The organism is Lysinibacillus fusiformis (assembly GCF_002845985.1).
In the GTDB taxonomy this organism is placed as follows: Bacteria; Bacillota; Bacilli; order Bacillales_A; family Planococcaceae; genus Lysinibacillus; species Lysinibacillus fusiformis_D.
The window spans coordinates 1-115,343 of record NZ_PDFK01000004.1 but is presented as its reverse complement, the minus strand read 5'-3'; the positions used below and the strand labels follow the sequence as shown (position 1 = coordinate 115,343).

Sequence of the window (115,343 nt, the reverse complement as noted above, 5' to 3'; positions counted from 1 at the left end):
ACCTGGCTTTGAAGCGACCAATATTAATTCGCGTGATACCATCATGATTAATCAAGCCTTTTATACGTATGTAAAATTTGATTTTTATTTTCCAGATAAAACCGAGGGAAGTATTTTCGTTTTAAGAGAGGTTAGTTCTCATGCGGAAGTAACGCGTGAACTGTTGCCCATTCTTTTAGGAATCTTATTTGTACTATTTATGATGATTATTGGCTTATTAAATTATTTAGTTTCAAGAAGTATTATTAATCCAATCTCAGCTTTAAAGGATGGGGCTGAACGCATTAAATCGGGCGACTTAGATTTTGAAATTACGTCTCATTCCAATGATGAAATTGGTCAGTTGAATCGATCGTTTGAGGAAATGAGAGTTAAGCTAAAAGAATCAATCCAGCTTCAGCTTCAATATGAGGAAAATCGGAAAGAGCTATTATCGAATATTTCCCATGATTTAAAAACGCCTATGACTTCCATTATCGGCTATGTAGAGGGCATTAAAGATGGCGTGGCGAATACAGAGGAGAAGATGGATAAATATTTAACAACCATCTATACAAAAGCAAAGGATATGGATGTATTAATTGATGAGCTGTTCTTATTTTCTAAATTGGATTTAAAAAAGGTTCCATTCCAAATGGAAAGCGTCAATCTCCAGCAATATATGCATGATTATGTAGAGGATGCGAGCTTTGATTTTATTGCACGAGACATTCATTTACAATATATATCAGCAGGTTCTCCTCTTTTGGCCATGGCTGATCGTGATAAATTAAGACGTGTCCTGTCAAATTTACTAAGCAATAGTGAGAAATATATGGATAAATCCTATAAGCAAATTATTATTTCGTTGCACGAGCGAACTGAGGATGCGATTATTCAGGTAACAGATAATGGTACGGGCATTGATCCTGCTGCGTTACCTCATATTTTTGATCGTTTTTACCGTGCGGAGCCTTCCCGTAATTCGCAAACAGGGGGCAGTGGCTTAGGGTTAGCGATTGCGAAACAAATCGTCCTTGAAATGGGCGGCGACATTTGGGCGAAGAGTGAATTAACGAAGGGAACGAGCATATTCATTTCATTGAAAAAGGCTGAGGAGAAGGGGAGTCATCATGAAAAAAATTCTGTTAATTGAAGATGAAGTGAGCATAGCAGAGCTCCAACGAGATTATTTAGAGATTAATGGTTTTTCAGTAGATATCCATCATAACGGAGACGATGGCCTGAAGCAGGCACTAAAAGGTGATTATGCTTTAATCATTTTGGATATTATGCTGCCTGGGATGAATGGCTTTGATATTTGTAAACAAGTTCGAGCAGTGCACAATATGCCCATTTTATTTGTTTCAGCCAAAAAAGAGGATATTGATAAAATTCGTGGCCTTGGTCTAGGGGCAGATGATTATATTACGAAGCCCTTTAGTCCAAGTGAGCTAGTAGCAAGAGTCAAGGCACATTTAGCCAGGTATGAGCGCCTCGCTACGAATCAGCAAACAAATCATACGATGTCCATTCATGGCATTACGATCGATACATCTGCTAGAAAGGTTTTTGTCAATGGGGATGAAATTGCCTTTACAACAAAGGAATTTGATTTACTCGTTTTTTTTGTTAAACACCCAAATCAAGTATTAAGTAAAGAGCAGTTATATGAGCGAAACTGGGGCTATGAATCAGCTGCAGATGTTTCGACCGTTACCGTTCATATTCGCAAGCTACGTGAAAAAATTGAACGTGATCCAGCACAGCCAAAGTTTTTGGAAACGGTATGGGGAGCAGGCTATCGTTTCAATGTTTAAGAGCAAAATATCTCGTCCATGTGGCGAGGTATTTTTTTGGCCAATTTTTAGACTTTTTTAAGAAATGGTTAATGGAATATTTAGCATTACCACTTACACTAAAATAAGGAAGACAGCAATAAATAAGAGAGTGTGGTGCAAGGGGTGAAAAAAATACAAACGGTTATGATCGCATTATCACTTTTGCTTCAAGGATGTGCCTCCAACGAATCAGAGGCAATACAGTTTGATAAAGGGGAGAGTGAAGTGGTGAAATCAAATTGGAAGAGTGAACGGTTTAAAGCAGCCGAAATGGGAGATATAGAAGCGTTACAACGTGCTTTGGATCAAAAAGTTGATATCAATGTCCAAGATTCAAATAGCAGAACAGCCTTGATGATTGCAACCTATAATCAGAATGTCGAGGCAGCACAATTATTAATAAATGCTGGGGCCGATGTCAATATACAGGACAATAGGCAAAATACGCCCTTTCTTTATGCTGGAGCAGAAGGCTATCTGGATATATTAAAGATGACGATTCAGGCTGGTGCTGATCCTACTATTTTGAACCGATATGGAGGAACCGCATTAATCCCAGCTGCAGAGCATGGTTATGTGGAGGTCATCGAGGAGTTGTTGCGTAACAGCGACATCGACGTCAATCATGTGAATCATTTAGGATGGACAGCGCTGATGGAGGCGATTGTGTTAAATAACGGCAATCCAACACAGCAAACGGTAATTCAGTTATTGATTGAGCATGGTGCTGATGTGAATATTCCGGATCAAAATAATGTGACACCATTACAACATGCGAGACAGCGAGGATTTAACGAGATTGAACAAATCCTGATTGCAGCGGGAGCGAAGTAATGCAAACTGTAGGGATTTTTATGAAAGCCCATTACAAATTTTGTAGTGGGCTTGGAAACATTAATTCAGTATACGTATTACCAATTGGAGTTGCAGTTTCAGTACGTCTTTTTTTACACCAACACGGCTATATTTATTAGGATACAGCGATAACGAAGATTTTAAAAAAGGTGGCATAAGAGTGGTGAAAAACAGGCGGATTTTTTGTGCTTTACTTGGACTATTGTTTACGCAAACGGCTTGTAGCAACGGTGTGAGAGTTGATTATGAAGAGGAATTTGTAATTTCGGAAACCGCGCAATTAGAAAATGTAAGAGTACTAGAACTGGACACTAATGACGAAGATAATCAAAAGGTACTTAACGTATTTAGAGGAGACTTAAAAGATGGCGTTTATGCTTATGACGAGAATAAGCATAAAACCTATATCTTGATAAATGCCAATACTAGGAATTATGCTGATTATTCGTTTAAATTAGATAAGGAAAATAAAATTCTAACACTTTTCTATACAACTACAGAAGGAAGTGTTACAAATAAAAAAACGCTATTCCTTATAGAAAGTAAAAACAAGCATCCATTTGAGGAAATAAAATTGATTAACAACGGTAATGATGATGGTTTTATAGGAGTGTATACTAATTAAAGAAGGTCTGACATCATTTATAATTATCCATTGATTGTGTGGCTAAAAATAGCCCCACTTCAAACCAACAATTGCGTGAAGTGGGTAAACTATTAATAATCAAGCGAAGTATCTTATTTTAAAATGGTGAAAATCTCGTCACGGCTGTGGCGAGATTTTTTGTTATAGCCAGCCTTTGTCACTTGCTATCTGAGCAGCCTGCTGTCTTGATTCCACTTGCAGCTTTTGAATAGAGGTAGATAAATAATTGCGAATGGTACCCTTTGTTAAAAACAATTGCTTGCTGATTTCATTTGTGGTCAAACCCTCTTTGACAAGCTGTAGTACTGCAATTTCTCGTTCGTTTAAAGGGTTTTGCTCCTTCATAAACAAGGTAGCGGCTAGATCCTTACTAACCACCTTTTCTCCCTGCATGATTTTTCGAATGGTAGCGATTAAATAATCGATCGGTTCATCTTTCAATAGATAGCCGTGTACCTCGCAATCCATAGCCTTTTGTAAATAGCCAGGCCGAGCAAAAGTTGTGACAATCATCACTTTACACGGTAGGTTAGCCTGTTTAATTTTTTCAGCTAGCTCTAGCCCAGACAGATGGGGCATTTCAATATCTACGAGGCAAACATCTGGTAGCTCCTGTTGGATGTAGTCCCATGCTTTTAGCCCATCTGCCACCTCGGCTATGACTTCAATATCTGGTTCAAACGATAAGAGCGATGTTAAGGCACCGCGTAGCATTTGTTGGTCCTCCGCTAGTAATACACGTATCATGATGTGGGCTCCTTTCCGTCTTGAATTGGTAGCGTAAGAGTTACGCTCGTGCCTGTAGGTGTATGGCTGTTAATCGTGGCATAACCTTGCAGGATATGCATTCTTTCCTTCATCGAGTGGATGCCATTGCCAAATCCTTTTTGCTGTAAGCCTATGCCATCATCTTTCATGATTAGCGTGTATTGTCCCGTGTGATATTGAATGATGATGTGGCATTTTTTTGCCTGACTGTGCTTGAGTATATTGGTCGTAGCCTCTCTTACACATAATGCGAGCATCGTTTCCTCCACACTAGAAAGAACAATTTGAGGGCATTGATTGTGAAGGCTTGTTGTGATATTTGCACTTTGTAAAAGCTGTTTGCAATGCACTAGCTCCGTCTGTAACGAAATGAAATTCATATCAGATACTAGCTCACGCACTTGTTTTAAGGCTGTACGTGTAGTGGCTAATATATCATCCAATTCTTGCTTCACCTTTGAAGGATCTCGGTCAATTAGTTTTGTCGTTAGTTCCGTTCTAATTTTAATCATTGTGAGTGTATGACCAATTGTATCGTGAAGGTCTCTTGCAATACGCTGTCGCTCCTCCTGCTGAACAAGCTGCATATTGACGTCTGCCAATTCAGCTTGCAGATTTTTCGACTTTTCCACAAAGTAAATAAGAATTGGCAATACTAGCTGAAACATCATGATAGGTACTAACACCTGTGATTCCTTCTGTAAAAAGGAGTTTGTCGCCAGATACATGACCGTCAAAAACATGATCGCGATGGCTAATATTCCACAGCCAATATGCCATTTTGATTTCGCCCGTCCAAGTAAATCGGCAAAGGTAAAGCCAAAAATAAGCATAAAGGGCTCTATATAAATGCTTAGTATAGTGATGACGATGAAGCCTACTAATGATGCGACAAGGAGTCTCCCATTTTTATGCCATAAAGCATTATAGAAAGCTCCTAAGTATAAAAGGAGCAATGTTATTTTCATAGCTAGAGGAAGTGATCCAGACCATAGTACTATTGCGATGAGAAAAATCACAGAAGCTACATCGATGATTAAATAATGCTTTATTTGTTCTCTAGGATATATTTTTATTGCGTACACCTTCCTTTGTTGCAAATTGTTGCGTCATTGCTCGAATTGATTTTTGACGAATCCATTCCATAGGACCCAATTGAAAATGCTGTAACCAAATAGACGCCATGACCAGTTGTAGGAATGACAAAGTTAGCCAAATGCAAATGACGATCACGCTATTGACATGCCCTCCTAAGCCAAGGCCCCAACCATAAAAAATAAATGATGCAAGTATGTTTTGAAGGACATAACAGCTTAAAGACATTTTACCGACTTGTGCAAAACGTTGCCAAAGCCAATTGAACCTCTTATATTCTACCAGTTTCCCTAAAATTCCAATATAGCCAATCGAAAGAATAGGGGCACATAAATAGCGAACAGGAAAATCAAAAAGTCCACCTGGTATAAAGATAAGTAGATTGAGGGGAATGCCAATGTATATACCAATCGTAAACAGCTTTTGGCGTATTTGCCGTCCTCTGTCTGTTTGTGAAAATACATCGTTGCGCATAAGCTTCACACCAAGTAAAAATAAAAAGATATTCATAGGGATAATGAAAATAGCCTCTGATCGATAGAATAAAAAATTTATCAGACGATGCTGTACTTGTGCTAGCCATGAGCCGTTTTCATACAATGTGGCAACGCTCTCCATCCCATTGAAGGAAACACCAATACCTTGTAATGTACTGATAAAAATAAGAAGGATCAGTAGGACATGAAAGCTGCCAAAAAGATAGAAAGCCCAGGTCATGGCTTTGTTACCTAATCGGATGAGAAAGGCAACGATGAAGGCTGTAGCAGCATAGCTCATTAAAATATCATATTCCATGACAAGGGTATAATGAAGCAGTCCCTCTAGCCCTAAAAAGACGATTATCCAAAGGTAGACCCCAGGCCAAGCATTGCCTCTGCGTAAGGCTTGCTGATATTTTAATTGTAAACCTACCCCAAACATAATCGTTAACAAGCCCAGTAGCTTACCGTTGACGAAAAATAAGACTACCATTCGTAAAAAATCCTGGAAGGACCACCAACCAGAGTAGTTGCTTGTTGTGATATACGATAAATCACCTAAATAAGCAAAAATCCAAATATTGGTGCCGAGCGTCCCTAAAACGGCGAAGCCTCTTAACATATCGATAAAGGGAAGTCTTTGTTGCATTTGCATATGTTCAATCACTCTTTCTGTATTTTCTTACCTTCAGGATAAGAAAATACGAAGAAAAAACCTATTCACACCAGTCAAAGGAATTTTATGACAGGTGTCATAAAGTGATTGGGATCACATAAAAAACCAGCACGCTTTGGGTGCTGGTTCGTTTATTTCGTACAAGTATAGATGCGGTAGTCTAAAAATGGCTGGTATTTTTCGTTCATGGCAAGATGCTGATCCATGACCTCATAAAACTTGGATTCAATCGCTGCGGAAACATCAAATTCAGGCTTGGAGGAGATGGATTGATTTTTTTGTATGCGAATATCGTGAAAACCAGCCTGTTGCAGTAGCTTTACCCAATCCTTTTTCATCAGGAGGGACTTGAATCCGTAAAATTGTTGGATGTCGTCTGCTAGCTCAGGGGGGAGAGTTGTAGGTTTGGTGAATTCAATAGCAATGAAGCGTCCACTTTTCTTTAATAAACGATAAATTTCTTGCAAAGCCTGTTGCTGATTTACAAAGGCTAGTACTGATTCAGCTAGAATCAAGTCAAATGATTCATTTGGTAACGAAGTTTTTTCAATTGATCCTTGCAATAGACGGACGGGTAAACGCGCTTTTTGCATTCGTTTCTGCGCCTTTTTGATCATGACGGGGTGAATATCGATGCCTGTGACACTAGCTTGATAGGCAGTCGCCAAATAAGCAGCCGTTTGTCCTGTACCACATCCTACATCTAAAATATCGGCGCCTGGCGTAATATTCTCTGTTGAAAAGAGAGCCTTTGATAGATTAATTCCTCCTGGATGCGCTCCTCCAATGCCGAATTGAGCTAAAAAGGTAAGATAATGTGAGCCTTGAATGCGTATCACCTTCTTTTTTCTTATAGTATGACAGGGAAACTAGTCTTGTTCCCTCAAACATCTTGAGTGGGCAAGAGAATATTTTTACAGCCTTCTTCAAAAGTCTATTTCACTACTAAAATTCCCACATATACTAGTTAGAAGCTTTCAGACAGGAGGTGTATAAATGCCATATTTTCAGCCGAATGCTAGAAGGGGTCCCTATCCGCCAAGCAATAGACAATATTTTGGCCCACCTTTTCGAGGTAGAATGGTGCAACCTTACTATTCTCCCTATCAACAACAACAAGGATCCAGATTAGGCAGTTTGCCAGATCATTTAAATACGATTATGGGGCATGCTGGGACGATTACAAATGGAGTCAATATGTTGAGGCAGATGGGATCGTTACTAAGTTTATTTAGATAAAGCTAGAAACCCTCTTAAGAAAATATCTTAAGAGGGTTCATGTTCGTGCTTAATCGGCTTGGACAAGTTGTTTTTCAATAATCGAGCGATTCTTTTCTTTAAATAGCTCATTATGAGACGATACCATGCCATGACGATAGGCTGTTGGCTCCAAATACGTTTTAATGGAGTTGACCGCATTGGCTGCATCTTGGAATGTTCCTAGTAGCAAGTGGATTTTTCCTTCAAATGATAAAATATCACCAGCCGCAAAAATACCTGGCTGTGCCGTTTCACCTGTTGCTTTCCCTTCAAAATAATAATCATCCTTTTTGGGAATAGCAATGGCTTCATCAAATGCGAGAGATGCCTCACGGTTATAGCCATGACTAACGATCACCTCATCGATTTGACGGGTATAACTTTGCTGCGTTTTCGTATTTTCACATGTTACTAATTGAATAGCCGTTTTATCAGCATTCGCTGACAGCTTTGTAATCGTCGTATTGCACTCTATATTTACTCCCGCATCAAGTGCTTCCTGTACCGTTGCTTCATGCGCTGATAAATGCTCTTTACGGTAAACTAGGGTCACGCTTTTAGCAATTGGGCTTAACTCAACAGCCCAATCGATGGCTGCATTACCACCACCAGAAATCATAATATCTTTGTCGACAAAACGTTTATAGGATTGAACGGTATAATGTAAATTTGACATTTCATATTTTTCAGCGCCCTCAAGCGTCAGTTTTTGAGGGTTAATAATACCACCACCTACAGCTAGCAGCACCGTTTTAGAATAATGCTTTTCACCAGCTGCTGTATGGATAATAAAAACATCATTCTGGCGTTCAATCAAATCTACTTTTGTATCTGTCAAAATGGTAGGATCAAATGTTTTGGCTTGCTCGATTAATTGTTTGACAAATTGCTCGCCTAAAACAGGAGGATGTCCGCCAATATCCCAAATCAGCTTTTCAGGATAAAGTAATACTTTTCCACCAAGCTGTGATTGACTCTCAATCAATTTTGTTTTTAATCCACGCAGACCGCTGTAGAAGGCACTATATAAGCCAGCAGGGCCGCCACCAATAATTGTCACATCATATACATGTTGCATTTTTATTGCCACATCCTTAAAAAATAGTAAAAAGTAATTGACAAATTCTTATCAGAAACTAGACTAAATCTAGTGATAATGATTATCATTTTAAGCTGTGAATAGCATAGCATGGAAAGATGTAAAAAGAAAGAGAGGTTCCGATTTACAGGATGCGCTAGTGACTGCTGCTGTCTCTATAACAGATGGTGTAGCCTTGTTGGTTCGCGCTACTAATATTGCCACTTTTCAGTGGAGCGAGCTTGCTGAAATGGTTATGTCGGCACACTTCTTGTATTTATTGAATGACTAGAAAAGTGTTAGCAAACGTGAGTTGCTGCTCGAAAGAACAGACTTTTGATCTAATAAAAACTGTGAAAAATTAATTTTACAACATCGACCTTTCAAGTTTTTGAGAACCTCATTTGTTGTGGTTCTTTTTTTATATAATCAGGGCAGGAGGTGAATACATGATTCTATTAGCACGGCAACCATCAGATTCGCAGAAAATACTGGAGGCGATGCTACAAAGATTGCCTCAGACACACAAGGAATACGCGCATGTACGAGAGCGTTTAGGACGTGTCAAAGCAGGGCTCGCTGGTGAACAGCGTGTCGATGCAGAATGGCTTGAGCTGGACTTACCAACCCCCCATTATTTTCTCCATGATTTTCAAACAATGAATGACTTCGGTTCAACACATCAAATGGACACCATCTTTCTCTGTCCCCATTTTTTACTGATCCTAGAAATCAAAAATATAACAGGCATTCTCTCATATGATGCTTCATACGCTCAACTAACACGCACGACCATAGAGGGTACGGTCGAAGGGATGGTTGATCCATTTCTTCAACTGGAGCGGCATGTGGCCTGGATGAAAAAATTATTACAGCGTGAACGTTTTCATTTACCAATTGTGCATGCAGTTGTACTGGCAACGAGAAATGGAATTTTAACAAAGGGGTTTGAGGGGCAGCCTATATTTCATGTGACGGGGCTGCGTTCTTGTATCCAAAGATGGACAGAGATGTATCAACCCGTAAAGGCAGAAACCCTCTTACCCTTTGCGACACGTTTATTGTCGATGCACACAAGGTTAAAAAAAGAGATGACTGTGCCTTTTAAGGAAATGATGAAAGGCGTAGTATGTCCTCATTGTGGGAATGGACAGCGATTACAGTATCACTATAGAAAATGGACTTGCCCTCGCTGTGGATTGGTGGATCACAATGCATTAAATCGAACATTGGAGGACTACCGATTACTAGTCGGACCACAGCTGACCAATCGAAGCTTTCGTGAATTCTTCGCCATTGAATCTCCAAACCTAGCGTACAAATTGTTGCAGCAACTACCTTTGAAAGCAGAGGGTGAAAAAAAGCATAGGAAGTACTGGATTATAGATTAAGGATTTAAAAGCCCAGCAACCATTCAAGCGGTCTGAATGTGTTGCTTGGTGGATAGAACGCGCAGAGTGGTGGATAGAGCAGAGAAAGTAGAGGATAGAACGCGCGAAGTGATGGATAGAGCGAAGAAAGAGGAGGATACGCATGAGGATGGTGGATAGGAAAAGAAAAGTGTTGGATAAATTAGAGAAAGTAGCGGATAGAACGCGCAGAGTGATGGATAGAGTGGAGAAAGTAGAGGATACGCGTGAAATTGGTGGATAGGAAAAGAAAAGTGTTGGATAAATTAGAGAAAGTAACGGATAGAACGCGCAGAGTGGTGGATAGAGTGGAGAAAGAGGAGGATACGTATGAGGATGGTGGATAGGAAAAGAAAAGTGTTGGATAGAACAGAGAAAGTAGCGGATAGAACGCGCAGAGTGGTGGATAGAGCGGAGAAAGTAGAGGATACGCATGAGGATGGTGGATAGGAAAAGAAAAGTGTTGGATAAATTAGAGAAAGTAGCGGATAGAACGCACGAAGTGATGGATAGAGTGGAGAAAGAGGAGGATATGCGTGAAGTTTTTGCATAGAACAAAGAAGCGTATACGCTTGCTTCAATTGGACAGGATAGAACTCACAAAAAGAGCGCTATAACCTGTCTTGCTGAGCAAGGGTTCGCTTATTTCCTACTAGACAAATGGATTTTTTAAGTATATAGTTAGCTAGGCTAACTAATTTAAAAGGAAGTGATAGTGTGACAATTGAACAGGAATTTTTTAATCAGTACCGCTTAATGTATAGGCCATTTATTAATCAGCTGAATGTGCAGCTTGAACCTTATCAGTTATATAGCTCGCAGTGGGCAGTGCTTCGTTTCTTGAAGGATAAGGGTCCACATTCTTTTGTAGATATCGCTAACTTCATGTCTATAGAGAAGCCAAGTGTCACGAAGCTTGTACATAAATTGGTGGAGCTAGGCTATGTGGAAACGATGATGGGCAAGGATAAGCGTGAAAAACTGGTACATCTATCAAAGCATGGGGAAGAGCTTGTGCTGGAAATAAAGTCGCATCTAAATCCGTTTTTTGTGCAGGCATTGGCAGGTGTGCCGAAGCAAGATATTGACATTGCGACACAGGTTTTAGCAAGAATTTGTATGAATATCAATTAGTAGGAGAGAGTAACGTGGAAGCAACTAGAAAGAAACTATGGACAAAGGATTTTTTTATTGTCTCACTTATTAATTTTACCATTACGTTAATCTTTTATTTATTAATGGTGACCATCGCGGCTTATGCTGTGGAGCATTTTAATGCTTCTACAAGTACAGCGGGGCTGGTATCGAGTATTTTTATTATTGGAACATTGTTAGGGCGGCTTGGTACAGGGCGTATTATTGGTGATTGGGGTAGCAAAAAAACATTGTTTTGTGGCTTGCTGTTATTTATGTTATCCACGATGTCTTATTTTGTAGCAGGCAATTTACCGCTGCTTATGGTTAATCGTTTAATACAAGGGATTGCTCTTGGAATCGCTAGTACAGCAACGGGAACCATTATTGCACAAATTCTACCGCCGGAACGACGTGGCGAAGGGATTGGTTATTATAGCTTAAGTGCGATTTTAGCGACAGCTATTGGTCCATTCATTGGCATTTTATTAACACAATTGTTTGAGGATTATCGTATGATCTTTGCAGTCGATTCGGTTTTAGCTATTATTTGCTTTTTTATGTACTTCATAGTGACCGTGCCAGATGCACCGAAAAAAGCGACGGATACAGCTGTGAAGGCAGGCTTTAAGGTGACAAACTTTATTGAAATGCGTGCGGTGCCGATTGCCTTTGTGGCACTTGTTATTGGCTTTGCCTACTCAGGTGTCATGTCCTTTATGACGTTTTATGCAAAAGAGCTACATTTAGTATCAGCAGGAAGCTATTTCTTTATTATTTATGCCATTGTCATTTTGGCTACCCGCCCATTTACAGGGAAATTATTAGATACGCGAGGGGCTAATATTATTATCTATCCTTGCTTAGTGCTTTTTGCGATTGGCATGTATGCCTTTAGTTCAGCGACAACAACGATCGCCTTTTTAATCGCTGCTGCCTGTATCGGGGTTGGCTATGGAAACTTCAACTCCGTTGCGCAGGCGATTGCTATTAAAGTGACACCGAATGAGCGTTTAGGACTTGCGACATCTACGTATTTTATATTTTATGATTTAGGTTTAGGTGTTGGGCCTTATTTCTTAGGGTTATTTGTTCCTTCTATGGGCTACAGTGCGATCTTCTTTGCTATGGTCTTTGTCATTTTTGTATCGATTGTGCTTTATTATTTCTTACATGGAAAACATGAAAATTTGAAACAAGCAAAAATCTTGTAGATTAGAATCATTATATTGTAGAAAAAACGTTATTTTTCTAGTTGTGTATACAGATCAACTGAAAAATGACGTTTTTTTCTATTTCAAAAAATAGTTGTTGCAATAGATGATGATAATCATTATCATCACAAATATAAAACTAATTCGGAAGTAGGTACTAAGTATGAAAAACAGATCATTTTTGTCGGTATTAGTAGCAGGGGGCATTTTAATGGCTGGCTGTGGCAATACAGAAGAAGCTAAAAAAGAGGACAAGCCGGCAACAGAACAGGCAGAGCAAGCGACACAAGAGGTGGATTTATCTGCTGAACTATCAGCCTATCAGCAATTTGCTTTAGAGCAAATGGATCAATTTTTACTGGACACAGAAAAATTCGTGAATTTATTCAAGGCGGGCGATATTGAAGGCGCTAAAGCAGCGTATGCGCCAGCACGTATGTATTTTGAGCGCTCAGAGCCAATCGCAGAAAGCTTTGGTGATCTTGACCCTCGCATTGATGGACGTTTAGCGGATATTCAAGAAGAAGGAAAAGGCGAGGAAGAATGGTCAGGCTATCATAAGCTTGAGTATGCATTATGGGAAGAAAATACAACTAAAGGTTATGAGGCTGTAGCAGATCAACTGCTTGCGGATGCGAAGGAATTACATGCACTAGTGCAAACGGTGGAAGTGACACCTGATTTAATGATTACTGGTGCGGTAGATTTATTAAATGAGGTTTCAACATCTAAAATTACTGGTGAGGAAGAAATTTACTCACATACAGACCTGTATGATTTTAAAGCGAATATTGAAGGCGCAGAAAAAATCTTTGAAATTTTACGTTCAAAATTAGAAGCGAAAGATTCAACACTAGTGTCAACACTTGATGAAAAATTTAAAGCGGTGGACGATTTATTAGCGCAGCATGCAACGGCTGATGGTGGTTATGTATCCTATGAGGAATTAACGGAAGACAATACGAAAGCACTTGCGGCAGCGGTGAATCAGCTTGGTGAACCATTAAGTCAAATGGGGATCATTTTGGAGTGAAAAAAATGACAACGTCCAATGAAGAAAAATTGATTAATAAAAAAATTTCTAGACGTGATATGTTGAAGCTGACAAGCATCGGTGTGGCAGGTGTTGCCATTGGTGCCTCCGGTTTGGGTGGTGTCATGAAAGCGATGGGCTATGATGTTTTTGAGACAGTAGCAGATAGCACGACGGCTAGCAATAAGATCAATTTCTATGGCGAGCACCAGTCGGGTATCGTGACACCTGTTCAAACGAATATTTATTTTGCTTCTTTAGATGTGTTAGTGACATCGAAGAAGGAACTACAAGAGTTGTTCCAGCAATGGACACCTCTTGTTGTGCGTTTAATGAATGGTGAATTAATGGTCGATGTTTCGACGAATACGAGAGTACCAACAGGTGATACAGGAGAGGCAGAGGGCTTAGATGCAGCCAATTTATCGATTACTATCGGTGTAGGTCCTTCACTATTCGATAAACTGGGAATGCAGCATGTAAAACCAGCGGAGCTAAAGGATTTACCACATTTCCCTAAAGATCAGCTACAGAAGGAATATACAGGTGGTGATCTGTGTATTCAAGCCTGTGCAGATGATCCACAGGTGGCATTCCATGCAGTGCGCAATTTAGTACGAGCTGCTTCTGGTAAAGTAGAGATTAAATGGTCACAGGCTGGCTTTAACTCGTTTCCAGCTGGTGGAGGGACACCTCGAAATCTCTTTGCCTTCAAGGATGGTACGGTGAATCCAGCCATTACGGATGAAAAAGACTTAAATAAGATTGTGTGGGTGGATAAAGGCTGGCTAAAGGGCGGCTCTTATTTAATCGCACGAAAAGTTCAAATGCATCTTGAAACATGGGATCGCACATCATTGAAAGATCAAGAGGCTACATTTGGTCGTTATCGTGACAGTGGTGCACCATTTGGCAAAACAAAGGAATTTGATGATTTTGATGTAGAGGCAAAGGATGACAAGGGCAATTATATTATGCCTGATACGTCACATGTTCATTTAGCACGTAAATCGGGTGCACGTGTTTTACGACGTTCTTACTCGTATGCATCGGGTGTCATGTCGAATACAGGAACCCATGATGCAGGGCTAATTTTTATTTCTTTTCAAAAAGACCCAGCCCAATTTACAACAATCCAAAATAGCTTAGGGCGTATGGATAAAATGAATGAGTATATTACCCATCGAGGCAGTGCCGTGTTTGCTTGCTTCCCTGGTGTACAAAAGGGGAGTTATTTAGGTGAAGCACTTTTTAACGCGCTGTAGTATTATCATTGCCTTAATCCTAACTTTAGCTCTACCTGTGCAGGCAGCGCAATCTTATAGCCATTTATATATTGCGATTAGTGATGCACTAATGAATACGAAGCAGGATAAAGAGACGGAGGCCAAGCAGGCGCTCGAACAATTTGCTGCGGACTGGGCTAAAGTTTCTTCAGAGCAGAAAGATGCCAAAGCAAAGGTCGATGAAAAGCTTGAGCAGGCTACTGAAGCAACATCCAAAGACGAGCGTTTAGAGGCGTTGTCGGCACTGTCGAATGCATTACGTGCCCTAGAAAAACTTGAAAATCCAGTGGACGAAGCGGCACAGCGAGCAGAGTTTGGGCAAAAGTTTAAGCCGATCATGGCAGAGTTCGAAAAAGCTTTAGCCGGTGGGGACATTCAGGCTATTGATGAAGCCTACAAAGATTTTAATAGCAAATGGAATAAAAATGAGCGCCCTGTGCGTGAGCAAAGCATTGCGATGTATGGGCAAATCGAAACACAAATGGCATTTCTACGTATCGCCATTTCGGCAGAGGAGCCAGATATAGCCCTTATGCAATCTCAATTTGAGGATTTGCAGCAAACGATTGAGGATTTTGTGGCTGGTAACGAAACAGCTGAAGTGGTTGAAGGGGACTATTCGTTAGCGACATTGATTGCTTATATCGATGAGGCAAAGGACTTTGTTGATGCTGGTGATTATCAGGCGGCTTCTGATAAAATACGTGAGTTTATTACCATTTGGCCAAGTGTAGAGATTGAAATTTCCACACGTAATGGCAGTCTTTATACGAAAATCGAAAGTGATATGCCGATTATCGCAAGTGATTTATTAAAATCCAACGTCGATCAGCAAGCAATCACAAAAAAATTAGATACTTTCCGTACTGAAATCGAACTGATTCAAGGGGATTCAGATTATACAATTTGGGATGCTGCATTAATTTTGCTGCGTGAGGGACTAGAGGCGCTACTGATTATTTTAGCCTTAGTATCATTCCTCAATAAATCAGGACAGAATAAGATGCGCAAATGGATTTATGTTGGAGCGTTTGTCGGCGTTCTATTATCAGCCATTGCTGCCATCCTCATGTCCACGATTTTGAATTCAGCAACAATTGATACGAATCGAGAATTAATGGAAGGTTATGTTGGGCTAGTTGCAGCAGCGATGATGATCGGTGTTGGTATTTGGCTGCATAGTAAATCAAGTGTAGTCAGTTGGAATCGCTATATTTCGAAACAAATGGGCAATGCCATTTCTAGTGGTTCTATTTTTGCGATGGCTGCCATTAGTTTCTTATCGGTCTTCCGTGAAGGAGCCGAAACACTAGTCTTTTACGCGGGTATTGCACCGAAAATGGAGACTTCGCAATTTATTCTTGGGATTGTTATAGCACTGCTTATACTTACTGTACTGGCTATTGTATTATTTAAAGCAAGTGGCAAAATCTCCATCCATAAATTTTTTGCTGTCGCAACGGTGCTTATTTATGTATTAGCCTTTAAAATTATTGGTGTCAGTCTGCATACATTGCAGCTCACGGATAATCTGTCCACGACGATTGTTGATGGCTTACCTGTCATTAGCCTGATTGGCTTCTATCCAACAGCGGAAACCATCATTGGGCAGGCAATCTTACTTGTGTTAGTGGCAGCTACTATAATCTATAAAAAGAAACGAGCCTAACGATAAAGGGTAGATGAGCGTACGTAAACCGCCATCTACCTTTTTGATTGCCAATGGGCAGGTCGTTTCAGATAGGAAGGCAATTTAGTAGAGCGGTCACCTTGTGCGGCGTTCATTTGCATTTGTGTTAAAAACAGTCTTGTCGAAAGGTCAGCCCCACGTAAATTGGCATCACGTAAATCAGCTCCGATGAAATCTACTGCTTGTAAATTAGCATCTTGAAGATTGGCCGCGATTAAATAGCTACCCCTTAGATCAGTCGCTCGTAAATCCTTGCCTTTTAAATTTTTGCCCATCCAATCCGCTCCACGCTGATTCAAATGTCGCGTGATTTTGCCTTTCAGCCTCTGTTGACAAATTTGTTCGCTTGTTTGTAGTAATAGCGCATTGACAGGCATACGAATAGCCATCATATCGAGTGCTAATAAGGCATCGGCATCAAGTGATTTTGCTTGTTGTAGCTGCTCCAATTGCGTTAGAAGCTGCTCATCAAGCGGCTGTTCACCTGATAGGATAAGGCCTCAGCTACATAAGCAAGCATTTCGTAAAGCTGTTCCATGATTGGGAAAACCCGAAACAACTTGTCAGCATGCTCACGGGATTGTCGCCAATCTTGTCCATGAAACGTGACCTGTGACACTTGCTGCCCAGCACCCAAGCAATCAAAAACCGTACAGCCTTTAAAGCCTGTGTCTTGTAGCTTGCTATGGATATGACAGCTATAGTCATCCTGTAAATTAGGGCATGGGGAGCCAGCTGGTTTATTGATGGTAAAGTCACTGGAAGCAACGATATTTAAAGCGGTACAGCATAAGCCGAAACAGCTTTGGCAATCCGCCTGTAAGCTTTCACGGATTTTTTGCCAACAGAGGTAGCTCTTTTTGTCTGATGTGACATCCTCATTGTCCTCTCTTACCTCATTCATATAGTTAATAGTTTATTATTAAAGACAGACTAGCAGTTAAAATAAGGATAAAACTGTATTTTGAAAGATCGTAGGGGATATGGTATTCTTCTTCAAAAGAGTTGTGAAGAAAAGTGGTGGTGAAGCATGGGGTAACGGTCAATGAATTATTACAATTGCCATCCTTTCGGGGGGCAGAGGTGCTAACAGGTCGAAATAATTTACATCGTACGGTATCTTCCTTATCTGTATTAGAGGTATCCAATGTTGATTTTTATTCTAAAATTATTAATCGTGTGCAAGAGGAATGGTATGCAGAAGAGATTGTCATTAGCTCTTTTTACTCCATACGAGATAGTGTGGAGCAGCAATGCGAAACGATTCAGCATTTACATGATTTAGGAGAGCTTGGTCTTATTTTATATTATGTCGGTATTGTCTTGCCCGATATTCCAAAGGAAGTGCTTGACTTAGCGGAGGCGCAAGGATTTATTATCATTTGTATGCCAAGAAATGATTATTCACTGCGTTATAACGAGGTAATTTATGAGGTAATGGAGGCAATTGTTAGCAATCAAGGTGTGAATGATCATTTTGTGAAAGAAACGTTGGAAAAGGTATCCTTACTGCCAGAGCATTTAAGAAGTGTTGAAATTACGCTGAAAATGCTCTCAGATCGTTTGAAAGCCAATATTGTGCTCACAAATAATCATTTTGATATTGTGAATCAAGTGATGTGGCCACGAAATTCATCATTAGATGTAGCGAACGTTATTGAAGAATGCTCGCAGGCCAACTTCCAGCACGAAACAGGAAAGCTAGAGCTAGAAAGAAGTGATGTCTCCTGTGTCGTTGACTATAAAAGAGTGCATCAGAAAAATGGCGAGCCCCTCTTTTTATTCTTAATTAAAGAAAATACAAAACTGCCTGCCAAAACGATTGAAAAAGTAAGTGAGGTTGTGCAAGTAGCCATTAATTTATGGGGGGACAAGCATGATGAGGTAAGTGAGTATGCCTTAGTGAAAGCCATTATTAATGATGAAAGTGAAAAAATGAGAAGATTAGCGAATCTCCTTCATATAGATGTTTCCGCCATTCAAATGATGTGGCTCGTCTACATGCATGATTTAGCGGACGAAAAAAGAATTCGCGATGAATTAGAAGAGCAGTTGTCCAAGTATTACCAAACAAGAGTGATACAATGCATTGATCATTGTATAATTGTGTTACTAGGGAATTGTTTGTATAAACATCATGAATTTGAAATTGCCACTGAATTTAACGATACTACAAGCTATACTGCTCAAATAGCGGAAATTGTTTATGCGCCCAAAATGAGAAATACAAAGTCTGTTCGTCAAATGTATCAATTGGTCAATCAGGTGGGGGACAAGGCCCATACCATTTATCCAATGCAAAAGCTGTTTACGGCAGCGGAAGTACGCTCCATGAAAAGGGCGATGGATGTCAGTATACAGGGAGAAGAAATGATTGAAGAGTATTTGTCTGTCATTGAACCTATCTTGCGCGATCATGATTCCTTACAGACCTTAATTACCTTTTTATTAGACGCAAATGCTAGTGTGGAGCGCTGTGCAGAGCTACTTTATATTCATAAAAATACAGTGAAATATCGCATTAAAAAAATTAGTGAGTTGATTGGCACAGATGTCACAGTATACGCAGAATTTTACGATGTGTATATGGCTTGTATGCTGTATCGATTAATTAATGATTGATTAGAATAATCTGAAATTTTGTCATTTTGAACAAAATTTCAGATTATTTTTTTCATTTACGCAAAAGACGTGAAACCACCCTTTCTTTTATAATGAAGAACATTAACCAATCAAGCAATAACAAGGAGGGAGTCATATGCAAAACGAAAACAAAGGTCAATCATGGTATAGCTTAGGCATTATTTGGGCGGGTGCCATGATTTGTATTCCCAGTTTATTAGTAGGTAACGCACTCATAACAAATATGAGTCTATCAAAGGCACTTGCTGTCGCTTTTGTAGGCTACGCGATTGTCGTATTCATTATGATTTTACAAGGAATGCAAAGCAGTGATTTAGGAAAACCAACTGTTCATGTGGCAGGGCAAGTGTTTGGTAAAAAAGGCTCTCGTACTATTTTGTCCATTATTTTAGCCATTGCTTGCTTAGGCTGGTTTGGTATTCAGGCCAATGTTTGTGGCGTTGCCTTAGCGAATTTACTAGCAATCTATCATTTGAATATACCTATTCCGCTTGCTTCATTGATAAGTGGTATGGTGATGGTCGTATCCGCTCTTTATGGAATGAAAGTGTTACGTGTATTAAGCTATATCGCCGTACCATTACTTGTCATCATTTGCCTTTACGGTTTAGGGCAAACATTAACGGGCGATCAGCTACAGCTTATTCGAGACTATCAGCCACAGGGGAATATGAACTTTATGGATGGTTTAGCTGTAACGATTGGATCTTTTGCTTTAGGGGCTGTCATAGCGGGAGATTATTCGCAATTTTCCAAAAAACGTTCAGATGTAGTCAAGGCCGCTGCATTGGGCATTATTCCAGCTGGTGTACTAATGATTGCAGTAGGAGCCATCTTAACGATTGCCTATCAGACAAGTGATATTACAGCTGTCTTTCTGCATATCGCAACACCGTTTATTGGCGGGGTTGGCTTGATTTTAGCGACATGGAAAACGAATTTGGTCAATGCCATTTCTGGCGGTATCGCTTTAATTAATGTGTTCGATGTTGCCAAAAACAAAGAGCGCTTAGCGATTGGGGTTGCAGGAACAATTGGCACAATTTTAGCGGTAGTTGGGATATTAAATTATTTTACACCTATTATGTCGATCTTATCGGCCATGATTCCACCTGTTGCAGGGGTGATGATTGCCTCCTATTGGGTGATTCATAAAGGCAAAGCAGCTAGCTGGCATGAGGTGGAAGGGGTCAATCGATTAGGCGTATTTTCTTGGTTAGTAGGGGCTATGATTGCCTGTATGCCAGTGGTATTCTCTTTATTCCCTGAGTTGCCATCACTGCCAAATCAACCGATGATTGGCATTATTATTTCATTCGTTATTTATTATATTGGGTATCGTCTATCCATACAAAAAACGGTCATACTGGAGGAACATAGATGAGATATTTAGATCAAGCAGCTATTGAACATATTGCCATTGGTGCAGCATTTCTAGGAACAGGTGGAGGCGGAGATCCATACATTGGGAAACTTATGGCGCTTTCTGCCATCGAAAAAAATGGGCCTGTGAAGTTGTATTCGGTGGATGAAATTGGGGATGATGACTTTTTCATTCCAGCAGCGATGATGGGTGCACCTTCCGTGTTAGTAGAAAAATTTCCACGTGGGGATGAATTTGTCAAGGTATTCCAAAAGCTTGCTCAATATTTAGGAAAAGAAAAAATTGCAGGCACTTATCCAATGGAAGCGGGCGGCGTCAATTCGATGATTCCGATTGTAGTAGCTGCACAGCTTGGATTACCGCTGATTGATTGCGACGGGATGGGTCGTGCATTCCCGGAATTACAAATGGTGACCTTTAACCTAGATGGAATTTCGGCAACCCCAATGGCCATCACAGATGAAAAAGGGAATATTGGTATTTTTGAAACGATTGATAATAAATGGACGGAGCGTCTCGCCCGAACTGCAACGGTAGAGATGGGCGCTAGTTCTCTAGTGAGCCTGTATCCTACGACCGGTGCACAAATTAAGAAAAGTGGTGTTCATCATATTGTGACGCTTTCTGAAAAAATCGGTGAAATTATTGCCTCTAAAGATCAAGAGGTGAACGATAAGCTAGAAAATCTTTTAACGCTTGTAGAGGGCTATGAGCTATTCCAAGGAAAAATAGTAGATGTTATTCGTGAAACAAAAGGTGGGTTTAATCTAGGTAAAATGAATCTTGAAGGGATTGATTCCTATAAAAACGATCAAATGAAGGTTCATTTCCAAAATGAAAACTTATTAGCAGAGAAAAACGAGCAGGTTGTTGCGATGACGCCAGACTTAATTTGTTTGGTGGATTATGAAACATTATTGCCTGTTACAACAGAAAGCTTAAAATATGGTAAACGTGTGCGTGTGATTGGCTTACCAGCACATGAAAAGTGGCGTACAGCAAAAGGCATTGAAACAGCAGGACCAAGATACTTTGGCTATGATTATGATTACATGCCAATTGAGGAAATGGTGAAAAAGGAGGTAGCAAAACATGTATAAAATTGGAATTGATGTGGGCGGAACAAATACGGATGCCATCCTTTTAGATCATAATAGTCAACTTATTTACAGTGTGAAATCACCAACAAGCTTAGATATTAAAACGGGTATTGAAAAGTCCTTGCAACAATTACTCAAGGGTGCAAATATTGATAAAGCAAAAATAACACATGCAATGTTAGGGACAACCCAATGTACAAATGCCATTGTTGAACGTAAAAAGCTAGCAAAAGTCGGTGTTATTCGGTTAGGCTATCCAGCAACGGCATCAGTACTTCCTTATACAGCTTGGCCAGCGGATATGATTGATCAATTGTCGGGTCATTATGCGATTGCACATGGTGGCTATGAATACGATGGTCAATTATTAAGTGCTCTTAATCGAGAAGAAATTAAAAAACTATTAGAGGAATGGCACGACCAAGTAGAATCGATTGCAATTGTTGGTGTCTTTTCTTCTATTAAAAACGATCAAGAATTACAGGTTCGTGAATGGATTCAAGAGGTCTATGGGGAGGAATTTCCTATTTCTTGCTCCTCGTTAATTGGTTCTGTCGGGCTAATTGAACGTGAAAATGCAACGATTCTAAATGCGGCATTATGTAAGGTCATTGAGACAACAACAGAGGGCTTTGTCCAGGCGCTTCAAACGGAAGGTATTTTTAATGTAGACGTTTATTTATGTCAGAATGACGGTACGTTAATGTCCATCGATTATGCAAAACAATTCCCAATTTTAACGATTGCCTGTGGGCCAACAAACAGTATTCGTGGAGCGTCGTATTTATCCCAAATTCAAAATACAATGGTGCTGGACGTTGGGGGAACGACTTCAGATATAGGCGTATTACAGGATGGATTCCCACGAGAATCTTCAGTTGCTGTGGAAGTAGGAGACATTCGGACAAACTTTAGGATGCCAGATATTATTTCAGTTGGTCTTGGCGGTGGTAGTATTGTTCGTGTGAACGGTGACAAAATTACAGTTGGACCAGATAGTGTAGGCTATCAAATTAGTGAGGAGGCACTTGTCTTTGGTGGCTCGACTTTAACAACAACGGATATCGCTGTCCGTCTAGGCTTAGCAGAAGTAGGCGACCCCACTTTAGTCGCACATCTAGATGAAGCATTTGCCAAAGCCGTTCAACAAGAAATTTCTTCCTTACTGGGGCAGGCCATTGATAAGATGAAAACCTCCTCAGAGGATGTGTCACTGGTCTTAGTAGGCGGTGGGGGGATTATCGTGCCAGAACAGATTCGAGGCGTTTCCACTATTGTGAAAAATGAATATGGTGGTGTGGCGAATGCCATCGGTGCCTCTATTGCGCAAATTAGCGGTCAATATGAGCAAATTTATATTTATGCCAAGGAACCTCGCGAGGAATCATTAAAGGATGCCCAAAGTAAAGCGGTAAAACAAGCAGTATTAGCAGGAGCCATTCAGGAGACGATTGAGCTAGTAGAAGTAGAAGAAACACCACTAGCCTATCATCCAGAAAATGCAACAAGATTAAAGGTAAAAGTAGTAGGGAAAATGGTCTAACACATAAAGGAAGAGTCCTAATCAAACAGGGCTCTTCCTTTTGCTAATGGATCAAACGAATGAATCTCTGCATAGGGTCTGATGTCAGTATCATTTTTGCGCCTATATGGATTGAACCATATACCCTTGATCTTTGCATGCTGACAGCCGCCGATATCCTTTTCTAAGTCATCTCCAACGAATAATGCATTTTCTGGTTGCACTTGAAGCTTGTTTAAGGCAAGTTCAAAAATGCGCTTGTCAGGCTTGCTGTAGCCCACTTCCTCAGAAATAATGAGGAGATCGAAACAGCTAGTTAAATGAGTGTGCATGATTTTTGCTTTTTGTCTCTGAGCCGACCCGTTTGTGATAATGCCAACTTGTACATGCTTTTTGATAGAATAGATAATATTCAACGTATTTTGATTGATAGAAAAACAACAAGGAAACTGTCGATTCCAAAAGTCTTCGATTCAGTAATGTATCGTCTAAATCAAATAGCATCGCTTTCAACTAGCTGTGAATTTGTAAAAATTTATTAAAAATCATTTCAGCTTCGTAGATTTCTGAAAGTGAAATAGTTTTTTGAAGTTGCTATAAAGATTGTGAAGAAAGATATTGAAACGAACCAAAGCAGATTTGCTGAATAAGGTTACACAAAAGTTTTTAAACTTTCCCTCTAAAATTTTCAAGATATTGTTAGGCAGTAAATAAATGTCTCAAGTTGTAACCTCCAAAATATAATATTGTAAAAATATGGAATAATGGTATATTCAAATAGTAATGGGTTTTTTATGCAGATTAGAGGTGAATATATTTCCTTTATAATGAGGAAAATTCCATTACATTAAGATATTTAATTTACTATTTTCTCAAAAGTTTTATCCTTTACTCATTCTAGAGATTGAAAATTTACCGAGTTATAGTTGAATTAAGTGGAAAAACTATTAGTTGGAGGGAGAAGTTAAGATGAAAAAAAATAGCAAAGTAATAGCGGGAGTACTTTCCTTGGGTCTTTTAACAACTGGCGTGTTAAACGTACAAGCTCTTACAGAGCCCCGTAACATCAATGCGTCTGTTCCTGGTTTAAATCAATCATCAGCTGATGGATATCAACAGAAATCTATCTCAGATAAGGATGGATATTTATTTATTGATTCTATCTCTAACGAGAGTAAACTAGATGCAAGAGCAGAGACGGCAAAACTTACAAATACGGGTCCTTGGGTACGTTTATCTCATGTTAATAAGGGCTATCTATTAGAAAATTCAATTAAAAAAGATAAATATATACAAGCAAGATTCAGTTCTGATGTAACATCATTTTTACCTATCACCGTTACTGGAACATTCCAAGGTAACTAATTCACGGATTTTGTCAACCTGTTTAAACAGATTTAAAGACCATGAGGATTTTAAATCCACATGGTCTTTGTTAATAAGTAACCCTATTTAATCTATCTTTTTTAGAGTTGATACTATTAATTAGGGAAACTAGAATTTTGTAAAGTTACCGTTATTTTAGATGTTTGTTATTTTAAGTCGAAGAATAGGAGAGAGAGATGTTAAAACAACAAATAGGGGTTGAATTTAAGCAAATACTTACGTTTAATAGAGTTCTAACTTGGTTTCTTATTATTATTTTACCCGTATGGATACAATATTTAATAATCCATGAAGGCTATTACTTCACTGACAATATTGATCTCTATGGGCGTTTGCTCAATGGTATTGGAGCAATGATTTTTCCAATTTTAGTATTATTCGTTTTTGCAGATACAATCATTCATGAGAGAAATAATAATTATTTAACATATACCAAAATAAGAATAGATTTTAATATCTATTTGAACGCTAAAATCATAGTAAATGCACTTCTTTCATTTGGGGTTTCATTTTTGTATGCGTTTTTACCATTCCTCTTTGCTCAATATATAAACCCCCAATTTGCATTCATCACTAATATTGGAGATAGTGGGAATATGCCTGGTACGGTAACATTCGATCAACTCTTAGTTTACGGACCTTTTATGTATGGATTTATATACTCCCTCTGGGTAGGTATCAATGGAGTTTTATATGCTACTTTACCTTTAATCTTATGCTTGATCTTAGATAATTCCTTTGTTGCTTTATCGATACCATTTGTATGGTATCAAGCAATGAGCTTTGTTTCTGCTGTGTTAGGTATTTCGAAGTTTGCACCATTATATACAGTTTTTCCGTACTCTATAATGCAACAAGACTTATGGACTGTATTTGTACCATTTATGTTTTTATTAATAATTGTGATTGTGAGTTATGTATATCTTAAGAGAAGGAATTCGACAGAATGGTTATTTTGAGAAGTCTTATCAATGAGTTGCTGCAGTTAAGGTGGAATGTGTTGGGTTTCGTTATTTTTATTTATTGTTTTGGAATAAGAAGAACAATTATTGAAAGTTATGCACCTGTTAATGCTTGGGATCTACTAATAATATTACTAAGTGATGTTAACTTAATTATTTATTTCGTTTTACCATTCCTCTTATATTTCTATGTAACTTTTTTAGTAAAAGGCTTTGAATATCATATATTGATCAGATTAGGCTCATATAAAAAGTGGGTACTCATCGCTTCTAAGAAAATTTTATTGTATTTAACTTTGACGATTATAGTTTGGCTATTAGTGGCATTCATCATGAGTATAGGGCTTCCCTTTGCAAGTGAATGGAGTTCTGGAAGTAAATTATTCGAACCTACTGCCATTATGAGACAGTATTTTGATCTCCCTCTTCTTGCTCTTTTATATCAAATAGTTATGTTCGTTATTACGACATTTATTATTTTAATGTCGGTTACTACTATATATGTCTTTCTTCAGTCATGGAGATGGATAAGCTTTGTTGTTACGGTTCTATATATATTTTCTTTTGTATCCTGGAAACTTTTCCCTGAGTATTTAGCGAAATTGTCTTTATCAAACTATGTTGTTATGTTCCAAACATTAAATCTTTGGAATAACACATTAACTATCCCTTTAATAGCAATTGTTTCTCTTGGATTAATCTATTTAGCCGTGCAATTTAAAGATGGAAAACAAATAGTCAGCTTTACTTCTTTTCAGACGGGCATAGTAGTATACCTTTTTGTATTAGTATTAGGAACTTACTTTATGGCAGATACCCGAAGTAATACTGTAATTGATCTATTTCTCCTTAATTTTTTCGGTACATCATCTGAGGGTTATACTTTTTTGTCGTATTTGTATTACATAGTAATTTTCTTCGGCTTTTTATATTTGGCACAAATCTATTTAGCAAGTGAGTTTTCTGAGTTGAGCTACTACAAAATTATTCGCTACAACTCTATGTTTAAATGGATGGGCGAATGGTTGCGTAATATTTTATTAATGGCAATATTGTATTTGTTTTTTATATTTATATTGACTTTAACAGTGGCATATTTTAAGGGCATTGAATTTTCCTTTCGAGTGACAGTAGTGGAAGATATGAAATTTACTTCTTTGCTATATCACTTTTTTATCAATGGCTTTCTACAAATAAGCATTTACATTCTGCTGTCGATTACATTACAAATAGTTTCAAAGAGCAGTTCAACCAATTTGGTTACTATAGGCATCTTTATCGCATTATTATTCCCTGGTTATAAATACATTCCAGTGGGTTTAAATGGGTACAGCCATTTGATATATGGCACATCACCAATGATCGTATCATTGTATTTGATCCTTATAGTATTAGTTGAAGGGGTATGTATATTTTATTTACTTAACAAAAAATATATATTTGAGGGAGTATGACTATATATGAGCCTTATTGAAGTAAGAAATGTCAAAAAGTCCTATAAGGGCTTAACTATATTTCAAGATATAGATTTAACTATTGAAAAGGGGAAAATATATGGAATTGTAGGTCCTAACGGTTCTGGGAAATCTGTATTATTTAAGTTGATTTGTGGATTTGTTAGACCCGATCATGGTGAAATAGTAATCAGGGGAGAATATTTACATAAGGATATAACTTTTCCTAAGAACTTTGGAGTCATAATTGATAGGCCAGGATATTTAGGAAATAAAACGGGTTTTGAAAATCTAAAATCTCTGGCTATGATACAGAATAAAATTGATGATGAGCAAATCATTAAAACAATGGAATTAGTTGGACTTCAGCCCACAGCTGAACAGAAAGTACGGAAGTATTCACTAGGCATGAAGCAAAAGCTAGCTTTAGCACAAGCATTTATGGAAAATCAAGAAGTATTAATATTAGATGAACCATTTAATGCTTTAGATTTTGAAAGTGTAGAAAACTTACGTAGCCTCTTACTTAATTATAAAAAGGAAGGGAAAACAATTATTATGACCAGTCATAATCAAGAGGATATCGATCTTCTTTGTGATGAAGTTTATAGAATAAATAAATTTAAGTTAGAGAAGTTATAAAAGTAATATTATTAACAATTTAACTCAGAAGCTATAATTAGAAGGATCAACTTCTAAAAGCTATAAGTGAATAGAGGATCTTTCTCAAATAGCAATTGATTATAAGTGTCCAAAACATGATGAAGATTTTTACAGACTATGGTATTTTAATAAATTGAAGAAGCATTAGAAGCTCATTTAATTGATTAAATATTCTTATAAAAATTCCATACTTAGTTAGAAAGATTAACTCCATTTTGATCATTTTTTTCAAAATGGAGTTTTTGCATTTGCTGATAAATAAAGGATGAAGGGAATTTTTAAATCAAAAGCAATACTAGCTCCATATCCTTTCTTATTACTCATTAAGAGTGCTTCGTTTATGCTTTTCAGTAATAATTTTCTTATTGAGGATTTGCACCTTATCTACCATAAGCAAGCGCATATCTTCCACAATATACTTTGCTAGCTCTTCGTCCGATATATCATCTCCATTAAGATCAAGACGGAATTCCTGCCCTTGTATGCCACCTCCATTTGTAAACTCAATTTCAAAGTCAAAGACAACTCTTTTCTCCATTCAAATACCACCTTATCTCTTAGAATGCTATCAATATATTCTGTTTTTCACATGCGAATACCTTCGAGAAGCGACGTTTAGATAAAGAAGTATTCCTGCATGCACAAATGAGCCCCGTTTATTCAATCAAATATTCATTCATATTGCAAAAGAATAAAGGAATGGAAGGCTTTTTAAAAGGACAGACCTAAAGAAAAAGTTTTTTCCTTTTTCTTGTATTTGCCACTTGAAAATTAAAAAGTCATAGTGTACTATTTGACTAGTACACTATGACATGAGGTGTTGAGGTTGAAAAGTTTTGCAGGGCTTTTAAAAAAAGAATGGGTACTTTACCGATCATGGTTTCTAGTGGGGATATTTATTGGTCTCATGTTATCTTGGATCGTTCCCTATGTATTACATCAATATGTTGATCTCTTTGCGCATGAGAATCAACTAGCATTTGCCTTTACGATGCTCGTCCTTGCTCTAGGCGGATTTTATTCTGTCTTACAATTTTTAGCGACGCTGCGTTTGGATATTAAAGCAAAGGAGAGCTGGCTACATTCAACAAGCTCTATCACGAAGCTTATCGGTGCAAAGTTGGTTTGCTCGTTAATAGGCTATGTCCTCTTCAATACACTTTTTACGAGTATAGCCATCTACAATATTAAAGATGAACTGATTGTAAGTACTGGACAAATTTTATTGACTTTGGTATTAGTTGTTATTGTGTTAATGATTTTCCAATTAATGCTATTTATCCTTCTTTTATTCTTTTTAGCTTTTTATTTGCAGTTGAAGCGCGTAATAGGACGTTTTTCGATTGTGCTGACAATGGCTGCATTTTATTTAACGACAGCTGGTTGGGTGCGAATGACGGAAAGTGAGCTGTACCAAACGATCTTCCTCCGTGGAGAAGTTTCGCTTCGCCATATCGAACAGTACTTACCAAAAGGGAAAGAGATGACAATGGAATGGATGCTAGGTTCGTTTTATGTTGTCGAAGAAGTGGCAATGACATTATTCATGCTACTGCTCTTTTTAGCAGCATCCAAATGGCTTGAAAAGGTGGTATTACGATGACAATGGATTTTTCACGTGATAAACCGATTTATAGCCAGCTTGTCGATCGAATTTGTGGGGACATTTTGAAGGGAAAGTTACGGCTGGGAGATCGACTGCCGTCCGTTCGAGAATATGCAGTTGAAACAGGTGTGAATGTCAATACGGTGCAACGTGTCTATAAGGAGTTAGAGGCGATGAAGATAACGGAAACCAAACGAGGTCAGGGTACATTTATTACAAGCAATGAGGAACGCATTGAATTATTACGAGAAGAAATGAAAAATCAGCTAGCTGAAAACTTTTTAACATCGATTGAGGCATTAGGCTTTTCAAAGGAAGAAATGCTTGATGTTTTGAAAAATAAAGCGTGAGGTGAAGGGTATGTTAGAGCTATCAAATGTGTCTTTTCAATATAAGAAAAAGCCGATTTTACAGGATATATCCTTTTCCTTCCCGATTGGACAAATCATTGGGCTTGTAGGGGAAAATGGAAGTGGTAAATCTACGCTAATGAAAGTATTAGCAGGTTTATTACGACCTTCTGCCGGTAAAGTCACACTGAATGGCAAGCCTGTCACACGTAGAAGTGCGGACCAAATTGCTTATTTACCCGATACTGATTTGTTTTTTGAGTATTATACGGGCGAACAGCTATTCCAGTATTATGCCTCTCAATTTGAAGATTTTTCCTATGATAAGGCCTGTATTGTCGCACAATTTTTACAGGTGGATAAAAATACGAAGCTACGTCAATTATCAAAGGGTAATCGTGGTCGGATGAAAATGGCTGCTACGCTTGGTCGAGAGGTTCCTTTTTATGTCATGGATGAGCCATTTGCTGGGCTTGATCCCATTGTGAGAGAGCAGTTGATTAAGGGCTTAATTCAATTTACAGATATCGAAAATCAAACGATTTTGCTATCAACACATGAATTATATGAGGTAGAACCTATTTTAGATCAAATTATTTTATTGCAGGCGGGGTCCATCACGGCTTATGAAGAAGTTGAAACCTTACGCGATGTGGCGAATAAGGACGCAGTCGAGTGGATGAAGGGATTTTATCGTCAGTAAGCATTTTTAGCAGTGTTGCTTCAATAGCATCTACTGATTGAGGATATAGTCGCTGGCAGATGTCATAGATTTTGATCGTGGAAGGACAATCAAAATCGGGACGCCATTATGCCAAGGCGAAATGGATAAGAAAGGGTGAAAAAATATGACAGAACCAATTGTACAATTGCAAAATTTATCGAAAACAATTCGAGGCAAGCAATTAATTCAACAGTTAAACATTGATTTATATCCAGGGCAGATTACAGGATTTTTAGGACCGAATGGAGCGGGGAAAACAACGACCATACGAATGATGACCGGGCTGATGCATCCAACAGAGGGCAATGTCATTATTGATGGACTTTCCCTACAAGAGCATTATGAGGAAGCCATTAGTAAGGTTGGCGTAATTGTCGAAAATCCAGAGATGTATAAATTTATGTCAGGCTATAAAAATTTACTCCATTTTGCACGTATGCATAAAAATGTGACGAAAGAACGAATTCAAGAGGTCGTTCAACAGGTGGGTCTTGAAAACCGTATACATGAAAAGGTTTCTACGTATTCACTAGGGATGCGCCAACGACTAGGATTAGCGCAGGCGCTGCTACATCGACCGAAGTTTTTAATTTTAGATGAACCAACAAATGGCTTAGACCCTGCTGGTATTCGTGAGTTCCGTATGTACCTGCGCAAGATTGCTTCGGAAGATGGCGTATCCGTTTTTGTATCGAGTCATTTATTATCTGAAATTGAGTTAATGTGTGATCGCGTGGCAGTGATTCAAAATGGGCAACTCATTGACCTCCGTGATATTCACAATGAAAGCTCATCCTTTTATTATGTGGAGGCACAGCCAAAAGAACAGCTGTCTGCTCATTTTGAACAGCATGATTACCATTTCGTTGCTGAAAATGATGGCTATGTAGTGGAAATGAAGAAAGAGGATGTTCCAGCATTGACGACTCAATTAGTGCAAGCGGGTATGCAACTATTTGCTGTACAGCCACATCAAAAAACATTAGAGGATCAATTCTTAGAAATGACTGGAGGCGGACAAATTGCTGAAGCTAATTCAAAATGAGTGGATGAAATTATGGCATAAAAAGGGAACCTGGGCAATGGTGGCGATGCTCATTCTTGTTATTCTTGTTCCTGGTGCTATCATGAAATATTATGAAGTAAAATCAACAGATGAAGGCTCCTGGCAGGAGATCGAGCAGCAAGCAATCCAAGCGAACAAGGAGATGCTTGCAAGTGATGATTTAATGGAGGAAGATAAGGCCCGTTATGAAGAGCAAATCGCTATTTCTGAATATCGTTTAGCTAATGATGCGCCTAGTCAAAAGGATAATAGTCTTGCGAGCTTTATGTCCTTTACAAGTGGTATGCTCACACTTGTTACGTTATTTACGGTTATTACAGCGGCTAGTATTGTGTCGAGCGAATTTTCAACGGGTACGATTAAAATGCTGTTAACACGTCCGATGTCTCGTGCGAAAGTGTTAACGTCCAAACTACTGTCAACCTTCCTATTTGGTTTATTCTTATATGCTGTGAATGTGGTGGTAAGTGCTCTTGTGGGCTTGATCTTGTTTGGTATGGGAACAGGTGTCGAATTAGAAATCGTCAATGGTCAAGTAGTTGAAAAGGCTGTATGGGGGGATTTAGCGTATCATTATCTACTTTCTAGTGGTGATTTTGTTATGTCTACATTATTTGCCTTTTTAGTAGGTTCGGTGTTCCGTTCAAGCTCATTAGCGATTGGTTTAACGATGTTCCTCTCCTTTACAGGTGGCATGATTGTTATGTTCTTGAGTAGATACGACATTGTCAAATACATTTGGCTCACGCATTCAGATTTAACACAGTATGAACATGGTGGTGGCTCCATGATTGCGGATGTTACGATGCCTTTCTCTTTAACTGTGCTTGCTGTTTATGCATTCTTGTTCCTTGTGATTAGTTATACAACCTTTATGAAACGTGATATAACTGCATAATCTAAAATAAGAACTGTGCCCTAATTGAATTAGGGTGCGGTTTTTTTATTGGGCAACACGAAATATTAAAAAAGTATTTATTTTTTTTTGAATTGCGCCTATAATAATAGCAACTTAGTGAAAACGCTTTTTTTTTACTAAAGTGGTCTAGACAACTATACCAAAGGGGGATAAATAATGTTTGCTTTCTTACAAAAAATCGGTAAGTCTCTCATGTTTCCAATCGCTACATTACCAGCAGCAGCATTACTATTGCGTTTAGGTTCAGGGGATATGCTTGGAGCCGTACCGAATGAAGCAATCCAGTACATTGCTAGTATTATGGCCGCTTCGGGCAATGCTATACTTGGCAATTTACCAATCATTTTTGCGATTGGGATTGCGATGGGATTTGCACATGATAGCAGTGGGGGCGCAGCACTTGCAGGTGCGATTGCTCATCTTGTATTAGTGGCCGTTTTAGGAACTGTTAATGAAGAATTAAATATGGGTGTGTTTGGTGGTATTATTGCCGGTATTACGGCAGGCTTATTATATAACAAATATTATAATGTGAAATTTCCAGAATGGTTATCATTCTTTGGCGGACGGCGCTTTGTACCGATTATTACGTCCATTACCATGGCGATTTTAGCTAGTATTTTAGCGATTGTGTGGGGACCAATTCAAGGTGGTATTGATTCTGTCGGCAATTGGATGATTGGCGCAGGATCACTTGGTGTTGGAATGTATGGTTTCTTCAACCGTCTATTAATTCCAGTTGGTTTACACCATGTCATTAACACGGTCATTTGGTTTGATTTTGGTGAATTTACGAATGCTGCGGGCGAAGTGGTGAAAGGGGACATCCACCGTTTCTTAGCGGGAGACCCATCAGCTGGACATTTCCAAGCTGGTTTCTTCCCAATCATGATGTTTGGTTTACCAGCAGCATGTTTGGCGATGTACTTTGCAGCGAAAAAAGAAAAACGTCCTGTCGTTGGTGGGATGTTCTTTTCCATCGCTTTGACAGCTTTTTTAACAGGTGTTACAGAACCGATTGAGTTTTCATTTATGTTCTTATCACCAGTTCTATATGGTATTCATGCTGTACTAACAGGTATAGCACTCGCTGTGGCCTATATCGTTGGATTCCGTGATGGCTTTGGATTCTCGGCAGGTTTAATTGACTATTTATTAAACTTAGGTCTAGCAGATAAACCATTGCTCTTACTGCCTTTAGGCTTAGGCTTTGGTGCGATTTACTTTGTTGTATTCTATTTCTTAATCAAAAAATTAGACTTAAAAACACCTGGACGTGAAGACGACGAGGAAGAGGATGGAGAAGCAAATGCTGCCATTTCTGACGATGTTGATTTACGTGCCTACTATACAATTGAAGCATTAGGTGGAAAAGAAAATATTCAGCAAGTGGATTACTGTACAACTCGCTTACGACTGTCTGTACAGGATGCCAATGTTGTAGATGAAAAAACATTGAAGCAAACAGGTGCACGAGGGGTAATGCGCATTAGTAAAACGAATGTTCAAGTGATTATTGGTACATCTGTTGAGTTTTTAGCAGAGGCTATCAAAGATCGTTTGAAAAAAGGCAATCCAGCACCTACAAATACACAAGTGCCAACAGCACAGCCTGTAGTGCAAGAAGCAGTCAAAAATGAAACAACGAACTTCCATGATTTTGAAATGCCCATGACAGGTGATTTATTGCCATTATCAGAAGTGCCAGATGAGGCATTTTCGGCAGGGTTGATGGGTCCTGGGTTTGGTATTCGTCCAATGGATGGCACAGTTTATGCACCGTTTGATGGGGAAGTGGTGATGATTTTCCCAACGAAGCATGCGATTGGCTTGAAATCAGATGCAGGTCTGGAAGTATTAATTCATGTTGGTTTAGATACAGTCAAACTTGATGGTAAAGGCTTTGACCTGTTCGTCACGGATGGTCAAAAAATTCAGCGTGGAGATATGCTTTTAAAGGCTGATATCAATCAAATTAAAGACCAAGTACCTTCTGTGATCACACCAGTTGTTTTCACAAGTTTAATGGGTCAAGAGATTACACTCGGAAAATCTGGCTATCAACGAGCGGGCTCTACCAATATTATTGCAATGAAAAAGTAACAACAAATAGGGCTGTTTGCAAAAGCTACACATAGGAAATGGCAAATGGACACCTTTTCAACAGCCCTTGTTCAAGAAGAGGAGATGTTTTTCTTGAGTTTAATAATTCGGAACATCACAGTGGTCAACGCAAATGGTCGAGATGAGCAAGTGGATGTGTGGATGAAGGATGGCAAAATTGCACAAATTGCTACACAGCTCAATGTCAATCATGTGGAACAGCTAGATGGTTCAGGGAAATTTTTATTGCCTGGATTTATTGATATGCATATTCATGGGTCCGCTCAAATGGATACAATGGATGCCTCAGATGAGGGACTTCATATAATGGCACAATCGTTACTCAAAGAAGGTACGACAAGCTTTTTAGCAACAACTATGACACAAAGCTATGACAAAATTGAGCGGGCCATTGCCAATGTGGCACAGTTCCAGCCACAGTCAGATGAGGCGGAAATATTGGGGCTTCATATTGAAGGACCATTTGTTTCAAAAGAGCGGGCGGGAGCACAACCTCTTGACTATATTGTCCCGCTTGATATGGCTATATGGACAAAATGGCAGGAATTAAGTGGCCATAAAATTAAGCAAATTACGCTAGCACCAGAGGAAATGAATGGCATGGCAGCAGTGCAAAGCATTTCTGCAAGCGGTGTCATCGTATCGATTGGTCATTCAGATGCAACATTTGAGCAAATGCAAGAAGCGGTTCAATTAGGTGCTTCACAGGGGACACATTTATACAATCAAATGCGTCCATTCCATCATCGTGACCCAGGTGTCGTTGGTGGCGTCTTGTTGCTAGATGCCATCAAGGCTGAGCTCATTGTTGATTTTATTCATATACATGAAGGGGCAGTGGAAATGGCCTATCGGTTAAAGGGAGCAGACGGTCTTATATTAATTACTGATGCGATGCGCGCAAAGGGTATGCCATATGGAGCGTATGATTTAGGCGGCCAAATGGTTCATGTGACTGAAGCGGGCGCTCATTTATCAAACGGTGCTTTAGCGGGTAGTATTTTAAAAATGGATCAAGCTATACGAAATATGCGTCATATTACGAAATGTACAATGGAGGAGCTTGTGAAAATGTCAAGCTTCAATGCTGCTCAGCAATTGAAATTAACCAATAAAGGGCAGCTTGTGCAAGGCTATGATGCAGATGCTGTGATTATGGATGAACATTTAAAGCTTTATCAAACAATTAAGGCAGGCAAGGTCTTATATGATGCCATGCAATAGGCGATGACCGTTAACGTCAGAAGGCATGCAAACATCTAGCATGGAACGATCGAAATGAAAAGGTGATAGAACATGAATACCTATTTTCAACAAGTCAATCGATATTTAACAATGGTGGCACAGCAGGAAAGTGAACAAATTAGACATGTTGCCCAGCAAAGTGTTGAACGTCTCACAAAGGGAGGCATTATCCAACTGTTCGGCTCTGGTCATTCCATGTTATTAGCACAGGAATGTTATTACAGAGCGGGTGGCTTAGTGCCTGTTAAACCGATACACATTGAATCGTTAATGCTGCATCAGGGTGCACGGCAATCCTCGCAAAATGAAAAAAAACAGGCATTTTTAGCCTCATATAAGGATCAGCTACAGTTTGATGACCACGATGTTTGTATCATCATTTCGACATCTGCCAATAATCCAGCACCAATTGATATGGCTATCTACGCTAAGGAAGCGGGTGCTTTCACCATATCCCTGCAATCACTGGAGTATCAGCAACAGCCATCACGACATCCATCAGGCAAGCGTTTAGAGCATGTGGTCGATGAAGTATTGAATACGCATGTTCCATTAGGGGATGGTGTGTTAACTGTTAATAAGTTGCAATATGCACCTGTGTCCACCGTCTTAGGTGCGACATTATTAAATGCTTTATTCGCACAAATTATTGAGCTAATGCATGAACAGGGTGCAAATATACCAGTGTTTGGTAGCAATAATCTAGGTAAAAATAATAACGATGCGCTCATTGATCAATATGGTCAGCGTATTCATTTTTAAGGCACGAATGAAGGAGGATGAACGGTGAGATTAAAAAGATTTTCCTCAATTGATGATTTATATGCACAAGCCGTGGCAACAATCGTTGAAGCTAAAAATAATGGGGCGACAACTTTCGGATTGGCTACTGGTGGAACAATGGAACCGTTATATGCTAAAATCTGCAAAACAGATCTCGATTTTTCACATTGCATTAGCTTTAATTTAGATGAATATGTGGGGCTTGAGGCAACTCACGAGCAAAGCTATGCCTATTATATGAACAAACATTTATTTCAGCAAAAACCATTTCGAGCATCCTATTTGCCAAATGGTCTAGCAGCAGATCCTTTAGTGGAGGTAGCTCGCTATGAAGCCTTACTGCAACAGTATCCCTTAGACTTCCAATTGCTTGGGATTGGTCAAAATGGTCATATCGGCTTTAATGAACCAGGCACGTCATTTGCTTCCTTGACGCATCTTGTCACATTGGAAGAATCTACTCGTCAAGCCAATGCTCGTTTCTTTTCATCCATTGATGAGGTGCCGACACAGGCCTACACGATGGGGATTCAATCAATTATGCGTGCAAAGTGCATTTTGTTAATCGCAGTGGGAGAAACTAAGCGTGAGGTTTTAGAGCGCATGCTGGCATCTGATTATACAGAAGATGTTCCAGCAAGTGTGTTGTCCAAACACCCAAACGTTATCATTTTGACAGACTTACAAGAAGAGGAGAATATATAATGAAAACACAACAATTTACAGTAGTCGATCCTTTAGGAATTCATGCACGTCCAGCAAGCCAACTTGTGGCAAAAGCAACACCATTTACTTCATCAATTGAAGTGCGTACAGAAGAAAAAGCAGCTAATTTAAAATCCATTTTAGGTGTGATGGGATTAGCCTTGAAGCAAGGCTCACAATTTACACTTGTTGTAGATGGGGAAGATGAAGAGCAAGCATTAACAGCTTTAACGACACTCATAACAGAAATGGGGCTTGCACAATGACACAACTCACTGGTATTGCCGCTTCAGACGGCATTGCCATTGCCAAAGCATATCGTTTTGTCCAACCAGATTTAACATTCACGAAAACAACGGTTCAAGATATCGAGGCTGAGCAACAACGTTTAGCAGCCGCTCTTGCCAAAGCAGAGCAAGAGCTGGTGGTCATTCAACAGCAAACATTGAAAAAATTTAGTGCTGAAGAGGCTGCGATTTTTGAGGCGCATTTATTAGTGGTGAATGATCCAGAATTAATTGGGCCGATCAATCAAAAAATTGCAGATGAGGCGGTTAACGCAGAGTATGCCTTACATGAAGTATCGTCTATGTTTGTGGCATTATTTGAAGGTATGGACAACGAATACATGAGTGAGCGTGCATCCGATATTAAAGATGTGACAAACCGCATATTAGCACATTTGCTCGATGTACATATTCCAAATCCAAGCAGTATTAACGAACAGGTGATTATTGTTGCGAATGATTTGACCCCTTCAGAGACAGCCCAATTAGACCGTAATTATGTCCTTGGTTTTATTACGGATATCGGTGGTCGTACATCCCATTCAGCCATCATGGCACGCTCGTTAGAAATTCCAGCAGTCGTAGGGGCAGGGACGGCAACGACAACGATTCAAGATGGCGATTGGTTAATCGTCGATGGTTTATCTGGTAAAGTGCTTGTAAATCCAACAGCAGATGTCATTGCTAATTATCAAGAAAAGGCACAACATTATCGTACACAGCAGGCGGAGTGGTCTACATTAGTAAACGAACAAACTGTGTCCAAGGATGGCGTACATGTTGAACTAGCTGCGAATATTGGATCACCAAGTGATTTGGACGGTGTGCTGCGTCATGGTGCTGAAGGAATTGGCCTGTATCGTACAGAGTTTTTATATATGGGTCGAGAAAACTTGCCATCAGAGGAAGAACAATTCACCGCATACAAAACAGTCATTGAAGGAATGAAGGGTAAGCCAGTAGTTATTCGAACACTGGATATCGGTGGTGACAAACACTTACCATATTTGCCATTGCAAGAAGAAATGAACCCATTTCTTGGTCATCGTGCTATTCGTCTATGCTTAGAGCAACAAGAGCTATTCCGTACACAATTACGCGCTTTATTACGGGCTTCTGTATATGGTAACTTAAAAATTATGTTCCCAATGATTGCGACCATCCAAGAATTTCGGGAAGCAAAAGCCATTTTGCTGGAAGAAAAAGAGAAGCTTGTAGCGGCAGGTATTGCTGTAAGCTCAGACATGGAAATCGGAATGATGGTTGAAATTCCAGCCACAGCAGTAATGGCAGACATCTTTGCGAAAGAAGTGGATTTCTTCTCCATTGGTACCAATGATTTAATTCAATATACAATGGCTGCGGATCGTATGAATGAAAAGGTTTCTTATTTATATCAACCGTATAACCCAGCCATTTTACGCTTAATTCAAATGGTTATCGAAGCTGCCCATAAAGAACAAAAATGGGTAGGGATGTGTGGTGAAATGGCAGGCGATGAGTTTGCTGTTCCACTATTGCTAGGATTAGGCTTAGATGAATTCTCCATGAGTGCTACATCTATTTTAAAAACACGCTCCTTGCTGAAGCAATTATCTGCCACAGAAATGCAAGTTTTAGCAGCACAAGCCCTCCAATTAGCAACAGCCGAGGAAGTGCTGGAAAAAGTAAAGCAGGCTGTGAAATAAGATAGACCAAAACCCATCTACCTATACACAATTATGGTAGATGGGTTTATGTTGTTAAAAAATAACATTAAAAAACATTATAGCAAGGCTAGGGGTCGATTTCCGTTCCACCAGGGTCCTTTCCAGTGAGCACGTAGAAGTTATATTGCACTCTAATCAACCATGCTACCAAAATAATCGAGAAAGGATTAGACATAACATCAATAAAATAAGTAGATTTTTACCTTTCATAATAGTTCTATTCTAAATAGAATTTAAATAAAAAGTAGCTGAAGATAAGCTTCAACTACTTTTTTAGTGAATTATGCATGTTTTGAAATGATTTGCTGAAGCTTAGCTTGCAGTGTCGGTAGGTCATGCATCGTAATCGTTGTTCTGACATAGCGTTCATCCATATCTAATGCCTCTGCAAAAAAGCTACCAATGCCTCTTACCTTGCGATCAATTTGCATTAAAATTTCCGCTGAATGATTAGACTGGGAGAGGAAAACGATTTCCAGCTCATCTAAATGCCCTCTATATTGTCCAGTTGGTACAAATTCAAATTCCTGTACAAATGGATAGTAGCCACGGAAGCGGGAAGGGGCTTGTTCGCATTCAGCTTCCCGTAAACGGAAACCTAGGCCTTGAATTGTATCCAATATATGCCCTGCAAGCGTTGTTGGCTCCACACGAATATAATCCTTATCACTTGGATCGACAGCATTTTTAATATCAAGGCCCGTTTGAATCCAAACCTGTGTTTTACCAGCACTAATCGGTGTTTCAAATGGCAGTGTTATCGAAATAGGAAAGGCCTTTTCTTCACCAGCCGCCAGTGTGAAAGGCTCTGTTACTTTGACTTTTTGTAGAGCAGCAACCTCTGTATGTTTATGATCATTGGACTCGCGAATATAGGTCGTATTAACTGACAGATAAATAGCATCAACTTGTTGGTCAATTTGACCGCCACGCACGATGATTTCCCCCTGCATAACCTCTCCAGCGCGATAAGTATCCTTTGCCAATCTTGTATCCACTGTTGCTGCACCTATTCCAAAACTTGCTAATGCTTTATGAAAAAAAGACATCTTTCATTCCTCCTACTGACATGGTTAGCTATACATACGCTCGTGTTGAAAAAAGGTTTCAAGACTGGCAAATTTTTCGCTATACTAGTTGGAAAATGAAATTTTTAAATGGTTGTTTTTGTAAGAATACTAAGGTAAGTAATGGTTTCTGCACCGATTATTCATATTTAGCTTTTATACTAAATGAATGTAGGTCTTCCTAATGATGAAAGATAGAGGGTGTTGAAATGTATAGTGTGATGTCCACCATTAGTCAGTTTATTAGTGAGCCAATTACGCAATTATTACATGGCTATGAGCATTCTGCATGGATGATGGCCGTTCTGCTTGGCTTGATAGGTGCACTTGCTCCATGTCAAATAACAGGGAATATGAGTGCCATTACGTTTTATGGCAGTCGAACGCTTCATAGGAGCAGTATTTGGCAGGAGATTATGTTTTTTATGATGGGCAAAGTGGTTGTTTTTAGTGGGCTTGGACTGCTAGCTTGGCTGTTGGGTCAATCGTTTGAAACGAAGATGACGCTATATTTTCCAATCTTTCGTCAGGCGATCGGACCAATGCTGCTATTAACAGGATTCGTGCTAATCGGTTTAGTGAAATTCACCTTTCTGCAACGCTTGTCCTCGAAATTACCACCTATAGTAAAAGAAGGGAATTTGGGTGCTTTTTTGATGGGGGCTAGTTTTTCGATTGCCTTTTGTCCGACCATGTTTGTCTTGTTCTTTGTGTGGCTCATGCCCATTGTAGCAAGCACTTCCTATGGCTTCATCCTACCAAGTATTTTTGGCGTGGCAACGGCTGTACCGCTTATAATCATGCTCCTCTTGCTATATGTTTTTAATGCCAAACGTCTTATTGTACGGACAAGCATGAAGATGGGGAGAAGTATGCAAATGATTGCTGGTTTATTATTACTATTAGTCGGCATGATAGACACGATTACATATTGGGGATTATAAGGATAAAGAGAACATAGTCGAGTGTTTTTGCTTGGAAACAATAAGGTAAATCGTCTGTGCCAAAGTGACATCTTAAATATACTCGATTTTTGCAGAGCTAGATTTTCGATTAAACATATACCCAATTTGGCAACGAAATTTAGTTTTTCACCATATCACGTCATCATCTTAGCGTATGCAGATGCTGGCAATATACCGATTAGTCTCTTCATGGTAATTACTAATAAGATGGTTGAGTGAAAGGGAGATGAATGGTTATGGTATATCCTGCAAAAGTAAACAAGGTTCCGGTTATATTGAGCTTCTTAATGGTCTGGCTCATGGCGGCTATGGCACTGTGGCTCTTCGCAACATCTTTAATGGTCATGATTATGTCTGTGTGTTTTATTCTTTCAGCAAGCGTCGTCTGGTGGTACGCCACATCTATTCAGTTTGTTTTTGATGAAGAATATCTATTAGTGAAAAGTGGACCATTTAAAAGTAAAATCCCGTACCAAGGCATCACAAAGATTGCTCCTACAACTGCCGAATTTACGGGTTATCAGATTTCTACAGCTGATAAGGGATTAGAACTTTTCTATCAAACGCCAGCTCAAGGGAGTGTAAAGATGTTGCCACAGGATAAATGGGCATTTCTTAGTGAGCTAACAAAGCGATGTCCCCATGTACAGATTCCACAAGCCCAACATTTCAAGTAATGCTAGATAAGTTAAAAAAGGTAGCTGATGTGTTGATCAGCTACCTTTTGTTATTGATCAAGCTTTGTTAACGTTTTGCCGCTCCAACCAAAAATAATCGTTAGAATGGGACCTAGTAAGCACAAGAAGGTGAAGGGTAGATAATCCAGTGTGGAGATACCGAGGACACTTGTGATGAAAATACCACAAACACTCCAAGGGACTAGCGGATTGACGACCGTACCAGCATCCTCCATGACACGAGAAAGGTTTTTCGGCGCAAGACCTACCTTGGCAAATTGCGCTTTAAAGGCTTCACCAGTTAACAGAATGGATAAATACTGCTCACCGATTAATGTATTGACACCAATGCCCGTAATCGCAGCACCTGTTATAACGGAGCCAGCACTTTTAAATAAGCTTTCAACTTTCCCTAAAATACTTTGAATAATCCCGAGTGTAAATAATAATCCACCCATTGTTAAAGCAAGTAAGACAAGCGCGATTGTAAAGAGCATACTATTCATGCCTCCACGTGTTAGCAAGGCATCTACTTCCTCATTACCAGTTTGAGAGACATAGCCATCAAAGAGAATTATGAAAACATCTGCAGCTGGTAACGGGTCAAGCATATAGGAAAGACCTACACCGATAATGGATACGACTGCCAAAGTAATGACAGCAGGTGCTTTATAAAAGGTCATGATTACAAGGACAACAATTGGCAATAATGTATACCAATGAATCAATCCTGTCGACAGTAGTCCTTCTTTAAATAGCTCCACGGTCTCAAACGATGTTGAAGCACCAGATGGCGATAAAATAGCGTACAGCACAAAGGAAATGATGAAAGCAGGAATAGTGGTCCAGCCCATATTTTTAATATGCTCAAAAAGATCTACCCCAACCGTACCTGAAGCAAGATTGGTTGTATCCGATAAAGGAGACATTTTATCACCAAAGAAGGCACCAGAAACAATCGCTCCAGCCGTGATCGTTAATGAAATGTCCATCGCACCAGCAATGCCCATAAATGCCACACCAACTGTTGCCACCGTTGTTAACGAGCTCCCAACAGAGATGCCGACGATGCTACATATAAGGAAAACAATCGCAAAGAAAAAGTTCGGTGAAACGGTTAAAAAACCATAGTAGATGAGCGTTGGGATCGTTCCACCCATAATCCAGCTCGAAATTAAAATACCAATGAAGAAGAAAATAAAAACGGCACCAAGTCCAGCACTAGCACCAGCAATCATACCGCCTTCCAGGTCACGAAAAGATACTTTCTTCCATAACCCATAAGCCAGCAAAATGGCAATCACTAAAAAAATCGGGATGTGGGGTGCTGCTTTTAAATAGCCAATACTATAAGCCATTGTGATAATAATTAACAGTATAATAAAGAATGCCTCTATAAATCGAGGGTTACTCTTTGCTTCTATTCGAAACATGTGAATCCTCCTAATACGAATAAATACTTCTGCGCTTCAATGCGGTGAAGCCCAAAAGTATTATAGCACGCTAATATTTTTTGTCAATTGACTGAAAACAGAAGGCCCACATGTTTTCATGCATTTATTGTATAAGCAACTCTAAGGACGAGCATAACAAGAAGGAATACGTTTGCGCGTACGATAAAATACAAAAAATAACAATGAAATTCCAGCATTTTCATGTAAATTTCGTTTACAATTCCTTAACATTTCACATCATAAACAAATAAGCGAAAAAAAGTTTATTTCAAGTATTTTTATAAAAATAACAGAAAAAACGGTTATATTTAAAGAAAAAACGGTGATTTTTAATATTTGATTTCCAACGTTTGCAACTTGAAAAACAGCTTAAAAATAAATGTGGCAAAATTTATATTACATTTTTGTAAAATCAACATCTGCATGTTTAAAATTTTGTTGAATTGTGTAAATGTTTTGTTATGATGATTCAGAAATCGACAATATTTATTTCACAGGAGGAACAGGATGTTCAACTCAAATAAGCAAGATCCATTTTTTCAGTCATTATTAAAAATCGCAAAAAACGTGAATGAAGGTATTTATTATGCACATAATGCTCGCATTCAAGATATAGATGCGTTAAAAGAAATTGCCGATACAATGAAGCAATATGAAACAAGTGGCGATAAACTAATTCATGAACTTATTGTGATGCTAAATAAATCTTTTATGACGCCTATCGAGCGTGAGGATATTTTAGCATTAGCGAATAAGCTAGATGATGTGATTGACGGAATGGAGGGCTGTATTGCTCACTTCAATATGTACAACTTAACGGAAGTGACTGAGCCAATGCGCCAATTCCTCACATATATTGCAAAAAGCACAGATGAAATGGTACAAGCCATGGAACTGTTAAATAGTAAAAAGCTTGTAGAAATGCGTAAACATGCTATTCAAATTAAAGATAATGAACGTGAATGTGATGAAATTTTCCGTTCTTCCATGAAACAGTTATTTATCCAAGAAAAAGATCCAATGCGTCTGATTGTTTTCAAGGATATTTATGAGCAATTTGAAGATATTGCCGATAGCTGTCAAACAGTAGCTAATACAATTGAAACAATAATTATGCGTAATGCGTAAGATGGAGTGTACGAAATGGATACGATATTATTAATCACCATACTAGTCGTTATTTTCGCACTTGTGTTCGATTTTATTAACGGCTTCCATGATACAGCAAATGCCATTGCCACTTCTGTATCAACCCGTGCCTTAAAGCCACGTACTGCGGTTTACATGGCAGCGGTAATGAACTTCGTCGGAGCCATTACCTTCGTTGGGGTAGCGAAAGCATTAACAAAGGATATTGTGGACCCGTTTACTTTAAATGCCTATGACGGCGATATTACAGGTTCTGTAGTGATTTTAGCAGCTTTATTATCTGCCATCACATGGAACTTGTTAACATGGTACTTTGGGATTCCATCCAGTTCTTCTCATACATTAATTGGTTCTGTTGCAGGTGCAGCCATTGCCGCTGCAGGATTTGATATTTTGAACTATGCTGGGTTTATTAAAATTCTTCAAGCACTTATTTTTTCACCATTGCTAGCATTCGCAGCTGGTTTCCTAATGATGACAATATTGAAGATTATCTTCAAAGATATGAATTTATATCGCACAAATAAAGGCTTCCGTACCATGCAAATTGGGACAGCTGCCTTACAATCTTTTACACACGGAACAAATGATGCTCAAAAAGCGATGGGGATTATTACACTAGCTCTAATCGCGGGCGGCCTACACCATGGGGACGATATCCCATTCTGGGTACGTTTTGTAGCAGCAACAGCGATGGGTCTTGGTACATCTGTAGGTGGCTATAAAATCATCAAAACAGTTGGTGGTAAGATTATGAAAATCCGCCCAGTAAATGGAGTAGCGGCAGATTTAGCTTCTGCTTCTATCATCTTTGGTGCGACGTTGATCCACTTACCAGTATCTACAACACATGTTATTTCTTCATCCATCATGGGTGTAGGAACAGCGCACCGCGTCAAAGGCGTTAAATGGGGCATGGCACGCAAAATCGTCACAACTTGGGTCATCACAATGCCAATCTCAGCCGTTATGGCAGCCTTGATTTACTATTTTTTAAGTTTATTTTTCTAGTACGATAAGAGGAATGCACAGCAATTGTGCATTCTTTTTTTATTTGCGTAGATAAGTGAAGGATAGCGAGAGCAAGAAACAGGATAAAGGAGAGGAAGAGGATAGGAAGAGCAAAGTGGAGGATAGAACGCTTAAAGTGAAGGATAGCGAGAGCAAAAAGCAGGATAGAGAAGAGGAAGTGGATAGGAAGAGCAAAGTGGAGGATAGAACGCTTAAAGTGGTGGATAGAACGAGAAAAGCGGTGGATACAACGCTTAAAGTGGAGGATAGTGAGAGAAGAAAGCAGGATAGAGAAGAGGAAGTGGATAGGAAGAGCAAAGTGGAGGATAGAACGAGAAAAGCGGTGGATACAACGCTTAAAGTGGAGGATAGCGAGAGAAGAAAGCAGGATAGAGAAGAGGAGGTGGATAGGAAGAGCAAAGTGGAGGATAGAACGAGAAAAGTAGTGGATACAACGCTTAAAGTGGAGGATAGAGCGAGGAAAGTAGTGGATACAACGCTTAAAGTGGAGGATAGCGGAGAGGAAGTGGATAGGAAGAGCAAAGTGGAGGATAGAATGCTCAAAGTAGAGGATAGCCTGAACATAGCGGTGGAGACAACGCGCAAAGTAAAGGTTACACCTAGTAGAATGTTGGGAACACTCCTACTTGTGCGAGGAGCGGATTCCCTCTAAGGTTAATTATAAAGAAAGTATAAACTTCGGAGAAAATCACTTTTTCCATAGTAAGGTGGAAACAGGAGGAGAACGAATGAAGGAAAAGTTACTACTGATTGAGGATGATGTCGCTATTGGTCGGATTGTCAAAGAGACGCTAGAGCAGGAGGGGTACGGTGTGGCGTGGGCGACTACGGGCCTTGAAGGACTGGCAGATTTTCAGGCAGATTCCTTCGATTTAGTGTTGGTTGATTGGATGCTGCCAGAGATGGATGGGCTTGCGGTTTGTCAGAATATACGCTGGGAAAGTGATGTGCCGATCATCATGATGAGTGCTCGTAAGGAAGAAGCGGATAAGGTGGAGGGCTTGCAGGGGGCAGATGATTATATTGCAAAACCGTTTAGTTTAGAGGAGTTGAAGGCACGTGTGGCTTCCCATCTTAGGCGCTGGAAACGTTATAACAAGCTAGAGGAAGTAGAAGATCGGACTGCCTATGCCTTTGGATTAATGATTGATTGGCAACGAGCGATAGTGAGTGTTAATCAGCAAGAGCTAGCGTTAACCCAAAAAGAATTTGCTCTTTTCAGGCTACTTGCTAAAAATCCGAATCAAACCTTCACAAAGGAGGAACTGTATCAGCATATTTGGCAGCAGGCGAGTATAGAGGACACACATACGGTCACAGTACATATCAAGGCATTGCGTGAAAAGCTCAATGATTCTGTGAAAAGCCCCCATTTTATTCAAACTGTATGGGGCAAGGGATACCGTTTTATAGGTGAACCATTATGAAAATTAAAACATGGTTACTCCTTACTTTTTTTCTTATCATGGTGTTACCGATTGCAGGGGCATACAGCCTTTATGTATGGATAAATGCTTATTATCAAGATAAAAATGTTGCGGAATACTTTGATAAGTGGACTGAGCTGAATCAAATAAAAGCAACCATTGACAATCCAGCGCTCTATCAAAAAAACGCGGATTTACAAGAGTTAGAAGAGCTGACAAATGAGCAGCTAGGAATTACCCTTTATACAAAATCTGGCTTTATTTTATATTCCTCCAATCCTTTGTTATCAGGCTATGTTGGAAAAGAGCGCATGTTTAAAGGATTATTTGATTTACAACAAACATACAACGCCTTTACCTATAAGGAGCCTGTCTATCAACAGGGCGATTTATTGGGTGTCTATGAAATTCAATTAGTTAGGGCAGATTGGGTAAAGGGTGTTGAAAATCGTTCATGGCTTGTTATAACAGGTTCCATTCTACTATTCCTTGTCATCTATTTAGCTGTCCTATTCGTGCTTAACCGTAGACTAAATCGACCATTAAAAGAGCTGATGCAGCAAATGCGCATTTTTGCAAAAGGTGGCCATGTAGAAACAAATCTTAGCGCAAGGAAAGATGAAATTGGAGAATTAGCTCAATCATTTGTGGCCATGCAGAATGAAATTGAGAAGACAAGAGCTTCCTTAAAAGAGGAGCAGCTACAAAAAGAGTTGATGATTGCAAGTATTTCCCATGATTTAAAAACGCCCCTGACTGCCATTCAAGCCTATGCAGAATCTTTACAAAGCAGGGGGCTTACAGAACAGCAACAAGAGGAATATCAGCAGGTCATCGTAACGAAGGCTGATCGGATGAAGCATATGCTAGAGGATTTACTCATGTATACATTGCTCCAATCAACGAATTATGAATTAGAGCTGGTTGCTGTTGATGCTGCAGAATTTTTTGAGATGGCATTGTCTGACTATGAACCATTATGTGAGGAACAAGGATTTACTTTAAACGTTTTCTGCGATGTAGATGGGCTATATGCAGTTCACCCGAAACAATTACAGCGTGTGATTGATAATTTAATGAGCAATGCTTGGCGCTATGGTGAAATCGGTACATCTATTGGCTTAGCGGCCGTCAATGCTGGGAGTTATCCAGTATGGAGTTTTGATTTCCTGAAGTCAACTTTGAACAAGCAAGAAGGTGTATATATCATTGTACAAAATAGTGGTCAAGGCATTTTGCAGGAGGACATCACAAAATTATTCGAGCCCATGTATCAAGCAGATCGTGCAAGAACGAAGGCTGGAGAACGAGGGGCAGGTCTAGGTTTAAATATTACAAAACAAATTATCGAAAAACATGGTGGTACAGTAGAGCTGTTTTCGCAGGAGAATATCGGAACAGCTGTAGTATGCTGGCTACCACCATTTAAAGGAGCAATTAAAAATGAAATGGAAAAAAACATGCCGAGCAGCGGGCTTAATCGCTGTGATGACATTTAGCTTAGTGGGCTGTAATACGGAGGCATCGTATTCACCACAGGAAATTATTGAGCAAGCACTACAAGAATCCAAAGAACCACTAACTTATTATGGCGAATACACGTTAGATATGGGAGAGCTTGGTGGCAAAGCCCAAGTGAAAGAGTGGGTCAAGGATGGCAATAGACGTATGGAGATGACAGGTGACAATGATGAACACGTCATCTCAGTCATGACTGATTCACAAGTGATAAGCTATGATGTTGCTGAAAATACAGCCTATAAAATGGCCTTTCCACAAGGTGGACTAGATGGACTTCAATCACCTAGAGATCAAGTACAGCTTATTTTTAAGTTAATCAAGGATACACATGAGATTAAGATCGCAGGTGAGGAAAAGGTAGCTGGTAGAGACACGTATAAAATTGTAGCCAAAACGAAAAAAAGCGAATCGTTATTTGGGGATATCGAAGTATGGATTGACAAGAAAACATGGCTGACATTAAAAACGAAGACAGATAATGCAGGAAATCAAATGATCACGGAATTTACAAAGATGGAGGAGGGTAAAAAAATAGATGACCAACAATTTACACTAGATCTACCAAAGGATGTAACGATTGAAGAAATTAGTGGAGAGGATACTTCAGAATCTGTTTCGTTAGCAGTTGCAAAAGAAAAACTAGGAGCTTTTTTAGTAGTCCCACAAGAAAATGATCTTACGCTAGACAAGATTTCCATGGCTAAAGGATTAGAAGATCGACCTGAATATTCATTTGACTATGGATTAGATGGGCAGCCAGCATTTTTTGTTACTATTTTCAAGGCAGATCCGAGTTTGGCAGAAATTGAGCCAATATTAAATGAAAAAGAGATGGTTATTCGAGGGCAAAAAGGAACTGTTATGGATGATGAAAATTTCCGTTCCATTTCTTGGCAGGAAAATGGCTATCAATACAATATCGTTGGGGAAAATCCAGCGTTAACGCTTGAGGATCTTTTAAGCTATGTGCAACAAATGACATTTGTTCAATGAGGTGATGCTATGAAAAGAGCAGAAGGGCTGAAATGTCTTGCATTGTTTTTATTTACCACTATTTTCTTATATGGAGTAGGGGAAACCTATGGAGTATCTTGGCTACAATTTCACTTTTTAGGTCAGTATGATGATGCAGGTTTTTATTTTAGTTTTACATCCCTGATTCCCATCGTGATTGGCCTATTTATGGTAGGGCTTTATGAATCCATCTTAAAACGTTTCATCTAAATAGAACAGTGGTAGGATCACAGATGGATGATCCTGCCTTTTTATGGTTTAATTTAAAAAAAGGAGGTTTTTGACGATGTCTACATTTATAGTTGGCGTACTCCAACAATTGACCTCACCCCTGTTGATGGTTGTATGCTTTTATTTTACATTAACTTATTTTCATCATCTAAAGATAGGTGATGATAGGGGCATCAAGAACACAAAATGGGCAGCGGTGCTGTGCTTAGCGCTTGCTTTGATATTACCGTTTATTTACAACTTTCTTATCTTCATCATGAGGGGATAAAGTGATCCGTACATAGTAAATGTAGCAGGTTTATGATTTATAAATAGATGATCTATTAGTTTAAAAACAACCACTCTATACGGTCACCGAACCATGTAGAGTGGTTGTTTTTTTGTAATACTTACGTAATTTGCTGTAAATGTGTTTTCTGAAAGGCTTCCTCATATTTTAAACCGTAGCCAAGTGCGCGATCTAAGAAAATATGTGCGAGCCAAATTAAAGCAACCATCAGAAATATAGAGCTAGACATCATAAAGTCTATTACTAGAAGGAGGGCAGGCAATACAAAGCTATGCCCAATATTATAGAAAACAGCGCCTATTTTCGGATTGAGGAGATAGCCGATCATAGTGATGTCAGGGAGTAATAAAAACACCATAAAATACAGCCATGAAAAATCCAAGTGCCCATAGAAAAAGACGGTGATAATCAAGGCAATCACATATTCTAAAGAGATGATTTTACGTAATTTCATCATAAGCCACGACCTTCCAATAAATTTTGATACATCCCCTCAATGAGAGAGGCAATTTTTTCTTGATTTTTTTCATATTGTCCGTCAGCCATTAATGTTTTAGTCAATTGTAATGATTGCAGTGCGTGCTGATAGAAACGTAGTTGTTGCTCGATTTGTGCTATTTTGACTGAAAATAGCTGTACGGTTTCTTCATTACAAGCTGTGGAGATAGGCTTTTGTTCCAAGGTCAGTAAATGTTTAATTTCTTGTAAGGTAAAGCCGAGTTGACGTAAGACGATGATGAATTTCATTGTCTGCTCACATGCGGCATCATACACACGATAGCCATTGTCCTGTTTTCGGGGATGTAAAAGACCCTCTTTTTCGTAGTAACGGACTGTATCAGTTGTGAAGTGAAATTTTTCGGCGAATTGTTTAATTTTCATACGAGCACCTCCTAAATTAATCCTAACATTGGAGTATGCTCCAAGGTCAAGGTTCTTTTTGAATAATAGTTAAAAAAATGAAACGGTTATTTAGTGGCAGTCGTTTATAGTGTAAGAAGGGGAGGTGGACGGCATACTTGAAGAAATAATCGATGAACATGCAGAACATTTATTACGTCTCGCCTATTTTTACGTGAAAAACCGGCAAACAGCCGAGGATATTGTACAAGAGGTCTTTATTAAATTTTCTCAGCGTGGCTATGAGGAGCGAGGGCAGCTACGTGCTTATTTATCCACGTTAACGATTAATCAAAGCAAAGATTATTTAAAAAGCTGGCATTATAGGAAATTACTATTCCAAGAAAAACTATTTCCGCTACAGGGGCATAAACAGCGGGATGAGCTCGTTGCAGCAGAGGAACGATCTCAGATTGGGGCAGCCATTTTAAAATTGTCCTTAGCCTATCGTGAGCCCGTCATTCTTTATTATTTTGAAGAAATGAAGATTCGTGATATTGCTCAGCTACTAGGAATTGCAGAAAATACGGTGAAAACAAGGCTGAAACGGGCAAGAGAAGCATTAAAGCCCCATCTAAAGCAGGAGGAATGGGAGGTGCTAGGGCATGAATGATATACAGAAGGAATTAGTCAATGTAGCAGGGGATGTGACAGTGAGCAAAGAAAGAGTCAAAAAACATGTGTTACAACAGCCGACTAACAGAAAAAAATCTGTACGATTCACGCTATTAACGGTTGTGCTCACTCTTTGTGTTGTGGGTTTTATAATGATGCAGCTTTTAACGAATGAAACAAAGCAGACGACCGCCCTATTCCATGAAAGGCAACTGGAGCACTTTGAGCGTATTAGCCATATGATACGGTCAGGGCAAGAGCAGGCATATTATAAAGAGGAGGCGTATTTTTCATATGAAAAACTTGTTGCCTCCTACTATTTTGCGAAATCATTAGGGGTTACCTATTCTAAGGAAGAGTTAGAGGCAGAAAGAAAGAAACAGGTTGAGCAATTGGAAATGCTACAGCAATCGCCTGAATCTAAAGCTTTTTTTCTCGGACTAGAGCCGAAACAATATGTGAAAACATACCTTGAACCCCTTCTACCAATGTATACCGCTAGGACGAAGCTGTATGCGATATATCAAGAAAAATATCCAACCTTTTATGCTTATCAAGAGGTAGCCAATATTGATGCCAAACGGTATTTCCAAGCGCATTTTGCTGAGCAGGCAAGAACCTTTCAAAAGGAGCATAACATCGAAATACGTACCAGTGCACATGGCTCTTCAATGGTCGGCACAGTTGCGAAGGTCGAATCGAATGTTTTCTTATTTATAGAAGGAGTGATTCCTGAGGATCTTAATCATATGACGGAGGGACAGCTTGCGGAAAAATATGAACAAGCCGATTGGTATCCTGTGCTGGATGAATTTCCTGTCAAGCAAGGCGATTATATTACTTTCACTTCAATGGGAACAGGGAGCATTGAGGAAAACGGAGTCATAAGAAAATATGGTTTATTAACTAAATTGGAAAAACTAGAGCCAACCATTACAAAGGTGCTTGAGCTGGAAAATGAACAAGAAGTCGCTCAGTTTTTGCAGGATGTCCCATGGCAGCCAGCCAATAAGATAGCAAGACCTCCCGAGTATTCTTTTCAGGTTGATGGCGTGCGTATCGAAATGTGGAAGGGCTATGGTGGATCTCTTTATCTTCAAAAGGTAGGGAGTGGAGAAATCCAGCTGAATGCTAAAAGAGCAATGCAGTTAAAAGCGCTAATAGGTTTACAGGAATCTTAGCAAGTCTCTTTGAAAGAGGCTTGTTTTTTGTTGAGGAGAAAATTATAGTGAAAGTACCATGTTAAAATAACTTTTCATTACATCTAGGATAAAATACATAGAGATATTTGTTGTTAGGAATAATTGCTTAATGATGGGAAATTAAATGAGTCCAAAGAATTGTAATATTTTGTGTGCAAAGGTAGTATTAAAGAAGTAAGGGTGAAAATAAGGGGGAGCGGTATGAACACACAAGAATTTGAAGAATTATGGATTACGCTCAATGAATTATATAATGCTGATCGCTTTTTAGAATATATAGAAATAAGTAGTGCCGCAATCGAGAGTGCCATTGAGCTTGGAATGTATGATAAGGCTATCCTGCTATTGCGCTATAGTTGTGCTAGTTATTTTCAAACGGGTGATCTACAGCTTTCCATCAGTGTCCTTGAACAATATCGTGAGCTAACCTTTCAACATGGCAATGATATCGATTTAATTCAATACTACAATTTAGCCGCTATTTATTGGGGAACATTTGGTCATTTAAAGAAATCAGAAGAGTTAATGCTGAAGGGCTTAAAAATAGCTGAAACGATTCATCATGTGGAGAGTATGGGGAAAATTTACAATAACCTAAGTGATTTAGAAATTTCGATGGGCAACTATCGCACAGCCAAGGAATTTGCCCTAAAAAGTCTTTACTATTCGAATGCATTTGAAGTGAAGCATAAAGAGCCCTATACAGGGGTTATGTATCCTAAAACGAACCTAGCTGTTGCACTTATCTGGCTGGAAGAATTTGATGAAGCGAACGAACTCTTACTAGAATTGCTGGCAACGATTCAAGATCCGCCTTATTCGAAAGTACAACTAGAGGTATTCAATGCGTACGCCTTCCTATGTGAAAAACAAGGGCGTATCAGTGAAGCCATTGATTTATATCAAAAGACGAAACATTATGCCCTGCAAAACAATGACCTGTCCTTGCTGCAAATCATTTATAATTCTTTAGTGAAATTAATTGAGGCACAGGGCAATAAAATTGTGTTATGTGCTATACAAAAAGAATTTATAAATATTTTATTAGAAATTCAACGTGAAAACTATTCACATGTATTGTTTGAAATGGAATACAACGATCATAAGAAGCAATTTGAAAAAAATGCCTATATGGATCCGCTGACAAATATCTACAATCGACGCTATTTTGATGAACAGGCGAAAAAGATGGTTGAAAAAGCGGCCGAAAGTAATCAGCAACTAGCTTTAATGATGGTGGATTTAGACCATTTTAAAGAAATCAATGATATGAATGGACATTTAATTGGCGATGATGCGTTGACGAGTACAGCCAAAGCATTAAAGGACTATTTTGAACCGTTTGAGTCCATTGTTGCTCGTTTTGGTGGGGATGAATTTATTGTGCTAAGTCAGGTTAAGGAAGGGGAATCGGTGCAAATATTGGCTGATAATCTTTATCACGCATTAACGGCATTGTCTCTGGTAGTGAATAATGAAAAGGTTCATTTGGAATTTAGCATTGGAGTAAGTACCAATCAGCAAGGCAGCATTGTAAAAGTGGAAGAACTAATCCAACATGCAGATGAAGCGCTCTATAAGTCCAAGCGCAATGGTCGCAACCAAATTACGCACTATAATCATTATTCCGATGTGGGAAATGGTATATAAACGAGGGAGAGGCATATCTGCATAGGAAGTGCCTCTTTTGTGTAAGTTGTCAACTAATGGTTTGGATTGATTAAGCCATAATAAACAATATCTTCGAAAGCACCATTTTTATACACATGCTGTTTTAGGGTTCCCTCATAATGCATCCCGCATTTCTCCATGATTTTGCCGGATGCAGGATTGGATTGAAAATACTGAGCATAGACACGATGATACTTTTTCTCTTGAAACGCAAAGGCGATGATTGCTTGGGTTGCTTCTGTCCCATAGCCATTTCCCCAATAGTGCTCCCCAATCCAATAGGCGATTTCGCCCCTTTGATGTGGTTGCTGATTGGACAACCCTATCGCCCCATATAATTGCCCACTAAGTTTGTCTGTTATAGCCCATTCATAGAGGCGATTCTCCTCAAAGTTTTGTTGATGAGTGGCTATCCATGACAATGCACAATCTATTGTATAGGGATAAGGTACGTTCAGTGTGCTTTTGTAAATGGCATAATTGTTACATAAAACACTTACCTCAGGTGCATCTGCTTCTGTAAAAGGGCGGAGTAATAAACGCTCAGTCTCCATTGTTTTTTCTGCTGCTCGGTAAATCATCGAATTCCTCCTTTGTCTTCAGCGATATTTTTTAAAGCTTGAGAAGATGAATCGATTATAGCACAATAAAAGGGAAAATAAACCAAATAACAGTTAAAAATACATCTTGAATCAGAATAAATATTTATTGAAAAACGATAAAAATTATGATAAATTGTACAGGAGAATAAATAAAAGAGGTGCGTCAGATGAAACGAGAAACGCTCTTTTTAAAGATAGCTGTTTTTCTAATGGGAATACCGGTTCTTGCCTTATGTCTATTGGTAGTTCCTCGTGTAGCGATAGGGGCAGCACAGCATTTTCCGAAAACAACCATTTTTGCTTTACTAGGTGTTTATGCAACGGCCATCGCCTATTTTGTTGCTCTGTATACGACGATTAAACTACTAAGCTATATCGATCAAAATATTGCGTTTTCAGAACGATCTGTGAAAGCTTTAATCAATATTAAATATTGTGCAATTATCATTAGTGGTGTATACGTGGTAGGCATGCCACTGATATACTATGTGGCGGAAGTAGATGATGCCCCTGGTCTTATTATTATCGGAATGGTTATTATTTTTGCTTCCTTTGTCGTGGCAGTCTTTGCTGCTGTGCTGCAAAAGCTTCTAAAAAATGCCATCGATATCAAATCAGAAAACGATTTAACGGTTTGAGGTGAATACTATGGCAATGATCATCAATATTGATGTAATGCTGGCAAAACGAAAAATGAGCGTAACAGAGCTTTCAGAAAAAGTGGGCATCACGATGGCAAACCTTTCTATTTTAAAAAACGGCAAGGCCAAAGCCATCCGTTTTTCAACATTAGAGGCCATTTGTGAGGCATTGAATTGTCAGCCTGGCGATATTTTGGAATATCGAAAGAACGAGGACACGCAAAAATAAGAGTCTGCTTCATGCAGATTCTTTTTTTTGTAGGAATTATTGCCAGTAATAGCCGTCCTATGATACGATAAAGGAAAGATATATCGACAGGCAGTCGGTCAAATGTAAGGGGTTGTGATTATGAGGGAAATGAAGAAGGCGGAAGAGCGTCGCAATGAAATATTAGATGCAGCAGACGAATTATTTACACAGAAGGGGTTTGACGGTACTAGCACCAGCAATATTCTTGAAAAAGTGGGCATTGCACGGGGCACGCTTTATTATCACTTTAAGTCTAAGGAAGATATTATGGATGCCCTCATTGAGCGTTATACAAGTACGATGCTTGCAAAGGCAAGAGCGATTGCAGAAGACAAAAGCATTGCTGTGAATGAGCGCATTCTACGTGTTGTGATGGCATTAAACATACAGCATGAAAATGGTGGTCAGGAGATTATGGAGCATGTGCATAAGCCACAAAATGCATTAATGCATCGAAAAATACAGCAGGTGGTGATGAATCAAGTGCCACCAATCCTTACGGCCATTATTCGTGATGGTATTGAACAGGGCGTTTATCATACTCCCTATCCATATGAGTGTATGGAAATGATTATCGCCTATACCAATGCTGTATTCGATGATGATTTAGTGCTGATGACAGATGAAGAACGAGCGGCACGCATTCCAGCATTTATCTTTAATGTTGAACGAATGCTTGGAGTGGAAAATGGTAGTTTGCTCTATATGATGCAAATGTTTGGCAAGGATGGCGAAGGTAGTACGACATAAATACGAATGAGGGTCTTATTGGGTTTGACGGTAGTTAAAAACTTCCAAAGAGGTGACCTATGTATTGGAAATTTGTGCGAAACGATATGGCAAAGAGCAAGCTTATAGCAGGTATCACGATACTGTTTGTGGCAGCTGCTGCTATGCTTGTCACGCTCTCGGCAATGCTCATTGTCCATTTAACAAGTGCGATGGAAACGATGATGGAGCAAGCAGAAACGTCTCATTTTCTACAGATGCATGCAGGCAAAATTGATCAAGCACGACTCACTGAGTTTGCGGAACGTGATGAACATGTAGACGAATTTCAGGTCAATGAATTTCTCAATGTAGATGGTGCCAAGATCCATATTGCTGGCACCACACTAGCGCATAGTGTACAGGACAATGGCTTTAGTACGCAAAGTGAGAAATTCGATTATTTACTGGACCTGGATGGTCATGTAATTGAAGTGGCGAATGGCGATATTTATGTGCCAATAGGCTATTGGAAGGATGGGACAGCTAAACTGGGTGACACCGTGATTGTTCAAGATAAGCACTTGACGATTGCAGGATTTTTACGAGATTCACAAATGAATGCTATGCTGGCCTCTTCAAAACGCTTTCTTGTCAGTGAACAGGACTATGCAGCCATCCAGGGAGCGGGCACGGTTGAATATTTGATTGAATTTCGGTTAAACGATTTGGCTGAATTAAAGGATTTTGAAGAAGCCTACACACGTGCAGGGTTAGAAGCGAATGGACCATCCATTACGTTGCCGCTCTTCAAAATGCTAAATGCACTATCGGATGGGCTAATGATTGCTGTCATTTTATTAATCAGCCTTCTTGTAGTATTCATTGCTTTTATGTGTATTCGTTTTACATTACTCACGAAGATGGAAGAGGATTATCGCGAAATTGGTGTCATGAAAGCGATTGGCATTCGAGTTGCGGATATTCAAAAGATGTATTTTGCCAAATATGCTGTGATCACGGTAATAGGCTGTATGCTAGGGTTTGCTAGCTCTTTCTTGCTTCGAAATAGGCTACTTGAAAATATCCGTTTGTTCATGGGGGAAACGGGCAATACCTCACTGATTTGGCTGTTCACCTTCATCGGGCTATTGCTCGTATTTATCGTGATAATGGGCTATGTACAATCTGTTCTGAAACAATTTCGCAAGCTATCAGCCACTCAGGCGTTGCGTTTTGGTACAACACAAGGAAAAACACAGCATACAAAATGGTTGAACCTCAGCTCAAATAAAAGACTTCCCATTAATCTCTTTCTTGGGGTGAAGGATGTCCTGTCACGGAAAAGGCTGTATGCCACTATGCTGGCCGTCTTACTCCTGGCAACATTTATCATCATCGTACCTCATAATTTACACAATACGATTGCCGCCAAAAGCTTTATGACGTATATGGGCATTGGCAATAGTGATATTCGAATAGATGTCCCACAAAGCAAGCAAACTGCCCAGCAGGTGGCAGCTGTCATTAAGACATTAGAACAAGACAAAGCAATCGAGCATTATAGTGTGTTGACGACAAAAAAGTTCGCGACAATGGCCGATGATGGCTCGGAAGCAAGCTTAAAAATAGAGCTGGGCGATCATACAATCTTCCCAGTAGAATATGCACATGGCAGGGCGCCAATTGCCCACAATGAAATCGCGCTTTCTGTGCTAAATGCTGAAGAGCTTCACAAAAAGGTTGGCGATGCTATGTCATTGATCATTCATGGTGAAGTGAAGGATTTGATTGTTAGCGGCATTTATTCTGATATTACGAATGGTGGCAAGACAGCAAAGGCAGCTTTCTTTGACCATTCTACAGAAAGTATGTGGAGTGTCATCTATGGAACGATGTCTAAGCCATCGCAGGTCGAGGAGAAGCGAAAGGAATATGCAGAAACATTTTCTTTTGCAAAGGTCTCAGGCATTGATGATTATATCAACCAAACCTTTAGCACGACCATCCATGCCATTGAAAAAGCATCTCGTGCAGCACTTGCCATAGCCCTCTTGCTGTGTTTGCTCGTCACGCTGTTATTTATGAACATGCTAATGGCGAAGGATCAAACATCTATCGCTATTATGAAGGCATTAGGCTTTACCAACAGAGATATCGCTACACAATATGCGGCTCGAGCCGTGTTTGTTTTACTATTGGCTATAACAATGGGGACGTTCCTCGCCAACACGCTAGGTGAGCTTGTGACAAGTACGGTTATCGCATCATTTGGTGCGGCTTCATTTAAGTTTACGATTCAACCTCTAGCGGCCTATGTTTTTTGCCCATTAGCGCTCACAAGCGTTGTTCTGCTAGCTACACTCATAAGTACGTCCAGGGCGGGGCATGTCAAAATGATGGACCATATAAAGGAGTAGAACCTTATGAAACTAGTGAGTGGTAAGCAAATAGCAAAGTCATTTCAGGTCGGCGATGAACAGTATAATGTGTTAATGAATATTTCCGTTACAATAAATAAAGGGGAGTTCGTTGCCATTATGGGGCCCTCTGGCTGTGGGAAATAGACACTCTTGTATGCACTTAGTGGGATGGACACTATCGATCATGGGCAAGTGATCTTTGATGGCATGGATTTAGCCTCACTTCGTGACAATGAGCTTGCGGATTTGCGCAGAACAAGAATGGGCTTTGTGTTTCAGCAGCCGACCTTTCTAAAAAACTTAAATATCCTTGATAATATTTTGTTACCTGCGATGCGTGATCAACGAAAAAATGTGAGCATCTTAACAGACAAAGCGCTGTCCATCATGGAAAAAATGGGGATTGCGGATTTAGCAAAGCGAGATTTGACACAAGTTTCTGGCGGACAATTGCAACGAGCAGGCATCTGTCGTGCATTGATTAGCGATCCTCTAATGATTTTTGGAGATGAACCAACAGGTGCTCTAAATTCAACGTCTGCACAGGAAATCATGGATTTATTCACGGTCATCAATAGCGAGGGCACAACAATCATGCTCGTGACACATGACCCAAAAATTGCTGCCAGAACGGAGCGTATTCTCTTTATGTGTGATGGAGCCATCGTAAATGAGCTACGATTGCCCACCTTTACAGGCATAGATTTAGACGATAGAATGGCCAAAGTAGTGGCTACTATGCGAGAAATAGGTATTTAAATAGATGAGAATCCGTAATGATTAAAAAATTACGGATTTTTTTTGTGAAAATTGAATCGTAATGGCAGTGGCGTCCGTCAGTAGTGTAGAAAGAAGGTGAGAGCAATGATGGATATTGAACAGATAATCGAGGAGCATGGTGATTACTTGCTAAAGGTCGCCTATCTATATGTGAAAAATAAGACGACAGCAGAAGACATTGTGCAGGATGTGTTCATCGCCTTTTATCAAAAGCAGGAACAGTTTCGCCAGGAAGCATCATTGCGTACATATTTAGTGAAAATGACGGTTAATCGAAGTCATGATTATTTACGGAGTTGGAAAAGCAAACGGCTGACACTGTTTGAAAAGATTACAGGGCGCACGACAACGGTTACACCTGAAAAGGAGATGCTAGAGAAATCCGTCAAAAAAGAGCTAATGGAGGCATTGTTTACGTTATCAGTCGCCTATCGAGAGGTCTTGATTTTGTATTATTTTGAGGAGATGACGACTGTGGAAATTGCCCAGCTCGTGCATTGTCCAGAAGCAACAATTCGTACAAGACTACAGCGAGCTCGTAAACAGCTGGCAGCAGCAATGGGTGACTTTGATTGGGAGGGGCTACGTCATGAATCAATTTAAAGAGGATTTGCTTAAGGAGCTACAGGATGTCAAGCTCTCACAACAGCGCAAGCAATTAATCGCTGACAAAGCGCGACGACAAGGGCAACGTAAAACAGGAGGGGAATGGACATATCGTCTCGTGCTGGCAACCTTTACTGTTTTCGTCATTGGTTTTAGCTATATTTTGACACAGCAAAAGGAACAGCGTACCACAGGACAGCAAGCAGCTAGTACATCATCAGATACATGGCACTGGTGGTCCCTTTTTGACTCCGATTACGTAAGAGGCATGTTATTGCTTGGTATATTTATCGGAGCAACTTTTATTGTCAAGCGTTTGTTAGTGAAAAAAGGATATGGCCTACCTGTTTGTATTGAATGTGGGGAGAGCTGGTCTGAGAAAGATGCACGTAAGTTGTATCGCAAAAATGGTGAAATTGTGTGCCCTCATTGTGGACAAAAACAATATCGCACAAAAAAATCTATTCAAATCAGTGGTGTGATGACGATGCCAGTGCCGTTATTGATTATGCTGCAGCATGTTTTCCAACATTTTGTTATCGGACTTATTTTCTTTTTAGTGGGCATGTTCTTTTATCATCATCAAATTGCGCCATATGTGTTTAAGCTGCAAGAAAAAGATCCAATGAATGAACCTTTATGGTAATCATTTTGAAAGGAAATTACTATTGTAATCTAGCAATTTCCTTTTTTATTCGAAAATAGATTGACAACGGTTTTTATTTGCTTTATCTTTGTGTTAACTTATTTTAATTATTGGTTAACGCACAAGGGGAGGCTTTTTACATTGAAAAAAGGAAGTACATATCAATACGTGTTAGCAGCATTTGGGGCAGCGATTATCGCCGTTCTAGCACAAGTAACGATTCCACTACCACTTATTCCGATTACAGGACAAACTTTAGCGGTTGGAATTGTCGTAACCATTTTAGGGACAAGATTAGGGACGATATCTGTCCTGCTTTATATACTATTAGGCGCAGTAGGTTTACCTGTATTTAGCGGGATGTCAGGCGGACTCGGGATTTTAGTTGGTCCAACAGGCGGATATATCGTCGGTTTCCTTGTCACAGCGATTATTATGGGCTTATACTTAGATCAATTTGGTATTACATTTGTTCACGCTATTATTGCGAATATTATTGGCATGATCATCACATTAGCGTTCGGAACAGTGTGGTTAAAAATTGTAGCAGAATACACGTGGACAGCTGCCTTTATGGGTGGTGTTGCACCATTTATCGTAGTGGGGATCGTCAAAGCGGTACTTGCAGCGTGGATTGGTGTCATTGTCCGTCGTCGCTTAGAGAGCGCACATTTAATTGAAGCAACAGCATAGGACATGGGAGGAATTGTTTTGGCAACATTATGGACAGGTGGCAAGATTTACACGATGGCTCAGGTTGGTGAAACAGTGGAAGCAGTCCTTGTAGAAGATGGAAAAATTGTGGCGACAGGCTCAGTGGAGAGCTTGTCGCCACTAGCTGCTTCTATCCAACATTTACAAGGACATGTAATGTATCCAGGCTTTGTCGATAGTCACTTACATATTATTGGTTACGGTGAAAAGCTCAAGCATATTGATGTCTCCACAATTACAAGTAAAGAGGCATTACTGAAGAAGCTTCAAGAGCGAATGTCCAAAGCTACGGCACAGGAATGGGTCATTGCAATCGGGCTAAATGAAAACCAATTTGATGAACCGATTTTGCCGACATTAGCGGAGCTGGATGCACTTGGAGAAGCCTATTTAATCATTAAACGGAGCTGTCATCATTTAATTTTAGCGAATTCCAAGGCACTTGCCTTTGCTGGCATTACCAATGATACACCTTCACCAGAGGGCGGTGTCATTGACAAAGTCGACGGTCAGCTCACAGGTGTACTAAAGGACGCAGCATTGTATTTAATTGTCAACCATATGCCGCATATTACACCTGCGTATATCGAGGATGCTTTGGCAAAAGCGGTGGCCTCGCTCCAAACCTATGGTTTAGTAGGAGGGCATTCTGAGGACTTAAGCTATTACGGACCACCAAGCCAACCGATTCTGGCTTATCGTAAAATCGTGGAGGCACAGCAATCCTTTAAAGTTCATTTATTACAGCATCATACGGTCTTTGAAGAGGTCGCAAAAATGGATTTAGCCTCATCACCATTTTTAGAGTTTGGCGCTATGAAAATTTTTATTGACGGAGCCTTTGGCGGTCGCACGGCGGCGCTACGTCAACCGTATAGTGATGACCCTAACAATGCTGGGATGCTCATTCATACAACAGAGCAATTAACAACCTATGTTCAGCTTGCTCGTCAGTACGGACAAACTGTGGCCGTGCATACGATTGGAGATTTAGCAATAGCAACGATTTTAGACGTTTTTGCGGCCTATCCGCCGCAGGATGGTCAGTTTGATCGCGTGATTCACTGTAGCTTAGTTGATGATGAACTATTAGCCAGACTAGCTACTTTACCTGTTGCGGTAGATATGCAGCCGCAATTTGTACAGGGCGAATATCAAGCAGAGTTATCGAGACTTGGAGAGGCGCGCGCTCAAGGCTTACATCCTTTAAAATCACTTCTTGACCGAGGGCTGATTGTGGCAGGGGGCAGTGACGCCCCGATTGAGGTTCCCAATCCGCTACAAGGCATTTACGCTGCTGTCACAAGAAGAAATATTGGCGAAAGCCATGAGGGCTATAATCCGCAGGAGAAAATTTCACGGTTTGAGGCCGTCCATCTGTATACCGTAGGAGCAGCCGAAATAATCGGTCAGTCACATAAGCGTGGCAAAATTGCAGCAGGCTATGCAGCCGATTTTACGGTTTTACAGGAGGATCTTTTTACTGTAGATATTGAACAACTACCACATATACAAGTAGCTTGTACGGTGGTGGATGGGAAGATGGTATATGAAAATCGCTGTGAAGGATAACCTTTGCAGCGATTTTTTCTCGGTCTATTGTTTGTCAGCAAAATTTTTTACTTGCTGCTCTAAGCTCGATACACGTTTTGTTAAGTCCTCTACTTGCTGTTGCATGGTTGGTGGAGGAGGCACAGGGACGGTTGACTTCATTTTTTTAATCATATGAATCATCACGAAAAAGATAGCTAGAAACATACATAAAAGAACAGTTGTACTAATGATATCGCCAAGAGTGAATTTCATGTTTGCGCTCCTTTCTCTAGTGGGTATCTAGTTATATACTGGATAGCAACATGAAAAGTTTCAAAAAAAATGGAGAAAGTCACGATAAATACACAAATCTTCTCTTACTTTGATGTATAGGATACTTGAACAAATTGCTATTTTAGCGGCTTTCAGTACTGTGCTATAGCTATTTGAACATACGTTAGAAGAGAGCTATTCTAACAGCATGACAGGGGTGAGTACGTGCACAAGGCAGGACAAGTAATGCGACAGGCTGTCCACAATATTTATGCGTATCGGTTAGATTATGTACAAGTTTTCGCATTGATTAGAATTTTTCAGTTTTTATTGATAATCCCTGTAACCTCGATCGTCTTGAAGCTCATGCTCCGAGTAACAGGGTATACACATATTACTGAGCAAAATTGGCAAAGCTTTGTGGCGCATCCCTTTGTCATCATGATGATTTGTCTATTAATTTTGCTGTTTTTATTATTTGTTTATTATGAAATGGGCTTTCTCCTTCTCATGGCCTTTCATCAGCAAAGGGGGATGCGCTATCGCTTTCTTCCTTTATGGCAGCAATTGAATCGAAAAGTTATTTATTTTTTTAGTGTCCAAGTCTTATTTTTAATTGTCTATCTTGCCCTATTAATGCCATTAGCTTCCTTTATGCTACCACTTACCTTAACGCAATCCGTTTCTCTGCCACATTTTTTAACAGACGAAATAATGAGCAGTCGAGCTGGTAGGCTAGCATATGCTGCGGTGGCAAGCATCGTAGTGATGATTGGCATTCGTAGTATTTTAACGTTACCAATTTTTACAATTCAGCCCAACATCTCGATTCTACGTTCCTTTAAGCAAAGCTGGCGTTTTTCTAAACGAGGTTTATTTGAACTGTTAGTATTATTAGCGATGCTTTTAACAGGTCATTTGCTAATGATGCTAGGAATAACGGTCATCAGTACGTTTCCGCTCTATTTAATAGAGCGCATAATGCCGAGCGCAGCATTGGTCACAGCGGGGCTTACACTTGCCTTGTTGGAAATGGTCTTTGTAGTGCTATTTAGTTTATTACAGGCTATGTTTTCACAAGTCATGGTTGCCATTACGTATAACACGCCAGTGCTAGGCAAAGTCAGAGTGGCTACCAAGAGACAGCGACGCTATAAGCCATTACTATTGATCAGTTTCATCGTTTTTATCGTATTAAGTATGATGAACATCAATTCTTTAGAGAAAAGTGTTTATGCCCCAGATACTAAAATTATTGCCCATCGAGGCTATGTTGCAGGTAATGTAGAAAATACGATTAGCGGGTTAGTAAATGCAGCGAATGCGGGGGCAGATTTAATTGAAATCGATATTCAGCAAACCGTAGATGGTGAATTTGTTGTCTTTCATGATCGAACATTAAGACGGCTAGCCGGTAAAAACGGTGTCATTGCGAATATGACCCTAAGTGAACTAAAGTCATTAACCATTCACCAAAATGGCTACAGCGATAAAATTGCATCTTTAGAGGATTGTATCGAAATTGCCAAAGCGTTAGATGTGGCGTTATTAATCGAATTAAAGGTGCACGGCCAAGAAACGGAAGATGTTTTACCTAAATTAGTCGAGAAGCTACGTCAATACAAGGTGCTGGATTCCTACTATGTGCAATCCGCTGATGTACAGAAAATGGCGCAATTAAAAAAATTGGTGCCCAATTTGCGAGTGGGCATTGTCTATGCACTCAACATCGGACCAATGGAGGAAAATGTTGATTTTATCGCATTAGAGGAATCCTGGGTAACCGAGCAGCTGATTGAGGAATTAAAGCAGCACCCAACTGACCTATTTGTTTGGACACTCAATGACGACCGTTCCTTGCAAACCTTTATTGAAAAAAACGTCAGCGGCGTCATCACCGACCACCCCGACGTCGCCCGCGAGCTAAGAGCACAACAAAGCGAACATCAATACTTCTTACAGCGCATCCTCAATCGACTGCGATTTATCTTTTGAGGAAGCGAAGTGAATGCTCGCGAGCGAAGTGAATACTCGCGGAAGGAGAGTGAATACTCGCGGAAGGAGAGTGAATACTCGCGGAAGGAGAGTGAATACTCGCGGAAGGCAAGCGAATACTCGCGGAAGGAGAGTGAATACTCGCGGAAGGAAGGTGAATACTCGCGGAGGGAGAGTGAATACTCGCGGAAGGAAGGTGAATACTCGCGGAAGGAGAGTGAATACTCGTGGAAGGAGAGTGAATACTCGTGGAAGGAGAGTGAATACTCGCGGAAGGCAAGCGACAACCCGCGAAAGTAAAGCGAACACCCAGATGCCCTCAAATCAAAGCGAACAACATAAGCGTTTCATCATACGCAACCGTTCAATAGCAGTGTGACTTCGCTGAAAATAAAAAAATCGGTCAGATTGTAACCTTTTTCATGCAGAGGCGACTACTTCTATGAATTCGAGATATGAAGGAGATGCTTTTTTATGAAAATGACGAAAGTCGTACCATTTGCTATGTCAGCATTATTATTAGGGGGCGCGATTGGAGCTCCAACTGCATCAGCTAACGAAGGTGAGGCTGTGGTGACGAACGCAGAAACTACGGAGCAACAAGTGCAGCCGACTTTTATTAAAGTAACGGGTACCGTGGAAAATGTAGATGTTCGTGAAAACGGAACGTCCTATACAGTAATGGACGGTGACAATACGAACATTGTCATCGCTAATAAAGAGTCATTCATTTTCGATAATACAGGAAAAGAAGTCAAGCTTCAAAAAGGGGATAAGGTGTCGGCTTACTCTTATGCGAAAAAACCTATGCTTGCAATTTATCCACCGCAGTATAACCCAGAAGTAATTATTGTTGAAACAGAAGCAATGGGTAGCGTGGAAGTTGATTTCTTCGATAAAAATTTAATCGATACAGACAACAACTTAAAATTAAATGTTGGAGAAGATACTAAATTAGTAAGTGCTTCTGGTAAAGATGTAAAATTGGATGATTTAAAAGAGCAGCATTTAGCCGTGTTCTACACAATTGCTACGATGAGTATTCCTGCTCAAACACCACCTTCTAAAGTCATCGTGTTGGACACGATCGAGAAGGAAGAACCAATTGAAGTAGATCCAGAGCCAACTCCTGAACCAGCACCATCGAATCCAGTTGTTCAAGAAATCATCAAGAAAGACTTTTATGAAGTAGAAGGGACGAAAATGGTGCCACTACGATTAATCGCAGAAGAACTTGGCTTTAAAGTAGAAGTTACGCCAAAAGGTGCTATTGTTTCGAAAGGTGCCGTTTCCTATACCATTACTCGTGGTCAAAAGGAATATGGCTACAATAAAGCGCTTCGCCAATTTAAAGTTGCGCCCGCTTTATTAGAAGCTGGCAAAACATATGTACCAGTTGAATTAGCAGAAGAACTAATGAAATAATGACATTGAAGTATCTGGCAATTCGCTAGGTACTTCTTTTTTTATTTCCTTCTAATGGAAAATTCAGTACAATGAAAAAGAAAAGTCGAAGCATAAAGGAGAACGTTATGAAGCAAGCACTCATTATTATTGATATCCAAGAGGCTTTCTTTTTGGATAGCCAACAAAATCTATGGAATGATGAAACGATTATTAAAAATATCAATATGGTAATCACATGGGCACGTCATAACGAAGTCCCAATTATTTTTATTCAACATACAGAGGCGGATGATGTTGATTTTGCAATGGGTCAGCCAGGGTGGGAGCTGTATCATGGACTGCTTAGACAGGCACAAGATAAAGTGATTCAAAAAACAACTTGGGATGCTTTTTATCAAACGGATCTTGCACAATATTTGAACGAACAGCACATTGATCAGTTGATTTTCGCAGGTGCTCAAACAGAGTTTTGTCTTGATACGACGATTCGCAGCGCTTTTAGTCATGGCTACCATCATAATATTTTAATCGAAGATGCACATAGCACCTTAAATAGTCAAGTACTCGCAGCACCTCAGATCATTCAGCATCACGAATCCGTATGGCGTAATCGCTTTGTAAAAATTCAGCCAGTTGAGGAGTTCCCAAATGCTCATTGACCAAAAAGCGTTTCATATAAAAGAGCTAGACTATATTATTCGCTGTGCACAACTTGAGGATGCTCAAGCTTTATCGGATTTGCGCCTACAATTGGACGGTGAAACAGAAAACTTCGACCGAGAGCAGGGGGAGGCATTCATCGATCAAGCGGGCTTCGAGCAGCTTATTCAGCAGGATACAGCAAGTCCGAAAAATCTGTGTTTAGTAGCGGTTGTAGGTGATCAAATCGTTGGATACTCCAGATGTGAGGGCTCTCCATTAAAGAGACTTGCCCATAAAGTAATATTTGGCGTCGGTGTTAGGAAGGCTTTTTGGGGCTATGGTATTGGAAAAGCTCTACTACAAGTATCTATTGATTGGGCGGATACCAATGATATACGGAAAATGGCATTAGAAGTGCTAGAAACGAATGAAAAAGCTATACAGCTCTATGAAAAATGGGGCTTTATAGTAGAAGGTATTTTGAAAAATGATAAATGCCTTGCAGATGGTAAGTACTATCACACAATCATAATGGGTAGATGGCAACCCTAGTTAAGAAGGAACAGATATGACCAATTTTATGTATATTTTTTGTTTAATTGTCTGGGGACTTAATTTTATTGCAGTAAAGATTCAAGGAACCCCAGTCAGTCTAGAATTATCTTTAACCTATCGTTTAGTTATAACTGCTTTTTTATTTGGCCTACTTGCTTGGTTGATGAAACCACAGGGTAAGCCACAGCAGCATGATTTTCCATTTATTATCGTCTTTGGTATTTGTAATTTTGCCTTCAGTTATTTAGCTCTATACTATGCGACGATGTTGAGCTCCGCTGCGATTGTCACTTTAATTTTTTCATTAAAAGTAATTTTAACGCCCATAGCTCTACGATTATTTCTTAAAGAACCATTACATCGTCGCGTTTTAATCGGTGGTACTTTAGGGGTAATCGGTGTTGGGGTATTAATCTATCCCACTTTACATAGTTTTTCAGGTTTGGCTGATTTAAAAGGGGTCCTAATTGCTTTACTCGGTACTGTCCTAACAGCAATCGGGGATGCAAGCTCTGCAAGAAATGCAAAGCGCCAGATTGACCCCATTTATGCCAATGCCATTGGTTTTACAGTCGGCAGTGTAGTCATGTGTGGTATTGTCTGGATACAAGGACAAAAAATCGTCTTGCCTACATCCATTACCTATTTATCAGCCCTACTGTATTTAACGATCATCGCATCATTTCTTGCCTGGCTATTTTATTTAAAGCTAGTAGAAAAAATTGGCGGGGCGAAGAGTGGCTACATGGTTGCGTTGTTCCCTGTGATTGGCGGGATTGCTTCTGTTGTCATAGGGGAATCTACGCTTAACCTGTATTTAATCATAGGCTGCCTCTCTAGCTGTATAGGAGCTGCAATTGCCTTAGGCTTTCAATTTAAGCCTTTTTTACGAGGAACGAAAACCTCCTCCCCTTCATAAAATAGAGAAGAACGCTTGAAAAGGGTGAGGACAAAATGTCATTCGTTCAATCGAGTACAATGGCAAGTAGCAGAGAAAAAGAAGAGGATCATTGGGACATTGACCGTTGGGAAAATGATGGTGGCAGAAGTTTGCAGACGTAAGGGGGGACGAAAATTTGTCTCCCTTATAAAATGTTGAAACCTTTTTTCGTGTTGCTCGTATGATTAAGTAGACAAGTTTTAATAGCAGATTTGAAAAAAGGGAGAAATATTTTTTGAACCATTGAACAAAACGATTATTATTCATTATTTATTTGATTGTTATTGCGGATGCATATTACACAACATTGTATATTGAACAAAAAACACCACCGCAATATCAAACCATCAAAGCATCAGCCATTACAGTTAACATGGTACGGTAGCAAGCCTCACAAAAAGAAGCGGACAACCCGTCGCTTGAAGCCTATGTCCTTCAAGCCATTGCTTCAGAGAGTGACCTATGGCATGGTGACACAGGTAAGGAATTTAGAACATCGTACAAAAATGCACGTCTTTTTACGATACCAACAGCTACGTTGCTGACACCCTGTACATTTACAGGGTGTTTTTGATAAGGAGAATGAATGAAATGAGCATGGTAACCTACATAGGATTAAATTTCCAGGCTGCAATAAATGACGACGATACGGAAGATGAAGTTGAAATAACAGATTTGTTCCTTAGTAGCGAAGAGCGTCAAATGCTTCAGCATCAACATTTTACAACGCCATACCTATATGAGCTTGAAGCAAAAGGGAGTCCCATTTGGCAAATGCATAACGACAATAAAGTGCATTCGCCACATAACTACGAAAAATCCAAAAGCACATTACTTCTTGTTTGTAACTTCCTGAAAAAACTTCTGCCAAAAGGTGATTATTGCGAAATCTACATTTGCTGGAAGGGGGAAGAAGGGGAGGATAGCGAAAAGAAATTCGAGCTCCTGTTAGACCAACTCTCAATAGACCAGCTCGAAATGAATGAAAAATACTTGATTACAATAAAAAATCAATTCTAATAAAGATTGAAGCGAAAAGCCTCACCCTTTATTAGAATTGTTTATTGGAAGTCGATCGGAATAAAATCGTCCCCGAAGAATGCTATGATATTGCAAAGATACTCAAAGACATTCGTGAAACTCGTTTCTCGGATGGCTTGTCTTGTCTACATTGTGTTAGTATATCGGTATAGTTAGTTGCAAAAAGTTTATTTGTTTCGTATTATGAAACAATCTCACATTTCAAGGTGTTTCGATTTACTGTGATATATTCCCCAGTTGATTTATTCATTACTTGTGACACTTTCTTGGTATGCGTTATCTCGCACCAATCATTTTGTACATCCACCAATATTTTTATTTCCACACCACTTTCTCCATATTTTAAACCACTATAAGATAATTTCGTCATGATCATCATTCCTTTCTTAATCTTTAATATATTGTCAAATATGATATTTCAATCTACCTGTTTCTATTATACTGCACATTTATTGATTTATAAAAAAGCAACAATCTTTACGAAACCAGCCTAAAATAAAACGAGTATAGATATTATTAAACTGCCAGGGCAGTTTGGTTTAATAATCGTACAATTGTTAGAATTTGGTATAATTATTTTGGAGGTGAACGTTTCATATATGATAGTATTTGTGTTCATTAGTATTTATTTAATGCCGATTTTAGCAATTATATTTTGTCTAAACCTTGTAGAAATAATAAAGAAAGTAAAAAAAGAACAACCAACTACTGCTAACACAGTTTGGTTAACAATCTCTTTTGCATTAATTATATGGAGCATTGCTGTTACATCTTTTGGTGAATAATAGAAACGCTTTAGCCAAAGCAATCAACAGCTCTCCCTTAAAAATAAAATTTAACAACCAGCCACGATTCTGCTAAAAGAATTGTGCCTTTTCTTTGGGGGAAGGGACAGATTGCTAAACGGATAGTAGTTTAAGGCGAGGGGAAAATAAATTTCAGTTAATCGTTCAAGTTGCATACAAATATAAAGTGTGATGAATATTAGTAACTCATTAGCTATAATTATTCCAGAAAAAAGCGCTATTTGTGAGTTGAAAAAAATCCCAATTTCTCAATTTGAACACTAGGAAATTGGGATTTTATTTGATATAACAGTCAGATTTGCTTTTAAATCGCTTTGTTGTATGCAATAGTCAAGCAATTTTAAGCATCGTTTATAAATAGGAGCGTTTAGCTGGCCATGAACCTTGTAGTTTACGAAGTTGTACAATTTGTCCTGTATGATAAGCATCGTGCAAAAGGATATTTAGATATTGTTGCCAAACTGGAAGAGAAGGACTAGGTTGATCCAATTCTGCTTCTTGAAGGGATGCTAATGAAGATTGTAAGGCATCATGTACGTGAAGTGTTCGCTTCACAGTTTCTTGCCAAGCATCCTCATCATTCGCTCCACCTTGGACAAACGTTTCATCATTATTTTGTGGAGCAACAAATGAGTGATCTTTATGTAAGCGAGAAAGTAAGCGCTCTTTAAAGGCTAGTAGATGGTTAGTATTTTCCCAAATCGTATTAGCGGCCTTTCCTTCTGGTTGCCAACATGCTTGTGCAGCAGTGAGATTCTTTAATGCTTCTGATAGTGGTGGATACCATTCTTCTTCGAAAAAAACTTGATTGACTCCATTTTGCAAGAGTTCCTTTTTACTCATTGAGATAGCCCCCTCTTTTGTAACCTTCTAAACAGTACTTACTATTAATTTATCAAATTTTCCGAAAAGAGTATATAGGAGTGAAAATATACTAACAGGGACGTTAACCTTAGGCTCAGTGCAGGTTAGAAGAACAAGAAAGGCTATTGAATGACGTTCTGTTTTGTATCGGAATCTGATGGATTTGCTTAAGTATTTATTTATAATATAAGGGAAAAATACTTACAAAATTTACATTAGAGGTGGCGATAATTCTTGAGAAGGTTAGTCATACTAGTCATGGTGATTTTTGGATTATTTTTCCCGATACAATTGCTATTAGTAAAGGCGAGTATTCAACCAAAATTGGAAAAAGTAGATGTTTCATTTATTCAAGTAAATCGTTTAAACGGGGAAACTCGTTTGTTTAAGGAAAATGATGGATATGAGGAAGTGATTATCGATAAGATTGTTAACTGGATAAATACATCAAGCCCTTCCGAAGAAGCAAATGAGTTAGAGTTAAATCAAACTTCCATCATCTCGATAATGAAAATAAAACTAAAAAACGGAGACGTTGCAGTTATTGAACCAGCTTATAATTGTGTATCCCAAAACCAAGTAAAAACATGTACGATTGCAGATGGTGAGGTTATCTATACAAGTAATAATAAAAAGCTTCGATTGAAATCAGTAGAACTTTATGATTGGCTCTTAGTTGGCTGGAAATATGAAAGTGTTGGAGCACCAAAAGATGAGTTGCTTGAAGAAACTTTATATAGCAAATATTTTTCCTATCTCGATGAAACTTACGCAGATTTTATCATGTGTCCAAAAATCGATAAAGTTGAAACAATAGATGGCAATACAAGGAGACATATTGTTCAGGCAAGTGCGTTAAATTATAGTGCACATCATGGTGATGTTCCCTTTGATAGAATCCATATAATGTTGACTGATACGCCAGAAAATGGAGTGAAAATAAATAAAGTGACAATACAAAAGGGGATTATTGAAAAAGAAAGCGCTATACAATGTAGGCGAGCGAGCTAAAGGATGACAGTGTGAATGGATGGAACAATTGATAAAGGAAATAATGTCTCAGAGTAGCCAATATAAAGTTCAAATTATTAAACGTAAGGATTGTCTCTATACTATAGAAGTATTTATGTGGCAAGAAGAGTATGAATATGAGTATTGGCGTCCAATAAAAAAAGATTTGACTTTGGTTGAAACGGAGGAAGGTGCAATAGCATTAGCCATTGAACATTTAAGCGTGTACTCTGGAGAACAATGCTTTTATTAATGTGCCCAATTTTGGATTGATGTTTTAAAATGCACTTGCTTCGGCAGGTGTTTTTTTCATTATCAATGCTCAAAAATAACATGTTTAATAATACAAAAATGGTTAAATATTGTATAATGAAGTTAGGATATTTTGATATTAGTAGCTTGTAGAAAAGAGAAAGTGGTTGAGAAAATGAAGAACAAAAAAGGCATAGTTATTGCTAGTATTATATTATTATACTGTGTGATTTCAGTTATCTATACGCTTTTACTGGATGGAAAAATCAATTGGTCTCTATTATTTTTAGCAATATGTATGATTTATATTATAGAAGTTGCTATATCTAATAATAAATTACTTAAAAAGAAATTGACTAAGTAGGGCCAATACCAAAAGCTTAACAGGTTAAATCAGTTTTTACAGTTAAGTTACATCTGTTGGTAGGGCATCCACTCACATTCCAACGGTTTTATTATTCTCCATTTGCATTTAATACCTCACATTATCAGGTGAATAAGAAGGTGGGTATGCTATTGTTTAAAGAAGTTTCAAAGCTACAATTGGTACTATCTTTTTTGATGGCTTTTATTGGCTTCTCACAAGCATTTAACAACTGGGGAGAAAAGAGAATGTTATCTTTATTCTTTTTGATTGCTAGTATGTTCGTTTTAATTGTTGCGAGTTTAGCTCTGATTTTTTATAGAAAACGGCAAATCATTAAAGAGTAATGATGGGCTTCAAAAAGAAAAAGATTGAAGCTTTTTAGCTCCAATCTTTTTTCTTGTGCAATCATACCGTATTTTCTAGCCGAGGCTCAAAATAGGGGACATGATCTAAAACATTGATATATCAACTTGCATTTATTTTATTTGACGTTTGGATAAATCATCGTTGCTGGGTCGACAAATTCATCGAATTGCTCTTCTGTTAGTAAACCACTTGCGATAGCTGCTGCTTTTAAAGTAGTGCCTTCTTTGTGCGCTTTTTTCGCGATTTTTGCTGCGTTTTCATAACCAATGTATGGATTTAATGCCGTTACAAGCATTAATGAATTTTGTAAATTATGATCTAGTACTTCTGTGTTAGGCTCAATGCCTACAGCACAATGGTCGTTAAATGATTTCATTGTATCGGCTAATAGGCGAGTCGATTGTAAGAAGTTGTAAATAATAACGGGTTTAAAGACGTTTAGTTCAAAGTTCCCTTGAGAAGCGGCGAAGGCAATTGTCGCGTCATTGCCGACTACTTGTGTGACAACCATTGTCATAGCCTCACTTTGGGTAGGGTTTACTTTACCTGGCATAATCGATGAGCCTGGCTCGTTTTCAGGGATTGTGATTTCGCCAATACCAGAACGAGGGCCACTCGCAAGCCAGCGAACGTCATTAGCAATTTTCATTAAATCAGCTGCTAATGCTTTTAATGCACCATGAGCAACAACAGCTTCATCATGGCTTGTTAAGGCATGGAATTTATTCGCAGCCGATGTGAACTGTTTGCTTGTTAGTTCACTAATCTCTGCTGCTACACGATCACCAAATTCAGGATGAGCGTTGATACCAGTACCAACAGCTGTGCCACCAATCGCAAGCTCTTTCATATAGTCAATATTTTGGAGTATCATATGCTCGGATTTTGCTAGCATGGCTGCCCAGCCGCTAATTTCCTGACCCAATGTAAGAGGTGTCGCGTCCTGTAAATGCGTACGGCCAATTTTAATAATATCTTTAAATTGAGCTGCTTTGTCTTCTAACGTTGATTTTAATAGACGAAGTCGTGGTAATAAGTAATCTTCCACTTTTAACACAGCTGCAATATGCAATGCTGTTGGGAATGTATCATTTGAGCTTTGTGATTTATTGACATCATCATTTGGATGAACAATATCAGCTTCGCCAGCGTCCTTTAATAATTGGTTCGCACGGTGTGCAATGACCTCATTCACGTTCATGTTGGATTGTGTACCGCTACCTGTTTGCCAAACAACAAGTGGGAATTGATCGTCCCATTGACCATTTAAAATTTCATCTGCAGCCTGTACGATGGCATTCGTTTTAATATCAGAAAGTTTGCCTAGTTTGTTGTTCGCAATCGCAGCACTTTTCTTTAAAATAGCCATGGCTTGCACAAGCTCAATCGGCATTTGCTCTGTACCAATTTGGAAATTCTCTTTACTGCGCTGTGTTTGCGCACCCCAAATTTTATCAGCAGGTACTTTAATTTCACCCATTGTGTCTTTTTCAATACGATAATCCATGTTCAAACAGCTCCTTTATTATGTAAAACTCTCCTAATATACAGATAAAAACGGATACTCTTAGTCTGATGTAAGAATATCCGTTTGATACATGCTTATTCAAAAAAGAGGGGGATTCTGAATTAAGCAATTTGGAGAAAAGAAATAATCTACTGATAATGATAATTGTTATCAATTAAAAAGTCAACGGTTTTTCTTGAAGAAATTAATGATGAGAATAATTCGCAATCGTTATCTTTGGTTTTCCCGAATTTCTAAGAAATAAACGGCGCTGTGAGGCGTTATCTCTTTTTCTTTCCGATTTCTTTCAACGGTTGTTTTTTAGGGATTTTTTCAAATAAAACCTTTACCTGAAAATTATGGTCATCCATTTGAAGTACCTCTATCACCTTGGCTTTACGCCCTTTAATTCGAATATCCTCTTCCACTGTAGGCAGTTTAACGAGCAATTGGCTTAAAACAGACGTCTTGTTTTCATAAAAATGAGTCACAAACATCGCTCTTCTCCTTCTAACATTTGATGTTACTCAATTTATGAGTGGGGCATAGTAGATAGAACTTTGGGTGAAGTGGTTGATTAGATTGGAGCTTCTTCAAGCGTTCATCAATTGAAGGGACTCACTCACCGAGATTTCCAAATTGCTCATAAAGCATTCCCCATAAGTAATCTCCCAAAATTTCTGCGCAATAAAATTATTACAATGAGCCAATTGCTAGGAAAACCAATGATTGTTGCGGAGAAAGCGTGGTTCATTCTGAAATACTTCACCAACAAAAGGTTTTATTTTATTTGAAAATCAAAAATATGACATAATTCTCCGTATGAGAATTGCAACTTTCGACATAACCTTTATTTATTTCTCGGGAAATATCTCATAGGATTATGAAGGAATAGTAAGGATTTCGTAAGCTATTTCAGACAATGATTTGATTAGGGATTCAGAGGGGTTCTTTTAGAGAAATATAATGTGTTTATGATTTGATTGACTATTCTTATTTTTCTTTTGACTCGTGAGATAGGTGTATTATGTTTCAGCTAGGGCGATGTTCGTTATAATAAGAGAAAGGAGGAAACGAGATGTATTTAAAATCATGTAAGGTATTACAGGACACGATTCCGAATAAACAAATGTATCCTTTTAATATCCCAAGCTTGCAGGATTTATATGAGCTGGAGTTTCCGACAAATGTAACGTTCTTTGTTGGAGAAAATGGGTCGGGGAAATCAACATTACTTGAAGCAATTGCAGATCGCTGCGATTTTAATACAGCGGGTGGTGGTCGCCAGAATTTATATGACGTACATAAGGCAGAGTCTTCACTGGGTGAATATATCCGCTTGTCGTGGATGCCGAAAATCTCGAATGGCTTTTTTCTACGATCAGAAACATTTTATCAATTTGCCAGTCATATTGATTTGTTAGAAGATCCAAGGAAATATAACGCTTTTGGTGGAAAGTCGTTGCACCACCAATCTCATGGTGAATCTTTTCTTGCATTATTTATGAATCGTTTTAATGGCAAAGCTATCTATTTATTGGATGAGCCTGAGGCAGCATTGTCTCCAACGAGGCAGCTAAGCCTGCTGAAAATTATCAAGGATCTAGAGCATGAAGCCCAATTTATTATTGCCACACACTCGCCCATTTTACTGGGCTATCCCAATGCTACAATATATAGTTTTGATGAAGGAGAGATTGAATCGATTCGCTATGAGGATACCATTCATTACATCGTCACTAAACGTTTTTTAGATGCACCGCAATCCATTTTACGTGAGTTATTTGATGAGGAGAGGGAATTATGAATCAACGAAAAGGCTTAGTCATGCGAGAAATTCGATTAGACGAAATGGCACAGTCCATTGATTTACTGAATTATGTATTTCAGATGTCTATGTCCATTCACAAGGATCGCCGTTTTGTAAATGCCAAGAGCAGGCAGTTTAATGAAGGGCATGCCATTGGTTGGTTTGATGGCAAACAGCTTGTATCCCAAATTTTAAGTCTACCTTTTGAGGTTAATGTACATGGCAAAATTTATGAAATGGGCGGCATCACAGCAGTTGGCACATACCCGGAGTATTCTGGGCATGGCTTAATGGAGAGCTTAATTATTGAAAGCCTGCAAAGTATGCGAAATGAAGGACAATGCATTTCCTATTTATTTCCATATTCTATCCCTTATTATCGCAAAAAGGGATGGGAAATTATGAGCGATATTGTAGAGTTTCAGGTGAAGGATACACAGCTTCCGCATTATGCGGGACTCAATGGCAAAATTCGTCGTGTTGATCCCAAACATGAGGATGTTGTAGATATTTACGCACGTTACGCACAGAAAACGCACGGAGTAATGGTGCGCAATAGTATTGCGTGGAATGAAAAATTTCAGGAGGATTTCTGGGAGGAGAAATTCATTGATAGCGATGTCCAACTACAGGCAGCGGTCTATTATGATGAAGACGATGTAGCGCAGGGCTATATGTTCTACCGTATAATGGAGGAAAATTATTATATTGATGAAATCGTTTATTTACAGGAAGAGGCTCGTAAAGGCTTATGGAACTTTGTCTCGGCACATAGCTCGATGGTTTATAATGTTTACGGGAAAACAACGGGAAATGAAGCTGTGGCCTTCTTATTAGAGGATAGCGAGATTATTCAAAAGGTCTCTCCTTATTTCATGGCGAGAATTGTCGATGTCAAAGAGTTTTTACTACGCTATCCCTTTGTCAGTCAGGATTTCGAGCTTCAGCTTGCTGTCAGTGATCGCGTTGTGGCGTGGAATAATGGTACATTCATCATCAAAATGAAAGATGGAAACCTATCTGTGCAAAAGGTAAGTGAGACGTTAAACGATAATGCTGTTCATTTAACTGTGCAAACATTGGCTACGATGCTGTTAGGCTATAAACGCCCAAATTATTTAGAAAAAATTGAACGGCTACAGGGTCGTGCTGAGGAAATTGCGTTGCTTGAAGCTGTCCTGCCAGTGGGTATCCCAACATTTATTGATTATTTTTAAGCCTTTTAGTGCGCGAGGGGGAGAGCCATAACGTTGACAGTTATGGCTGCCATGCCTCTTTTAGCCGTTCGACACCTAGTTTGATTTCTTCCATTGTTAACTTACTAAATCCTAATTGTAGCAATGGGTCCTCACTTGTTTGATTAATAAAAAACGGGCTTGTTGGATAAACCTTCACACCATAAGTCTCGGCTCGCTGGATGAGCTGTTGTTCTGAAAGGGGAGACTTGACCTTCACTACTATATAAAGCCCCGATTGCTCGCCCAATACAGCTATTTGTGGACCAAATTGTCGTTGCAGCTCCTGAACAAGGTGCTGCATTTTTTGTTTATACGTCAAGCGCATTCGTTTAATATGACGTGTCCATTCCCCTTGTGCCATGAATTGGGCCATTGTCCGTTGATGAAGGGACGAGGCATTTTGTTCAAAATGAGCAAAGCGCTCTTTAAATGGCTGTACTAGCGTATTCGGCAAGACCATATAGCTTAATCGTACACCAGGTAAAAACGATTTTGAGAAGGTGCCGAGATAGATTACCTTTGAAGGGTCGATCGAGGCAAGGGCAGGAAATGGTTGTTGTGTATAGCGAAATTCGCCATCATAATCATCCTCAAGAATATAGCCATTGACTTGCTGCGCCCATTGAATTAAGGTTTGTCGCTGCTGAATGGTCATGGACACACCGTATGGGAAATGATGTGAAGGGGTGACATACAATAAGCGTGATTGACAATGTTTAAGTATATCAAGTTGTGCCCCTGTCTCCATTACTGGCAATGTCTCTATGACAAAACGATGTAACTGAAAGGCCTCACGCGCCCCATTATAGCCAGGGTCTTCTAAAAGAACACTTGGGAAATGGTCTTTTAATAAAAAGCCCACATACAGTAGCATTTGCTGTGTGCTACTGCCGATCATGATATTTTCGCTCGTTGTCGATACGCCTCTTGCTTGTAGTAAATACGGTACAAGCTGCTCCTTGAGCAAGGGATCTCCAAATAGCTCTCCATATTGATAGCATGATGGTTCCTGTAATACTTGATTGGCTAATTGACGCCATGTTTTCATAGGAAAATATGTCTGGTCAACAGCCCCAGCACGAAAATCTACAAGCAATGATGTTGTGTTGCTGGTTGGCTGTGATAGAACTGGCTGTTCCTGTTCCTGTTCCTGTTCCTGTTCCTGCAAGAAAACTGGCTCTAATGCATTGACGAAATAGCCTTTGCGTCCTTCTCCACGTATATATCCCTCAGCTACAAGCTGTTCGTAAGCAGTTAACGTTGTATTACGGCTAACCTGTAACGTTTCTGCTAATTTTCGAATGGAGGGCAGAGAATCGTTTGTTTGAAGTGTTCCTTGTGTAATGAGTATTTTCATTTGCTGATACACTTGTTTATATTTAGCCTCTTTTTCTGTTAATAGAAAGATAAAGTCATCCATATGATACCACCTTGACATGTTGAAATATTTGAAATTGTTTCTTTTGGAATGTCAGATTATTTACTACCATCATATAAGAAGGACAATGAAAAAGGAATGGGGAATCGAAACATGAAAATTTGTACAGTGACACAGGCGACCATTGAGGATGTTGTGCCTTTATTTAATGCCTATCGGGAATTTTATGGGCAACTGTCTAATATACAGAAAGCAGAGCAATTTATACGTGAGCGAATAGAACAGGCAGAGTCCATTATTTTTCTTGCGTATCAGGAGGATGAGGCAGTAGGGTTCGCTCAATTATTTCCTCTCTTTTCATCCGTAGCCATGAAAAAAGCGTTTATCTTAAACGATTTATTTGTTGCCAAACAAGCCAGACAACAAGGGGTGGCACAGGCTTTAATGGAACAATGCTACGTCTACTGTAAGCAGGAAAATGCTCGTTACATGATGCTTGAAACTGCAACGGATAACATCAATGCACAGAAGCTCTATGAAAAGATGGGCATGACGATTGATAACAATGTCTATTATTATAGTATTTATTGGTAATTAAGCTGTATGGTTGCTTAAGCGTGGAGCTCGATTGGTTGGTGGTGGGATTGCTCATAAAAGGACGTAAGTGTTAGACCTCGCCATGTCTAATTAGACATAGCGGGGCCTTGTGTTAGGCATGACTCATCCAGCCTGCGAAAAGACCAGAGGAGAAAAAGCGGGTAATGTTTTTGAATCCAGCTTCACTTAATAATTGTTGGATTTCTTGATCGGAAATGAAAGAGATATTCATGATGACTTTGCCCATATTTTCTACTTTCTCTTTTGTGTAGCCAGCGTCTAAAAAGACACTTTGCCAGATTTTGATACGATCTTGTAGTTCGTCACTTTCTCGGTCTCCATAGGCACAAGCAAGGACGAACGGTTTTCCGGGCTTTAATTGATCGTGAATGTTTTGTAGTAGATGTAGTTTTTCCTGACGATCTACAATGAAATGAAGGACGAGGATACAGCTGGCCGCATCGAATTTTGGCGTGGTTTGTGGCAAGCTCTCAATAGTTCCTTGTAGCAGTCGAACTCGGCTTTCTAATTCGAGTTGTACGGCCTTGTGTTGAGCGATTTGGAGCATTTCCTCAGCTGGGTCAATGCCTGTGAATGTCCACAGAGGGTTCGTTGGTCCCCATGCGGAAAGTTCATTGCCACCGCCAGCCCCCACAACTAGCAGGGATGCCTCTTGTTCACCTAAATGAGAACGGAAATAGGCTTGAGCCACGGCAAATAATGTGTCATAGGCAGGCACCGAAATACGAGTACTTTGCTCATATGTACGTGCCTTTTCTAATAAATGTGTTGATAGTTTATCCATCGATATAGCCTCCATTGCTTTATTATATACATTACAGACCCTTGTTGTCTGTAATTGAGTATAAATGAAAATGATTGAAAGGACAAAGAAATCGCTTTTTATTGAAGAGATTGGCGAAATCTTTTGGTTTTCAAATGAGCAATTTCATGCAGGGCATCGTGTTTGGCTGAGCTATGTTGTGGGGACACTTCCCGTTCATGTGACCTTGTTAGCCGTGCTTATGACGGCCTTTGCGGGCTATGTCATATGATAGATGAATGAGCGGATGACAGGAGGCTTCATAGTATCGCAAATTTGGTAGCGGCAGGTTTTTCTATGTTTCCAATGCTATCATGATGACATTTTGACTTATTTGCATTTCTTGACGGACGCTTGCATAATAGGGCAGAGAAGATTTTTTCATGAAGGGACGTGCAAGCATGACAGAATGGCCTAAGGGAGTAGCAAAACCAGCAATTCGTGCATTACAGGCAGCGGGTTATACAGAATTGAAGCAGCTGGAAAAAGTGGACCTTACGACACTAGCTCATTTACATGGGATGGGACCAAAAGCGTTAGCGGCGATTGAAGCGGCTCTAAAGGAAGGTAGTGAGCCTCGTGAATAAGCTAACATTGTTTTTACTAGCTATGGTTGTCTACTATATTATCGTTGTATTCCTTATTAGCAAGCTGTTTATTATTCCAATCATGAAAGTGATGGCCTTGATCTTTTTTATAGGGGCAGGCTATATTTTTTCTCGTAAAATGCGTAGAAAATTACAGTAGGAGGCAATATGAAAATTGTAAATCTAACATTCTTTTATGGAGCAGTTATTATCTTAGCGATTACGCTGTCATTAGCAGGTGTTCGACTATCCATCTCACTCGGGATATTTGCGTTATTCGCAATAGGGGTAATTTATCGTCATATACATATTTTATATCGCACCAACAATATGGAGCAGGTGGATAAATGGGTGAAAAAACATAGAAAAGAACCCATCTTTGCTGCACTTTATGCCAATGCTTATGAGACGAAGGAAGAACAGATTCGTGCAGTTGATGCTATCATCGACTATTACAAGCAACCTGCCGTAAAGTATAATTATCAATTTATTAAAGCAATCATGGAAGAGAATTTGGGTGACGCGAAAGTAGCGGCAACAAAAATTGGCAAAGAACCTTTAGCTAGCTATGCACATTGTTATATCGCTGCACTCGAAGGCAGAACAGCTGACATGACAAGTGATAAGCTAACACAGCCGTGGATGCAACCCGCAATCGAAGCAGTCTATGCCTATACAGTAAAGGATCAAGCAAAGTTTCGCCAATTTGCAGATGCGAGCATCGAACACGCTCGTGGCATACAGAAATATGGTCTTATACATAATTTCAAGCAACTAGAAGAAGATTTGGTCATTCAATAATAGTTGGGCTACTTGGTAACCAGTACATACGGTATCGAGTAGCCTGTTTTCGTGTAGCTTACAATAAATGAAAAAATGATTTTATGAGGTGACAATGATTGTCTAAAATTGATCATATGATGCAGATTCTATGGATGCTGCATGCAGGCAGGAAAATTACCGCGAAAGAAATAGCTGAAAAATTAGAGATGAATATAAGGACAGTATACCGATATATTGACGCACTTTCTGCCAGTGGTGTACCGATTATAGCAGAAGCGGGTCATAACGGAGGGTATACCCTGTTGAATAATTTTATTAAAAGTCCTCTTCTATTTGAGATTGATGAGAAAGCGGCATTACTTCATGCTGTTATTTTTGCAAAAGAAGCTGGTTATTTTTTAGATGAGGCATTAAATAGTGCAACATCAAAGCTAACAAAATTTTCAAATCAAGAGCAAGAAGAAATGATTAAGCAACATTTAGAAGGATTCGAGATTGTAAGTCCTAATGCTCAATCATCTATGGAGCCGATATTGAAAAAAATAGAGGAAAGTATAGTAAACGAAACATCTGTTGAAATGGAGTACCGTACAAATAATGAAGAACAACCTAAACATAGGTTGATTAACCCGTATGGCTTAGTTTATTGGAATAATAACTGGTATGTCATTGCCTATTGTCATTTAAGGAAGGGGATCCGTAATTTTAAAGTAAGCCGCATTATCAATATGAACCAAACAGCCATTACCTTCCAGCGACCACAACCTTTCTCGGCAAGTGATTTTTTTATGAAAAGCATTCTACCACAAGTAGAAGATAAACGGGAACTTACACCTTTCATCATTTGTGGTAAGACGGATGCGGTAGATGACATAAGTCAGCATTGGTTTTTAAGGGATCACCTCAAAGAACGGACCTCAAAGAAAGCGATATTTCTAGTAGAGGAAGAAGCGTTACATAAATATGTTCCCTATTTGCTATTACCATATGGAAAATCAATACAAATAGTAGAACCAATAAGCTTAAAGCAAAAAATGATTGACGTACTTTATGAGCTAATTAATTTTTATCAAGTTGAAAACTTTACTGACGGAGAATGTCAGTGAAGTTTTTTTATAATAAGCGTAATTCATTTAAAAGGAGTGCTTATTATGCATACAAGAAGAGTGTATCTTTATGTATTTAATACGATGTCAGACTGGGAAATAGGCTATTTAATTGCTGAACTGAATTCAGGAAGGTATTTTAAAAAAGGATTAGCGGCTTTTGAGGTAATTACGGTAGGTATTGATAGAAGTCCTGTTACTACGATGGGAGGAATTACAATACTTCCTACTATTTCCATTGATGAATGTCAATTGAATAGTACGGATGTCTTAATTCTTCCAGGAGGCAATACATGGCTTGAGTCTATACATGATCCTCTATTGAAGAAAGTATCCATAGCGTTGAACGAAGAAATTATCATAGCTGCAATATGTGGCGCAACTATGGGTCTCGCAAAGATTGGTTTGCTAGATTCAAGAAAACATACAAGCAACGATTTAGAATACTTGAAAATGTTTTGTCCACATTATATAGGGGATAAACATTTTGAGGAAGGCCCTGCTATAACGGATGGAAATTTAGTTACGGCATCAGGTACAGCCCCACTGGAATTTGCTGTTCATGTTTTGAGGCTACTTGACGTGTTTAGACCAGAAACATTACAGGCGTGGTTGAATCTTTATCAAACGCATGAAAAAAAAGACTATTTTGAATTAATGTCTTCTATTGAATAATTAAGGTCTCAGTGGAGCATGTGTAACAACATGCTCCTAAATTTATTCTTATATAAAGAGATACATTATCGCATTTTCTTTTCCAACAAAATGCCTCGTACGATGCCACCAATAAAGAGGATGCCTAACACTAAAAGAAATAGGTAGGCATGCCACTGCTGTAAAATACGCTCGTGACCTAGTGCCACTGTCAGGTCATTGAAAAGGGAATAAGTAAAATACAATAAAATACTATTTTTTATGAGACAAAACGTCATAATGCCATTTTGTCGCTGTCTATGGGACAGGGGTGCTTTATTTTTGCGCATGACAGGGTAGGCAGCTTTCATTTCTAAATAATGTAAAAGTAAAAATAGCATAAGTGCGATAAAGGGTAAATAAAAGATCGCAATTTTCGGTCCAAACTGGGCTTGCTCATTCGTAAAGCTTTGTAAGACAGGAATCGTTGCAGGGAGCTTTGAATATTGGATTAGAGTGGCGGTGATGCCAGCTCCAAAAATAGTGGCCGCTATAACAGTCAGCTGGTGACAAAAGCGCGGTGTGGGTGTTTTTTGTTGTGTATGCATCCTTGCCCCTCATTTCTCATCATTCAAAATGTTAATCTGTTATACTGTAACATAGAATGATTGCTTTTTGTGTTAGAGAAAGAAGGATACTATGGAATACTTGTTGTTTTTACTAATTGGCATCATTGGGAATGTCGTGGGCACATTAGTGGGTGGTGGCGGCTTAATTACCTTGCCTACCATGATGCTTATGGGCGTGCCCGTCCATTCGGCTATTGGCGCGAATAAAGTGTCCAATATGGTGAGTGCCTTTTCCAGTTTTTATACGATTTATAAACGAAAAGAATTAGCCTGGACAGAAATGCGTGCTGTCCTACTTGTATCCTTGATTGGAGGCACACTTGATGGACTTTTCGCTTCGTTCATGAGTAGTCAAACATTGACGTTCATTGCCATTATGTTACTAGGCTTTGCACTCATCATGTCCTTTATGGGTGGAGCTGATTTTGGTGACAATGAATGCTTTACAATGAATCGAAAAAACGGTCCAATCCTTCTTGGGGTTGGTTTTTATGATGGTATGTTTGGCCCTGGCAGTAGCACATTAGCTCTTTATACATATGCACATGAGAAGATTTCCTATATCAAAGCAGTAGGGCTCTCACGGGTGGGGGTATTTGCCATGTGTTCAGGAGCGGCGATTACGTATATTGCGACGGGAAAAATTGAATGGCCATTAACACTTATTTTGATGATTGGCTCAACGATTGGTGCACAAATTGGGCTCGTGCTTGCGAGAAAAGTGAAAGCGAACCAAGTGAAGCTATTATTGCGGATCGTAACGATTGTGCTGATTGTACAGCTTCTTTATGATTTTATCCATCAGCTTTAGGAGGCGATTGTCCTGTTTGAAATAACACCATACCCAACCTTTTCGTGGTCACTCTCGCGTCATAAAACATTGACAAGCTGCGCTCGCAAATATGGCTATGAATATTATTTTTCACATAACGGCTGGCTCAGCTATAATGTAGAGCCTTACCATCAACAGGTGTATCGCTTAAAAAAGCTACAATCGATGCCTATTTTATTTGGGCAAATTGTCCACCGATATATTGAACAGGCCATTAATGATTATCTACAGACAGGGAAAGCTTCTACACTGGAGGAGCTGATGCAAGGGGCACGTGGACAGCTTAATGCAGCCTTTATTGATTCTACACGCCATGTGGAGTTTTGGAGGCAAAAGCCGAATAAATACTATATGATGCAGGAAATTTATTATTACGGCACACTTTCTTCAGAGCTTGTGCAGGACTATAAAGAACGTTTACAGCTTGTGTTTGACCATTTTTTGATGAGCGAAACATTCCAGCAAATCACGGCACAAAAGGGCGCTCTCCGTATTGGGGAACCAGAGCAATTCCGCTCGATGAAAATAGACGGCATCCAAGTATTCGTCGTCATGGACTTTCATTATTATGATGAACGAGCAGATAAATGGATTATTGTTGACTGGAAAACGGGCGGGGAGTCTGATGATGACCGCCAGCAATTAGCGCTCTACGCCTACTATGTTCAGCAAAAATACCGTGTATCCTTGGAGCAAATCGAGGTCTATAACGAATATTTATTAACGGGAAAACGGAAGAAATATAGGTTTACTGCCTACGATATGGATAATATTTTGCATACATTTCAACGCAGTGTCTTAGCAATGAAAAAATACCAAGCCGATATTTTTTCTAACGAGCCTGTGGACTTGGAAGATTTCGAACAAACACAAGAAAAATGGCATTGTCGAGGTTGTAATTTTAGAGAGTTGTGTGGGACAAGGTGAGAAAGTAAAAGAAGCGAGTGCTAAAATAGCCACTCGCTTCTTTTTATGTCATTTAGGGATGACAATCCAGCACTTCTTCAAGAGACCTTTGTAGTGGTTTTCCTAATAAAATAGAGAAAAATGAGCTGAATGAGCATAACAACTAGAAACACGATGCCCAAAATAATGAATGACACCATTTTAATGGCAGGAGTTTGCACCATCCCAGCAGCATCAACATTTCTTACCCCAATAAATACTGCGAGGGCAGAAAAAATCAATAACCATACAATATTTATAGCCCACCATATAATTTTCGTAAACAAAATGAACATCCTCTTCCTATTTATAATTTCCTTTTATGGTTTTATTATATTGTTTTTGTTTGTTTTTGGAAACACACTTTAGACGGTGTTACCTCTCCGCCTTGAGACGGATTGACTTATTACTCTTCGATTGGTGTGTAGAAGGTAAAACAATTTTTTCATTTGTCTAGAGCTAAAAAGGCTTCATTCCTTATTTAGGGTATATATGGTAAATTTGATATATGTAAATATTTAGGTATAAAAGGGAGAGAGAATATGTTACATAAGAAATCATCTAATCATCACTTAATGGGTATAGCACTGGTAACAAGTGAGGAGACTTCGCAATGCCCACACAATTTCAAAACACTTTCTGGAGAGGGGGGAGAAAATGATTAATAATAAAAGGGCGCTTATTAGTTCAATCGTAATTTTAGGTATATGTATGTGTCTTTTTTTTCCATATCCTTCTAATGAAGTGATGCATGCCCAATCTTCCTTTATGTCTTTTCCTATACAAACACAAGATGGCTATGTGTTGCTCGGCATCATTGGCTCGATTTTATTTATATTTGCGATGATTTTACTAGCTAGGAGCATAAACAAATATCACCTTACAACAATTGTTTCCGTAGTGTTACTCTATTCATTTTTACCCCATTTTCTCATAATGGCGTATCAAGAAACCTTAGCTACTGGTATTATGGCCATTTCATACAAAGGGGATGGCAACTGTGATTTTGAGATGGTGAGCAAAGATTTAATGAATGGGGATTGTACCCTTGTCTTACATAATCGAAGCAATGAAGCTGTGTCATTTGATTTAGTATTTTTAGATAGCCATTTCTCGAAAGAAGATGTGCGTATACCATCACTTATGAATATAGCAGGTCCATATCATGTTACAATCGAGGCCAATCGTGAAAAATTGATTCATCTGAAGAAATTACTCGATTTATCAAAAGTTCCCCATCCTATTTATGGTGGAGGTTCGTCCAATGTGCAGGTTAAATTATTGGATGGAAACAATGAAAGAACTTTATAAATAGTCAAGGAGGGGGAAAAGTATGAGTAAATTATCATGGTTTTACTATTCTACCAGCCTAATCATAACGGCTATCATTTTTAGTCTTATACATGTTTTCACTGAACCAATTGTGATAGGAAGCTCCAATGGTATAAGTAATGGTAATCCAGGACTCTTTCCCTTAGTATTTTTCACACCGTTCTTCATTGTTTCCATCATGGGTACATATAAACTCGCCAATAGACTGGCTCTAAAAATGATGAAGACGATGCCATTTTACAGCATGATAGTGCTATCCTTTCTGTTTCCAAGTATTGTCTATTCATTGACTTTGAAAAAAGCACAAGAGCTAAGAGTGTTCGTGTTTGAACATAATCAGTTAGTTACGAAAATAGCTGAAATTCCATTGTTGAACACTTATTCCAATTCTATTTTTTTTACTGGATGGACCTTCCTTGCGCTACATTTTACAGTCATTTGGATCGCTTATGTATTAGCATTTATAAAGCATAAAGGTTAAACAGTTAGCCACTCCAAACAGTTGCAACCTTAGCTGAACCAGATAGGATGGGTTGTGGATATTAATGCTTCTACATTACAGTTTACTCGTTATCATCACTACTCTAGCACTCTGTGTGGGAACACAATTTTCTAGTATAAAATTGATTCGTTCAACATATACAAATAGTAGAGAACGTATTCCTTTTGAAATAATAGAGGGGGATGTAGATGAGTAAACAAATGTCTATGTTTGAGCTTTTGGGAACACCAAAGACCGTAGATGAAGCTATCAAAAGTGTGGAAAAGAAAAATGTAGTCGTACCTCGTAAGGTGGGCTATATTGTGCAGCGATAAAACATGCCGTGTAACAGTAAATAAAAACGCTGTATTTGCTTTTATGAGTTACTTGTATTAAATTATAATAAGCTATTCATAGATTTTTAGAGAGGAGGCAAAATGTGATGGAAACTGTTTTCAGAAGAACGGCCGTTGAAGTGAAGACATTTTTACAATTAGATGATTACTGTTCAAAGGGACCAGTCTGCGATTTTTTAGAAAAACACCATATAGAACTCAGTAACCGGAAGCTTTTTGCCTTTGTATGTCATTCGTGAAATACGTATTTTAAAAACGATACAAAGTAATGCTTAGACGCCGGTTTTATGGCGTCTTTTTTGTTGTGATAAAACTTAGAGAGGGTGAGCAAATTGCTGAAAAAACTAAGGCAATTAAGGGATGTTTCAGTGTTCCAAGCGCTTCTAATTTAGCAAAACAATTAGAAGCGAGGAATTTTAACTATGAAAAAACAACCCATTTTTACTACATCATTTCTTTTTCTATTTATAAGTAATTTTTTCATTTTTATAGGATTTGAAATGTTACTGCCTATCTTACCAGCCTATTTATTAAGTATAAACGCCACTCCTATGCAAGTAGGTTTGGTAACGACGGTATTTACACTAGGCGCCATTATAATAAGACCTTTTATAGGTTATTATTTAATCGATCATAAGCGAAAACATCTAGCTATTGGGGCGGGCATCATGTTGCTGATGATTACAATGTTATATCCTTTTCTTAGCACGATTTGGATTTTCCTATTGTTACGGTTTTTCCATGGAACAGCGTGGGGGATTTCTACTACAGCCAATAGTACAATGGCTGTAGATATCATTCCTAAAGCTAGATTAGGAGAAGGAATGGGTTATTTCTCGGTTTCAACAACAGTAGGAGCTATTGTTGCACCAAGTTTAGGTATCCTTATGTATAATTCCTTTTCCTTCCATACACTGATTTGGTCATCTGCATTACTCTGTTTATTTGCGGTTATAATGCTTCCATTTATTCATTCAGCTACACCTAAACAATTTGACAAGCAGCCATTTCGATTTATGGAAGCGATTTTTGAAAAAGATGTATGGTTTCAGTCTTTATTGACTGTAGTGACGACGCTTGGTTTTGGAGCCGTCATTACATTCTTAGTCCTTTTCGGAGAGCAAAAGGGATTAGATCATATTTTTCTATTCTTTTTTATCAACGCAATTGTTTCCACTTTATTACGTCCATTTACAGGAAAATGGTTTGATAAGAATGGACCATGGTCTATTATCATTGTGTCAGCAACACTTGGTTTCTTATCACTAATTGTGTTGTCCTATACAACAAATAATCTCACTCTTATTTTCGCAGCCATTTTATTCGGTGCAGGTTATGGGACCGTTATGCCATGTTTACAAACATGGACTGTTCAAAAAGTAAGTGAAGCCAAAAGCGGTGCAGCCAATGCTACTTTTCTTTCAAGCTTTGATGTTGGTGTTGGCGTTAGTGCATTTTTCTTAGGGATTTTAGCAGAATGGATGAGTATAGCAATGATTTTCCGTCTTGTTAGCTTAAGCTTTCTTATTGTTGTCCTGTTAGTATACTGCGATTACATTACCAATAAGAAAATGAACCATTAATATAATAATAGGGACCAGTCTCAAATGTCTGGTCCTTTTACTATGATTCATTTCCTAATGATAAAAATAAAGGAAGAAAGCAGGGAATCCTGATTAAAAAACAGAAACTAGCTAGATGCCATAATTTATAAGAAACGGTGAAGGAGGCGCGTGTTATGCAAATGGCGAACGGGGTAGCAATGCTGGAACTCCATTATCAGGGCTTTGTGATTCATCCTACATTGGTGTGGGACCAGGGCATGGCGGTGTTGATTGACACCGGTTTTCCTGGGCAAATGGAAGAGCTGCATGAGGCGATAGTACAGGTGGGTGTGTCGTTAAATCAGCTCAAAGCGATTATCTTAACGCATCAGGATGTGGATCATATCGGATGTCTACCTGATTTATTACAGGTGTGTGGGCCACATGTTCAAGTATATGCACATGCTCTCGACAAGCCTTATATTCAAGGAGAGCTTCCGCTAGTAAAAGATGGGCATTTAGAGAACCCCCCGAAGGGTAAGGTGGATGTGGTGTTGAGTGATGGCGAAGAACTACCATTTTGTGGTGGGATTCGTGTTATTCATACACCAGGGCATACACCAGGTCATATTAGCCTGTATTTAACACAGAGTAAAACATTGGTGGCAGGTGACGCGATGTATAGTGTAGACGGTCATATTGAGGGCGTTCATGAACCAACTGCATTGGACGTAGAAGAAGCTCGTCAGTCTTTACAGAAATGCTTAGATATCGACCTTGAAGCGGTGATTTGTTATCACGGAGGCATCAGTAGGGGAGCAGTCCTTGAACAAATGAAAAAAATATTGTCATGATAAAAAGACCACGCCAAGAAAGGTGGTCTCTTCCATTATTCGGCGATGGTCTCTTCAAATGTTTTACGGCCAGGGCTTACTTTATTAATATGAATATCGATTTTACGGATGGAATCCTTCGTTAATGGAATTTTGCCATCCTTTTCTAGTTTCTTCCATACCTTTACATTATCGCGGTAGAGGTATTCTGATAAGCGAAAAACATCCGCATCCATTTTCAAGCCTTCCTCGAAGGTAGCCATAATTTCATCTTTGACTGCTTTTTCTACTTTTTTTCTTACTTGATCGGGTGTCAGCTTCCCTTTAAAGCCATTTAAAATTGTGTTGAATTTTAAGTACACCTCAAATTGGACTTGATTGTTTTGGACGATTGGTTTGACATCGACATCTAACTTTTGAATATCGACGGTTAAGAAATCACTTTTCTCGTTATTTTCCAATTTAACGGTGATTTCCCCTTGCTTTGTTTCATCGTTCATCCATTCAATACCGCGAGCGGCTTTACCTTTAATATAGCCTTTAAAACTATCCTTTGAGAGGATACCGACACCTGCAAAAACAGTTTCTGTTTTGGTACCATCTATGGTTTCCCAGTTTTCGTTGACAGTTACGTAAGGGATTTTCATTTCATGGTTTGGCTCATTTAAGCCAATCACTAGCTGTCGCAAATTAACAGGCTCTACAAAGGACTCCTGCTTAGCCGTATTTTTAGGATTACTTAATTTCGCGGCAGTTGGTGACTTCTCTAATAAAGGAGAAACTAATAAAACATCCTCGATTGGGTCTTGTGTACAGTAGACCCAAATATGATATCTAGTTTCACGAAAGCGTAAAAAAGTATCGATTACAGCAATGGCATGCTCATCCTTCATCGCATTCTCTGAGAAAAGAAGATAGGTCATATGCCCCCAAAATACTTCTTGGTCCATGGAACGATATAATTTGTAAATCGCTTCTTCTATTGTTTTTCCCTTCGCTTGACCAATTTCTGTAGGTGATGCTTGAGGGTTAGATTGTTCTGTTTTCGCTACGTTGGCAAAGTTGATAATTTGTAAGTAAGCAGTATATTCATTATCCTTATAATCAACCCCAACACCTTGCACATAATACATTCGTTGAGGCTCTGTAACATCCCAGCAGCCTGACATGAGTAGTGTAGTCGTAAGCATTAAAATAACAATCACAATATTTTTTTGACTCATATGTCTCCCTACTTTTTATAGTTCATGTATAGTAGTTTGGACAAGAACGCATGGTATTATAAGTACAGATTATGTAGGAGAATGACAAAAGAAAGTGCTCTCCCCAGTCAATGTGACATGGTGACAGCACTTGTTGTTTTAGTGGAAATATTTTTCGACACGTTGAACGACGTCATTTGCTGACAAGCCATCTGCATCAATGACAGGGCCTGCCATGACAGGATCACTAATGCCCATCACGTCTCTGTCCTGACCTGTAATAATACAAGCATCACATTTTTTGGCATCCTCTTCATTGCGAAGCTGGATGACCTCATAGCCTTTTGCTTTTAAAGCATCCTCTATATTAGATAATGATTGTTCCACACCAATAATTCTAGACATTTTTTGTCCACCTCCTACAAATAATGTGCCATTTCAGCTTGTTCATTATTCATCTTATTTTTTAGGTGAGATGGATAATGTCTATGCATTTGTCCGTAATAGTGGTTGTGTGCTACATCTAAAAGAACCACCAAAGCTTCGGGAGATGTTAAAATCAATGTATTCTACTGTGACACCTCTTTGTACTAATTGCTCGCCAATCCATGTAAATTCTTTATCTGTAATGTAAACCTCTTCATTGATAGGGAGACCGTTTGTTGCAAGTCGTGAGGCATCTTCTAGGGAAACATGAATTTTATCCCAATCCTTTAGCTGTTCGGGGATTCCCTCTAAGAAAGCATCCTCGCAGACAATCATCAGACCATCCCTTACCAAACTAAGTGCACAGTCTAGATGGAGAATCGTTGGATGAAGTGGAACCTCGACCACTGTAAAATCAAAATGACTGGCTAAATTACGCAGCCACTGCACGCCATTTTTATTGGAGGCTAGCCCTGAATTTCCTATGAAAATCGTTTTATCTAGCACTAACACATCGCCACCCTCTAAAAATGGGCCAGCCTCAGAATCCAGCCCGTCTGCGATATCAGGCTTTGGAATGGACACATAGAAACATTGGTTATCGTTTGCTTCCTGAGCTAAAATGTTACGCACTGGCAAGATTTCGTTCCGTCTATGAGGAAATCGAAGGGAGCCTTCAATTAAAAAATGACCGATAGTGAAAAAGGGATCACGAACAAAGAAATTGCTATAGCCATCCTCTTGTCCTAGCTCTTTTTCATAATCTGTTAAAAGTCGTGGCACCTGTACTTCCACACCATATTTTTCAAGTACCTTTTTAAAATTTGCTCGTTCTAATTCCCATTGCTGCTGTCTTTCTGGAAAGACCTCTTTGAAGTTTTTACCGAGCGTATCAACGCCTGCATAAAGGGCTAGCGTTTCTTCTGTTAAAAATTCGTCATCTGTTGGATTGCCTGTAGCGGGAAAAGCAAACTCTGATTGAGCCATGACAACTCTTTTTAACGGAGCAAACTCACTTTTTACAAAAATATTCGTCATAGTACGACCTCCTGTTATATCATTTAGAGAAAATAGTGAAATTTTTTCCTGCGTTGTTCCATATCGTAAGGGATATAGTTACTACATAGTCAAGAAAGGTTGTAGGGTGGTGAAAAGATGGGCATTGCAGAAGTGTTGACCATTGTCTTTGTCGTTTTAAAGCTAACAGATGTGATTGCTTGGTCGTGGTGGGTCGTTTTATTACCAGCCATACTCTCATTCAGTTTGTATGTCATTGTGGTAGTAATAAAGCTTATGACGGTCCTTATTGCGGTAATCGCTGTTAAAAGGCGGGAAAAAAGAGTGGATCAATAAAACAAGGAGAAAATCGAACAAATTCGAAGATCACCTTATTCGTTGAAGTAGCTTGATTTCATAGTCAAAAATTATTGTACAGCGTTCCTCTGGATTCGCTAAAGAAAAAAGGATAGAAGCATCTGTATGAGGGAATGAACTTCTTTTTCATCACGAGGTTATCTAATATCGAGATCAGTTGCGCTGTTTCCGCTGGATCAGTATAATACAATTTTTCCCTCGTATCTGAAATTAATACAGTATTGACTTCAGATATAGCATCATACTAGTGGTCTACGATAAAATGATAGTAAATAGTAATCGGAAAATAACCAAGTCCATCTTCTTTTAAGAATCGCGGTCGCCTCCCAGTTCTTGCGCCAATATAAATTAATTTTGGGAGTGGGGGAATGATGTTGTCAAAAATTTCAAAGTGGTAAGATCAGCCCGCCTAGGGCCAACCTTACCACTTCACTATTTGCTTAATTCATAGGTTTTCACAGCTGGAGCAACAAAGCTTTCACATTTATCTAAAAGCGTTGCAGCGTCTTCAGCGACAATTAATGCTTCACGATTTTGAGCTTTTAAAAATTGTTCATTTTGCATATGGTCAAAAAATGAGATTAATAAATCAAAATAGCCTTCCATATTGAAAATCGCACAAGGCTTTTGAAGCAGCCCTATTTGATTCCAAGTAAACACTTCGAAAAATTCCTCTAAAGTACCAGGACCACCAGGAAGGGCAATAAAGCCATCAGCTAGCTCCATCATTTTACTTTTCCGTTCATGCATCGTGTTCACAACAATCAGCTCGGTTAAGTGCTGATGCGCAATTTCACGTTCTTCTAATAATGTAGGAATGACCCCTATAACCTTGCCACCTTCTTGTAGCACGGTATTCGCTACTGTAGCCATGATGCCAACTGAAGCACCACCATAAATAAGGGTAATTTGTCTTTTAGCTAATTCTTTTCCTAGTAGAATCGCACCTTCACGATAAGCATCAGAAGCGCCAAGACTTGATCCGCAAAATACAGCAACACTGTTCATAGTAGATTTCCTCCATAACTGATTAAATTCTTCTTGTACCGAAAGCAGTGTAAACGCCCGTTGAACTTAGGGAATAACGTAAAAACGCCACGCCTTTAGTAATGACAGTCTCATGCTGTTCCCAAAGCCTCCCATGGGTAGCATAGATTTTAACAAGGGCTTTGGCTAAGGCACAAATAATAGTATAATTTATTTTGAAGAGGAAGGAAATGGAGGAAAAGGAATTGGAACTAAATGAATTTCAACGTTGGGTAAAGGATTATTATGAAGCACGAGGCTGGTCAGAGCTCAACATTTTTACACGTATTGGCTTCTTGGCAGAAGAAACTGGTGAGGTAGCGAGAGCCATTCGAGCGATCGAGATTGGTAGAGATCGACCAGATGAAAAAACACAATCCTATGAGGAACATAAACAAGAGCTTATTGAAGAGCTAGGGGATGTACTAGGCAATCTTATTGTCATTGCCAATCAATATGATATTCCATTAGAAGAAATATTTGCGGCTCATCAAGACAAGCTAGTAAAACGCTATCAGGACTAGGAGGAACTCGATGGAATATCAAGTTGAGGTTTTACATAAACAGCATGAAGCGTTTACGAATTTTTTAAGTGAAAAAATTCGCGCCTATAATAATGAACATTCCTCTTATCATCGTGCAAGTAGACAGCAGGGGGCAATCCAACCATTGCAATTGATAGTCACAGATTTACAGCAGCAATGGGTAGGTGGTATAACGGCTGAAGTCTACTGGGGATGGGTGGAAATACATAAGTTTTGGTTTAGTGAAGAGTATCGTGGAAAAGGAATTGGCACAAAGCTCCTAGCCAAGGCAGAGTTAGTAGCAAAGGAAATGGGTGCTACAAAAGCTCTGCTGACAACCTACGAGTTTCAAGCTCGCACATTTTATGAGGCACAAGGCTATCAAGTGGTAGGAGAAATTAAAGATTATCCACCAGGTAGTAGTTATTATACGATGGTGAAAAATCTAGTGTAAGAGCGGTCAATGAGGATAGAAGCCGGCTTTAATTGACATCTCCTAAATAAATCGCTGTTTGTTGTCCTTGGATAAAGTGCTGTAGAGGGCGGATGAATGCTTTAGGATAAAATCTATAAGTGTGTAGCTCTTCTATAGGTATCCACTGTGTGCCGATTTGATGTTGATCTGGATTGGTTGGCTGACAAACTTGCCCATTGAATTGACATTGAAAATAATATTCTACCTGGTGGACATTTGCGTCAAAGGCGGCATGCTCATGATTTTTTCCAATATATTCTCGTATAAAAAGAAGCTCTCCAATCTGAACAGAGGAGCCGATTTCTTCGAGGCATTCTCTTTGCAGTGTTTTAGGGAATGTCTCACCATGCTCTTGTCCACCACCTGGGCAAAGATAAAAATAGCCCTCGTCATCTTGATTTTTTATTAGCAATATATTGCCATCAACGATAATGATGGCTTTTACAGAATTTCTAATCATAGGTATCTCCTTTGGATAGTTATTTTTCGTGGTCATGACTAAAATGCTTCATGAATGTCTACCTTAGTAAAAAGGGGAGATCAAGCGTGTATTCAATGTCCAATTTTAAACTACTTGTCGAAAAACAGGCTGAAATCGATACAATTTATCAGCGTTGTGATGATTTAATTGAGAAGACTGTTACACCGCAATTAGATGAAAAAGTAGAGCAGTTTTTAAAGATGGTCGAACAACATTTAACAAAGCAGGGCTTTAAGGTTACGAATACATCCACAGGTGTAATTGCCAATTATCAAGAAGCCGTCATTAATGTAGATAAACATTCCAAGCATTTGGAAGAATGCTTTTTTATCAATTTAAATAGCTATGCTGAGGATCAAGTATCCATTGTTTTGAACATCTCACCCACGATGCTACCGAAAATATCTAATCAACTCGATGGCTACACGGATATTATCGAGCAAATGACCGATAAGCTAAAGCAAGCCAAAAGTCTAGAAAAAGCCTGTACGAATCCAACATTTCTTTATAAAACGCAAAGCAATAAGGTTTTTCATTCGGCACAGGAAGTATTGGATTATTATTTTCAATAATGTCGTCAATAGGAGAAGCCACCTTAATTATTCAAGGTGGCTCATTTTTATGCTGACGATAAGATGCCCGCTTTCATCGATTATCGTATAAATTTTCTCCCATAAAGCCACATCGTCAGGGATAGACCTAAGAAATAGAGTGGCATTGTTAATAAAGAACCGTTGTGTAGCAAACTCATACCCGTTGTGATGGCACTGACTAATAGGTAATAGCCGAGACTAAAAATCGCGCCTGCTGTCCCAATAACATCCTGAAAGTCTACTAGTGCAAGACTTAGGCAGTTAGGAAGTGCCATGCCAGAGCCGAGCAGTAGGACGAAAACGGTCAGCAAGATGCCGATTTCTACGAGTATTGCATGCAGTGGCATCAAACAAACGATAGTCAACAGCACAGCACCCAAAAGCATCACCAGACAGCCGAGGTGAATGATTTTTTGCGGTGGATGGTTGATGACCAGTCGTTTTGAAATCATGGCCCCTATGATAGAAGCCAATGCCACGATGATGCCAAGAAAACCGTATAGGCCTGGTGACATTTGAAAATGACCAATGAAGATAAAGGGTGCTTCGGCATAGTAGCTAAATAGTACACCATTGATGCCCCCAATCAGTAGTCCATAGACAAGAACGGTTGGCGAAGCAACAATGCGTTTGACGACAGGCCAAATCGCTATTCGTTGTCTTGCGGCTGGATCTGTTGTTTCAGGAAGTCTGTAATAAGCATACATGAACAACAAGATACTCATCACCACAAGGACAAAAAACACGGCTCGAAAGCCAAGTGCTTGATCGACCCAGCCACCAATCAACGGCCCTACCGCAGGGGTAAAGGCAATGACAGCTGAAATTTGTGCGAACATAGCATGTCGCTGGCTACCTGCTACGCTTTCACGCAAAATGGTCTGTGTAATAATGGAGCCAGTGGCAGCCCCAAACGCTTGAATAAATCGACTTGCAATTAGAAAAGGAATCGTCTCTGCGTAAACACAGAGCAAGCTCCCTATACCGTAAAAAAGGAGACCGGCTAACATGGCAGGTCGACGGCCAATGAAATCAGAAATCCATCCCCAGCAAAAAACACCTAATGCAAAGCCAATAAAATAGATGCTTAAAGTTAATTGGACAGCGCTATTGGATACACCAAGTGCAGCGGCAATATCCGGTAGAGATGGTGTGTATATCGTTTCACTAATTTGTGGAAATGCCACAAGAACAATCATTAATAATAAAGATGGTACTGCCTGTTTTTTCAACATATTGCCCTCCTACAAGCAAAATCTACTTTGTTCGTTACAAGTAGATAGCGTAGCTAGGGAAACGGCGGGACCATTATAAGTATACGTTCATAGGATGTCATGTTGAAAATCACCTTTATCTATACTCAGCAAAAATGGTATACCGAAAAATACGGAAGCTGAGCTGTAATGGATATGCATGTAGTAGGAGTGCATAGTCTGATTACTATTATAAGCTATTTTATAATACCTTTATAGTAATAATTGCTAATCTTATCAATTTTTAAGAGATAGAGCTAGTGTCAAAAAGGATTTTGAAGGTGGATTAGAGAAATGGTAATGGGTAGTAGAGGAGGAGAAGTGTGACATAAACCATATATTTTCTTCATAATAAAGCATAATCTTTCCAACCTTACACCCACAAGGGTTAAGTCAATTTAATTTAGTATACTATCATAGATATTAAACGATATATCAATTTTATTATTTATAATAAACAAGATTTTTAATCAAGCTTATAACCTAAGTTTATTATTATATCTTCCCACTGGTCCCTAATCTCATCTTCTAAAAAAAACGCTACTCCCTAATTTCTTATATATTCTCCCTTTACTCGGAAAAACCCCATTATTATGTAATGCTATTGCAGCATTTTGAACATCACTCAAAATACTTTTGATTCTTTCCTTTTTTAATTTTGTTAAGTACTCTTTATATCTCCTACTAACCTTTTTACATAATTCTGGTGCCCATTTTCTTACCGTTCTTAATGTTAATTGCTTTTCTTTTGCCAACTGGGTTAGGCCACTATGACTAATTTGGTATTTATATTATTTAAAAAATTCAATTAAATCATTTACAATCTCCGATATGTGTATTATTATGGAAAACAAGTAGTTGATTGGTTGGTTAGGAACATATGAACATTATTTCCTATTTAATTCTCAATCTAGTTACACTACTACATGATTTATGGGTTGACATTATATATTGGAGGTGAAAAAGATGAAAAAAATTAAAGTTAAAGTATTACCAAAAGTAGGCCTTCCTGCTAACCGTGCAAATACATGATTTGAAGATGGATATTACATATTGGAGGTGAAAAAGATGAAAAAAATTAAAGTTAAAGTATTACCAAAAGTAGGTCTTCCTGCTAACCGTGCAAATACATGATTTGAAGATGGATATTACATATTGGAGGTGAAAAAGATGAAAAAAATTAAAGTTAAAGTATTACCAAAAGTAGGTCTTCCTGCTAACCGTGCTAACACATGATTTTTTAAAGAAAAGATCCACTCCTAAGGGTGGGTTTTTTCTTTAAAAGAAGAGGATTTATGAAAAATAGAAAGGGTGAAATAATGTAATGTACCAAAAGGAGATTAGTAAGGATACTATGGTTGAAGTACATACCATTGAAACATATCAGCGTGAAAATGATTCCATTACTATTCGACGTATTGGCACTTCAGACTACTTGTTATTAGATGAAATCGCTCTTAATATTTATCGAAGCTTTTCCTCAGACAAGTCAATAGATGAAGTCGCATTGATGCATAGTGCAAATGATTACGAGATAAATGACATTATAGAATTTGTTGAGGTGTTATTAAATGCGGGATATGTAAAAAGTATTGATGGAGTTCTTATATCGGAAAGTTTAATAGATAACCACCCTTTAAATGCTGAGCCTAGTAAAATCTTGAAGATATTATTTAGTAAGACTGCCTGGGCATTTTATCTATTTTCCGTGTTCGCTAATATATTTTTATTTTATTTTTCCGATAACTTACGCCCTAAGGGTTCGGATCTTTTTGTTAGTACCTCCGGAATTGCATCTATATGTATAATAATTTTAGGTACATGGATAGTTATCTTTTTTCATGAATACGGACATATATGTGCTGCTAAAAGCGTAGGAATTGGAGCTAAAGTTAAATGGGGATATAGACTAGTTTTCCTTGTACTTGAAACGGAAGTAACTGATATCTGGTCCGTATCCAGAAAGAAAAGATATGGTGTTTATTTAGCAGGATTAGCTTGGACAAGTATGTTGATATTATTATGTTTAGTAATGCAATTTTATTTTTCGAATGAAATAATACTTAAGATACTTAAATTTACGGTTTTGATGCAACTACAAACTACTGTATTTCAAACATTACTATTTTTACGTACAGATTTATACTATGTACTTACTAATTTCTTAGAAATAGATGATCTTAATGAATCAATGAAGCTTATTTTTAAAAATATATTCACCCTAAAATTCAATAAAATAAGTAGTATATTAAACAGCATGTCAAATAAAGAGAGGAAAATAACTAAAATTTACAGCTCTTTAAGTTTTATTGGGATTTTTGTTGCTCTCTATTTATTTTTGGTAATTGATCTACCTATTGCTTATTATACTGTCAAACAAACTCTTGAAAAAACTTTAAAAGATCCTTTGTTCTCTATGTCTTATTGGGATGGAATTGCAATGGGAACTTTTACACTTTGTCCATTAGTTATCTTAACAATATATTTAGCATTAGATTTAAGAAAAAAAATAAAAGAAAAGAAAAGAAAAGAATTAGGTCCTATTTTGAGAAACAGTATCTAATAAAATTTTCAGTTAAATTGATAGAATTTGTATTGATGCAACAATTGGAGGTATTATCATGGAGTTGAAAAAAGGATTTATTTTTGTGTTTTCTACTTTACTTTTAATTTCTTTCGTATTAGTAGCAGCCAGTGTCTCTCTTAGAACCATCCTTAATCAATAATAGGAAGTGAATAACATGAAATTGAAAAAAGAGCTTATTTTTTTAAAAAACAATGAATATAGCATACCCAAGAGTTCTAATGTTGAAAATCTTATCGAACAGATGTTAGATAAGATTGGGTCTGTTGATGGCGAATTAAGAGACGATCTTATTTATACGACATTTTCAAACTGGATACTAAATGATTACTTATCAGTAAACGTTCTTCAAAGATTATTAGATACCATATTGGATGAGCAGCATCTTTTTTATGGTATAGGGCAATCAAATTCAGATTCAGTTTTTACACGATCATTTTCAATGCTACTTATACCGCTTATTCTTATGGCGGATCAAAAAAAAAATTTTCTACATGACAAGGATATTTTAGAAATTAAGGAAAAAATTATACGTTACCTTCAATGTGAAAAAGATTTAAGAGGCTATGTTCCCGAGAAAGGTTGGGCACATGCATTAGCACATGCTGCTGATGCATTAAATGAGTTAGCTAAATATGATTTACCAATTGCTGAAAAACAACAGATTTTGGATGTCATTAAAAGTGTGATAAGTACAAAAACAATAAATTACACTAATTTAGAAGATGAAAGACTGATAACAGCTGTGATTACAATTTTGAAAAAAAATACTTTTAATATAGAGTTGCTTGAGAGTTGGGTTAATAGTTTTACGGATTGGGAAAAAACTGAAATTTGGCATGAGGAGTACAAAATTATATCTAATGTTAAAAATTTTTTAGGAAGTCTTTACTTTCGTTTAGAGCAAGAAGCTAATCAAAAATATGTGGCTGAAATTGTGAAAGATAAATTAATTAAAATGATGAAAGCCTATACATAAAGGAGTGAACTAATTTGAAACCGAAATTCAAAGATTTTTATCCAGTTATTTCAATTGATTCACAAACTATTCAAATCGGAGATGAACCGAATAATGCCTATGAAATTACTGACCCAGATGGAATATTAATCAAAATCATACCTTTATTGAATGGTAAGTTGGATACAAAACAAATTTTCAACTTAATTGAAGAACGAACTTTTAGTTTTTTGGAGCTAGAAAATATTATTAAAACACTAGATGAAATTGGTCTAATCGAAGACAGTTCTATTGATAATCTTAAAGATTTAAATGACTGGCAACGTGTAAGATACAATAATAACCTTAATTATTTCAATGTATTTAGCAATACAAATAAAACTAAATCATCTTATCAAAAAAAGCTTTTAGAGACAAAGGTTTTGGTTCTGGGAATGGGTGGATTAGGTAGCAATCTTTTAATGCAATTATCCGGGTTAGGGATTGGACATATTAAGTTTCTCGATTGCGATGAGGTAGAATTAAAAAATTTGAACCGTCAAGTCCTATATTCGGAAAGATATATAGGACAGCCAAAAACTAAAGTAGGCTTTGAAAGATTAAGTGATTTTAATACAACCATTAATTATGAGATGATTGATAAAAGAATAAGTTCAGCTGAGGATTTAGAGAATATCATTACAAAGGACTTAGATTTTGTATTTTGTGCAGCTGATAACCCACCAATGTTGATAAACTCTTGGGTAAATGAACTTTGCGTTAAAAATAATGTTCCCTTTATTTCTGGAGGAGTAGGTTTAACTTGTGGAAGCTTCTACTCAGTTAAGCCAACAATATCACCTTGCTTAGAATGTTACTATACCTTTATTAAAGATCAGTTTGGACAAGTACTAGACGCTTATGATAATTCCAACAATGATTATAATGCAGCTATACTACCTAATATTAGTTTGGTAGCATCAATGATGACAACCGATTTCTTACGAATACATCTTCAAATAGCTGAACCGATTTCGTTAGGGAAAAAGGTAATAGTTAATTTCTTGACTTCAGAGACAACATTTGAAAATCCTTGGGTCAATAATAGTCAATGCGAGGTTTGTTCAATAGAAAAATCAATGGCTACCAATTTATTTCCTAAGTAATAAAAGGTTGGTTTAAAATTTAACAGAAAAAACTCCTTAAACGACCACCTGCTAAAGCAGGTGGATTTTGAAATGAATGTCCACGACTAAAGTCGTTTTTATTTAAGGGGGAAGCCCTTATAAAAGTTCGTGTGCTTAAGCACACTGAATATTGAAGATACCGTTCTTTTCTTCGAATTGATTGGCTATATAGTTTCTTATGATTTCTTCGGTAACCGTTCCAACAGTCGCACAAAAATACCCCCATGCCCACACGGAAAATAAACTATTAGAATGGCAACAGTTTTGGACAACTTTATTAAGGTGGCTAGATGGCTCTCTTAAAGCATAAGGGGCGCACAAGTTGCTTGACATGGAGCCTCTATGGGCTTGATTCGTTGAAAGGCTTAGTAATTGCTCCTTATCCTCTATAAAAAGTGTCCAACATTAATAAGATTACACCTAAAATATTTAATCCCCATACCTCCTTGTCAGCTAAATTATTTAAGCTAAAACTGATTTTTGGGTTGGTTTCTAAAGCTATTATTGTAAAGATAAATAAACTTACCAATATAAATAATATAATCAAATAATTTTCCAATATAATAAATATCTTACAATCAGAATATAACAACGCTAAATTATATCTAGAAAAATAAAAAGAAGGTATGAAAATTAATTCATACCTTGCTTTAAACTACTACATTGTTCATAAAAATTACTCTATTTTATCGAATTAATCCTATGATGTAAATATTCAACCATAAAATTTCCTAGAATAAAATAAAGCGTAAAGTTTCTAAACGGAAATTTTATGCTTTACGTCACAAGAAGGGAATGTTTCCAGTTTTAGAAACGGCAAGACTTAGGTTAAGAGAGCTAACTTTAGAGGATGTACCAGCCATTTTCCGCTGCTTTTCGAATGAGGCTGTAACACGCTATTATGGGCAGGAACCCTTTGTCGATACACAGCAGGCTGAACAGGCTATTAAGCAGTTTGCTAAAAACTTTGAACAAAAAAGAGGGATTCGTTGGGGCATTGAACGCAAAGATTCGAATGAAGTCATTGGTACGATTGGCTTCCATTTATGGTCGGCTGCGCATCATCGAGCAGAAATTGGCTATGAAATTCATCCCGATTACTGGCGACAAGGTTATATAAAAGAAGCCGTGCAAAAAGTGATAGCCTATGGCTTTCAGGACATGAACCTGAATCGCATTGGAGCTGTTGTCTTTTTAGAAAATGAAGCTTCCAGTCAACTATTGATGAAGCTAGGGTTCCAACAAGAAGGCATCCTAAGAGACTATATGTATCAAAATGGGCAAGCCTATGATACATTCATTTATTCTTTATTAAAAAAGGAAGAATAATGCCACTTTTTTATTTTAAAAGAATAATATTTAGTGAAAAAAGGATGATAAATAATGATTTAGGCTGAGTTTCGATGCTGCTTTTTTCGGCTATAGTACTAATATGAACAACAATTCATTTGTTCGTGTAAAAAGTATGTGACGAGGGGCTGGGTGTTATGGAGCAATATAGCGCAGCTTATTTTCAAAAGCTAGATTTACTAGCAAGCTTATACGCAGGGCATGCCGCTTTAAAGGATTCAATATCAACAGAGAAAGTCAACCAAATGGAGCGCTATCAACAAATCGAAGCGGCAATTGCCAAGCTAAATAATGAAATAAGACTGATTGAACGGACTATTTTAAAGTCCTCAAGAAATCGTTAATAGCAGCTCAACCCATGCGTGTACATGCATGGGTTTTTATCTGTAGAGGGGAGAAAACATTGCAACATGCATCGATGAATAGAAGATCTTATTGTTGTATAGTTGAGACTTCAGCATCAAAATATTGCACTGCTTTCATAGAGCTATCCTTCTAGTTACTCGATATATCCGCTACTTTTAACACGTTATCCGTTACTCTGTCCGTTTTATCCACCAATTCGCGTATTTTATCCGTTCCCTTCCTGCTACATTGTATTATTGAACAAGCGTCAGTAAAAATTGATCGCGTTCTGCTTCCTCTTGCATTTTACTATCAATAAGCATTGCACCAGATTGGACACTTGTGATGGCATTGTCTACAAGAAATTGCACATTGACCTTGGCTATTTCATTGTCAACGGGGCAATCCCCCTTGAACTCTACGACGTCCTGTCCCTTTTGTGTTTCAAAATAAACCCAATATGGATTTTCACAGGCAGCGGCAAAGGCACTTTCTAAAGTTTTTGTACTATTTTCATACGTATAGTTTTGTACATATGTAATATATTCATTGTTTGTAATATCCTTTTGTGGGCCATAAAAGTACCAAAATACCCCTAAAATACCGATAGGCACAATCCACAATATATTCCTTTTACTTAATTTCCCCATGCTTTGCTTCCCCCTTTATGTGAATATTTTAACATCTTCTTTTGCATTTTTGCTAGCTTACGATAATATTTTCTATAGAAGGCCGTGATTCTGTTCATAGCGTGAGCTTTGAATTCAAGTGGCAGTTATGATAACGTTAGTTGATAGATTTGTTTCGAAGTCGCCATTTTGTTTGGTGAAGGAGGTTTTTGCATGCATAAAAGAAGACGTGGTTTGCTCCTAGTTCTCGTGCTGATATTACTGGGTTTGTTCTTTTTTCTCGGCACAAAAATGCGGTCGGCCACACAAACGACAAGAAATTCTGAGCCATCCCCAGTCCAAGAGGAAGTATCTGAACAAGAGGGGGTGTCAAAAAATGTGGAGGTCATCCTACAGGACATAGCCAGTTTAGCACTAGAAGGAAGAGTCCCTTATGTGCCGTTTGCAGCAGGTGAGGCGGATCAACAAGTGGTTCATCAGCAATGGGGGGAGCCTCAGCAAGTAACGGAGTCAGTGAATGGACGATATGAAGCTTATCAGGATGTGACGATTGGCTTTCAAGGTTCACATGCTTTTGATATTCGTTCATTTAAAGAGGATATCAAGAAAATTCATTTAGCAGATATTAAAAATAAGCTAGGTGAACCCGATGAGGTTCGTTATTATCAGGATACAACGACCAATCAAATCATTCTTGTCTACCAAGTGAATGCCGACTATCAATTAAAATGGATTTTACCAAAACCGACTGACAGTGATCCTAATCCTGTCGTTCATCATATTTCGGTCTATACTGAATTAAAGCAACAAGCAGCTGATACGGTCAAGCAGATGACATTGGACGAAAAAATTGGTCAAATGATGTTTGCAGGTGTGTCAGGTACGACGCTTCAGCAGCACACAACAAGCCTCATTCAAGATGACAAAGTGGGCGGTTTGATTCTTTATGGTAATAATCTTGAAACCCCTCAGCAAACAGTCACATTGATGAATGACTTAATGGCTGCCAATACCAATAATCAGGTGCCCCTTTTCATAGGAACCGACCAAGAAGGTGGGAAGGTGGTTAGATTACCAGGGCCTTTAAAAAACTTCCCAACGAATAAAAGCATTGGGGATATCAATCAATCCCAATTGTCATTTAAAGTAGGTCAATTGCTAGGGGAACAATTAAAGGCATTTGGCTTTAACCTTGATTTTGCCCCTGTACTAGACGTCAATAGCAATCCGAATAATCCGATTATCGGAGATCGCTCGTTTTCGAATCATCCCGATATTGTCAGCAAATTAGGCATTCAGACAATGAAAGGGCTAGAGTCCAAGCAAGTAATTCCAGTAATCAAGCATTTCCCTGGGCACGGTGATACTTCCGTGGATTCCCATTTAGAATTGCCAAAGGTGACGAAAAGTTTGGCCGATTTAAAGCAACTGGAGCTTGTCCCCTTTAAAGATGCCATTGATAACGGTGCCGATGTGGTCATGGTTGCTCATATTTTATTACCAAAGATTGACCCACAATACCCTTCATCGATGTCGAAGGAAATTATAACAGGTATGTTAAGGGAGCAGCTAGGCTTCGATGGGGTTGTCATGACAGACGATATGACGATGAAAGCTATCACGAATCATTTTGCTATCGGTCAAGCGGCTGTAGATTCAATCAAGGCTGGCAGTGATATTATATTAATCGCCCATGAGTACACGAATGTCGCATCAGCCATAAAAGCTGTGAAGGCAGCCGTCCATGATGGAGACATAACAGAGGAGCGCATTAATGAGAGTGTCCGTCGAATCATGCAGCTAAAACAAAAGTATCAGCTTGTCAATCAACCCGTGACAGCAGTTGATATCAACAAGCTCAATACAGACATCGAAAACGTATTCAATATGTATAAATAAAGATGGAGAGGGACATACAGCAAGTAATGTATGTTCCTTTTTCTGTGATTTAGAACGAATATTTGAATAGTGAGTGAGTGCCATACATGAAACTTATTTTATCAGAGAAGCCACCTGTAGCGAAAAATATTATGGATGCTGTACATATCAAATAAAAACAGGAGGGCTATTTGATTTCTTGGACATTTAGTCATCTTTCAGAGCTCTATGATGCCAGAGATAATGATGGGAAATTGAGTATAGGTAATTTTTACTATAAGTTCAAGATAGACCCGAGAGAAAGAGGATGTGGGTGCTAGAAAGTTGATAATTATTCAGCATCTCATCCACCTTTCTGATATGAGCGAAATTTTGATAATGATTTAACTCTATAAACAGACAAAAACCCTTTCGTTGATAAGAAAGGATTTTTGTCTATTTGTGCAATTGCACGTAAAGGGCTAGGAACATTCATAACATATAGACCTTTCACATATGAGGAAATTCTTTTTATCTCCTTGTAATATTTCTCCCTCTCAAAGTACCATATATTAATAACCTCTTAATATCCTCCAATAAAAGGCAAGTGCTTCTACACTTTTACCTATTTCGATGGTTTAAATTGCCATATAGGTCTTTAGACAGTTGAGTCATTTCTGTCTTTCTTATAATATGTAATTATTGTTGAAAATGATAATCATTATCAACGTTTGTCAACAATTCAATTGTTTCCATTTACTTCTTATCATCTCATCAGTCTTTTTAATTTGGAAGACTCATTTTTTTAACAGTGAATGATAATAATTATCATTTGATAGGGAGAAGGCTCTGTGAAAGGATGGTTAATGAATGCAACAGATGGCTAAACAGATTGCAGAAAATGCAACGTTTCAAGCGTTTATGAATTGTTATATACGAGAGGTGAGTAGCGGACACTGGGTCAGAAAGGAGGAATGGATAAAAGAACAGCGACTATCTATCCTAACGACAGAGGAATATATATTAGAAATCGAGTTACCATTACAAAACACACGTTTTGCATTTGGCATGGAATACAAATCTCTTGTTGGAAGGCATAAATTTGGTGTCTCGTTGAAGTATTGTACGAAACAAAACCAATGGCTTGTTGAAGATAAATTAACGATACTCATCACATTTATTCAGGAACTCCATTTTATGGCTAAGAAGGATGGATGTCATGAACTTTCCTCCCATTTTGATGAACTCATTCTTCGCATAATTGAGAGCTATCAAACGATGACAAATTATATTGAAAAGCGTCTGGAAAATAAGAAACAAAATGGAGCTAACGGTACGTTTATTGAAGCTGAGCAATCACTCTTACTTGGACATTGGCTCCATCCAACACCTAAAAGCAGACAAGGGATGTCAGATTGGCAGCAAACGAGTTTTGCTCCAGAGTTACAAGGTTCTTTCCAGCTTCACTATTTTCGTGTCGACCGTAAAAATGTGAAAGAGTCCTCTGTATTAGAAAAAAGTGCAAGTGAACTCATTTCTCAGTCTTTAACAACATCACAACCTGATTTTGTGATGTCAGAGAAGGATTGCCTCATTCCGATGCATCCGCTTCAAGCACAATGGCTTTTGCAGCAACCGCATGTAAAAAAAGCGCTTGCTGAAGGATGGATAAAATACGAAGGTGCACTTGGGGCACTTTATACAGCAACCTCCTCGATAAGAACGGTATATAGCACAAATGAAGAAATGATGTATAAGTTTTCAATTCCAGTCAAAATAACGAATTCATTGCGGGTGACTAGAACGCATGAATTAAAAGCTGGGATTGTTATGGCTCGGTTAATGAATAAGATTGATTTCTTACAGAACCATCCATCTTTCCGGATGATTGATGATCCAGCCTATATGACTGTAGAGTTCCCAAATCAGACGGAATCAGGGTTTGAGGTTATTTTTCGCTCAAATGTATTTCCTGAAGGACATGATGAAGGAATCTGCATGATCGCTACGCTTTTGCAAGAGCCCCTACCAAAAGAAAAATCAAAATTATGTCAGCTCATCATGAAAATCGCTCAATCAGAATTCCGATCAATAGAGAGCGTAAGCTTAGATTGGTTTAAGGCTTATTGGAAATGTTCGATTGAATCGTTATTAAGATTATACGATGAGAATGGAATAGCTCTCGAAGCACACCAGCAAAATAGTTTGTTAAACATTTCTTCCAGTTATCCAACTACTTATTATTATCGTGATAACCAAGGTTATTACTTGTCAAAAACATATAAAGAAGTACTTCTTTCAATAGAGCCTTCTTTACATGAAACAGAAGAGCTATTTTACGAAGATGCCCTTATTCATGATAGATTTACATATTATTTATTTATGAATCAATTGTTTCCCGTTATTTCCCGATTTGGAGCCGATCAGCTAATCGATGAAAAAATTCTTTTGAAGTGGTCTATCGATCAACTGCACTTATTAGAAAAAGAATTTACAGGTTTCGGGAAGGCATTTATTCGTAACATTCTAAAGCAAGAGGAGCTTGCGTTCAAAGCAAATTTATTAACAAGATTTCATGATGTAGATGAACTAGAAGCCGAGCTTGAACAAGCGGTATATACGAAAGTGCCAAATCCGTTCGTTGTTCAGTATGAGGAGGCAGAATATGAAGCAGCTACAGCCTTTAGTTACTAAACAAGAAGAGCTACGTGTAAGGCGGCAGCTTGTAGAAGCAATGATGTTTGAAGGACTAATCAAATATGAAGAAACGCCTCTAGATAAATGGTCTTCCATTTTTACTCTTGTTGGACAGAAATGTACCTATCGTTGTGAAGGGCGAAGAATGGCCTTTGATCGTATCCGAATAAAGGGCGATAGTATTTTTCTAGTAGGAAAAGATGAGACGTTACTAGAAGCTACGCTTGAGGATCTAGTAGATGAATTACTATCTACTCGTAAAGACAAAGTTCGTTTACTGGAAGAACTTCATTTAACGAGTAAGCTTTGTCAATGGAATGAGCGTCATCTCCAAATGCCCATGTCGAGAAGAAATTCGAGCTATGAAGAATTAGAATCAGAAATCATGGAAGGGCATCCCTATCATCCTTGTTTCAAATCTAGAACCGGTTTTACAATTGACGACCATAAAAACTATGGCCCTGAGGCAAAGCAATCATTTACCCTTCAATGGGTTGCGGTGAGAAGAAGCTACGTACGAATTACAGTTCTTGAGGAAGAGAGCTTTTGGAAAAGAGAGCTAGGACATTTGCTGTGGGAAGACCTTCTAGCAAAGCTTGCGATTTTCGGTGGAACATTTGACGACTATACGTTCCTACCCGTTCATCCTTGGCAATGGCATAACCTGAAAATGGAACTAGCTGAATTAATTGAGCAAAAAGATTTAATCCCTCTAAATGTGAAAGGAGATTACTATAGAGCAACCCAATCAGTACGAACATTATGGAATGTTTCACATCCTGAAAAGGCGCAATTAAAATGTGCAATGAATATGGTGAATACTTCTTCCTTGCGAAAGTTACATTCTCATGCTGTTTGTGCCGCTCCTCCTATTTCATCATGGCTTAAACAGGTGATTCAATTAGATGCCTATTTACAAAAGGAAGCATCGCTTATTGTACTGGAAGAATATGCAGGTATTATTTTTGAACCGAATGCCCAAAAGCATAGTAGCAAACTAGAAGGTCAGCTTGGTACCATATGGCGAGAAAGTGTGCGCTTGTATATGAAGGATGAGGAGGAAGCGGTTCCTTTTACAGTACTAATGATGATGGAGAGAGATGGGCGTCCATTTATTGATGATTGGCTTTCCCGATATGGAGCAGAGGAGTGGGTAAAACGCTTGATCGAAGTGAGTGTTATTCCTGTGTGGCACTTGCTGGTCGCTCATGGTATTGCGGTGGAGGCACATGCACAAAACATGATTTTATTGCATCAAAATGGGTGGCCGACTCGGGTTGTACTGAGGGATTTCCATGACAGTATCGAATATATGGAAGAATTCATTGCAGACAGAAGCCTCGTTCCAGACTTTGCAACGATACACGAACGTTTTAAAGATGCACCTGTCGATCAGTATTATTGGATGTCTTCTGTAGAGGCTTTACGAGAGTTAATTATGGATACACTATTCGTATTTCATTTAAGTGAACTATCGTATTTGCTAGAGGAGCAGTATGACTTTGCAGAAACACATTTTTGGTGTCAAGTTAAGGACAGCTTACAGAAGCACTTGGAACGCTTTCCATCGTTATGTGCAAGACATGAACAGCTTCAGCATACTAGCACACATATTTATGTTGAATCTTTGCTAACTAAGAAAGTTCAAAATCAAGAGGAAGGTAATTTTCGACATATCGTCAACAATACGTTGGCGCAAGCGGATAAAAAGGAGAAATGATGATGTTTTATGTCAATGATCAATTTTATGCAGTAGAAGATATTGAGAAGCAATTTGAAATATATGAAAGCTTACCTCATCTAAGGGAGTGTAACAATCGCAGACTAGCTATTTGTACAGATGATACTTTCCAATATATAGCTCTTTGTTTATACATTCGCGAAAAAGGGGGATCAGTTGTCCCCATCCATTCAGCAACGCCGAAAGAGGGAGCTGTGCGGCTTGCTTCTTCAGCAGGTAGTCATCTGCTGTTGTTCCAATCGATTGATACTTTCATTGAACTATCAAATCATTGCAATAACCAAGAGGGCGTATTAGTTCAAATGAGCTCAGGCACAACAGGCGCTCCGAAATGTATTGAACGAACGTGGAGCTCTGTGGAAAAAGAGATTGAAAGTTATGTGACGATGTTACCTGTCGATTCCTTGACAAATTCGGTTGTTGCTTGTCCAGTAACTCATTCCTATGGCTTCATTTGTGGTGTTTTGGCTTGCCTAAGAAGGGGAGCAAAACCAGTTATTATTACGAATAATAACCCTAAATATATTTTGAGAAAGCTAAAAGAATATCCTCAACACATACTTTATGGGGCTCCAGCGTTACTTTATACATTAAGTCGATTATTACCGATGGGTGAACAATTTGATCGTGTTATGACGTCAGGAACTTTGATGCCGCATAGCTGGCTGACAACATTAAGAGAGAAATCTCGCCAAGTACTCCAGCAGTATGGCTGCTCTGAAGCAGGCTGTGTTGCGATTCACCCTAATGTGGAAGATCCGAAAGAAATGGGCTACCCACTTCCTCATGTAAAGGTAAGAGCCGGTGATAAACAAACACCGAGCGAAATCATTATTGAATTGTCTACACAAACGATTTATACGAAAGATCTTGGCTATATAGAAGATAATGTTTTGTCTTTTCTAGCAAGAATAGATGACACAATTAATGTAGCAGGCTTGAATGTGTATCCGCAAGAAGTGGAAACCGTGTTAATGGATGACCCAAGAATAGTCGAAGCAGTTGTATATAAGAAACAAGATAACCTATCAGGAGAGCGGGTATGTGCACTATATGTGTCTACTGAACCAATCGATAATATGGAGCTTCGAGAATGGTGCCGAAAATTTCTAGCTCCACATCAAGTTCCAATAGAGTTTTTGCCTGTTCAAGAAATTGAAAAGCTGCCTAATGGAAAAATAAGTAGAAAAAAACTTGGAGGCATACCAGTATGACGCGACAACAACTGATTCAGAGCATCTATGATATTATGGAAAATTCATTAGAGTTGCCGACACTGTCTTCTTTCAATGAAGATGCCCGATTAAATGAGGATTTGTATATGGATTCCATTATGGTCCTTCAACTGATTCTTCATATAGAGTTGGATCTTGGCATTGCCATCCCCGATGAGGTTCTTGTTCCTAAAGATTTCAAAACAGTAGGAACATTAGCAAGCTTTTTAGAAAAACAGCAAAAGGTAGAATAATCGGAGGCCAAAAATGATAAAAGTTCATTGTTTTGTAAGCTGTGTTTGTGAGGTTATTAAGAAAACGAAAGGTGTCGATCATAGGCCCTACTATTTTGGGGTATGGGACGCAGATTTTGATGTGCTTGATAATGGTGTGCTAACATACCATTCTGATCAAATCGATCATGATTTCTTTCAAACATGGTATGAAATGCTCTATGGCATCAAGCTTTACAAATGGTATGACGAAAAGCAGTCTAAACAAGAAAATATAAACAAATTGCTAGGGCTAGTAGAGAATAAATCGCCACATCAGCATGTGATGGTGATGCTGGATTTATCGATGCTGCCAGAGCGAGAGAATAAATTTCATCAACGTCCATTCCCTCATTATGTGATGCTAGAATCGACCGAAAATGAAGAAGAGTGGTTTATGTATGACCCTGATTTTCGCTGGGAAGGAATTTTACCGAAGGAGCGAATTTTAGCTGCAATCCAAGAGCCAACTGTCAAAGGTGGCTATTACTTTGATTCTGAGACGATTATTGCTCCTACTACAGAGACGGTTGAAGCCTATTTTAATACATGCATCAAGCTTGATTGTAATCCGTTGACAGATGCCGTTACCGAAATTATGAAAAAGTCTATCGCAGGAAAAGAACATCTGTCAAAACTACCGACTGCCTTAAAGCAATTGCCAGTTATCGCGATTAGAAAGTATGCATATGAGCATGCATTTGCATTTTTTTGGGAAGCACTTGGGCGAGAAGAGGAAGGCTTTGACACATGGTGTGATGAAATTGAGCGTCTAGTGACTGGCTATACAACGATTCAGTATCGAGCGATGAAGCTGGCGATGACGCAAGATTTGTTATTGGTGGAAAATATTTTTGTGAAGTTAGAAGAACAAAATCAGCTTGAGTTCAAAATCAAGCAAGGATTACAAGAATGTTTTCAAGCATGGTTAACATTACAGCACAAGAAAGAGGTCATGTTATGAAACTATCAATTTGTACAATCTCATTTCGGCACCATCTCCACTCGATGGAGCAATTAGCTCAATTTGCTAAAACACAAGGCTTTCAAGGAATCGAGCTCTGGGGCATTCATGCAAAGAACTTGGCAGATGAACCTCATTATGGAGCAGATTGGCTAAGCTCCTACGGTTTGGAAACGAGCATGCTTAGTGATTATTTGCCATTAGATGCACCCGTTTCGGAGATGATGGCTGAAACAGAAAGATTATCTGCACTTGCCAAGCGCTGGGGAACAAATAAAATTCGTACATTTGTAGGAAAGCAAGGCAGCTCAGACACGAGTAAGAAAGAAAGGGTAGAACTTATTGTCAGACTTACAATGCTCTGTGATTATCTTGAGTCACAAGGACAAAACTTGCTGGTAGAAACTCATCCAAATACATTAACAGATAATCTACCTTCAACCATGCAGTTACTTGAAGAAACGAATCACTCCAGCCTACGAGTGAACTTTGACGTTTTACATATATGGGAATCAGGAATGAACCCGATTGTCGCCATGAAGCAACTACGTCCTTATATCTCACATTTTCATTTTAAAAATATTGCCTCACGTGCTCAACTAGATGTTTTTTCACCAAACAATGTGTATGCGGCAGCAGGGTCTAGGGAAGGAATGGTTCCTTTGTTTGAAGGTGCTATTGATTATGGTGAATTCCTAGCAGAAGCAGTTTCAACGATGGAGGTAGATGCATCATTGGAATGGTTTGGATCGAATGTGATGAGCGTATTAGCAAAAGATAGTCAAGAGGTTAAGAAGGCGTTGCAGTTGGTGCAAATATAGTGTAAGGCTGTTTATACTCAGTGAACTCAGTTGTACCTTAGAGTTGGATGGAATTATCTGAAGTCAAGCTGAAAATACTGGAGTCTGCATACAACTTAGTTCTGATGCAAGAAACATTTGTGAAAAAAGATCATGTCAAAGGCAGAAAAAGCAACTTTGCAAGGTGAGAGGTTGATTTCCGTTCCGCCAGCGCCCTTTCCAGGGGGCGTCCGATGAGCCGCGCTTCACTCACTTACGCTCGCTCCAGGGTCTCATCTGTGACGCTA

At 38.7% G+C, this 115,343-nt stretch carries 122 protein-coding genes and 3 pseudogenes (1 of these 125 running past the window's edge); 93 read left to right on the top strand and 32 right to left on the bottom strand.

Going from position 1 to position 115,343, the window contains the following annotated elements; all coding sequences use genetic code 11:
- The 4 genes from CRI88_RS15200 to CRI88_RS15185 form a co-directional block, all read left to right on the top strand.
- On the top strand, nt 1–1,135 hold the 3' portion of the coding sequence (locus tag CRI88_RS15200) for a sensor histidine kinase (RefSeq protein ID WP_036117805.1). 344 nt of this gene lie to the left of the window's left edge; 1,135 of the gene's 1,479 nt are visible here — the last part of the coding sequence; the start codon falls outside the window, past its left edge; the stop codon is at nt 1,133–1,135.
- Nucleotides 1,113–1,799, top strand: a complete 687-nt coding sequence (locus CRI88_RS15195; RefSeq protein WP_101966808.1) for a response regulator transcription factor — start codon at nt 1,113–1,115, stop codon at nt 1,797–1,799. The genes CRI88_RS15200 and CRI88_RS15195 overlap by 23 nt, the downstream gene beginning before the upstream one ends.
- A 165-nt stretch (nt 1,800–1,964) precedes the next feature.
- Nucleotides 1,965–2,654 carry an ankyrin repeat domain-containing protein gene (locus CRI88_RS15190; RefSeq protein WP_101966848.1) on the top strand — a complete coding sequence of 230 codons (690 nt, stop codon included), beginning with the start codon at nt 1,965–1,967 and terminating at the stop codon, nt 2,652–2,654.
- A gap of 181 nt (nt 2,655–2,835) precedes the next feature.
- Nucleotides 2,836–3,300 carry a hypothetical protein gene (locus CRI88_RS15185; RefSeq protein WP_101966807.1) on the top strand — a complete coding sequence of 155 codons (465 nt, stop codon included), beginning with the start codon at nt 2,836–2,838 and terminating at the stop codon, nt 3,298–3,300.
- A gap of 162 nt (nt 3,301–3,462) precedes the next feature.
- On the opposite strand, the gene CRI88_RS15180 is transcribed toward CRI88_RS15185, so the two are convergent.
- From CRI88_RS15180 to CRI88_RS15165, 4 genes are all read right to left on the bottom strand, one after another.
- Nucleotides 3,463–4,068 (bottom strand): response regulator transcription factor, encoded by a 606-nt coding sequence (locus CRI88_RS15180; RefSeq protein ID WP_058845269.1) that lies wholly within the window; start codon nt 4,066–4,068, stop codon nt 3,463–3,465.
- Nucleotides 4,065–5,057, bottom strand: a complete 993-nt coding sequence (locus CRI88_RS15175) for a sensor histidine kinase (RefSeq protein ID WP_257982913.1) — start codon at nt 5,055–5,057, stop codon at nt 4,065–4,067. Before CRI88_RS15175 ends, CRI88_RS15180 begins: the two co-directional genes overlap by 4 nt.
- Nucleotides 5,058–5,148: 91 nt before the next feature.
- Nucleotides 5,149–6,318 carry a DUF418 domain-containing protein gene (locus tag CRI88_RS15170; RefSeq protein ID WP_058845268.1) on the bottom strand — a complete coding sequence of 390 codons (1,170 nt, stop codon included), beginning with the start codon at nt 6,316–6,318 and terminating at the stop codon, nt 5,149–5,151.
- A 152-nt stretch (nt 6,319–6,470) separates the two neighbouring features.
- Nucleotides 6,471–7,178 (bottom strand): class I SAM-dependent methyltransferase, encoded by a 708-nt coding sequence (locus CRI88_RS15165; protein ID WP_180957815.1) that lies wholly within the window; start codon nt 7,176–7,178, stop codon nt 6,471–6,473.
- Nucleotides 7,179–7,335: 157 nt separating this feature from the next.
- Between CRI88_RS15165 and CRI88_RS15160 the strand changes: the two genes are divergently transcribed.
- The gene (locus CRI88_RS15160; RefSeq protein ID WP_036117161.1) at nt 7,336–7,578 is read left to right on the top strand and encodes a hypothetical protein; all 243 of its coding nucleotides are present in this window, start codon (nt 7,336–7,338) and stop codon (nt 7,576–7,578) included.
- A gap of 49 nt (nt 7,579–7,627) precedes the next feature.
- Here the strand turns inward: CRI88_RS15160 and CRI88_RS15155 are convergent, their stop codons facing one another.
- Entirely contained in the window at nt 7,628–8,677 is a 1,050-nt protein-coding gene (locus tag CRI88_RS15155; protein WP_036117163.1) for an NAD(P)/FAD-dependent oxidoreductase, read from the bottom strand.
- Between the two features lie 97 nt (nt 8,678–8,774).
- Here CRI88_RS15155 and CRI88_RS22530 point away from each other — a divergent pair, with 97 nt between their 5' ends.
- From CRI88_RS22530 to CRI88_RS15125, 7 genes are all read left to right on the top strand, one after another.
- Nucleotides 8,775–8,969: a hypothetical protein gene (locus tag CRI88_RS22530; RefSeq protein ID WP_139149509.1), complete on the top strand. Its 195-nt coding sequence runs from the start codon at nt 8,775–8,777 to the stop codon at nt 8,967–8,969.
- Nucleotides 8,970–9,126: 157 nt separating this feature from the next.
- A complete protein-coding gene (locus tag CRI88_RS15150; RefSeq protein ID WP_101966806.1) occupies nt 9,127–10,068 on the top strand; it encodes an NERD domain-containing protein in 942 nt (313 codons plus the stop codon).
- Between the two features lie 735 nt (nt 10,069–10,803).
- A complete protein-coding gene (locus CRI88_RS15145; RefSeq protein WP_101966805.1) occupies nt 10,804–11,220 on the top strand; it encodes a MarR family winged helix-turn-helix transcriptional regulator in 417 nt (138 codons plus the stop codon).
- Nucleotides 11,221–11,234: 14 nt separating this feature from the next.
- Entirely contained in the window at nt 11,235–12,434 is a 1,200-nt protein-coding gene (locus tag CRI88_RS15140) for an MFS transporter (protein WP_101966804.1), read from the top strand.
- A 163-nt stretch (nt 12,435–12,597) separates the two neighbouring features.
- Nucleotides 12,598–13,467 (top strand): iron uptake system protein EfeO, encoded by an 870-nt coding sequence (gene efeO, locus CRI88_RS15135; RefSeq protein WP_036117171.1) that lies wholly within the window; start codon nt 12,598–12,600, stop codon nt 13,465–13,467.
- 5 nt (nt 13,468–13,472) lie between these two features.
- The gene (gene efeB, locus CRI88_RS15130) at nt 13,473–14,732 is read left to right on the top strand and encodes an iron uptake transporter deferrochelatase/peroxidase subunit (protein ID WP_058843742.1); all 1,260 of its coding nucleotides are present in this window, start codon (nt 13,473–13,475) and stop codon (nt 14,730–14,732) included.
- Nucleotides 14,707–16,422 (top strand): FTR1 family iron permease, encoded by a 1,716-nt coding sequence (locus CRI88_RS15125; protein WP_101966803.1) that lies wholly within the window; start codon nt 14,707–14,709, stop codon nt 16,420–16,422. Before efeB ends, CRI88_RS15125 begins: the two co-directional genes overlap by 26 nt.
- Before the next feature lie 35 nt (nt 16,423–16,457).
- Here the strand turns inward: CRI88_RS15125 and CRI88_RS15120 are convergent.
- A pseudogene (locus tag CRI88_RS15120) lies at nt 16,458–17,319 on the bottom strand (pentapeptide repeat-containing protein).
- A gap of 141 nt (nt 17,320–17,460) precedes the next feature.
- Between CRI88_RS15120 and CRI88_RS15115 the strand changes: the two are divergent.
- From CRI88_RS15115 to CRI88_RS15100, 4 genes are all read left to right on the top strand, one after another.
- Nucleotides 17,461–19,065: a PucR family transcriptional regulator gene (locus CRI88_RS15115; RefSeq protein WP_036117176.1), complete on the top strand. Its 1,605-nt coding sequence runs from the start codon at nt 17,461–17,463 to the stop codon at nt 19,063–19,065.
- Between the two features lie 136 nt (nt 19,066–19,201).
- Complete coding sequence (locus CRI88_RS15110) at nt 19,202–20,470, top strand: cytosine permease (protein WP_036117179.1); 1,269 nt, start codon at nt 19,202–19,204, stop codon at nt 20,468–20,470.
- Nucleotides 20,467–21,570: a DUF917 domain-containing protein gene (locus CRI88_RS15105; protein WP_058843739.1), complete on the top strand. Its 1,104-nt coding sequence runs from the start codon at nt 20,467–20,469 to the stop codon at nt 21,568–21,570. The genes CRI88_RS15110 and CRI88_RS15105 overlap by 4 nt, the downstream gene beginning before the upstream one ends.
- On the top strand, nt 21,563–23,113 hold the full coding sequence (locus CRI88_RS15100) for a hydantoinase/oxoprolinase N-terminal domain-containing protein (RefSeq protein ID WP_101966802.1): 1,551 nt from the start codon (nt 21,563–21,565) through the stop codon (nt 23,111–23,113). Before CRI88_RS15105 ends, CRI88_RS15100 begins: the two co-directional genes overlap by 8 nt.
- A 17-nt stretch (nt 23,114–23,130) precedes the next feature.
- Here CRI88_RS15100 and CRI88_RS15095 read toward each other — a convergent pair.
- Nucleotides 23,131–23,565 (bottom strand): annotated as a pseudogene (locus tag CRI88_RS15095) (HAD family hydrolase); the annotation flags it as partial.
- 496 nt (nt 23,566–24,061) lie between these two features.
- Between CRI88_RS15095 and CRI88_RS15090 the strand changes: the two are divergent.
- From CRI88_RS15090 to CRI88_RS15075, 4 genes are all read left to right on the top strand, one after another.
- Entirely contained in the window at nt 24,062–24,457 is a 396-nt protein-coding gene (locus CRI88_RS15090; RefSeq protein ID WP_051891561.1) for a hypothetical protein, read from the top strand.
- Between the two features lie 197 nt (nt 24,458–24,654).
- Nucleotides 24,655–25,437 carry an ABC transporter permease gene (locus CRI88_RS15085; RefSeq protein WP_101966800.1) on the top strand — a complete coding sequence of 261 codons (783 nt, stop codon included), beginning with the start codon at nt 24,655–24,657 and terminating at the stop codon, nt 25,435–25,437.
- A 41-nt stretch (nt 25,438–25,478) separates the two neighbouring features.
- On the top strand, nt 25,479–26,894 hold the full coding sequence (locus CRI88_RS15080; RefSeq protein WP_145991320.1) for a hypothetical protein: 1,416 nt from the start codon (nt 25,479–25,481) through the stop codon (nt 26,892–26,894).
- Between the two features lie 6 nt (nt 26,895–26,900).
- Entirely contained in the window at nt 26,901–27,536 is a 636-nt protein-coding gene (locus tag CRI88_RS15075) for an ABC transporter ATP-binding protein (RefSeq protein ID WP_089932440.1), read from the top strand.
- 337 nt (nt 27,537–27,873) lie between these two features.
- Here CRI88_RS15075 and CRI88_RS15070 read toward each other — a convergent pair whose 3' ends face one another.
- Entirely contained in the window at nt 27,874–28,095 is a 222-nt protein-coding gene (locus CRI88_RS15070) for a hypothetical protein (protein WP_036117191.1), read from the bottom strand.
- A 288-nt stretch (nt 28,096–28,383) separates the two neighbouring features.
- Here CRI88_RS15070 and CRI88_RS15065 point away from each other — a divergent pair, with 288 nt between their 5' ends.
- From CRI88_RS15065 to ptsP, 11 genes are all read left to right on the top strand, one after another.
- Nucleotides 28,384–29,160, top strand: coding sequence for a hypothetical protein (locus CRI88_RS15065; RefSeq protein ID WP_058843736.1), 777 nt, complete (start codon nt 28,384–28,386; stop codon nt 29,158–29,160).
- The gene (locus CRI88_RS15060; RefSeq protein WP_036117195.1) at nt 29,157–29,513 is read left to right on the top strand and encodes a GntR family transcriptional regulator; all 357 of its coding nucleotides are present in this window, start codon (nt 29,157–29,159) and stop codon (nt 29,511–29,513) included. Before CRI88_RS15065 ends, CRI88_RS15060 begins: the two co-directional genes overlap by 4 nt.
- A 10-nt stretch (nt 29,514–29,523) precedes the next feature.
- Nucleotides 29,524–30,216, top strand: a complete 693-nt coding sequence (locus CRI88_RS15055) for an ABC transporter ATP-binding protein (RefSeq protein ID WP_101966798.1) — start codon at nt 29,524–29,526, stop codon at nt 30,214–30,216.
- A gap of 145 nt (nt 30,217–30,361) precedes the next feature.
- On the top strand, nt 30,362–31,282 hold the full coding sequence (locus CRI88_RS15050; protein ID WP_036117199.1) for an ABC transporter ATP-binding protein: 921 nt from the start codon (nt 30,362–30,364) through the stop codon (nt 31,280–31,282).
- Complete coding sequence (locus CRI88_RS15045; protein WP_058843735.1) at nt 31,260–32,201, top strand: ABC transporter permease; 942 nt, start codon at nt 31,260–31,262, stop codon at nt 32,199–32,201. The genes CRI88_RS15050 and CRI88_RS15045 overlap by 23 nt, the downstream gene beginning before the upstream one ends.
- Before the next feature lie 177 nt (nt 32,202–32,378).
- Nucleotides 32,379–34,325, top strand: a complete 1,947-nt coding sequence (gene nagE / locus CRI88_RS15040) for an N-acetylglucosamine-specific PTS transporter subunit IIBC (RefSeq protein ID WP_058843734.1) — start codon at nt 32,379–32,381, stop codon at nt 34,323–34,325.
- A gap of 93 nt (nt 34,326–34,418) precedes the next feature.
- Nucleotides 34,419–35,570, top strand: a complete 1,152-nt coding sequence (nagA, locus tag CRI88_RS15035) for an N-acetylglucosamine-6-phosphate deacetylase (protein ID WP_101966846.1) — start codon at nt 34,419–34,421, stop codon at nt 35,568–35,570.
- A gap of 72 nt (nt 35,571–35,642) precedes the next feature.
- Nucleotides 35,643–36,353, top strand: a complete 711-nt coding sequence (locus CRI88_RS15030) for a sugar isomerase domain-containing protein (RefSeq protein WP_101966797.1) — start codon at nt 35,643–35,645, stop codon at nt 36,351–36,353.
- Nucleotides 36,354–36,377: 24 nt separating this feature from the next.
- Nucleotides 36,378–37,079: a glucosamine-6-phosphate deaminase gene (locus CRI88_RS15025; RefSeq protein WP_058843732.1), complete on the top strand. Its 702-nt coding sequence runs from the start codon at nt 36,378–36,380 to the stop codon at nt 37,077–37,079.
- Nucleotides 37,079–37,345, top strand: coding sequence for an HPr family phosphocarrier protein (locus tag CRI88_RS15020; RefSeq protein ID WP_036117208.1), 267 nt, complete (start codon nt 37,079–37,081; stop codon nt 37,343–37,345). Before CRI88_RS15025 ends, CRI88_RS15020 begins: the two co-directional genes overlap by 1 nt.
- Nucleotides 37,342–39,054 (top strand): phosphoenolpyruvate--protein phosphotransferase, encoded by a 1,713-nt coding sequence (gene ptsP / locus CRI88_RS15015; protein ID WP_089932436.1) that lies wholly within the window; start codon nt 37,342–37,344, stop codon nt 39,052–39,054. Before CRI88_RS15020 ends, ptsP begins: the two co-directional genes overlap by 4 nt.
- Before the next feature lie 302 nt (nt 39,055–39,356).
- Here ptsP and CRI88_RS15010 read toward each other — a convergent pair whose 3' ends face one another.
- Complete coding sequence (locus tag CRI88_RS15010) at nt 39,357–40,124, bottom strand: sporulation protein (RefSeq protein WP_036117212.1); 768 nt, start codon at nt 40,122–40,124, stop codon at nt 39,357–39,359.
- 227 nt (nt 40,125–40,351) lie between these two features.
- Between CRI88_RS15010 and CRI88_RS15005 the strand changes: the two genes are divergently transcribed.
- Complete coding sequence (locus CRI88_RS15005) at nt 40,352–41,086, top strand: urease accessory protein UreH domain-containing protein (RefSeq protein WP_101966796.1); 735 nt, start codon at nt 40,352–40,354, stop codon at nt 41,084–41,086.
- A 257-nt stretch (nt 41,087–41,343) separates the two neighbouring features.
- Nucleotides 41,344–41,784: a PH domain-containing protein gene (locus CRI88_RS15000; protein ID WP_089932432.1), complete on the top strand. Its 441-nt coding sequence runs from the start codon at nt 41,344–41,346 to the stop codon at nt 41,782–41,784.
- A gap of 50 nt (nt 41,785–41,834) precedes the next feature.
- On the opposite strand, the gene nhaC is transcribed toward CRI88_RS15000, so the two are convergent.
- Nucleotides 41,835–43,217 (bottom strand): Na+/H+ antiporter NhaC, encoded by a 1,383-nt coding sequence (nhaC, locus tag CRI88_RS14995; protein ID WP_101966795.1) that lies wholly within the window; start codon nt 43,215–43,217, stop codon nt 41,835–41,837.
- A gap of 528 nt (nt 43,218–43,745) precedes the next feature.
- On the opposite strand from nhaC, the gene CRI88_RS14990 reads away from it, so the two are divergent.
- The 7 genes from CRI88_RS14990 to CRI88_RS14955 all read left to right on the top strand — a co-directional run bounded on the left by CRI88_RS14990 (nt 43,746) and on the right by CRI88_RS14955 (nt 49,591).
- Nucleotides 43,746–44,366, top strand: coding sequence for a DUF47 domain-containing protein (locus tag CRI88_RS14990; protein ID WP_004229078.1), 621 nt, complete (start codon nt 43,746–43,748; stop codon nt 44,364–44,366).
- A 15-nt stretch (nt 44,367–44,381) separates the two neighbouring features.
- A complete protein-coding gene (locus CRI88_RS14985; protein ID WP_101966794.1) occupies nt 44,382–45,398 on the top strand; it encodes an inorganic phosphate transporter in 1,017 nt (338 codons plus the stop codon).
- A gap of 55 nt (nt 45,399–45,453) precedes the next feature.
- Nucleotides 45,454–46,071 (top strand): hypothetical protein, encoded by a 618-nt coding sequence (locus CRI88_RS22525; protein WP_180957813.1) that lies wholly within the window; start codon nt 45,454–45,456, stop codon nt 46,069–46,071.
- A gap of 76 nt (nt 46,072–46,147) precedes the next feature.
- Nucleotides 46,148–46,846 carry a response regulator transcription factor gene (locus CRI88_RS14970; RefSeq protein WP_036117256.1) on the top strand — a complete coding sequence of 233 codons (699 nt, stop codon included), beginning with the start codon at nt 46,148–46,150 and terminating at the stop codon, nt 46,844–46,846.
- Nucleotides 46,843–48,345 carry a HAMP domain-containing sensor histidine kinase gene (locus tag CRI88_RS14965; protein WP_101966793.1) on the top strand — a complete coding sequence of 501 codons (1,503 nt, stop codon included), beginning with the start codon at nt 46,843–46,845 and terminating at the stop codon, nt 48,343–48,345. Before CRI88_RS14970 ends, CRI88_RS14965 begins: the two co-directional genes overlap by 4 nt.
- The gene (locus tag CRI88_RS14960) at nt 48,290–49,360 is read left to right on the top strand and encodes a LolA family protein (RefSeq protein WP_101966792.1); all 1,071 of its coding nucleotides are present in this window, start codon (nt 48,290–48,292) and stop codon (nt 49,358–49,360) included. The genes CRI88_RS14965 and CRI88_RS14960 overlap by 56 nt, the downstream gene beginning before the upstream one ends.
- Nucleotides 49,361–49,369: 9 nt before the next feature.
- Nucleotides 49,370–49,591 (top strand): hypothetical protein, encoded by a 222-nt coding sequence (locus CRI88_RS14955; RefSeq protein WP_036117260.1) that lies wholly within the window; start codon nt 49,370–49,372, stop codon nt 49,589–49,591.
- A 410-nt stretch (nt 49,592–50,001) separates the two neighbouring features.
- Here CRI88_RS14955 and CRI88_RS14945 read toward each other — a convergent pair whose 3' ends face one another.
- A complete protein-coding gene (locus CRI88_RS14945) occupies nt 50,002–50,358 on the bottom strand; it encodes a DUF4260 domain-containing protein (protein ID WP_231745004.1) in 357 nt (118 codons plus the stop codon).
- The gene (locus tag CRI88_RS14940; protein WP_089932420.1) at nt 50,355–50,783 is read right to left on the bottom strand and encodes a MerR family transcriptional regulator; all 429 of its coding nucleotides are present in this window, start codon (nt 50,781–50,783) and stop codon (nt 50,355–50,357) included. The genes CRI88_RS14945 and CRI88_RS14940 overlap by 4 nt, the downstream gene beginning before the upstream one ends.
- A 124-nt stretch (nt 50,784–50,907) precedes the next feature.
- Between CRI88_RS14940 and CRI88_RS14935 the strand changes: the two genes are divergently transcribed.
- The 3 genes from CRI88_RS14935 (at nt 50,908) to CRI88_RS14925 (ending at nt 54,268) form a co-directional block, all read left to right on the top strand.
- Complete coding sequence (locus CRI88_RS14935; protein ID WP_101966791.1) at nt 50,908–51,414, top strand: sigma-70 family RNA polymerase sigma factor; 507 nt, start codon at nt 50,908–50,910, stop codon at nt 51,412–51,414.
- Entirely contained in the window at nt 51,407–52,597 is a 1,191-nt protein-coding gene (locus CRI88_RS14930) for a hypothetical protein (RefSeq protein ID WP_058843722.1), read from the top strand. The genes CRI88_RS14935 and CRI88_RS14930 overlap by 8 nt, the downstream gene beginning before the upstream one ends.
- A 222-nt stretch (nt 52,598–52,819) precedes the next feature.
- Nucleotides 52,820–54,268: a tetratricopeptide repeat-containing diguanylate cyclase gene (locus CRI88_RS14925; RefSeq protein WP_058843721.1), complete on the top strand. Its 1,449-nt coding sequence runs from the start codon at nt 52,820–52,822 to the stop codon at nt 54,266–54,268.
- 53 nt (nt 54,269–54,321) lie between these two features.
- Here the strand turns inward: CRI88_RS14925 and CRI88_RS14920 are convergent, their stop codons facing one another.
- Nucleotides 54,322–54,870 (bottom strand): GNAT family N-acetyltransferase, encoded by a 549-nt coding sequence (locus CRI88_RS14920; protein WP_058843720.1) that lies wholly within the window; start codon nt 54,868–54,870, stop codon nt 54,322–54,324.
- A gap of 188 nt (nt 54,871–55,058) precedes the next feature.
- Between CRI88_RS14920 and CRI88_RS14915 the strand changes: the two genes are divergently transcribed.
- From CRI88_RS14915 to CRI88_RS14875, 9 genes and pseudogenes are all read left to right on the top strand, one after another.
- Nucleotides 55,059–55,529, top strand: a complete 471-nt coding sequence (locus tag CRI88_RS14915) for a DUF2975 domain-containing protein (protein ID WP_036117275.1) — start codon at nt 55,059–55,061, stop codon at nt 55,527–55,529.
- A 10-nt stretch (nt 55,530–55,539) separates the two neighbouring features.
- The gene (locus tag CRI88_RS14910; RefSeq protein ID WP_036117277.1) at nt 55,540–55,761 is read left to right on the top strand and encodes a helix-turn-helix domain-containing protein; all 222 of its coding nucleotides are present in this window, start codon (nt 55,540–55,542) and stop codon (nt 55,759–55,761) included.
- A 120-nt stretch (nt 55,762–55,881) separates the two neighbouring features.
- Entirely contained in the window at nt 55,882–56,532 is a 651-nt protein-coding gene (locus tag CRI88_RS14905; protein ID WP_058843719.1) for a TetR/AcrR family transcriptional regulator, read from the top strand.
- 59 nt (nt 56,533–56,591) lie between these two features.
- On the top strand, nt 56,592–58,910 hold the full coding sequence (locus CRI88_RS14900; RefSeq protein WP_089932416.1) for an ABC transporter permease: 2,319 nt from the start codon (nt 56,592–56,594) through the stop codon (nt 58,908–58,910).
- A gap of 6 nt (nt 58,911–58,916) precedes the next feature.
- Nucleotides 58,917–59,672: pseudogene (locus CRI88_RS14895) on the top strand (ABC transporter ATP-binding protein).
- Between the two features lie 105 nt (nt 59,673–59,777).
- On the top strand, nt 59,778–60,296 hold the full coding sequence (locus tag CRI88_RS14890; protein ID WP_089932412.1) for a sigma-70 family RNA polymerase sigma factor: 519 nt from the start codon (nt 59,778–59,780) through the stop codon (nt 60,294–60,296).
- Nucleotides 60,283–60,945 (top strand): TIGR04104 family putative zinc finger protein, encoded by a 663-nt coding sequence (locus tag CRI88_RS14885; protein WP_036117294.1) that lies wholly within the window; start codon nt 60,283–60,285, stop codon nt 60,943–60,945. Before CRI88_RS14890 ends, CRI88_RS14885 begins: the two co-directional genes overlap by 14 nt.
- 141 nt (nt 60,946–61,086) lie before the next feature.
- Nucleotides 61,087–61,638, top strand: a complete 552-nt coding sequence (locus CRI88_RS14880) for a biotin transporter BioY (RefSeq protein WP_036117296.1) — start codon at nt 61,087–61,089, stop codon at nt 61,636–61,638.
- An 18-nt stretch (nt 61,639–61,656) separates the two neighbouring features.
- Complete coding sequence (locus tag CRI88_RS14875) at nt 61,657–63,231, top strand: amidohydrolase (RefSeq protein ID WP_089932410.1); 1,575 nt, start codon at nt 61,657–61,659, stop codon at nt 63,229–63,231.
- A gap of 24 nt (nt 63,232–63,255) precedes the next feature.
- On the opposite strand, the gene CRI88_RS14870 is transcribed toward CRI88_RS14875, so the two are convergent.
- A complete protein-coding gene (locus CRI88_RS14870) occupies nt 63,256–63,465 on the bottom strand; it encodes a hypothetical protein (RefSeq protein WP_089932408.1) in 210 nt (69 codons plus the stop codon).
- A gap of 225 nt (nt 63,466–63,690) precedes the next feature.
- Between CRI88_RS14870 and CRI88_RS14865 the strand changes: the two genes are divergently transcribed.
- The 6 genes from CRI88_RS14865 (at nt 63,691) to CRI88_RS14840 (ending at nt 70,024) form a co-directional block, all read left to right on the top strand.
- The gene (locus tag CRI88_RS14865) at nt 63,691–65,460 is read left to right on the top strand and encodes a glycerophosphoryl diester phosphodiesterase membrane domain-containing protein (RefSeq protein WP_101966790.1); all 1,770 of its coding nucleotides are present in this window, start codon (nt 63,691–63,693) and stop codon (nt 65,458–65,460) included.
- Between the two features lie 474 nt (nt 65,461–65,934).
- Complete coding sequence (locus CRI88_RS14860) at nt 65,935–66,885, top strand: stalk domain-containing protein (RefSeq protein WP_101966789.1); 951 nt, start codon at nt 65,935–65,937, stop codon at nt 66,883–66,885.
- 107 nt (nt 66,886–66,992) lie between these two features.
- On the top strand, nt 66,993–67,526 hold the full coding sequence (locus CRI88_RS14855) for a cysteine hydrolase family protein (RefSeq protein ID WP_089932401.1): 534 nt from the start codon (nt 66,993–66,995) through the stop codon (nt 67,524–67,526).
- A complete protein-coding gene (locus tag CRI88_RS14850; RefSeq protein WP_058844961.1) occupies nt 67,516–68,061 on the top strand; it encodes a GNAT family N-acetyltransferase in 546 nt (181 codons plus the stop codon). Before CRI88_RS14855 ends, CRI88_RS14850 begins: the two co-directional genes overlap by 11 nt.
- 16 nt (nt 68,062–68,077) lie before the next feature.
- Nucleotides 68,078–68,983, top strand: a complete 906-nt coding sequence (locus tag CRI88_RS14845) for a DMT family transporter (RefSeq protein WP_089932398.1) — start codon at nt 68,078–68,080, stop codon at nt 68,981–68,983.
- 612 nt (nt 68,984–69,595) lie between these two features.
- Nucleotides 69,596–70,024 (top strand): hypothetical protein, encoded by a 429-nt coding sequence (locus CRI88_RS14840; protein ID WP_089932396.1) that lies wholly within the window; start codon nt 69,596–69,598, stop codon nt 70,022–70,024.
- Between the two features lie 202 nt (nt 70,025–70,226).
- On the opposite strand, the gene CRI88_RS14830 is transcribed toward CRI88_RS14840, so the two are convergent.
- From CRI88_RS14830 to CRI88_RS14820, 3 genes are all read right to left on the bottom strand, one after another.
- Nucleotides 70,227–70,415: a hypothetical protein gene (locus CRI88_RS14830; protein WP_089932394.1), complete on the bottom strand. Its 189-nt coding sequence runs from the start codon at nt 70,413–70,415 to the stop codon at nt 70,227–70,229.
- A 255-nt stretch (nt 70,416–70,670) separates the two neighbouring features.
- Nucleotides 70,671–70,853: a hypothetical protein gene (locus CRI88_RS14825; protein WP_089932392.1), complete on the bottom strand. Its 183-nt coding sequence runs from the start codon at nt 70,851–70,853 to the stop codon at nt 70,671–70,673.
- Nucleotides 70,854–71,202: 349 nt separating this feature from the next.
- Nucleotides 71,203–71,694, bottom strand: coding sequence for a DinB family protein (locus CRI88_RS14820; protein ID WP_058844965.1), 492 nt, complete (start codon nt 71,692–71,694; stop codon nt 71,203–71,205).
- A gap of 255 nt (nt 71,695–71,949) precedes the next feature.
- On the opposite strand from CRI88_RS14820, the gene CRI88_RS14815 reads away from it, so the two are divergent.
- The 3 genes from CRI88_RS14815 to CRI88_RS14800 all read left to right on the top strand — a co-directional run bounded on the left by CRI88_RS14815 (nt 71,950) and on the right by CRI88_RS14800 (nt 73,689).
- On the top strand, nt 71,950–72,726 hold the full coding sequence (locus CRI88_RS14815) for a hypothetical protein (RefSeq protein ID WP_139149506.1): 777 nt from the start codon (nt 71,950–71,952) through the stop codon (nt 72,724–72,726).
- Nucleotides 72,727–72,745: 19 nt separating this feature from the next.
- Nucleotides 72,746–72,979, top strand: coding sequence for a hypothetical protein (locus CRI88_RS14810; protein WP_036127602.1), 234 nt, complete (start codon nt 72,746–72,748; stop codon nt 72,977–72,979).
- 515 nt (nt 72,980–73,494) lie between these two features.
- The gene (locus tag CRI88_RS14800) at nt 73,495–73,689 is read left to right on the top strand and encodes a hypothetical protein (RefSeq protein ID WP_036127597.1); all 195 of its coding nucleotides are present in this window, start codon (nt 73,495–73,497) and stop codon (nt 73,687–73,689) included.
- A gap of 137 nt (nt 73,690–73,826) precedes the next feature.
- On the opposite strand, the gene fumC is transcribed toward CRI88_RS14800, so the two are convergent.
- Together fumC and CRI88_RS14790 are read right to left on the bottom strand one after the other, a co-directional pair.
- Nucleotides 73,827–75,218, bottom strand: a complete 1,392-nt coding sequence (gene fumC, locus CRI88_RS14795) for a class II fumarate hydratase (RefSeq protein WP_101966788.1) — start codon at nt 75,216–75,218, stop codon at nt 73,827–73,829.
- A gap of 281 nt (nt 75,219–75,499) precedes the next feature.
- Nucleotides 75,500–75,715 carry a hypothetical protein gene (locus CRI88_RS14790; protein WP_089932385.1) on the bottom strand — a complete coding sequence of 72 codons (216 nt, stop codon included), beginning with the start codon at nt 75,713–75,715 and terminating at the stop codon, nt 75,500–75,502.
- Nucleotides 75,716–76,296: 581 nt separating this feature from the next.
- On the opposite strand from CRI88_RS14790, the gene CRI88_RS14785 reads away from it, so the two are divergent.
- Together CRI88_RS14785 and CRI88_RS14780 are read left to right on the top strand one after the other, a co-directional pair.
- The gene (locus tag CRI88_RS14785; RefSeq protein WP_036127582.1) at nt 76,297–77,025 is read left to right on the top strand and encodes an AAA family ATPase; all 729 of its coding nucleotides are present in this window, start codon (nt 76,297–76,299) and stop codon (nt 77,023–77,025) included.
- The gene (locus CRI88_RS14780) at nt 77,022–78,245 is read left to right on the top strand and encodes a GNAT family N-acetyltransferase (protein ID WP_089932383.1); all 1,224 of its coding nucleotides are present in this window, start codon (nt 77,022–77,024) and stop codon (nt 78,243–78,245) included. Before CRI88_RS14785 ends, CRI88_RS14780 begins: the two co-directional genes overlap by 4 nt.
- 40 nt (nt 78,246–78,285) lie before the next feature.
- Here the strand turns inward: CRI88_RS14780 and pdxR are convergent, their stop codons facing one another.
- The gene (gene pdxR / locus CRI88_RS14775; RefSeq protein WP_101966787.1) at nt 78,286–79,686 is read right to left on the bottom strand and encodes a MocR-like pyridoxine biosynthesis transcription factor PdxR; all 1,401 of its coding nucleotides are present in this window, start codon (nt 79,684–79,686) and stop codon (nt 78,286–78,288) included.
- A gap of 48 nt (nt 79,687–79,734) precedes the next feature.
- Here pdxR and CRI88_RS14770 point away from each other — a divergent pair, with 48 nt between their 5' ends.
- Nucleotides 79,735–80,238: a GNAT family N-acetyltransferase gene (locus CRI88_RS14770; protein ID WP_257982912.1), complete on the top strand. Its 504-nt coding sequence runs from the start codon at nt 79,735–79,737 to the stop codon at nt 80,236–80,238.
- 115 nt (nt 80,239–80,353) lie between these two features.
- Here CRI88_RS14770 and CRI88_RS14765 read toward each other — a convergent pair whose 3' ends face one another.
- Complete coding sequence (locus tag CRI88_RS14765) at nt 80,354–81,046, bottom strand: class I SAM-dependent methyltransferase (protein WP_036127562.1); 693 nt, start codon at nt 81,044–81,046, stop codon at nt 80,354–80,356.
- A 70-nt stretch (nt 81,047–81,116) separates the two neighbouring features.
- Here CRI88_RS14765 and CRI88_RS14760 point away from each other — a divergent pair, with 70 nt between their 5' ends.
- From CRI88_RS14760 to CRI88_RS14740, 6 genes are all read left to right on the top strand, one after another.
- Complete coding sequence (locus tag CRI88_RS14760) at nt 81,117–81,296, top strand: hypothetical protein (RefSeq protein ID WP_058844973.1); 180 nt, start codon at nt 81,117–81,119, stop codon at nt 81,294–81,296.
- 169 nt (nt 81,297–81,465) lie between these two features.
- The gene (locus CRI88_RS14755) at nt 81,466–81,651 is read left to right on the top strand and encodes a helix-hairpin-helix domain-containing protein (protein WP_036127572.1); all 186 of its coding nucleotides are present in this window, start codon (nt 81,466–81,468) and stop codon (nt 81,649–81,651) included.
- Nucleotides 81,644–81,811 carry a hypothetical protein gene (locus CRI88_RS22520; protein WP_170829807.1) on the top strand — a complete coding sequence of 56 codons (168 nt, stop codon included), beginning with the start codon at nt 81,644–81,646 and terminating at the stop codon, nt 81,809–81,811. Before CRI88_RS14755 ends, CRI88_RS22520 begins: the two co-directional genes overlap by 8 nt.
- Before the next feature lie 8 nt (nt 81,812–81,819).
- The gene (locus CRI88_RS14750; protein ID WP_058844974.1) at nt 81,820–82,452 is read left to right on the top strand and encodes a hypothetical protein; all 633 of its coding nucleotides are present in this window, start codon (nt 81,820–81,822) and stop codon (nt 82,450–82,452) included.
- 98 nt (nt 82,453–82,550) lie between these two features.
- Nucleotides 82,551–83,540 carry a helix-turn-helix transcriptional regulator gene (locus CRI88_RS14745; RefSeq protein WP_089932376.1) on the top strand — a complete coding sequence of 330 codons (990 nt, stop codon included), beginning with the start codon at nt 82,551–82,553 and terminating at the stop codon, nt 83,538–83,540.
- A gap of 45 nt (nt 83,541–83,585) precedes the next feature.
- Nucleotides 83,586–84,215, top strand: coding sequence for a type 1 glutamine amidotransferase family protein (locus CRI88_RS14740; protein WP_089932374.1), 630 nt, complete (start codon nt 83,586–83,588; stop codon nt 84,213–84,215).
- Nucleotides 84,216–84,280: 65 nt separating this feature from the next.
- On the opposite strand, the gene CRI88_RS14735 is transcribed toward CRI88_RS14740, so the two are convergent.
- Nucleotides 84,281–84,781, bottom strand: a complete 501-nt coding sequence (locus CRI88_RS14735; RefSeq protein ID WP_089932372.1) for a DUF1648 domain-containing protein — start codon at nt 84,779–84,781, stop codon at nt 84,281–84,283.
- Nucleotides 84,782–84,872: 91 nt separating this feature from the next.
- Between CRI88_RS14735 and CRI88_RS14730 the strand changes: the two genes are divergently transcribed.
- Complete coding sequence (locus CRI88_RS14730) at nt 84,873–85,613, top strand: sulfite exporter TauE/SafE family protein (protein WP_089932370.1); 741 nt, start codon at nt 84,873–84,875, stop codon at nt 85,611–85,613.
- A gap of 6 nt (nt 85,614–85,619) precedes the next feature.
- On the top strand, nt 85,620–86,561 hold the full coding sequence (locus tag CRI88_RS14725; RefSeq protein ID WP_257982918.1) for a PD-(D/E)XK nuclease family protein: 942 nt from the start codon (nt 85,620–85,622) through the stop codon (nt 86,559–86,561).
- Between the two features lie 77 nt (nt 86,562–86,638).
- Here CRI88_RS14725 and CRI88_RS14720 read toward each other — a convergent pair whose 3' ends face one another.
- Complete coding sequence (locus tag CRI88_RS14720) at nt 86,639–86,866, bottom strand: DUF3923 family protein (RefSeq protein ID WP_089932368.1); 228 nt, start codon at nt 86,864–86,866, stop codon at nt 86,639–86,641.
- A 370-nt stretch (nt 86,867–87,236) separates the two neighbouring features.
- Between CRI88_RS14720 and CRI88_RS14715 the strand changes: the two genes are divergently transcribed.
- The 5 genes from CRI88_RS14715 (at nt 87,237) to CRI88_RS14700 (ending at nt 91,146) form a co-directional block, all read left to right on the top strand.
- The gene (locus CRI88_RS14715; RefSeq protein WP_089932366.1) at nt 87,237–87,890 is read left to right on the top strand and encodes a hypothetical protein; all 654 of its coding nucleotides are present in this window, start codon (nt 87,237–87,239) and stop codon (nt 87,888–87,890) included.
- A gap of 22 nt (nt 87,891–87,912) precedes the next feature.
- The gene (locus tag CRI88_RS14710; RefSeq protein WP_058844978.1) at nt 87,913–88,392 is read left to right on the top strand and encodes a hypothetical protein; all 480 of its coding nucleotides are present in this window, start codon (nt 87,913–87,915) and stop codon (nt 88,390–88,392) included.
- Nucleotides 88,393–88,601: 209 nt separating this feature from the next.
- The gene (locus tag CRI88_RS22955; RefSeq protein WP_255358833.1) at nt 88,602–88,727 is read left to right on the top strand and encodes a hypothetical protein; all 126 of its coding nucleotides are present in this window, start codon (nt 88,602–88,604) and stop codon (nt 88,725–88,727) included.
- Between the two features lie 443 nt (nt 88,728–89,170).
- Entirely contained in the window at nt 89,171–90,331 is a 1,161-nt protein-coding gene (locus CRI88_RS14705; protein WP_089932364.1) for an MFS transporter, read from the top strand.
- 155 nt (nt 90,332–90,486) lie between these two features.
- The gene (locus CRI88_RS14700; protein ID WP_089932362.1) at nt 90,487–91,146 is read left to right on the top strand and encodes an MBL fold metallo-hydrolase; all 660 of its coding nucleotides are present in this window, start codon (nt 90,487–90,489) and stop codon (nt 91,144–91,146) included.
- A gap of 35 nt (nt 91,147–91,181) precedes the next feature.
- Here CRI88_RS14700 and CRI88_RS14695 read toward each other — a convergent pair whose 3' ends face one another.
- The 3 genes from CRI88_RS14695 to CRI88_RS14685 form a co-directional block, all read right to left on the bottom strand.
- Nucleotides 91,182–92,348, bottom strand: coding sequence for a Ger(x)C family spore germination protein (locus tag CRI88_RS14695; RefSeq protein WP_089932360.1), 1,167 nt, complete (start codon nt 92,346–92,348; stop codon nt 91,182–91,184).
- 138 nt (nt 92,349–92,486) lie between these two features.
- Complete coding sequence (locus CRI88_RS14690) at nt 92,487–92,732, bottom strand: YkuS family protein (protein WP_089932358.1); 246 nt, start codon at nt 92,730–92,732, stop codon at nt 92,487–92,489.
- 81 nt (nt 92,733–92,813) lie between these two features.
- Nucleotides 92,814–93,791 carry a dimethylarginine dimethylaminohydrolase family protein gene (locus CRI88_RS14685; RefSeq protein WP_089932357.1) on the bottom strand — a complete coding sequence of 326 codons (978 nt, stop codon included), beginning with the start codon at nt 93,789–93,791 and terminating at the stop codon, nt 92,814–92,816.
- A gap of 117 nt (nt 93,792–93,908) precedes the next feature.
- On the opposite strand from CRI88_RS14685, the gene CRI88_RS14680 reads away from it, so the two are divergent.
- Nucleotides 93,909–94,106: a Fragile-X-F protein gene (locus CRI88_RS14680; RefSeq protein WP_036127503.1), complete on the top strand. Its 198-nt coding sequence runs from the start codon at nt 93,909–93,911 to the stop codon at nt 94,104–94,106.
- 453 nt (nt 94,107–94,559) lie between these two features.
- On the opposite strand, the gene CRI88_RS14675 is transcribed toward CRI88_RS14680, so the two are convergent.
- Nucleotides 94,560–95,135: an LOG family protein gene (locus CRI88_RS14675; RefSeq protein ID WP_058844982.1), complete on the bottom strand. Its 576-nt coding sequence runs from the start codon at nt 95,133–95,135 to the stop codon at nt 94,560–94,562.
- A gap of 224 nt (nt 95,136–95,359) precedes the next feature.
- On the opposite strand from CRI88_RS14675, the gene CRI88_RS14670 reads away from it, so the two are divergent.
- Together CRI88_RS14670 and CRI88_RS14665 are read left to right on the top strand one after the other, a co-directional pair.
- Nucleotides 95,360–95,677, top strand: coding sequence for a MazG nucleotide pyrophosphohydrolase domain-containing protein (locus CRI88_RS14670; protein WP_036127510.1), 318 nt, complete (start codon nt 95,360–95,362; stop codon nt 95,675–95,677).
- 10 nt (nt 95,678–95,687) lie between these two features.
- A complete protein-coding gene (locus tag CRI88_RS14665) occupies nt 95,688–96,131 on the top strand; it encodes a GNAT family N-acetyltransferase (protein WP_082673767.1) in 444 nt (147 codons plus the stop codon).
- Nucleotides 96,132–96,159: 28 nt separating this feature from the next.
- On the opposite strand, the gene CRI88_RS14660 is transcribed toward CRI88_RS14665, so the two are convergent.
- Entirely contained in the window at nt 96,160–96,612 is a 453-nt protein-coding gene (locus CRI88_RS14660; RefSeq protein WP_036127498.1) for an NUDIX domain-containing protein, read from the bottom strand.
- Nucleotides 96,613–96,707: 95 nt separating this feature from the next.
- Between CRI88_RS14660 and CRI88_RS14655 the strand changes: the two genes are divergently transcribed.
- Complete coding sequence (locus tag CRI88_RS14655) at nt 96,708–97,205, top strand: hypothetical protein (RefSeq protein ID WP_230593953.1); 498 nt, start codon at nt 96,708–96,710, stop codon at nt 97,203–97,205.
- An 80-nt stretch (nt 97,206–97,285) separates the two neighbouring features.
- Here CRI88_RS14655 and CRI88_RS14650 read toward each other — a convergent pair whose 3' ends face one another.
- Entirely contained in the window at nt 97,286–98,458 is a 1,173-nt protein-coding gene (locus CRI88_RS14650; protein ID WP_170829806.1) for a multidrug effflux MFS transporter, read from the bottom strand.
- Nucleotides 98,459–99,000: 542 nt separating this feature from the next.
- On the bottom strand, nt 99,001–99,234 hold the full coding sequence (locus tag CRI88_RS14645; protein ID WP_089932353.1) for a hypothetical protein: 234 nt from the start codon (nt 99,232–99,234) through the stop codon (nt 99,001–99,003).
- Between the two features lie 599 nt (nt 99,235–99,833).
- Here CRI88_RS14645 and CRI88_RS14640 point away from each other — a divergent pair.
- The 3 genes from CRI88_RS14640 (at nt 99,834) to CRI88_RS14630 (ending at nt 103,166) form a co-directional block, all read left to right on the top strand.
- Complete coding sequence (locus CRI88_RS14640) at nt 99,834–101,042, top strand: hypothetical protein (protein ID WP_139149505.1); 1,209 nt, start codon at nt 99,834–99,836, stop codon at nt 101,040–101,042.
- A 178-nt stretch (nt 101,043–101,220) separates the two neighbouring features.
- Nucleotides 101,221–102,042, top strand: coding sequence for a DUF2785 domain-containing protein (locus tag CRI88_RS14635; protein WP_089932349.1), 822 nt, complete (start codon nt 101,221–101,223; stop codon nt 102,040–102,042).
- A gap of 14 nt (nt 102,043–102,056) precedes the next feature.
- The gene (locus CRI88_RS14630; protein ID WP_089932348.1) at nt 102,057–103,166 is read left to right on the top strand and encodes a HesA/MoeB/ThiF family protein; all 1,110 of its coding nucleotides are present in this window, start codon (nt 102,057–102,059) and stop codon (nt 103,164–103,166) included.
- Between the two features lie 135 nt (nt 103,167–103,301).
- On the opposite strand, the gene CRI88_RS23230 is transcribed toward CRI88_RS14630, so the two are convergent.
- Nucleotides 103,302–103,520, bottom strand: coding sequence for a transposase (locus tag CRI88_RS23230; RefSeq protein WP_211663866.1), 219 nt, complete (start codon nt 103,518–103,520; stop codon nt 103,302–103,304).
- A gap of 462 nt (nt 103,521–103,982) precedes the next feature.
- On the opposite strand from CRI88_RS23230, the gene CRI88_RS14620 reads away from it, so the two are divergent.
- Both CRI88_RS14620 and CRI88_RS14615 read left to right on the top strand, forming a co-directional pair.
- Entirely contained in the window at nt 103,983–104,516 is a 534-nt protein-coding gene (locus CRI88_RS14620) for a GNAT family N-acetyltransferase (protein ID WP_089932347.1), read from the top strand.
- Between the two features lie 158 nt (nt 104,517–104,674).
- Entirely contained in the window at nt 104,675–104,881 is a 207-nt protein-coding gene (locus tag CRI88_RS14615; protein ID WP_089932345.1) for a hypothetical protein, read from the top strand.
- Between the two features lie 255 nt (nt 104,882–105,136).
- Here the strand turns inward: CRI88_RS14615 and CRI88_RS14610 are convergent, their stop codons facing one another.
- A complete protein-coding gene (locus CRI88_RS14610; protein WP_101966786.1) occupies nt 105,137–105,532 on the bottom strand; it encodes a glucosamine 6-phosphate synthetase in 396 nt (131 codons plus the stop codon).
- 192 nt (nt 105,533–105,724) lie between these two features.
- On the opposite strand from CRI88_RS14610, the gene nagZ reads away from it, so the two are divergent.
- From nagZ to CRI88_RS14575, 7 genes are all read left to right on the top strand, one after another.
- Entirely contained in the window at nt 105,725–107,410 is a 1,686-nt protein-coding gene (nagZ, locus tag CRI88_RS14605; protein ID WP_058844986.1) for a beta-N-acetylhexosaminidase, read from the top strand.
- Between the two features lie 837 nt (nt 107,411–108,247).
- Entirely contained in the window at nt 108,248–110,062 is a 1,815-nt protein-coding gene (locus CRI88_RS14600) for an IucA/IucC family protein (protein WP_257982911.1), read from the top strand.
- The gene (locus CRI88_RS14595) at nt 110,034–111,785 is read left to right on the top strand and encodes an IucA/IucC family protein (protein WP_058844988.1); all 1,752 of its coding nucleotides are present in this window, start codon (nt 110,034–110,036) and stop codon (nt 111,783–111,785) included. Before CRI88_RS14600 ends, CRI88_RS14595 begins: the two co-directional genes overlap by 29 nt.
- Entirely contained in the window at nt 111,782–113,020 is a 1,239-nt protein-coding gene (locus tag CRI88_RS14590) for an AMP-binding protein (RefSeq protein ID WP_257982910.1), read from the top strand. The genes CRI88_RS14595 and CRI88_RS14590 overlap by 4 nt, the downstream gene beginning before the upstream one ends.
- Nucleotides 113,017–113,274: a petrobactin biosynthesis protein AsbD gene (gene asbD, locus CRI88_RS14585; RefSeq protein WP_036127419.1), complete on the top strand. Its 258-nt coding sequence runs from the start codon at nt 113,017–113,019 to the stop codon at nt 113,272–113,274. The genes CRI88_RS14590 and asbD overlap by 4 nt, the downstream gene beginning before the upstream one ends.
- 13 nt (nt 113,275–113,287) lie before the next feature.
- A complete protein-coding gene (locus CRI88_RS14580) occupies nt 113,288–114,256 on the top strand; it encodes a DUF6005 family protein (RefSeq protein ID WP_058844990.1) in 969 nt (322 codons plus the stop codon).
- Nucleotides 114,253–115,077, top strand: a complete 825-nt coding sequence (locus CRI88_RS14575) for a sugar phosphate isomerase/epimerase family protein (protein WP_058844991.1) — start codon at nt 114,253–114,255, stop codon at nt 115,075–115,077. Before CRI88_RS14580 ends, CRI88_RS14575 begins: the two co-directional genes overlap by 4 nt.
- Nucleotides 115,078–115,343: the final 266 nt, after the last annotated feature.

Coding starts and splice junctions, on each gene's coding strand:
- CRI88_RS15195 (WP_101966808.1), top strand. CDS start 1,113: ATGAAAAAAATTCTGTTAATTGAAGATGAAGTGAGCATAGCAGAGCTC.
- CRI88_RS15190 (WP_101966848.1), top strand. CDS start 1,965: ATGATCGCATTATCACTTTTGCTTCAAGGATGTGCCTCCAACGAATCA.
- CRI88_RS15180 (WP_058845269.1), bottom strand. CDS start 4,068: ATGATACGTGTATTACTAGCGGAGGACCAACAAATGCTACGCGGTGCC.
- CRI88_RS15175 (WP_257982913.1), bottom strand. CDS start 5,057: ATGAAAATAACATTGCTCCTTTTATACTTAGGAGCTTTCTATAATGCT.
- CRI88_RS15170 (WP_058845268.1), bottom strand. CDS start 6,318: ATGCAAATGCAACAAAGACTTCCCTTTATCGATATGTTAAGAGGCTTC.
- CRI88_RS15160 (WP_036117161.1), top strand. CDS start 7,336: ATGCCATATTTTCAGCCGAATGCTAGAAGGGGTCCCTATCCGCCAAGC.
- CRI88_RS15155 (WP_036117163.1), bottom strand. CDS start 8,677: ATGCAACATGTATATGATGTGACAATTATTGGTGGCGGCCCTGCTGGC.
- CRI88_RS15150 (WP_101966806.1), top strand. CDS start 9,127: ATGATTCTATTAGCACGGCAACCATCAGATTCGCAGAAAATACTGGAG.
- efeO (WP_036117171.1), top strand. CDS start 12,598: ATGAAAAACAGATCATTTTTGTCGGTATTAGTAGCAGGGGGCATTTTA.
- efeB (WP_058843742.1), top strand. CDS start 13,473: ATGACAACGTCCAATGAAGAAAAATTGATTAATAAAAAAATTTCTAGA.
- CRI88_RS15110 (WP_036117179.1), top strand. CDS start 19,202: ATGCAAAACGAAAACAAAGGTCAATCATGGTATAGCTTAGGCATTATT.
- CRI88_RS15105 (WP_058843739.1), top strand. CDS start 20,467: ATGAGATATTTAGATCAAGCAGCTATTGAACATATTGCCATTGGTGCA.
- CRI88_RS15100 (WP_101966802.1), top strand. CDS start 21,563: ATGTATAAAATTGGAATTGATGTGGGCGGAACAAATACGGATGCCATC.
- CRI88_RS15090 (WP_051891561.1), top strand. CDS start 24,062: ATGAAAAAAAATAGCAAAGTAATAGCGGGAGTACTTTCCTTGGGTCTT.
- CRI88_RS15085 (WP_101966800.1), top strand. CDS start 24,655: ATGTTAAAACAACAAATAGGGGTTGAATTTAAGCAAATACTTACGTTT.
- CRI88_RS15075 (WP_089932440.1), top strand. CDS start 26,901: ATGAGCCTTATTGAAGTAAGAAATGTCAAAAAGTCCTATAAGGGCTTA.
- CRI88_RS15070 (WP_036117191.1), bottom strand. CDS start 28,095: ATGGAGAAAAGAGTTGTCTTTGACTTTGAAATTGAGTTTACAAATGGA.
- CRI88_RS15060 (WP_036117195.1), top strand. CDS start 29,157: ATGACAATGGATTTTTCACGTGATAAACCGATTTATAGCCAGCTTGTC.
- CRI88_RS15055 (WP_101966798.1), top strand. CDS start 29,524: ATGTTAGAGCTATCAAATGTGTCTTTTCAATATAAGAAAAAGCCGATT.
- CRI88_RS15050 (WP_036117199.1), top strand. CDS start 30,362: ATGACAGAACCAATTGTACAATTGCAAAATTTATCGAAAACAATTCGA.
- nagE (WP_058843734.1), top strand. CDS start 32,379: ATGTTTGCTTTCTTACAAAAAATCGGTAAGTCTCTCATGTTTCCAATC.
- CRI88_RS15030 (WP_101966797.1), top strand. CDS start 35,643: ATGAATACCTATTTTCAACAAGTCAATCGATATTTAACAATGGTGGCA.
- CRI88_RS15020 (WP_036117208.1), top strand. CDS start 37,079: ATGAAAACACAACAATTTACAGTAGTCGATCCTTTAGGAATTCATGCA.
- ptsP (WP_089932436.1), top strand. CDS start 37,342: ATGACACAACTCACTGGTATTGCCGCTTCAGACGGCATTGCCATTGCC.
- CRI88_RS15010 (WP_036117212.1), bottom strand. CDS start 40,124: ATGTCTTTTTTTCATAAAGCATTAGCAAGTTTTGGAATAGGTGCAGCA.
- CRI88_RS15005 (WP_101966796.1), top strand. CDS start 40,352: ATGTATAGTGTGATGTCCACCATTAGTCAGTTTATTAGTGAGCCAATT.
- CRI88_RS15000 (WP_089932432.1), top strand. CDS start 41,344: ATGGTATATCCTGCAAAAGTAAACAAGGTTCCGGTTATATTGAGCTTC.
- nhaC (WP_101966795.1), bottom strand. CDS start 43,217: ATGTTTCGAATAGAAGCAAAGAGTAACCCTCGATTTATAGAGGCATTC.
- CRI88_RS14990 (WP_004229078.1), top strand. CDS start 43,746: ATGTTCAACTCAAATAAGCAAGATCCATTTTTTCAGTCATTATTAAAA.
- CRI88_RS14985 (WP_101966794.1), top strand. CDS start 44,382: ATGGATACGATATTATTAATCACCATACTAGTCGTTATTTTCGCACTT.
- CRI88_RS14970 (WP_036117256.1), top strand. CDS start 46,148: ATGAAGGAAAAGTTACTACTGATTGAGGATGATGTCGCTATTGGTCGG.
- CRI88_RS14965 (WP_101966793.1), top strand. CDS start 46,843: ATGAAAATTAAAACATGGTTACTCCTTACTTTTTTTCTTATCATGGTG.
- CRI88_RS14960 (WP_101966792.1), top strand. CDS start 48,290: ATGAAATGGAAAAAAACATGCCGAGCAGCGGGCTTAATCGCTGTGATG.
- CRI88_RS14955 (WP_036117260.1), top strand. CDS start 49,370: ATGAAAAGAGCAGAAGGGCTGAAATGTCTTGCATTGTTTTTATTTACC.
- CRI88_RS14945 (WP_231745004.1), bottom strand. CDS start 50,358: ATGATGAAATTACGTAAAATCATCTCTTTAGAATATGTGATTGCCTTG.
- CRI88_RS14940 (WP_089932420.1), bottom strand. CDS start 50,783: ATGAAAATTAAACAATTCGCCGAAAAATTTCACTTCACAACTGATACA.
- CRI88_RS14930 (WP_058843722.1), top strand. CDS start 51,407: ATGAATGATATACAGAAGGAATTAGTCAATGTAGCAGGGGATGTGACA.
- CRI88_RS14925 (WP_058843721.1), top strand. CDS start 52,820: ATGAACACACAAGAATTTGAAGAATTATGGATTACGCTCAATGAATTA.
- CRI88_RS14920 (WP_058843720.1), bottom strand. CDS start 54,870: ATGATTTACCGAGCAGCAGAAAAAACAATGGAGACTGAGCGTTTATTA.
- CRI88_RS14915 (WP_036117275.1), top strand. CDS start 55,059: ATGAAACGAGAAACGCTCTTTTTAAAGATAGCTGTTTTTCTAATGGGA.
- CRI88_RS14910 (WP_036117277.1), top strand. CDS start 55,540: ATGGCAATGATCATCAATATTGATGTAATGCTGGCAAAACGAAAAATG.
- CRI88_RS14905 (WP_058843719.1), top strand. CDS start 55,882: ATGAGGGAAATGAAGAAGGCGGAAGAGCGTCGCAATGAAATATTAGAT.
- CRI88_RS14900 (WP_089932416.1), top strand. CDS start 56,592: ATGTATTGGAAATTTGTGCGAAACGATATGGCAAAGAGCAAGCTTATA.
- CRI88_RS14890 (WP_089932412.1), top strand. CDS start 59,778: ATGATGGATATTGAACAGATAATCGAGGAGCATGGTGATTACTTGCTA.
- CRI88_RS14885 (WP_036117294.1), top strand. CDS start 60,283: ATGAATCAATTTAAAGAGGATTTGCTTAAGGAGCTACAGGATGTCAAG.
- CRI88_RS14870 (WP_089932408.1), bottom strand. CDS start 63,465: ATGAAATTCACTCTTGGCGATATCATTAGTACAACTGTTCTTTTATGT.
- CRI88_RS14860 (WP_101966789.1), top strand. CDS start 65,935: ATGAAAATGACGAAAGTCGTACCATTTGCTATGTCAGCATTATTATTA.
- CRI88_RS14855 (WP_089932401.1), top strand. CDS start 66,993: ATGAAGCAAGCACTCATTATTATTGATATCCAAGAGGCTTTCTTTTTG.
- CRI88_RS14850 (WP_058844961.1), top strand. CDS start 67,516: ATGCTCATTGACCAAAAAGCGTTTCATATAAAAGAGCTAGACTATATT.
- CRI88_RS14845 (WP_089932398.1), top strand. CDS start 68,078: ATGACCAATTTTATGTATATTTTTTGTTTAATTGTCTGGGGACTTAAT.
- CRI88_RS14840 (WP_089932396.1), top strand. CDS start 69,596: ATGAGCATGGTAACCTACATAGGATTAAATTTCCAGGCTGCAATAAAT.
- CRI88_RS14830 (WP_089932394.1), bottom strand. CDS start 70,415: ATGACGAAATTATCTTATAGTGGTTTAAAATATGGAGAAAGTGGTGTG.
- CRI88_RS14820 (WP_058844965.1), bottom strand. CDS start 71,694: ATGAGTAAAAAGGAACTCTTGCAAAATGGAGTCAATCAAGTTTTTTTC.
- CRI88_RS14810 (WP_036127602.1), top strand. CDS start 72,746: ATGGAACAATTGATAAAGGAAATAATGTCTCAGAGTAGCCAATATAAA.
- fumC (WP_101966788.1), bottom strand. CDS start 75,218: ATGGATTATCGTATTGAAAAAGACACAATGGGTGAAATTAAAGTACCT.
- CRI88_RS14790 (WP_089932385.1), bottom strand. CDS start 75,715: ATGTTTGTGACTCATTTTTATGAAAACAAGACGTCTGTTTTAAGCCAA.
- CRI88_RS14785 (WP_036127582.1), top strand. CDS start 76,297: ATGTATTTAAAATCATGTAAGGTATTACAGGACACGATTCCGAATAAA.
- CRI88_RS14780 (WP_089932383.1), top strand. CDS start 77,022: ATGAATCAACGAAAAGGCTTAGTCATGCGAGAAATTCGATTAGACGAA.
- pdxR (WP_101966787.1), bottom strand. CDS start 79,686: ATGGATGACTTTATCTTTCTATTAACAGAAAAAGAGGCTAAATATAAA.
- CRI88_RS14770 (WP_257982912.1), top strand. CDS start 79,735: ATGTCAGATTATTTACTACCATCATATAAGAAGGACAATGAAAAAGGA.
- CRI88_RS14765 (WP_036127562.1), bottom strand. CDS start 81,046: ATGGATAAACTATCAACACATTTATTAGAAAAGGCACGTACATATGAG.
- CRI88_RS14760 (WP_058844973.1), top strand. CDS start 81,117: ATGATTGAAAGGACAAAGAAATCGCTTTTTATTGAAGAGATTGGCGAA.
- CRI88_RS14755 (WP_036127572.1), top strand. CDS start 81,466: ATGACAGAATGGCCTAAGGGAGTAGCAAAACCAGCAATTCGTGCATTA.
- CRI88_RS14750 (WP_058844974.1), top strand. CDS start 81,820: ATGAAAATTGTAAATCTAACATTCTTTTATGGAGCAGTTATTATCTTA.
- CRI88_RS14740 (WP_089932374.1), top strand. CDS start 83,586: ATGCATACAAGAAGAGTGTATCTTTATGTATTTAATACGATGTCAGAC.
- CRI88_RS14735 (WP_089932372.1), bottom strand. CDS start 84,781: ATGCATACACAACAAAAAACACCCACACCGCGCTTTTGTCACCAGCTG.
- CRI88_RS14730 (WP_089932370.1), top strand. CDS start 84,873: ATGGAATACTTGTTGTTTTTACTAATTGGCATCATTGGGAATGTCGTG.
- CRI88_RS14715 (WP_089932366.1), top strand. CDS start 87,237: ATGATTAATAATAAAAGGGCGCTTATTAGTTCAATCGTAATTTTAGGT.
- CRI88_RS14710 (WP_058844978.1), top strand. CDS start 87,913: ATGAGTAAATTATCATGGTTTTACTATTCTACCAGCCTAATCATAACG.
- CRI88_RS22955 (WP_255358833.1), top strand. CDS start 88,602: ATGAGTAAACAAATGTCTATGTTTGAGCTTTTGGGAACACCAAAGACC.
- CRI88_RS14705 (WP_089932364.1), top strand. CDS start 89,171: ATGAAAAAACAACCCATTTTTACTACATCATTTCTTTTTCTATTTATA.
- CRI88_RS14700 (WP_089932362.1), top strand. CDS start 90,487: ATGCAAATGGCGAACGGGGTAGCAATGCTGGAACTCCATTATCAGGGC.
- CRI88_RS14695 (WP_089932360.1), bottom strand. CDS start 92,348: ATGAGTCAAAAAAATATTGTGATTGTTATTTTAATGCTTACGACTACA.
- CRI88_RS14690 (WP_089932358.1), bottom strand. CDS start 92,732: ATGTCTAGAATTATTGGTGTGGAACAATCATTATCTAATATAGAGGAT.
- CRI88_RS14685 (WP_089932357.1), bottom strand. CDS start 93,791: ATGACGAATATTTTTGTAAAAAGTGAGTTTGCTCCGTTAAAAAGAGTT.
- CRI88_RS14680 (WP_036127503.1), top strand. CDS start 93,909: ATGGGCATTGCAGAAGTGTTGACCATTGTCTTTGTCGTTTTAAAGCTA.
- CRI88_RS14675 (WP_058844982.1), bottom strand. CDS start 95,135: ATGAACAGTGTTGCTGTATTTTGCGGATCAAGTCTTGGCGCTTCTGAT.
- CRI88_RS14665 (WP_082673767.1), top strand. CDS start 95,688: ATGGAATATCAAGTTGAGGTTTTACATAAACAGCATGAAGCGTTTACG.
- CRI88_RS14660 (WP_036127498.1), bottom strand. CDS start 96,612: ATGATTAGAAATTCTGTAAAAGCCATCATTATCGTTGATGGCAATATA.
- CRI88_RS14655 (WP_230593953.1), top strand. CDS start 96,708: ATGTCCAATTTTAAACTACTTGTCGAAAAACAGGCTGAAATCGATACA.
- CRI88_RS14640 (WP_139149505.1), top strand. CDS start 99,834: ATGGTTGAAGTACATACCATTGAAACATATCAGCGTGAAAATGATTCC.
- CRI88_RS14635 (WP_089932349.1), top strand. CDS start 101,221: ATGAAATTGAAAAAAGAGCTTATTTTTTTAAAAAACAATGAATATAGC.
- CRI88_RS23230 (WP_211663866.1), bottom strand. CDS start 103,520: ATGTCAAGCAACTTGTGCGCCCCTTATGCTTTAAGAGAGCCATCTAGC.
- CRI88_RS14620 (WP_089932347.1), top strand. CDS start 103,983: ATGTTTCCAGTTTTAGAAACGGCAAGACTTAGGTTAAGAGAGCTAACT.
- CRI88_RS14615 (WP_089932345.1), top strand. CDS start 104,675: ATGGAGCAATATAGCGCAGCTTATTTTCAAAAGCTAGATTTACTAGCA.
- CRI88_RS14610 (WP_101966786.1), bottom strand. CDS start 105,532: ATGGGGAAATTAAGTAAAAGGAATATATTGTGGATTGTGCCTATCGGT.
- nagZ (WP_058844986.1), top strand. CDS start 105,725: ATGCATAAAAGAAGACGTGGTTTGCTCCTAGTTCTCGTGCTGATATTA.
- CRI88_RS14600 (WP_257982911.1), top strand. CDS start 108,248: ATGGCTAAACAGATTGCAGAAAATGCAACGTTTCAAGCGTTTATGAAT.
- CRI88_RS14595 (WP_058844988.1), top strand. CDS start 110,034: ATGAAGCAGCTACAGCCTTTAGTTACTAAACAAGAAGAGCTACGTGTA.
- CRI88_RS14590 (WP_257982910.1), top strand. CDS start 111,782: ATGATGATGTTTTATGTCAATGATCAATTTTATGCAGTAGAAGATATT.
- asbD (WP_036127419.1), top strand. CDS start 113,017: ATGACGCGACAACAACTGATTCAGAGCATCTATGATATTATGGAAAAT.
- CRI88_RS14580 (WP_058844990.1), top strand. CDS start 113,288: ATGATAAAAGTTCATTGTTTTGTAAGCTGTGTTTGTGAGGTTATTAAG.
- CRI88_RS14575 (WP_058844991.1), top strand. CDS start 114,253: ATGAAACTATCAATTTGTACAATCTCATTTCGGCACCATCTCCACTCG.